The 115,343-nt window shown below is 40.5% G+C and carries 98 protein-coding genes and 2 pseudogenes (1 of these 100 running past the window's edge); 60 read left to right on the top strand and 40 right to left on the bottom strand.

Annotation, left to right across the window (positions count from 1 at the left end; genetic code table 11):
• Both pntA and pntB read left to right on the top strand, forming a co-directional pair.
• Nucleotides 1–1,304 carry the 3' portion of a Re/Si-specific NAD(P)(+) transhydrogenase subunit alpha gene (pntA, locus tag PR766_RS05420; protein ID WP_154636616.1) on the top strand. It extends 226 nt beyond the left edge of the window, so the window shows 1,304 of its 1,530 coding nt (coding positions 227–1,530); its start codon lies beyond the left edge, outside the window; it ends in the stop codon at nucleotides 1,302–1,304.
• 13 nt (nucleotides 1,305–1,317) lie between these two features.
• Entirely contained in the window at nucleotides 1,318–2,706 is a 1,389-nt protein-coding gene (gene pntB / locus PR766_RS05415; RefSeq protein ID WP_154636661.1) for a Re/Si-specific NAD(P)(+) transhydrogenase subunit beta, read from the top strand.
• Nucleotides 2,707–2,863: 157 nt separating this feature from the next.
• On the opposite strand, the gene uspE is transcribed toward pntB, so the two are convergent.
• Together uspE and PR766_RS05405 are read right to left on the bottom strand one after the other, a co-directional pair.
• Entirely contained in the window at nucleotides 2,864–3,808 is a 945-nt protein-coding gene (uspE, locus tag PR766_RS05410; RefSeq protein ID WP_006659881.1) for a universal stress protein UspE, read from the bottom strand.
• Between the two features lie 126 nt (nucleotides 3,809–3,934).
• Nucleotides 3,935–4,690: an FNR family transcription factor gene (locus tag PR766_RS05405; protein WP_006659880.1), complete on the bottom strand. Its 756-nt coding sequence runs from the start codon at nucleotides 4,688–4,690 to the stop codon at nucleotides 3,935–3,937.
• 342 nt (nucleotides 4,691–5,032) lie between these two features.
• Here PR766_RS05405 and PR766_RS05400 point away from each other — a divergent pair, with 342 nt between their 5' ends.
• The 5 genes from PR766_RS05400 to PR766_RS05380 all read left to right on the top strand — a co-directional run bounded on the left by PR766_RS05400 (nucleotide 5,033) and on the right by PR766_RS05380 (nucleotide 10,650).
• Nucleotides 5,033–6,043 carry an NAD(P)H-quinone oxidoreductase gene (locus PR766_RS05400; protein WP_187369843.1) on the top strand — a complete coding sequence of 337 codons (1,011 nt, stop codon included), beginning with the start codon at nucleotides 5,033–5,035 and terminating at the stop codon, nucleotides 6,041–6,043.
• A 404-nt stretch (nucleotides 6,044–6,447) separates the two neighbouring features.
• Nucleotides 6,448–8,388: a pyridoxal phosphate-dependent decarboxylase family protein gene (locus tag PR766_RS05395; RefSeq protein WP_154636615.1), complete on the top strand. Its 1,941-nt coding sequence runs from the start codon at nucleotides 6,448–6,450 to the stop codon at nucleotides 8,386–8,388.
• An 82-nt stretch (nucleotides 8,389–8,470) separates the two neighbouring features.
• On the top strand, nucleotides 8,471–9,619 hold the full coding sequence (tyrP, locus tag PR766_RS05390) for a tyrosine transporter TyrP (RefSeq protein WP_228075365.1): 1,149 nt from the start codon (nucleotides 8,471–8,473) through the stop codon (nucleotides 9,617–9,619).
• Between the two features lie 250 nt (nucleotides 9,620–9,869).
• A complete protein-coding gene (locus PR766_RS05385; protein WP_006659876.1) occupies nucleotides 9,870–10,409 on the top strand; it encodes a PadR family transcriptional regulator in 540 nt (179 codons plus the stop codon).
• Between the two features lie 22 nt (nucleotides 10,410–10,431).
• Nucleotides 10,432–10,650, top strand: coding sequence for a hypothetical protein (locus PR766_RS05380; RefSeq protein ID WP_006659875.1), 219 nt, complete (start codon nucleotides 10,432–10,434; stop codon nucleotides 10,648–10,650).
• Nucleotides 10,651–10,818: 168 nt separating this feature from the next.
• On the opposite strand, the gene PR766_RS05375 is transcribed toward PR766_RS05380, so the two are convergent.
• Complete coding sequence (locus tag PR766_RS05375; protein WP_154636614.1) at nucleotides 10,819–12,564, bottom strand: ABC-F family ATP-binding cassette domain-containing protein; 1,746 nt, start codon at nucleotides 12,562–12,564, stop codon at nucleotides 10,819–10,821.
• Nucleotides 12,565–12,990: 426 nt separating this feature from the next.
• Between PR766_RS05375 and PR766_RS05370 the strand changes: the two genes are divergently transcribed.
• The 6 genes from PR766_RS05370 (at nucleotide 12,991) to ahpF (ending at nucleotide 21,256) form a co-directional block, all read left to right on the top strand.
• Nucleotides 12,991–13,467 (top strand): GNAT family N-acetyltransferase, encoded by a 477-nt coding sequence (locus tag PR766_RS05370; protein WP_006661794.1) that lies wholly within the window; start codon nucleotides 12,991–12,993, stop codon nucleotides 13,465–13,467.
• Nucleotides 13,468–13,848: 381 nt separating this feature from the next.
• On the top strand, nucleotides 13,849–14,919 hold the full coding sequence (locus PR766_RS05365; protein ID WP_006659872.1) for an HlyD family secretion protein: 1,071 nt from the start codon (nucleotides 13,849–13,851) through the stop codon (nucleotides 14,917–14,919).
• Nucleotides 14,916–17,672: a ribosome-associated ATPase/putative transporter RbbA gene (rbbA, locus tag PR766_RS05360; protein WP_154636613.1), complete on the top strand. Its 2,757-nt coding sequence runs from the start codon at nucleotides 14,916–14,918 to the stop codon at nucleotides 17,670–17,672. Before PR766_RS05365 ends, rbbA begins: the two co-directional genes overlap by 4 nt.
• A gap of 5 nt (nucleotides 17,673–17,677) precedes the next feature.
• Nucleotides 17,678–18,802 (top strand): ABC transporter permease, encoded by a 1,125-nt coding sequence (locus tag PR766_RS05355; protein WP_230086869.1) that lies wholly within the window; start codon nucleotides 17,678–17,680, stop codon nucleotides 18,800–18,802.
• A 189-nt stretch (nucleotides 18,803–18,991) separates the two neighbouring features.
• Nucleotides 18,992–19,555, top strand: a complete 564-nt coding sequence (gene ahpC, locus PR766_RS05350; protein WP_006659869.1) for an alkyl hydroperoxide reductase subunit C — start codon at nucleotides 18,992–18,994, stop codon at nucleotides 19,553–19,555.
• Nucleotides 19,556–19,681: 126 nt separating this feature from the next.
• The gene (gene ahpF, locus PR766_RS05345) at nucleotides 19,682–21,256 is read left to right on the top strand and encodes an alkyl hydroperoxide reductase subunit F (RefSeq protein WP_006661792.1); all 1,575 of its coding nucleotides are present in this window, start codon (nucleotides 19,682–19,684) and stop codon (nucleotides 21,254–21,256) included.
• A 195-nt stretch (nucleotides 21,257–21,451) separates the two neighbouring features.
• Here the strand turns inward: ahpF and PR766_RS05340 are convergent, their stop codons facing one another.
• Both PR766_RS05340 and pdxR read right to left on the bottom strand, forming a co-directional pair.
• Nucleotides 21,452–22,033: a YebB family permuted papain-like enzyme gene (locus PR766_RS05340; RefSeq protein ID WP_006659866.1), complete on the bottom strand. Its 582-nt coding sequence runs from the start codon at nucleotides 22,031–22,033 to the stop codon at nucleotides 21,452–21,454.
• A gap of 97 nt (nucleotides 22,034–22,130) precedes the next feature.
• A complete protein-coding gene (gene pdxR / locus PR766_RS05335) occupies nucleotides 22,131–23,618 on the bottom strand; it encodes a MocR-like pyridoxine biosynthesis transcription factor PdxR (RefSeq protein WP_154636611.1) in 1,488 nt (495 codons plus the stop codon).
• Between the two features lie 102 nt (nucleotides 23,619–23,720).
• On the opposite strand from pdxR, the gene PR766_RS05330 reads away from it, so the two are divergent.
• A complete protein-coding gene (locus tag PR766_RS05330) occupies nucleotides 23,721–24,179 on the top strand; it encodes a GNAT family N-acetyltransferase (RefSeq protein WP_154636610.1) in 459 nt (152 codons plus the stop codon).
• A gap of 64 nt (nucleotides 24,180–24,243) precedes the next feature.
• Here the strand turns inward: PR766_RS05330 and PR766_RS05325 are convergent, their stop codons facing one another.
• On the bottom strand, nucleotides 24,244–24,783 hold the full coding sequence (locus tag PR766_RS05325) for an NADAR family protein (protein ID WP_006661779.1): 540 nt from the start codon (nucleotides 24,781–24,783) through the stop codon (nucleotides 24,244–24,246).
• A gap of 234 nt (nucleotides 24,784–25,017) precedes the next feature.
• Here PR766_RS05325 and PR766_RS05320 point away from each other — a divergent pair, with 234 nt between their 5' ends.
• Complete coding sequence (locus PR766_RS05320; RefSeq protein ID WP_006661778.1) at nucleotides 25,018–25,926, top strand: AEC family transporter; 909 nt, start codon at nucleotides 25,018–25,020, stop codon at nucleotides 25,924–25,926.
• A 77-nt stretch (nucleotides 25,927–26,003) separates the two neighbouring features.
• Here PR766_RS05320 and PR766_RS05315 read toward each other — a convergent pair whose 3' ends face one another.
• The gene (locus tag PR766_RS05315; RefSeq protein WP_006659860.1) at nucleotides 26,004–26,336 is read right to left on the bottom strand and encodes an MliC family protein; all 333 of its coding nucleotides are present in this window, start codon (nucleotides 26,334–26,336) and stop codon (nucleotides 26,004–26,006) included.
• Between the two features lie 498 nt (nucleotides 26,337–26,834).
• On the opposite strand from PR766_RS05315, the gene PR766_RS05310 reads away from it, so the two are divergent.
• The 4 genes from PR766_RS05310 to PR766_RS05295 all read left to right on the top strand — a co-directional run bounded on the left by PR766_RS05310 (nucleotide 26,835) and on the right by PR766_RS05295 (nucleotide 30,803).
• Nucleotides 26,835–28,262: an AMP nucleosidase gene (locus PR766_RS05310; protein ID WP_442959950.1), complete on the top strand. Its 1,428-nt coding sequence runs from the start codon at nucleotides 26,835–26,837 to the stop codon at nucleotides 28,260–28,262.
• An 8-nt stretch (nucleotides 28,263–28,270) separates the two neighbouring features.
• Nucleotides 28,271–28,807, top strand: coding sequence for a GNAT family N-acetyltransferase (locus PR766_RS05305; RefSeq protein WP_036963619.1), 537 nt, complete (start codon nucleotides 28,271–28,273; stop codon nucleotides 28,805–28,807).
• Nucleotides 28,808–28,908: 101 nt separating this feature from the next.
• Nucleotides 28,909–29,868 carry an acetyl-CoA carboxylase carboxyl transferase subunit alpha gene (accA, locus tag PR766_RS05300; protein WP_154636609.1) on the top strand — a complete coding sequence of 320 codons (960 nt, stop codon included), beginning with the start codon at nucleotides 28,909–28,911 and terminating at the stop codon, nucleotides 29,866–29,868.
• Between the two features lie 44 nt (nucleotides 29,869–29,912).
• Nucleotides 29,913–30,803 carry a LysR family transcriptional regulator gene (locus PR766_RS05295; RefSeq protein ID WP_036965713.1) on the top strand — a complete coding sequence of 297 codons (891 nt, stop codon included), beginning with the start codon at nucleotides 29,913–29,915 and terminating at the stop codon, nucleotides 30,801–30,803.
• A gap of 37 nt (nucleotides 30,804–30,840) precedes the next feature.
• Here PR766_RS05295 and PR766_RS05290 read toward each other — a convergent pair whose 3' ends face one another.
• The 3 genes from PR766_RS05290 to PR766_RS05280 form a co-directional block, all read right to left on the bottom strand.
• Nucleotides 30,841–31,308, bottom strand: a complete 468-nt coding sequence (locus tag PR766_RS05290; RefSeq protein ID WP_036963622.1) for a DUF1456 family protein — start codon at nucleotides 31,306–31,308, stop codon at nucleotides 30,841–30,843.
• Between the two features lie 148 nt (nucleotides 31,309–31,456).
• Complete coding sequence (locus tag PR766_RS05285; protein WP_006661772.1) at nucleotides 31,457–31,771, bottom strand: AzlD domain-containing protein; 315 nt, start codon at nucleotides 31,769–31,771, stop codon at nucleotides 31,457–31,459.
• Nucleotides 31,768–32,469, bottom strand: coding sequence for an AzlC family ABC transporter permease (locus PR766_RS05280; RefSeq protein WP_006659853.1), 702 nt, complete (start codon nucleotides 32,467–32,469; stop codon nucleotides 31,768–31,770). The genes PR766_RS05285 and PR766_RS05280 overlap by 4 nt, the downstream gene beginning before the upstream one ends.
• 462 nt (nucleotides 32,470–32,931) lie before the next feature.
• Here PR766_RS05280 and leuE point away from each other — a divergent pair, with 462 nt between their 5' ends.
• The gene (leuE, locus tag PR766_RS05275; RefSeq protein WP_006659852.1) at nucleotides 32,932–33,573 is read left to right on the top strand and encodes a leucine efflux protein LeuE; all 642 of its coding nucleotides are present in this window, start codon (nucleotides 32,932–32,934) and stop codon (nucleotides 33,571–33,573) included.
• 170 nt (nucleotides 33,574–33,743) lie between these two features.
• Here leuE and PR766_RS05270 read toward each other — a convergent pair whose 3' ends face one another.
• The 3 genes from PR766_RS05270 to PR766_RS05260 form a co-directional block, all read right to left on the bottom strand.
• Complete coding sequence (locus tag PR766_RS05270; protein WP_154636608.1) at nucleotides 33,744–36,830, bottom strand: efflux RND transporter permease subunit; 3,087 nt, start codon at nucleotides 36,828–36,830, stop codon at nucleotides 33,744–33,746.
• Nucleotides 36,827–37,918, bottom strand: a complete 1,092-nt coding sequence (locus PR766_RS05265; RefSeq protein WP_224063795.1) for an efflux RND transporter periplasmic adaptor subunit — start codon at nucleotides 37,916–37,918, stop codon at nucleotides 36,827–36,829. The genes PR766_RS05270 and PR766_RS05265 overlap by 4 nt, the downstream gene beginning before the upstream one ends.
• A gap of 111 nt (nucleotides 37,919–38,029) precedes the next feature.
• Nucleotides 38,030–38,941, bottom strand: a complete 912-nt coding sequence (locus tag PR766_RS05260; protein WP_036963629.1) for a DMT family transporter — start codon at nucleotides 38,939–38,941, stop codon at nucleotides 38,030–38,032.
• An 86-nt stretch (nucleotides 38,942–39,027) separates the two neighbouring features.
• On the opposite strand from PR766_RS05260, the gene PR766_RS05255 reads away from it, so the two are divergent.
• Nucleotides 39,028–40,365 (top strand): aminotransferase-like domain-containing protein, encoded by a 1,338-nt coding sequence (locus PR766_RS05255; protein ID WP_154629754.1) that lies wholly within the window; start codon nucleotides 39,028–39,030, stop codon nucleotides 40,363–40,365.
• Between the two features lie 25 nt (nucleotides 40,366–40,390).
• Complete coding sequence (locus PR766_RS05250; protein WP_006661765.1) at nucleotides 40,391–40,873, top strand: NUDIX hydrolase; 483 nt, start codon at nucleotides 40,391–40,393, stop codon at nucleotides 40,871–40,873.
• A 10-nt stretch (nucleotides 40,874–40,883) separates the two neighbouring features.
• On the opposite strand, the gene PR766_RS05245 is transcribed toward PR766_RS05250, so the two are convergent.
• Nucleotides 40,884–41,504: a LysE family translocator gene (locus PR766_RS05245; RefSeq protein WP_154636607.1), complete on the bottom strand. Its 621-nt coding sequence runs from the start codon at nucleotides 41,502–41,504 to the stop codon at nucleotides 40,884–40,886.
• 170 nt (nucleotides 41,505–41,674) lie between these two features.
• Here PR766_RS05245 and PR766_RS05240 point away from each other — a divergent pair, with 170 nt between their 5' ends.
• Together PR766_RS05240 and ddlA are read left to right on the top strand one after the other, a co-directional pair.
• Entirely contained in the window at nucleotides 41,675–42,550 is an 876-nt protein-coding gene (locus PR766_RS05240; protein ID WP_006659845.1) for a LysR family transcriptional regulator, read from the top strand.
• Nucleotides 42,551–42,684: 134 nt separating this feature from the next.
• Complete coding sequence (ddlA, locus tag PR766_RS05235; RefSeq protein ID WP_036963635.1) at nucleotides 42,685–43,788, top strand: D-alanine--D-alanine ligase; 1,104 nt, start codon at nucleotides 42,685–42,687, stop codon at nucleotides 43,786–43,788.
• Between the two features lie 71 nt (nucleotides 43,789–43,859).
• Here ddlA and PR766_RS05230 read toward each other — a convergent pair whose 3' ends face one another.
• The gene (locus PR766_RS05230; RefSeq protein ID WP_006661761.1) at nucleotides 43,860–44,648 is read right to left on the bottom strand and encodes a GNAT family N-acetyltransferase; all 789 of its coding nucleotides are present in this window, start codon (nucleotides 44,646–44,648) and stop codon (nucleotides 43,860–43,862) included.
• A 500-nt stretch (nucleotides 44,649–45,148) separates the two neighbouring features.
• Here PR766_RS05230 and PR766_RS05225 point away from each other — a divergent pair, with 500 nt between their 5' ends.
• On the top strand, nucleotides 45,149–46,078 hold the full coding sequence (locus tag PR766_RS05225) for an acyl-CoA thioester hydrolase/BAAT C-terminal domain-containing protein (RefSeq protein WP_036963637.1): 930 nt from the start codon (nucleotides 45,149–45,151) through the stop codon (nucleotides 46,076–46,078).
• A gap of 50 nt (nucleotides 46,079–46,128) precedes the next feature.
• Here the strand turns inward: PR766_RS05225 and PR766_RS05220 are convergent, their stop codons facing one another.
• A complete protein-coding gene (locus tag PR766_RS05220) occupies nucleotides 46,129–46,911 on the bottom strand; it encodes a GNAT family N-acetyltransferase (RefSeq protein ID WP_154636606.1) in 783 nt (260 codons plus the stop codon).
• Between the two features lie 118 nt (nucleotides 46,912–47,029).
• On the opposite strand from PR766_RS05220, the gene yqfB reads away from it, so the two are divergent.
• Nucleotides 47,030–47,359, top strand: coding sequence for a N(4)-acetylcytidine aminohydrolase (gene yqfB / locus PR766_RS05215; RefSeq protein WP_036963642.1), 330 nt, complete (start codon nucleotides 47,030–47,032; stop codon nucleotides 47,357–47,359).
• Here the strand turns inward: yqfB and PR766_RS05210 are convergent.
• Nucleotides 47,356–48,225 (bottom strand): LysR family transcriptional regulator, encoded by an 870-nt coding sequence (locus PR766_RS05210; protein WP_036965727.1) that lies wholly within the window; start codon nucleotides 48,223–48,225, stop codon nucleotides 47,356–47,358. The genes yqfB and PR766_RS05210 overlap by 4 nt on opposite strands.
• A gap of 129 nt (nucleotides 48,226–48,354) precedes the next feature.
• Between PR766_RS05210 and PR766_RS05205 the strand changes: the two genes are divergently transcribed.
• Nucleotides 48,355–49,263 carry a DMT family transporter gene (locus tag PR766_RS05205; RefSeq protein ID WP_036963647.1) on the top strand — a complete coding sequence of 303 codons (909 nt, stop codon included), beginning with the start codon at nucleotides 48,355–48,357 and terminating at the stop codon, nucleotides 49,261–49,263.
• Nucleotides 49,264–49,308: 45 nt separating this feature from the next.
• Here the strand turns inward: PR766_RS05205 and PR766_RS05200 are convergent, their stop codons facing one another.
• The 3 genes from PR766_RS05200 to PR766_RS05190 all read right to left on the bottom strand — a co-directional run bounded on the left by PR766_RS05200 (nucleotide 49,309) and on the right by PR766_RS05190 (nucleotide 52,488).
• Nucleotides 49,309–50,298 (bottom strand): D-cysteine desulfhydrase, encoded by a 990-nt coding sequence (locus tag PR766_RS05200; RefSeq protein WP_036963649.1) that lies wholly within the window; start codon nucleotides 50,296–50,298, stop codon nucleotides 49,309–49,311.
• Between the two features lie 15 nt (nucleotides 50,299–50,313).
• Nucleotides 50,314–51,741 (bottom strand): Na+/H+ antiporter NhaC family protein, encoded by a 1,428-nt coding sequence (locus PR766_RS05195; RefSeq protein WP_154601152.1) that lies wholly within the window; start codon nucleotides 51,739–51,741, stop codon nucleotides 50,314–50,316.
• A 201-nt stretch (nucleotides 51,742–51,942) separates the two neighbouring features.
• Entirely contained in the window at nucleotides 51,943–52,488 is a 546-nt protein-coding gene (locus PR766_RS05190; protein WP_179896302.1) for a GNAT family N-acetyltransferase, read from the bottom strand.
• 137 nt (nucleotides 52,489–52,625) lie between these two features.
• Between PR766_RS05190 and PR766_RS05185 the strand changes: the two genes are divergently transcribed.
• The 3 genes and pseudogenes from PR766_RS05185 (at nucleotide 52,626) to PR766_RS05175 (ending at nucleotide 56,585) form a co-directional block, all read left to right on the top strand.
• Entirely contained in the window at nucleotides 52,626–53,468 is an 843-nt protein-coding gene (locus tag PR766_RS05185) for an AraC family transcriptional regulator (protein ID WP_006661753.1), read from the top strand.
• A 154-nt stretch (nucleotides 53,469–53,622) separates the two neighbouring features.
• Entirely contained in the window at nucleotides 53,623–54,687 is a 1,065-nt protein-coding gene (ada, locus tag PR766_RS05180; protein WP_154636605.1) for a bifunctional DNA-binding transcriptional regulator/O6-methylguanine-DNA methyltransferase Ada, read from the top strand.
• Between the two features lie 482 nt (nucleotides 54,688–55,169).
• Nucleotides 55,170–56,585, top strand: a pseudogene (locus PR766_RS05175) (aminotransferase-like domain-containing protein).
• A gap of 47 nt (nucleotides 56,586–56,632) precedes the next feature.
• Here the strand turns inward: PR766_RS05175 and ydeE are convergent.
• Complete coding sequence (gene ydeE / locus PR766_RS05170) at nucleotides 56,633–57,820, bottom strand: efflux MFS transporter YdeE (protein ID WP_006661751.1); 1,188 nt, start codon at nucleotides 57,818–57,820, stop codon at nucleotides 56,633–56,635.
• 478 nt (nucleotides 57,821–58,298) lie between these two features.
• Complete coding sequence (locus tag PR766_RS05165; protein ID WP_036963659.1) at nucleotides 58,299–59,456, bottom strand: iron-containing alcohol dehydrogenase; 1,158 nt, start codon at nucleotides 59,454–59,456, stop codon at nucleotides 58,299–58,301.
• A gap of 236 nt (nucleotides 59,457–59,692) precedes the next feature.
• Here PR766_RS05165 and PR766_RS05160 point away from each other — a divergent pair, with 236 nt between their 5' ends.
• The 3 genes from PR766_RS05160 to PR766_RS05150 all read left to right on the top strand — a co-directional run bounded on the left by PR766_RS05160 (nucleotide 59,693) and on the right by PR766_RS05150 (nucleotide 62,633).
• Nucleotides 59,693–60,955 (top strand): M24 family metallopeptidase, encoded by a 1,263-nt coding sequence (locus PR766_RS05160; protein ID WP_154636604.1) that lies wholly within the window; start codon nucleotides 59,693–59,695, stop codon nucleotides 60,953–60,955.
• A 39-nt stretch (nucleotides 60,956–60,994) separates the two neighbouring features.
• Nucleotides 60,995–61,657 carry a CerR family C-terminal domain-containing protein gene (locus PR766_RS05155; protein ID WP_006659827.1) on the top strand — a complete coding sequence of 221 codons (663 nt, stop codon included), beginning with the start codon at nucleotides 60,995–60,997 and terminating at the stop codon, nucleotides 61,655–61,657.
• 91 nt (nucleotides 61,658–61,748) lie between these two features.
• The gene (locus tag PR766_RS05150; RefSeq protein WP_006661748.1) at nucleotides 61,749–62,633 is read left to right on the top strand and encodes a 4Fe-4S binding protein; all 885 of its coding nucleotides are present in this window, start codon (nucleotides 61,749–61,751) and stop codon (nucleotides 62,631–62,633) included.
• A gap of 62 nt (nucleotides 62,634–62,695) precedes the next feature.
• Here the strand turns inward: PR766_RS05150 and PR766_RS05145 are convergent, their stop codons facing one another.
• The 4 genes from PR766_RS05145 to PR766_RS05130 form a co-directional block, all read right to left on the bottom strand.
• Nucleotides 62,696–63,580 carry an alpha/beta fold hydrolase gene (locus tag PR766_RS05145; protein WP_036979383.1) on the bottom strand — a complete coding sequence of 295 codons (885 nt, stop codon included), beginning with the start codon at nucleotides 63,578–63,580 and terminating at the stop codon, nucleotides 62,696–62,698.
• Between the two features lie 374 nt (nucleotides 63,581–63,954).
• On the bottom strand, nucleotides 63,955–64,584 hold the full coding sequence (locus PR766_RS05140; RefSeq protein ID WP_006659823.1) for a helix-turn-helix transcriptional regulator: 630 nt from the start codon (nucleotides 64,582–64,584) through the stop codon (nucleotides 63,955–63,957).
• An 85-nt stretch (nucleotides 64,585–64,669) separates the two neighbouring features.
• The gene (locus PR766_RS05135) at nucleotides 64,670–65,638 is read right to left on the bottom strand and encodes a threo-3-hydroxy-L-aspartate ammonia-lyase (protein WP_154636603.1); all 969 of its coding nucleotides are present in this window, start codon (nucleotides 65,636–65,638) and stop codon (nucleotides 64,670–64,672) included.
• A 62-nt stretch (nucleotides 65,639–65,700) separates the two neighbouring features.
• The gene (locus PR766_RS05130; protein ID WP_006659821.1) at nucleotides 65,701–66,093 is read right to left on the bottom strand and encodes a RidA family protein; all 393 of its coding nucleotides are present in this window, start codon (nucleotides 66,091–66,093) and stop codon (nucleotides 65,701–65,703) included.
• Between the two features lie 386 nt (nucleotides 66,094–66,479).
• Here PR766_RS05130 and PR766_RS05125 point away from each other — a divergent pair, with 386 nt between their 5' ends.
• The 5 genes from PR766_RS05125 (at nucleotide 66,480) to PR766_RS05105 (ending at nucleotide 77,194) form a co-directional block, all read left to right on the top strand.
• Nucleotides 66,480–70,217 (top strand): DUF4132 domain-containing protein, encoded by a 3,738-nt coding sequence (locus tag PR766_RS05125; protein WP_154636602.1) that lies wholly within the window; start codon nucleotides 66,480–66,482, stop codon nucleotides 70,215–70,217.
• Nucleotides 70,218–70,255: 38 nt separating this feature from the next.
• The gene (locus PR766_RS05120) at nucleotides 70,256–71,365 is read left to right on the top strand and encodes an ATP-binding protein (RefSeq protein ID WP_006659819.1); all 1,110 of its coding nucleotides are present in this window, start codon (nucleotides 70,256–70,258) and stop codon (nucleotides 71,363–71,365) included.
• A gap of 63 nt (nucleotides 71,366–71,428) precedes the next feature.
• Nucleotides 71,429–73,987 carry a DUF5682 family protein gene (locus tag PR766_RS05115; RefSeq protein ID WP_230086858.1) on the top strand — a complete coding sequence of 853 codons (2,559 nt, stop codon included), beginning with the start codon at nucleotides 71,429–71,431 and terminating at the stop codon, nucleotides 73,985–73,987.
• Nucleotides 73,980–75,143: a VWA domain-containing protein gene (locus tag PR766_RS05110; RefSeq protein WP_006659817.1), complete on the top strand. Its 1,164-nt coding sequence runs from the start codon at nucleotides 73,980–73,982 to the stop codon at nucleotides 75,141–75,143. The genes PR766_RS05115 and PR766_RS05110 overlap by 8 nt, the downstream gene beginning before the upstream one ends.
• On the top strand, nucleotides 75,140–77,194 hold the full coding sequence (locus PR766_RS05105; protein WP_036965745.1) for an SWIM zinc finger family protein: 2,055 nt from the start codon (nucleotides 75,140–75,142) through the stop codon (nucleotides 77,192–77,194). The genes PR766_RS05110 and PR766_RS05105 overlap by 4 nt, the downstream gene beginning before the upstream one ends.
• Nucleotides 77,195–77,233: 39 nt before the next feature.
• On the opposite strand, the gene PR766_RS05100 is transcribed toward PR766_RS05105, so the two are convergent.
• Entirely contained in the window at nucleotides 77,234–77,719 is a 486-nt protein-coding gene (locus PR766_RS05100) for a MarR family winged helix-turn-helix transcriptional regulator (RefSeq protein WP_006659815.1), read from the bottom strand.
• 84 nt (nucleotides 77,720–77,803) lie between these two features.
• On the opposite strand from PR766_RS05100, the gene PR766_RS05095 reads away from it, so the two are divergent.
• The 5 genes from PR766_RS05095 to PR766_RS05075 all read left to right on the top strand — a co-directional run bounded on the left by PR766_RS05095 (nucleotide 77,804) and on the right by PR766_RS05075 (nucleotide 81,888).
• Nucleotides 77,804–78,682: an EamA family transporter gene (locus PR766_RS05095; RefSeq protein WP_006661741.1), complete on the top strand. Its 879-nt coding sequence runs from the start codon at nucleotides 77,804–77,806 to the stop codon at nucleotides 78,680–78,682.
• 45 nt (nucleotides 78,683–78,727) lie between these two features.
• Nucleotides 78,728–79,369, top strand: coding sequence for a DNA oxidative demethylase AlkB (alkB, locus tag PR766_RS05090; protein ID WP_036963683.1), 642 nt, complete (start codon nucleotides 78,728–78,730; stop codon nucleotides 79,367–79,369).
• Between the two features lie 102 nt (nucleotides 79,370–79,471).
• A complete protein-coding gene (locus PR766_RS05085; RefSeq protein WP_006661739.1) occupies nucleotides 79,472–80,497 on the top strand; it encodes a threonine aldolase family protein in 1,026 nt (341 codons plus the stop codon).
• A 166-nt stretch (nucleotides 80,498–80,663) separates the two neighbouring features.
• On the top strand, nucleotides 80,664–81,122 hold the full coding sequence (locus PR766_RS05080) for a YaiI/YqxD family protein (protein ID WP_006661738.1): 459 nt from the start codon (nucleotides 80,664–80,666) through the stop codon (nucleotides 81,120–81,122).
• A 121-nt stretch (nucleotides 81,123–81,243) separates the two neighbouring features.
• The gene (locus PR766_RS05075) at nucleotides 81,244–81,888 is read left to right on the top strand and encodes a homoserine/threonine efflux transporter (protein WP_154632532.1); all 645 of its coding nucleotides are present in this window, start codon (nucleotides 81,244–81,246) and stop codon (nucleotides 81,886–81,888) included.
• A gap of 285 nt (nucleotides 81,889–82,173) precedes the next feature.
• On the opposite strand, the gene PR766_RS05070 is transcribed toward PR766_RS05075, so the two are convergent.
• Together PR766_RS05070 and mnmH are read right to left on the bottom strand one after the other, a co-directional pair.
• Entirely contained in the window at nucleotides 82,174–83,388 is a 1,215-nt protein-coding gene (locus PR766_RS05070) for an ADP-ribosyltransferase domain-containing protein (RefSeq protein WP_154636601.1), read from the bottom strand.
• Nucleotides 83,389–83,516: 128 nt separating this feature from the next.
• Nucleotides 83,517–84,638, bottom strand: coding sequence for a tRNA 2-selenouridine(34) synthase MnmH (gene mnmH / locus PR766_RS05065; RefSeq protein WP_036963691.1), 1,122 nt, complete (start codon nucleotides 84,636–84,638; stop codon nucleotides 83,517–83,519).
• Nucleotides 84,639–84,782: 144 nt separating this feature from the next.
• On the opposite strand from mnmH, the gene PR766_RS05060 reads away from it, so the two are divergent.
• Nucleotides 84,783–85,046, top strand: a complete 264-nt coding sequence (locus PR766_RS05060) for a DUF3811 domain-containing protein (RefSeq protein ID WP_006659807.1) — start codon at nucleotides 84,783–84,785, stop codon at nucleotides 85,044–85,046.
• A 161-nt stretch (nucleotides 85,047–85,207) separates the two neighbouring features.
• Nucleotides 85,208–87,103: a bifunctional glutathionylspermidine amidase/synthase gene (gss, locus tag PR766_RS05055; RefSeq protein WP_154636600.1), complete on the top strand. Its 1,896-nt coding sequence runs from the start codon at nucleotides 85,208–85,210 to the stop codon at nucleotides 87,101–87,103.
• A gap of 55 nt (nucleotides 87,104–87,158) precedes the next feature.
• On the opposite strand, the gene PR766_RS05050 is transcribed toward gss, so the two are convergent.
• The 3 genes from PR766_RS05050 to PR766_RS05040 all read right to left on the bottom strand — a co-directional run bounded on the left by PR766_RS05050 (nucleotide 87,159) and on the right by PR766_RS05040 (nucleotide 90,590).
• Nucleotides 87,159–88,253, bottom strand: a complete 1,095-nt coding sequence (locus tag PR766_RS05050) for a porin (RefSeq protein ID WP_036963696.1) — start codon at nucleotides 88,251–88,253, stop codon at nucleotides 87,159–87,161.
• A gap of 175 nt (nucleotides 88,254–88,428) precedes the next feature.
• The gene (locus PR766_RS05045) at nucleotides 88,429–89,109 is read right to left on the bottom strand and encodes a GNAT family N-acetyltransferase (RefSeq protein WP_154636599.1); all 681 of its coding nucleotides are present in this window, start codon (nucleotides 89,107–89,109) and stop codon (nucleotides 88,429–88,431) included.
• A gap of 299 nt (nucleotides 89,110–89,408) precedes the next feature.
• Nucleotides 89,409–90,590, bottom strand: coding sequence for an MFS transporter (locus tag PR766_RS05040; protein ID WP_195848336.1), 1,182 nt, complete (start codon nucleotides 90,588–90,590; stop codon nucleotides 89,409–89,411).
• Between the two features lie 281 nt (nucleotides 90,591–90,871).
• Between PR766_RS05040 and PR766_RS05035 the strand changes: the two genes are divergently transcribed.
• Nucleotides 90,872–91,297 (top strand): bleomycin resistance protein, encoded by a 426-nt coding sequence (locus PR766_RS05035; protein WP_006661731.1) that lies wholly within the window; start codon nucleotides 90,872–90,874, stop codon nucleotides 91,295–91,297.
• 27 nt (nucleotides 91,298–91,324) lie between these two features.
• On the opposite strand, the gene PR766_RS05030 is transcribed toward PR766_RS05035, so the two are convergent.
• A complete protein-coding gene (locus PR766_RS05030; RefSeq protein WP_006659797.1) occupies nucleotides 91,325–91,603 on the bottom strand; it encodes a VF530 family DNA-binding protein in 279 nt (92 codons plus the stop codon).
• 495 nt (nucleotides 91,604–92,098) lie between these two features.
• Here PR766_RS05030 and PR766_RS05025 point away from each other — a divergent pair, with 495 nt between their 5' ends.
• Together PR766_RS05025 and PR766_RS05020 are read left to right on the top strand one after the other, a co-directional pair.
• Nucleotides 92,099–93,220, top strand: a complete 1,122-nt coding sequence (locus tag PR766_RS05025) for a ribosomal protein uL16 3-hydroxylase (protein ID WP_036963709.1) — start codon at nucleotides 92,099–92,101, stop codon at nucleotides 93,218–93,220.
• Between the two features lie 303 nt (nucleotides 93,221–93,523).
• A complete protein-coding gene (locus PR766_RS05020; RefSeq protein WP_224120047.1) occupies nucleotides 93,524–95,149 on the top strand; it encodes a mucoidy inhibitor MuiA family protein in 1,626 nt (541 codons plus the stop codon).
• A 112-nt stretch (nucleotides 95,150–95,261) separates the two neighbouring features.
• Here PR766_RS05020 and PR766_RS05015 read toward each other — a convergent pair whose 3' ends face one another.
• Entirely contained in the window at nucleotides 95,262–96,233 is a 972-nt protein-coding gene (locus tag PR766_RS05015) for an SGNH/GDSL hydrolase family protein (RefSeq protein WP_230086857.1), read from the bottom strand.
• A 168-nt stretch (nucleotides 96,234–96,401) separates the two neighbouring features.
• Here PR766_RS05015 and ydfG point away from each other — a divergent pair, with 168 nt between their 5' ends.
• Together ydfG and PR766_RS05005 are read left to right on the top strand one after the other, a co-directional pair.
• A complete protein-coding gene (gene ydfG, locus PR766_RS05010; protein ID WP_154636595.1) occupies nucleotides 96,402–97,148 on the top strand; it encodes a bifunctional NADP-dependent 3-hydroxy acid dehydrogenase/3-hydroxypropionate dehydrogenase YdfG in 747 nt (248 codons plus the stop codon).
• A 90-nt stretch (nucleotides 97,149–97,238) separates the two neighbouring features.
• Nucleotides 97,239–97,610 carry a DUF1283 family protein gene (locus PR766_RS05005; protein WP_006659792.1) on the top strand — a complete coding sequence of 124 codons (372 nt, stop codon included), beginning with the start codon at nucleotides 97,239–97,241 and terminating at the stop codon, nucleotides 97,608–97,610.
• A 68-nt stretch (nucleotides 97,611–97,678) separates the two neighbouring features.
• Here PR766_RS05005 and bioD read toward each other — a convergent pair whose 3' ends face one another.
• From bioD to PR766_RS04990, 3 genes are all read right to left on the bottom strand, one after another.
• A complete protein-coding gene (gene bioD / locus PR766_RS05000) occupies nucleotides 97,679–98,356 on the bottom strand; it encodes a dethiobiotin synthase (RefSeq protein ID WP_036963717.1) in 678 nt (225 codons plus the stop codon).
• Nucleotides 98,357–98,497: 141 nt separating this feature from the next.
• Nucleotides 98,498–99,709 carry an ROK family protein gene (locus tag PR766_RS04995; protein ID WP_154636594.1) on the bottom strand — a complete coding sequence of 404 codons (1,212 nt, stop codon included), beginning with the start codon at nucleotides 99,707–99,709 and terminating at the stop codon, nucleotides 98,498–98,500.
• 110 nt (nucleotides 99,710–99,819) lie between these two features.
• Nucleotides 99,820–100,725, bottom strand: a complete 906-nt coding sequence (locus PR766_RS04990; protein WP_006661711.1) for a LysR family transcriptional regulator — start codon at nucleotides 100,723–100,725, stop codon at nucleotides 99,820–99,822.
• 112 nt (nucleotides 100,726–100,837) lie between these two features.
• Between PR766_RS04990 and PR766_RS04985 the strand changes: the two genes are divergently transcribed.
• The 3 genes and pseudogenes from PR766_RS04985 to tus all read left to right on the top strand — a co-directional run bounded on the left by PR766_RS04985 (nucleotide 100,838) and on the right by tus (nucleotide 103,849).
• Nucleotides 100,838–102,100 (top strand): MFS transporter, encoded by a 1,263-nt coding sequence (locus PR766_RS04985; RefSeq protein ID WP_036963722.1) that lies wholly within the window; start codon nucleotides 100,838–100,840, stop codon nucleotides 102,098–102,100.
• A 115-nt stretch (nucleotides 102,101–102,215) separates the two neighbouring features.
• A pseudogene (locus PR766_RS04980) lies at nucleotides 102,216–102,786 on the top strand (lytic polysaccharide monooxygenase).
• A gap of 157 nt (nucleotides 102,787–102,943) precedes the next feature.
• Nucleotides 102,944–103,849, top strand: a complete 906-nt coding sequence (tus, locus tag PR766_RS04970; protein ID WP_006659785.1) for a DNA replication terminus site-binding protein — start codon at nucleotides 102,944–102,946, stop codon at nucleotides 103,847–103,849.
• Nucleotides 103,850–103,910: 61 nt separating this feature from the next.
• Here tus and fumC read toward each other — a convergent pair whose 3' ends face one another.
• The gene (gene fumC, locus PR766_RS04965) at nucleotides 103,911–105,308 is read right to left on the bottom strand and encodes a class II fumarate hydratase (protein WP_006661708.1); all 1,398 of its coding nucleotides are present in this window, start codon (nucleotides 105,306–105,308) and stop codon (nucleotides 103,911–103,913) included.
• A 178-nt stretch (nucleotides 105,309–105,486) separates the two neighbouring features.
• On the opposite strand from fumC, the gene manA reads away from it, so the two are divergent.
• The 3 genes from manA to add all read left to right on the top strand — a co-directional run bounded on the left by manA (nucleotide 105,487) and on the right by add (nucleotide 109,548).
• Nucleotides 105,487–106,662: a mannose-6-phosphate isomerase gene (manA, locus tag PR766_RS04960; RefSeq protein WP_036983055.1), complete on the top strand. Its 1,176-nt coding sequence runs from the start codon at nucleotides 105,487–105,489 to the stop codon at nucleotides 106,660–106,662.
• 109 nt (nucleotides 106,663–106,771) lie between these two features.
• Complete coding sequence (locus PR766_RS04955; protein ID WP_039862043.1) at nucleotides 106,772–108,412, top strand: YdgA family protein; 1,641 nt, start codon at nucleotides 106,772–106,774, stop codon at nucleotides 108,410–108,412.
• A gap of 134 nt (nucleotides 108,413–108,546) precedes the next feature.
• The gene (add, locus tag PR766_RS04950) at nucleotides 108,547–109,548 is read left to right on the top strand and encodes an adenosine deaminase (RefSeq protein ID WP_036963730.1); all 1,002 of its coding nucleotides are present in this window, start codon (nucleotides 108,547–108,549) and stop codon (nucleotides 109,546–109,548) included.
• A gap of 178 nt (nucleotides 109,549–109,726) precedes the next feature.
• Here the strand turns inward: add and PR766_RS04945 are convergent, their stop codons facing one another.
• Together PR766_RS04945 and PR766_RS04940 are read right to left on the bottom strand one after the other, a co-directional pair.
• Nucleotides 109,727–110,704 (bottom strand): bile acid:sodium symporter family protein, encoded by a 978-nt coding sequence (locus PR766_RS04945; RefSeq protein WP_006659780.1) that lies wholly within the window; start codon nucleotides 110,702–110,704, stop codon nucleotides 109,727–109,729.
• Between the two features lie 59 nt (nucleotides 110,705–110,763).
• A complete protein-coding gene (locus PR766_RS04940) occupies nucleotides 110,764–111,807 on the bottom strand; it encodes an oxidoreductase (RefSeq protein ID WP_154636593.1) in 1,044 nt (347 codons plus the stop codon).
• 128 nt (nucleotides 111,808–111,935) lie between these two features.
• On the opposite strand from PR766_RS04940, the gene PR766_RS04935 reads away from it, so the two are divergent.
• The 4 genes from PR766_RS04935 to rsxC form a co-directional block, all read left to right on the top strand.
• Nucleotides 111,936–112,376, top strand: a complete 441-nt coding sequence (locus PR766_RS04935; RefSeq protein WP_006659778.1) for a DUF2569 domain-containing protein — start codon at nucleotides 111,936–111,938, stop codon at nucleotides 112,374–112,376.
• A gap of 87 nt (nucleotides 112,377–112,463) precedes the next feature.
• On the top strand, nucleotides 112,464–113,045 hold the full coding sequence (gene rsxA, locus PR766_RS04930; RefSeq protein WP_006659777.1) for an electron transport complex subunit RsxA: 582 nt from the start codon (nucleotides 112,464–112,466) through the stop codon (nucleotides 113,043–113,045).
• A complete protein-coding gene (gene rsxB, locus PR766_RS04925) occupies nucleotides 113,045–113,647 on the top strand; it encodes an electron transport complex subunit RsxB (protein WP_006659776.1) in 603 nt (200 codons plus the stop codon). Before rsxA ends, rsxB begins: the two co-directional genes overlap by 1 nt.
• The coding region (gene rsxC / locus PR766_RS04920; protein ID WP_272518471.1) for an electron transport complex subunit RsxC at nucleotides 113,640–115,343 on the top strand (1,704 nt) is incomplete at its 3' end. The genes rsxB and rsxC, both read left to right, overlap by 8 nt.

Here is a 115,343-nt window from a genome sequence, read left to right as displayed (position 1 = left end):
TATCAGATGAAATTCCTTTGTTAAAAGAAGGGGCGACCTTAGTCAGCTTTATTTGGCCGGCACAGAATCCTGATTTAGTGGAGGCGTTGAAATCTCGTCATATCAACGTAATGGCTATGGATGCGGTACCTCGAATTTCTCGAGCGCAATCGTTAGATGCCTTAAGTTCAATGGCCAATATTGCGGGTTATCGTGCGATTGTCGAAGCTGCCCATGAATTTGGTCGCTTTTTTACGGGGCAAATTACCGCGGCAGGTAAGGTGCCACCAGCGAAAGTGATGATCATTGGTGCTGGCGTTGCAGGCTTGGCGGCCATTGGTGCCGCAGGAAGTTTAGGCGCAATTGTTCGTGCATTTGATACCCGCCCTGAAGTTAAAGAGCAGGTCCAAAGTATGGGCGCCGAATTCCTTGAATTGGATTTTAAAGAGGATGCAGGCAGCGGTGATGGCTACGCGAAAGTGATGTCTGAGGCATTTATTAAGGCGGAAATGGCATTATTTGCTGCGCAAGCAAAAGAGGTCGACATCATTGTAACGACCGCGTTAATACCAGGACGACCTGCGCCGAAGTTGATCACCAAAGAAATGGTTGAATCAATGAAACCCGGTAGCGTGATTGTTGACCTTGCAGCTCAAACTGGGGGTAACTGCGAACTCACTCAGGCTGATAAGTTAGTGGTTACAGATAATGGCGTTAAAATTATCGGTTACACAGACTTACCAAGCCGTTTACCAACCCAATCTTCTCAGTTATATGGCACTAACCTCGTTAACTTGATGAAACTGTTGTGTAAAGAGAAAGATGGCGAAATCACTATCGATTTCGACGACTTAGTGATTCGAGGTGTTACAGTGATTAAACAAGGGGAAATCACTTGGCCTGCACCGCCAATTCAAGTTTCAGCACAACCACAAGCTAAGCCGAAAGCGGTTGAGAAAGTGAAAGCGCCAGAGAAAAAAATGTCACCTATGACCAAAATGGTTCTTATGGCATTGGCTATCATTCTGTTTGGCTGGTTTGCAAATTCGGCGCCTGCTGAGTTTCTATCGCACTTCACTGTCTTTGCATTAGCCTGTGTGGTCGGATATTACGTGGTGTGGAATGTGACTCATGCATTGCATACACCTTTAATGTCAGTAACAAATGCTATCTCGGGCATTATTGTTGTTGGTGCACTATTGCAGATTGGCAGTGGTGGCTGGGTAAGTTTCTTATCCTTTATTGCGATCTTGATCGCAAGCATCAATATTTTCGGTGGGTTTACAGTAACTCAACGTATGTTAAAAATGTTTCGTAAGGGATAAGGGGTAACTTATGTTGTCAAGTGGAGTTGTGACAGCAGCCTACATCGTTGCTGCTATCCTATTTATTTTTAGCCTTGCGGGGCTATCTCGTCATGAAAGTTCCCAACGTGGGAATACTTACGGCATTATTGGTATGGCGATCGCATTGATTGCGACTATTATGGGACCAAATAGTGCGAATGTGGGTTGGATGATTGTTGCGATGGTGATTGGTGCGGTCATCGGTATTCGTTTAGCCAAGAAAGTTGAAATGACAGAGATGCCAGAGCTGGTTGCTATTTTGCACAGTTTCGTGGGTTTGGCTGCGGTCCTTGTTGGTTTCAACAGCTTTATTGCGAGTGAAGGTCATGCCAGCAATGTGATGGAAAACATCCATTTAACTGAGGTCTTCTTGGGTATTTTCATTGGTGCCGTAACGTTTACTGGCTCAATTGTTGCTTATGGTAAATTGTCGGGAAAAATGTCATCTAAACCAATGATGCTACCGAATCGCCATAAGTTAAACCTTGCAGCTTTAGTTGTTTCCTTTGTTTTACTGGTCATCTTCGTTAAAACGGACAGTGTGGGCTTGCAAGTGTTCATGATGCTAATCATGACAGTCATAGCATTAGCTTTTGGTTGGCATTTAGTGGCATCGATTGGTGGTGCAGACATGCCCGTTGTTGTTTCGATGTTGAACTCTTATTCTGGATGGGCAGCCGCTGCGGCAGGTTTCATGCTCAGTAACGACTTACTGATTGTAACAGGGGCGTTAGTGGGTTCTTCGGGTGCGATCCTTTCTTATATTATGTGTAAAGCGATGAACCGTTCGTTTTTCAGCGTAATAGCGGGTGGGTTTGGTACTGATGGCTCATCAACAGGTTCGGAAGAAGAGATGGGCGAATATCGTGAAACGACAGCGGAAGAAGTTGCTGAAATGTTGAAAAATTCAACCTCAGTGATCATCACTCCAGGCTATGGTCTCGCGGTAGCACAAGCTCAGTACCCAGTGCATGATATTACGGCAAAACTACGTGAGCGCGGTATCAATGTTCGCTTTGGTATTCATCCAGTTGCGGGGCGCTTACCTGGACACATGAACGTCTTATTGGCTGAAGCAAAAGTCCCGTATGACATCGTATTAGAAATGGATGAGATCAACGATGATTTCGCCGAAACGGATACGGTACTGGTTATTGGTGCGAATGATACCGTGAACCCTGCGGCACAAGAAGATCCACATAACCCAATTGCGGGAATGCCGGTATTAGAAGTGTGGAAAGCCAATAATGTTATTGTTTTTAAACGTTCAATGAATACAGGGTATGCTGGGGTACAAAACCCATTATTCTTCAAAGAGAATACCCAAATGTTATTTGGTGATGCAAAAGCTAGCGTAGATGCAATTTTAAAAGCGCTATAATTTATCATTATCTATAAAGTAAACGTAAACGCCCTGAATTCAGGGCGTTTTTATATCAGAAAATTATGTTTTTATTATTCATCGAATTTCGATTCATTGAAGTGGAATAAAAAAGCGCACAACTCTATTCATGCGCTTTTAATATTATGAACTGGGTTTAATCATCAGTGGCATTAATAGGACAAACAAAGCCATCCGGTTTGATTGCAAGCAAATCGCATTTTAGTTTATCAATAACATGCTCAGCGGTGTTCCCTAAAAATGCAGCGGAAAGCCCCGTACGACCCAATATACCGAGCACGACAACACCCGCATGCAGCTCTTCACACATATCAGGAATAATTTTTTCAGGTAACCCTTCACGAACGTGAGTGTATTTCTCATCAATACCAAATTTCTGACGTAAGCTCTTCATGGCTATCAGATGCTGACCACGCAGTGCATTGTTATACAGACTAGGGTCAAAATCGGGAAGTTCAATCGCAATGTTCATCGGTGCGATAGGATAGGCGCTGACTAAATGAATTTCTTGTTCTTTAATGACTCTCTGGGCTAAATCTTGGGTTTTTTCGACGAGCTTGATATTCAAGTCATCGTGGTAGGATTCTTCATTGGAGAGATTGACGGCAACGACAACAGAGCCGTGGTCTGGCCATACTTTGTCTTTCACCATCCAAACAGGACATGGACATTTTCTTAATAAATGCCAATCGAGTGGGGTAAAAATGATAGATTCTAAATTGTCAGTTTGGTGCGCCATTTTCAGTAAAAGGTCATGCTGACCATTAACCACTTCCTGGATAATGGCTTCATACGGTTTATTGTGCCAAATGACTTTGATTTCTATCTCAATTCCTGCTTCTAAATAGAAATGAGCTTGCTGCTTGATCCAAGCGGCTTTCTGGCTGATCACACCTTTGCGCATTGCATTGCGCTCTTCTGGCGAAAGTAGGGTGGTCATATCATAAGATAAGTCGTAGATAGGCAAAAATGCTTTTATCCGCCCGCCATTACGCTGCACGATATAAACTGCTCGCCTTAATGCCGGTTGATCATCCTGATTTGGGTCGATTGCTACTAGAAGATTTTTATAGTTAGCCATGCTGACATCCTCTCAATAAACGGATAGTTCCATCTATCTAAACTATGTTATTGGGGATAAATACGCAAGAAATGTGATTGAAAAGTAACAACGGATCACAAAGTTTGTGACCCGTTTATAGGAAAATTAGCAAGAAACAGGTGAAACTTTACCAGCGATATCAGTCAGTTTAGCCATATCGTCGATAGTGATATATTTGCCTTTAACACTCAGCATACCGCTTTTTTGGAAACGACCTAACAGACGGCTAATGGTCTCAACGGTTAAACCAAGGTAATTACCAATATCGCCGCGTGTCATGGTTAATCTAAACTCTCTTGGAGAAAAACCACGTTCAGCAAAACGATGAGATAGGTTCAGAATAAATGCAGCTAAACGCTCTTCCGCATTCTTCTTCGATAATAAGAGGATCATTTCTTGGTCCCCTTTAATTTCACCGCTCATCAAGCGCATAATTTGCTGACGCAAGTTAGGCATTTTGCCAGATAAATCGTCCAGCGTTTCAAATGGAATTTCACAAACCATTGAAGTTTCTAACGCTTGTGCGAAACTAGGATGTTGTGTATGAATAATGGCATCAAATCCAACAAGGTCACCTGCTAAATGGAAACCTGTAATTTGTTCATCACCTTCTTCTGTAATCGTGTAGCTTTTAATCGTGCCAGAGCGGATTGCGTATAAAGAACGTAATTCATCACCCGCTTTAAATAAAGCCTGGCCTTTTTGAATCGGTTTTTTACGTTCGATAATATTATCGAGTTGATCCAGTTCGTGTTCATTCAATGTAAAAGGGATGCAAAGTTGACTAATACTGCAATCCTGGCAATGAATAGCACAACCACCAGACTGGATGCGACGAACAACTCTTTTTTCTGGGATCATATTAAATGCTCAATCAGGTTAAAATTATTGATATGAGTCAATTTTAGCATAAGATAAGACAACAGGTAAGATCTATATAAGACAGAATCAGGTTCTTAATTAAAAAAGCAAAGAATGCTAAATTTACCAATCTAATAGATTTAGCAGATCATGCTAAACTACGGCATATTAATAATTTCATGAGTTGACATATATTAAATACATAAATTTAATATATAAAAAGAGGAATAAAAAACTCAATAAAAACAGGTTTTATTTTAGGTGATTTATTAGCATTAAATTAACACAAGAATAAACATAAAAATATCATTTTTTCCTATCAGTTTATAAAAAGAGGTCATAATGAGTAACAATTTTATGTCATTGCCGCCACTAATGACAGCTGTAGACATTATAGAGCCTAGCGTTTCAGATGAACTGCAATTAATAGAAATTCCACTCCCAAAATTACTCGCTGGTCACTTAATTGTTAAAGTTGAAGCTGCCGGTGTTAACCGTCCTGATATTTTTCAGCGCAAAGGATCATACCCACCACCTCCAGACGCTTCACCGATCATGGGACTTGAAGTCTCTGGTACTGTTGTGGCTAAAGCGGATGATGTCACTCAGTGGAACATTGGTGATCGTATTTGTGCTCTTGTTGCGGGTGGGGGATATGCAGAATATTGCCTAGTACACCAAGATATCGCGTTACCACTTGGAAATTTATCCTTTGAAGAAGGCGCGGCAATTCCTGAAAACTTTTTTACAGTTTGGGCGAATATGTTCCAAATTGGGCAGTTAAAACAAGGGGAAACCGTGCTTATACATGGAGGAACTTCGGGCATTGGTAGCGTAGCAATAATGTTAGCTAAAGCGTTTGGGGCTACGGTGATAACGACCGTTGGCTCAGAAGAAAAAGCCGCGGTTGCGAAATCGCTTGGTGCAGACTGTGTGATTAACTATCGCACGAATGACTTTGTCACAGCCACTCAAGATTTTACGAGCCATAAAGGTGTGAATATGGTTGTCGATATTATTGGCGGTGATTATGTCAGTAAAAACTATGTTGTTGCGGCAAAATTTGGGCGAATTATTCAAATTGGTATGATGAAAGGTAACCCAACTCAGCTCAACATGATGCCATTAATGGTGAAGCGTTTAATTCACACGGGATCGACAATGCGTTCTCGAAGTAATGAAGAAAAAGCACAAATCGCGAGAGAGTTATATCAGCATGTTTGGGATATAGTCCAAAGCGGTAAAATAAAACCAATCATTAACAAAATATATACATTAAACCAAGTGGAGAGTGCGCATCAACACATGGAGTCAGGTGATTTGATTGGTAAAATTATATTAATAAACAGATAGATGAATGTTGATTTTTTCTCTGTTTTTTATATGATTAGTTAACGATAACTTAGGGTATTATTTTTTATTTATAACAAATAATTTACATTATCAAGTCTTTTAAGCGTAAATATCTCTTTACAGCCAATTAATTTTTGAATTTTTGTGGCTGTCCACAAATCCGAACAAAATTGAGATGAGTTTGTTAATGTTTTAATGAAGATGGATTATATCTATAGACAAGTTGGCTCATTAACGGCTTGTCTACCACTGAATATAGGTTAAGTGATATAAGTCTAGTCATATCATTAACAAGTTGTCATTCGACACAGACATTCCCCCGTTATTGCACTTTCCAATGATAATAAGTTGAGTAACTTAATGCAGCTGGTGCCAGCCAGCTGTAGTTTGAAGGTGTAGTGATAATGAATAATTTTAAAAATAAAAATATGAACGTTGATGCATTGTTCCTAGGACCAAAATCTGAAAATGCCGTATTTTTCAGAGAAATGATGGAATATGCCGTCACTGAGCATATGCACTGGCGTTCGGGATATCATCCTGAAGATCCAGATTTAGTGACTACCGTCGATAGATATGCACCGGAGTATCGGGATACGTTATATCGTACAGAAGGCATTCTTAACCAGCTTTCCTCTAAGTTGAAAACAACCTCAGTGCCGTGGTTTTCACCGCGTTATATGGGGCATATGAATGCAGATACGTTGATGATTTCCAACCTCGCCTATGTCATGGCGATGATGTATAACCCCAATAATTGCGCCCAAGAATCCTCTCCAACTACCACCGTATTAGAAATTGAAGCAGGGTTAGATTTATGTGGGATGTTTGGGTATGACTTACAGACATCATGGGGACACATTACTTCAGGGGGCACCGTTGCTAACTATGAAGGGTTATGGGTCGCAAGGAATATCAAAACATTACCTTTAGCGATAGCCACTCATCCTCAAGCCCAAAATCTGTTATCAGATACATCAGAAAAAGCCTTGCTGAATATGCGTACGAGTGAGGTACTTGATCTGATTGATGAACTAAAAAAGCAAGGGATATTCGAAGAGATCCGTGATTTAACTTGTCGAGGAACTGGGGTAGAGCAAGGAAAACTGGGTAAATTATTAGTGCCACAATCCAAACATTACTCTTGGATGAAAGCGATGGATATCCTAGGGTTAGGGCAACAGAATATCGTCCAACTCCCAGTGAATAAAAGCTATCGTACGGACGTACCGAAAATGCGTGACATCGTGTTCTCGTTGATTGAAAAAGGGGAACCTATTCTTGCGGTTGTGGCTGTTGTTGGCACCACTGAAACAGGGGCAATCGATAATGTTGCCGAAGTTATCAAATTACGCGAAGAGTGTGAACACCGTTTCGGTGTTTCATTCTATGTCCATATTGATGCCGCATATGCGGGCTATGCCTGTGCAATGTTCCGTGATGAAAACAACCAATTCCTTGAATATGATGAGCTTATTGAACGTTATCATCATGAGGGCGTTTTCCCTTCGGATGTAGTGTGGCCAAAACCTGACGTTTATCAAAGCTTCCGAGCCTTAAATCAAGCGGACTCTATTACAGTGGATCCGCATAAAGTTGGTTTTATTCCTTATGCAGCAGGTGCTATCTGTATGAAGGATAAGCGTATTGTCGATTTGATCTCCTATCATGCTGCGTACGTATTTGAAGAAGTCAAAGAGAGCAGTCGCAAAACTGACAAACAACAAAATGTGTTGTTGGGCTCATCAATTATGGAAGGCTCTAAAGCGGGTGCCACGGCAGCGGCGGTATGGGCTGCGCATCGGTTAGTGCCACTAAACTTATTGGGGTATGGCAAGGTGATTGCCGCGGGTGTCACTACAGCGAATTGGATGATTGAAAAAATCAATGCGAGCGAACCATTCATCATTGATGATCGCGAATTCACGCTTGCTGCTATGCCCACTCCTGATTTTCACATGATCAACTTTATGTTTAGGGAGAAGGGGAATACCTCTTTGGAAAAACAGAATCATTTAAATAAACGCCTATATGAGCTGTGTTCTTATGCCGCTGGGCGTACATACGCAAATGATTTCTTAACCTCATCAACGTCATTAACTTACGAGGAATACGGTGATAATCCTCAAAGTCTGTGTCTAGATGCAAACTTTAATGAAGATGAATGGCATAAAGTCCACTCTATTTATGTATTAAGGGCTGCAATCATGACGCATTGCCTGCGTGATAAACAACATTTCGAAAGCTACTGGAATGAATTAAGAAACATCTTTGAAGACAAATTACAACAACTCATTGATGAAGAAAATAAACGTCATCATTCCATCCAAAAAGTTAGTGTTTAATTAATTTTGTTAGGATCTCAATATGAAAAATCGTACACTTGGTAGTGTTTTTATTGTTGCAGGTACTACGATCGGTGCTGGAATGTTGGCGATGCCAATTGCAGCAGGCAGTAATGGATTTTCAGTCAGTTTAGTCATGTTATTTGGATTATGGGCATTGATGTGTTACACCGCACTTTTGCTGGTTGAAGTGTATCAGCATGAGTCTCACGAGACTGGAATAGGTAGCGTTGCACAACGTTATTTAGGTTCGAGTGGGAAGTTTATTACTGGTTTTAGCATGATGTTTTTAATGTATGCTTTAACTGCCGCGTATGTAACAGGTGCGGGTCAGATCATCACATCAAATCTAAAAGGCAGCTTTGCTATCGAAATGGCTGACTGGATGGGGATAGTTGTATTTACGATTATTGGTGGTGGAGTGGTCTGTTTTGGGACATCATCCGTGGACTTTATTAACCGAATTTTATTTACGGCTAAAATTGTCTTTTTAGTGATCATTTTGGCAATGATGTTCCCTCATGTTGAACAATTGAATTTACTCTCAGCTCCGACAGACAAAATCCTTATCCTTGCCGCTATCCCTGTGTTCTTTACCTCATTTGGTTTCCACGGGAGTGTGCCGAGTGTGGTGAAATATATGGGTGGGGACGTTAAAAAGCTAAGAGTTATCTTTATATTAGGTAGTGCAATTCCGTTAGTTGCTTATATTTTATGGCAGATAGCCACTTTGGGTAGCATTGGAACGAATACGTTTGTAGGCATTTTAGCAGAGAACTCTGGGCTGAATGGATTACTGGAAGCGATTAAATCTGTTGCTCAGTCAGGTAAAACTGAATTGGTCGCGCAGATGTTTATGAGCCTTGCATTAGCCACATCATTCCTTGGGGTTGCATTAGGATTATTCGACTTTTTGGCAGATTTATTTAAGCGTCAGGATAATGCAGCAGGGCGTATACAAACGGGTCTGCTAACATTTTTACCACCATTAGTTTTCGCGCTGTTCTATCCAAAAGGTTTTGTGATGGCATTAGGTTATGCTGCGATCGCATTATCTATTTTAGCGTTATTGCTCCCGAGTGCGATGGCATTAAAATCCCGCCATATTAACCCTCGTAAATATCAAGTACTCGGTGGTAAACCTGCTTTATTCATTGTGTTCCTCTGTGGCATCGTTGTTATTGGAATTCAATTAGGCATTGTTTTTAAATTATTGCCGGATATCGGCTAACACTAACGAGTTATTTTTATAGTACAAAAAGCCCGTTCTCTCTCAGAACTGGCTTTTTTCATTTACAGAGATCACTAAAAACACGTTTTGCACCTTTCACTCCAATTTTTCCCGCTATGATAATGATAATAATTATCATTAGCACATTGTGATAAAAACAGATATATCTAATTCTGGCATTATTCCGAAAACAGATTACAATATTAGATATATCGGTTTTTAATTTTTTGCACATTCACTGAGATATCAAATGGACAATCAACAACCTCTCGAAACATGTTTATGCGAGGGAAAAAGTGTTCGACGTATGTTTAACCCTAAACAGTTGCGCATTTATATTTTGCATTTACTCGTAGATGGCGCGAATTATGGTTATGAACTGATAAAAAAAATCAGTGAGGAAACTGCAGGCTTTTACTGCCCAAGTCCTGGGGTTATTTATCCTACATTGACATTACTGGAAGATCTTGGATTTATTTCAACCAGTAAAGAAACAGGAAAAGGGCGTAAGTGTTTTACGATTACTCCAGAGGGGCGCTGTTTTTTACTTTTAAAGGCTGACATCCTCGCGGAAGTCAAAATAAAACTAAATTATGCACAAGAACTGAAGGCTGGTAATCAGTTTGCCAATGAAATTGAGTTAGCGGTAGATAAATTTAAGTCCTTACTCAGACATAAAATTGTTTTGCAACAATTGTCTAAGAAGGAATCAGCTCAGGTAGTCGAGATTATTAACCAAGCAGTGAATCGAATTGAACAGGTGAATGCTGCGCTATTAATCACAGAATAAATTTAAGTAGAAGGAAAATAACATGGCAAAAACCCGTCATATTATCCAAGTAAAAGAGCAAATTCAGATGAAAGAAACCATGCAGCCGGAACAAGCGACACAAGTGGAAGAAAACAAGCAGGTTGAACCGAAAGAAAAACAGCCTGATTCAGTACCAAAGAATAAAGCTAAATTTAAAGAAGTCGTTTGCCCAAGCGTCCCAATGTCTTACTTTAAGCGGGCAAAAAAACAGAAATACTAAGTTAATATTGTGGCAAAACAGTTATTCATAAACTGAGAGTGAATAGAGTGAAATTCACAAAGTTTCACTAATGGAAATTTGCGTTACTTTATTAATAATTATTTTGTCACTGGATGTATCGAATGAAAGGCCCTAGAACACGGTATGTGCGCTAGAGCCTTTATTATTTTAGATATTCAATAATGCTTGGATTCGTGCGATTTCTTCAATCCATTGTCGCTGAAGTTGCGGCTTCTGATGTGAAACTTTGCGTTGCTTATCAGCGTCTAGCTTTTCTTCCAGTGCCAATAACTGTTCAAGCAAGGCATCTTCATGAGAATGGACCACTTCAGTCTGTGTATTTTCTGAAGTTAAATTGGCTTGACTCGTCTTGAATACACCGTCTGAAGCGGCAGATTGCGCTTCTATCTGTTGGTATAGTGAATCAAGATTTAAATACTCCTCTAAGCGATTATTGTGAATATACCAATAACGCTGACAACTATTCTCAATTAGCCACTTATCATGGCTAACAACTAATAGCGCTCCTTCGAATTGAGCAATTTGCTCACTCAAGGCTTCCTTACCTTCAAGATCGAGGTGGTTAGTCGGTTCATCCAGCAAAATTAACGCATATTGCGCTAAACTGAGCCCAATAAATAATAAGCGAGCCCGTTCACCCCCGCTTAAGGTTGCCACTTTCTGTTGATGGCGTGGATAAGCAAAGCCTGCACTGATCAGTGCCATTTTTCGTTGCTCATCGGTAAGGGGAGCATAGTGGCGTAATGCATCGAGTAAACTGTCATTATCATTCAGCTGTTCTAATTGCTGGTCGTAATAACCAACAGAAATCGTGGGATGAAACTTCAGTTGCATTTCTTGACGTAAATCAGCGAGATACTGTTGCCAAATTAAGCGCAATAAGGTGGATTTTCCACAACCATTTGCACCCATAATCGCAATGCGATCACCACTTTTTACTTGGGTAAATGGCACTGAAAATAGACATTGCCCATCAGGTGTCAATATTTGGGTGTTATCAAACTCAAGGACGCGATTGGCAGGAATCGATTTGCCATTGAGTCGTAATTGCCATTGATAACCGTCAGTAAGGTCAGTTTGTTCCTCTTTTAAACGGTCTATCTGTTTTTCCATCTGTTTTGCTTTTCGAGAAAGTCCTTCATTATCATAAACTTTACCCCAAATAGCTAAACGTTTGGCACTAGAGGCAATACGATCAATTTCCTTTTGCTCTGCTTGGTAGCGATGCTCATCAGTACGATCCGTCTCCGCTAGCGCTTGGCGCGCTAAACTGCATGGAAGTCGGTAAAAATGTAAGGTTTTATCCCGTAATATCCACGTACTGTTAGTAACTTTATCCAGTAAAGATTGATCGTGAGAAACCAACACAAAACTGCCTTTCCAATTTTGTAGAAAATTTCCTAACCAAATAAGAGTAGGTAAATCGAGGTGGTTGCTCGGTTCATCTAACAATAATAAGTCAGGCTGGCAGATTAATGCACGTCCCAGTAGTAAACGGGTATGTTGACCACCGCTAATAGCATTGGCAGATTGCTCCCATTGATGAGGTGCAAACCCTAATTCCGTCAACAACATTTCTGCTCGCCAACGCTCAGAGGCTTGCTCTTGCCGAGGCAGTTTTTGCAGCAATGCATCGATTAATGTTAAGGGTGCCACTTCCGCAGGAAGATGTTGCTCGATATAAGCAGTAATACAATGATTAGCATAAGTAATTTGCCCACTATTTGGAGATAACTGGGAAGTTAATAACTTTAATAGGGTACTTTTGCCGCTACCATTGTGACCAATCAGTCCTATACGATCACCTTGCAATAAAGTGAAACTGATATCTGACAGTAATGATGTGGTTGATGTATCGTAGTTTAATGATTTTACGGATAATAATGTGCTCATAGCTTACTCAAATTTTAGGCGTAAAAACGCCGGGTAATGTCATTACGACAACCCAGTAAGCTGAGAAAAGACTCTTTAGCTGCTTTGCTCAGGCAGGGTTATCGCAGTATAAAACTGTGAAAGCCTGAGCTCTGACGATTACCAAAGAAGTGTGAATATTCAATAAGATCACACAACAGCATAAGATTAACCTCCTTTTTATTTTCAGTATTGCGGTTGAACAATGGAGGAATGATAGCAAAGAGGGCGATTTTAGAGCAATAGCAACCATTCATTTTGTTTATCTGTTGTTATGAGATATTGCTGTGAACCATTGCTATAAATCATTCTTATAATCACAGTATTTTGATGAATAAAACTGCTGATCGTTAGGGTTTGGTACCATCGATGGTTAAAATCGAATCTCAAACAAAAAGAGAGATAGCAATGGATATACAAATTAAAACGGCTACCCGTGAAGATGCACCACTGATTTTAGAGATGATCATTGAATTAGCCGTCTATGAAAAAGCACGCCATGAAGTAAAAGCGAGTGTGGCTGATATTGAAAATTCCCTTTTCGCCCCAGACTCTAAAACCGAAGCGTTACTGTGTTATGTTGATGGCAAACCCGCGGGTTATGCGGTGTTTTTTACTAGTTATTCAACATGGCTAGGCCATAATGGTATTTATTTAGAAGATTTGTATGTTTCCCCTGAATTCAGAGGGGCTGGTGCGGGGAAAAAATTACTTAAGCATATTGCGCAGTTAGCATACAAACGTCAATGCCAGCGTTTAGAGTGGAGCGTGTTGGATTGGAACCAACCTGCGATTGATTTTTACCAAAGTATTGGGGCACAACCTCAAGACGAATGGGTACGTTACCGTATGGATGCTGAAACAATTGCGAAGTTTGCCAATTAATTTTTCAATAAAACAATATTAACTGCTAAATAATATTTTCATCACCAAATCAAAGCCAGTAAATAACGTTACTGGCTTTGTTGTTACTTTTTTATATTCCTATCTACACTTGATATTGCCTCTTTCTTCGAGGGAATAACTTTTTTGTGATATATAGCGATTTAACCTAAGCTAAATTCTGATAAACTTATAATAAATAACAAGATAGACTTAATAATTGGTTGTAATATAGCTTCTGTCTGTTATGAAAATAATAAAACAAAAAATGTAGATGATATTTATTTCAAGAAAAAACAGTTTTGTAATGTGACTAATTAATTTAATTAACGCCAAAAAATGACTGTATTCACTAATTTATTTCATGAATAGAGAAGGGATGGTATGAAAATAAATAAGCGCAAGGTATCGTTTTACATTATTTTAATTCTGGCGATTGCTGCGGCTGGGTATTATTACTGGAACCAAAATTCGAGTAGTCTTCCTGACGGTTTTGCACAGAGCAATGGCAGAATTGAAGCGACTGAAATAGATATTGCGACTAAAACAGCAGGGCGAATCGATACCATCTTGGTCAAAGAAGGGGATTTTGTACAGCAGGGTCAAGAACTAGCTCGTATGGATACTCGTGCTTTGCAGGAACAACTTCATGAAGTACAAGCTCAATTACGCCAAGCGATTAGTGCTGTTGCGACCGCTGAGTCTGGGTTAGTACAACGAAAAAGTGAAAAGCTAGCGGCACAGGCTGTCGTTCGCCAGCGTGAAGCGGAATTAGATGCAGCACAAAAACGCTTAAATCGTTCCCGCGTGTTGGTCAAAACTAAAGCTGTTTCTCAACAACAAGTGGATGATGACACTGCCCAAATGCAAGGGGCAAAGGCGGCTCTTGAAGCGTCTAAAGCGCAAGTGGCAGCATCCACTGCGGCAATTGATTCCGCACAAGCCGGTATTGTTCAAGCTAAAAATCGTGTAGAAGCTGCCACTGCCACAGAAAGGCGTATTACCGCTGATTTAGAAGACAGTATTTTAAAAGCGCCGCGCAGTGGTCGTGTTCAATATCGTGTTGCGGAGCCTGGTGAAGTACTGGGTGCTGGTGGTCGAGTGTTGAATATGGTGGATTTAAGCGATGTTTATATGACCTTTTTCTTGCCAACGGAGCAAGCAGGCAAAGTTGCTTTAGGGAGTGAAGTCCATATTATTCTCGATGCCGCGCCGAACATTGTGATCCCCGCCAAAACGACATTTGTTGCCAGCGTTGCGCAATTTACACCAAAAACAGTCGAAACCCAAAATGAGCGCTTGAAACTCATGTTCCGCGTTCGTGCACGTATTTCCCCTGAATTATTAGAAAAGCATCTTGAATATGTGAAAACAGGTTTACCCGGTAAAGCCTATGTTCGTCTAGATGAACAAACGCCGTGGCCAACTGATCTTGAGGTGAGATTACCACAATGACCGATAAATTGATGGATGATGTGATTGTTGATTTACAGCATGTCAGCCAACATTACGGTGATAACTGTGCGTTGGACGACATAACCCTCTCTATTCCTGCTCGAAAAATGGTTGGGCTCATTGGTCCTGATGGCGTGGGCAAATCAAGCCTAATGTCATTGATTGCGGGTGCTCGGGTGATCCAGCAAGGGCAAGTCAATGTTTTAAATGGGGATATGCATGATAGCGACCATCGTCGCAATGTTTGTCCTAAAATTGCCTATATGCCTCAAGGATTAGGGAAAAACCTTTATCACACGCTTTCAGTTTATGAAAACGTCGATTTTTTCGGTCGGCTATTTGGGCAATCTAATGAAGAGCGGGCATATCGTATTCAAGACCTTCTCGAAAGCACAGGGCTTGCGCCTTTTAAAGACCGACCCGCAGGAAAATTGTCGGGTGGTATGAAGCAAAAGTTGGGGTTATGTTGCGCGCTTATTCATGACCCTGACTTACTGATCCTTGATGAACCAACAACAGGGGTTGACCCTTTATCTCGAGCACAATTTTGGGATCTTATTGACCGTATTCGTGAACGACAAACCAATATGAGCGTGTTGGTCGCGACCGCCTATATGGAAGAGGCTGAGCGTTTTGACTGGTTAGTTGCGATGGACGATGGCAAGGTAATGGCAACAGGTCATGCTGCTGAATTAAAAGCACAAACTGGCTGTAACGACCTTGAAGAGGCATTCATCGCCTTATTACCTGAGGAAAAACGCGCAGGTCACCAAAAAGTGGTCATTCCGCCTCGTGATACGCGAGATGACAACGTTATCGCTATTGAAGCGCAAAATTTAACGATGCGTTTTGGTGATTTTGTCGCGGTAGATCATGTGAATTTCAAAATACCTAAAGGGGAAATTTTCGGTTTTTTAGGCTCCAATGGGTGTGGTAAATCCACCACCATGAAAATGCTGACCGGTTTATTGCAAGCAAGTGAAGGGCAAGCGTGGCTATTTGGGCAAGAGATTGACCCCAAAGACATTGAAACCCGTAAGCGTGTAGGATACATGTCCCAAGCGTTTTCTCTCTATAGTGAATTGAGCGTCCAGCAAAACCTTGAGTTACACGCCAAACTGTTCCACATTCCCGAAGACAAAATAAATCAGCGTATTGATGAAATGTGCCAGCGTTTTGATTTGGATGATGTTCGCGAAACTTTACCGGATGACCTGCCTTTAGGGATACGCCAACGCCTTTCGTTAGCGGTGGCGGTGATCCACCAGCCTGAAATGTTAATTCTCGATGAACCGACTTCAGGGGTTGACCCAGTTGCTCGGGATATGTTCTGGAATTTGATGGTTGATCTATCAAGACATGACGGTGTCACTATTTTTATCTCCACCCACTTTATGAATGAAGCAGAACGCTGTGACCGCATTTCCTTGATGCATGCGGGTAAAGTTCTTGATTGCGATACTCCAGAAAATCTGATTAAAAAGCGTGGGTTAGAAACCTTAGAAGCGACATTTATCGCGTATCTACAGGATGCGGTTGGGGATCAAAATGCGGGTCAAGAGAGCGCTCCCGAATTTCATGTGGATGCGAAGTTAAAACAGCAAGCGGCAGAAGCGCTCAAAAAGCGCTTTAGTTTTCGGCGTTTGTTTAGCTATAGCATACGTGAGGGCATGGAGCTGCGACGTGACCCTGTTCGCTCCACACTGGCCTTGCTAGGTACGGTTATTCTGATGTTCATTATGGGCTATGGGATCAGTATGGATGTGGAAAATCTACGTTTTGCTGTATTAGACCGAGACCAAACAGGATTAAGCCAAGGTTATACGCTGAATTTAGCCGGATCGCGCTATTTTATTGAGCAGCCGCCTCTGCAGGATTATGAGCAACTCGAGGCAGGTATGCGCAGTGGAAAAATCACCGTTGCAATTGAAATTCCGCCTAACTTTGCTCGTGATGTTGCCAAAGGAAACAATGTTAAATTGGGCGTATGGATCGATGGGGCAATGCCAAACCGAGCTGAAACCGTACGCGGTTACGTACAAGCGATGCATTTGGCGTGGTTAAGTACGATGGCGGCACGACAGCCAGCAGGAGTAGCGGGTATTCCTGCGGTGGATATTGAAACTCGCTACCGATATAACCCTGATGTTCGCAGTTTACCTGCAATTGTTCCTGCGGTGATCCCGCTTTTATTGATGATGATCCCCGCGATGTTGAGTGCCTTGAGTGTGGTGCGAGAAAAAGAGCTAGGTTCGATTATTAACCTTTATGTCACCCCGATCACCAAATTAGAATTTCTGCTTGGTAAACAACTTCCCTATATTGTCTTGGGGATGTTTAACTTCGTATTACTTTGCATTTTATCTGTCTATGTCTTTGGTGTGGAATTTAAAGGCAGCTTTTTATCGTTGAGCTTAGCGGCCTTTTTGTACATCACAATTGCAACTGGAATGGGGCTGCTGATTTCTTGTTTTATGAAAAGCCAAATTGCGGCTATTTTTGGTACTTCAATCATCACCTTGATCCCCGCGACTCAATTCTCCGGCATGATTGACCCCGTCTCTTCTTTGGAGGGAATGGGGCGTTGGGTTGGGCAGATTTATCCTACCTCGCATTTTTTAACCATTACGCGCGGTACTTTCTCGAAAGGTCTCAATCTATTTGATTTGCAAGCCTCATTTATCCCGTTGGTTATCACAATCCCGATTGTGATTGGCTTAAGTGTTTATTTCCTGAAAAAACAGGAGGCATAGGGATGATCCGTAAAATACAGAATATATTTAACCTGGGCGTTAAAGAGTTACGAAGTTTAGGGCGTGACAAAGCGATGTTGGCGCTGATTGTATTTGCCTTTACGGTTTCGATTTATTCATCAGCGACCGTGACACCGGGCTCATTGCATAACGCTCCGATTGCGATTGCAGATCAGGACAAATCCCAGCTTTCGAACCGAATCATCAATAGTTTCTATGAGCCGTATTTCTTGCCGCCGGCGGATATTGTACCAAGCCAAATTGATGGATTACTCGACAGAGGGGCATATACTTTCGCTATTGATATTCCACCCAATTTTCAAAGAGATGTATTAGCAGGACGTCATCCTCAATTGCAAGTAAATATCGATGCAACACGCATGAGTCAGGCTTTTTTGGGGAACAGTTACATACAAAATATCACCTTGGGAGAGGTAAATGAATTTTTGGCAAAATACCGTAGCCAAGGGAGTTTACCCGTCGATCTTGAAGTTCGTATGCGCTTCAACCCAAACTTAACACAATCTTGGTTTGGCTCTGTGATGGCAATCATTAACAACATCACTATGTTATCGATTGTCTTAACGGGAGCAGCGTTGATCCGTGAACGTGAGCATGGCACTGTCGAGCATTTAATGGTGATGCCACTCACTCCCTTTGAAATCATGATGTCGAAAATTTGGTCGATGGGATTAGTGGTATTAATTGCTTCTGCTATCTCTTTATTGTTAGTGGTTAAAACCTTATTGCAGGTGCCTATTGAGGGCTCAATATTGCTGTTTATGTGTGGGGTAGCGCTGAGCTTATTTGCCACAACATCGATAGGCATTTTTATGGGGACCATCGCGCGTTCAATGCCGCAGTTTGGGCTGCTAATGATTCTGGTATTATTGCCATTAAACATGCTTTCAGGGGGAATGACCGCCCGCGAAAGTATGCCGCAACTGGTGCAGGATATTATGTTAACCATGCCAACCACGCACTTTGTTAGCTTAGCGCAAGCCATTTTGTATCGCGGCGCAGGCTTTCAAATTGTATGGCCTCAATTTGCCATTCTGGTCGTGATCGGTAGCGTATTTTTTAGCTTTGCCTTAATGCGTTTCCATAAAACTATTGCCACGATGGCATAGTATTTATCGCACTGTATCGGCTATTTTCCATAAAACGCTTGCGGATTTTATCAGTAAGCGTTTTAATGCTTCGCCTATCAATTTTTAACTAATGATTAGATTTTGCCTATCAAATCGATAGCAACGACTGATTGGATTAAGTCTCTGAGAAACAGTAACTTAATAGTCAACCAAACAGGAGGACATCAAATGTCATTAATTAATACTCAAATCAAACCTTTTTCTAATCAAGCATTTAAAGACGGTAAATTTATCGAAGTCACAGAGAAAGATGTTGCAGGTAAATGGAGCGTTTTCTTCTTTTATCCAGCAGATTTCACCTTTGTTTGCCCAACTGAATTAGGTGACATTGCTGACCATTACGCTGAATTCCAAAAAATGGGTGTGGATATCTACTCTGTATCGACTGATACCCATTTCACGCACAAAGCATGGCATGAAAGCTCTGAAACTATCGGTAAAATCAAATACGCGATGATCGGCGACCCAACAGGTGCTCTGACTCGTAACTTCGAAAATATGCGTGAAAACGAAGGATTAGCTGACCGTGGTACATTCGTTGTTGACCCACAAGGTATCATCCAAGCTATCGAAATCACTGCTGAAGGTATTGGTCGTGATGCTGCTGACTTACTGCGTAAAGTTAAAGCTGCTCAATATGTTGCAAGCCACCCAGGTGAAGTTTGCCCAGCTAAATGGAAAGAAGGTGAAGCAACACTGTCTCCATCTTTAGATTTAGTCGGCAAAATCTAATCGATTATCCTCGATAAGACTATTGCAAAATAAGCTACGTTGCAGGCGCTAAACACAATTAAGTAAAAGCCTGCAACGGGCTATACGACGGGTATATGTACCCGATTTCATGACCAAGGGGATTACATGCTCGATAATAATTTACAGGCTCAATTAAAAGCCTATCTAGAAAGATTAACTAAACCTGTAGAACTGGTTTCGAATTTAGATGACAGCGCAAAATCAATTGAAATAAAACAATTACTTGAACAAATTGCGTCGCTGTCAGACAAGGTGACTGTACGTGAAGAGCACGACTCCACCCAAAGAACACCTTCATTTTTAATTACCAACCCAGGGACTAATATTGGCGTGCGTTTTGCAGGCTCACCATTGGGTCATGAATTTACGTCTTTAGTGCTGGCGCTACTGCAAGTGGGTGGTCATCCATCCAAAGAAGCCCAAGAATTATTGGACCAAGTGAAAGGGCTTGAAGGCGATTTCAACTTTGAGACTTATTATTCATTATCTTGCCATAATTGCCCTGATGTCGTGCAGGCGTTGAACTTGATGGCAGTTTTGAATCCGAACGTTCGCCATACGGCGATTGATGGTGCGCTGTTCCAAAATGAAATCGACGAACGCAACATCATGGGTGTTCCCGCTGTTTTCTTAAACGGCAAAGAATTTGGTCAAGGTCGCATGACATTAAGCGAAATCGTGAGCAAGGTTGATACCAATGCCGATGCGCGTGCGGCAAAAGCGATTAGCGAACGTGAACCCTTTGAAGTTTTAATCATCGGTAGTGGTCCGGCGGGTGCATCAGCCGCAGTTTATACTGCACGTAAAGGCATCCGTACTGGCGTCATCGGTGAGCGTTTCGGTGGACAGGTGATGGATACCGTTGATATCGAAAACTATATTTCGGTATTGAAAACAGAAGGCGCAATTTTAGCGGGTGCCCTGAAAAATCATGTAGATAGCTATAATGTCGATGTAATTGATGGCCAATCAGTCACTAAGCTTATCCCTGCTGAGCAAATTGGCGGTTATCACCAAATCGAAACAGCATCAGGCGGCGTGATGAAAGCACGCAGTATTATCATCGCAACCGGTGCTCGCTGGAGAAATATGGGCGTACCGGGTGAGCAAGAGTACCGTACAAAAGGGATTACATTCTGCCCACACTGTGATGGTCCACTGTTTAAAGGTAAGCGTGTAGCCGTCATTGGCGGGGGTAACTCCGGTATTGAAGCCGCTATCGACTTAGCGGGTATCGTCGAACATGTCACTGTATTGGAGTTCGCATCAGAATTAAAAGCTGACTCAGTATTACAAGAAAAAGCGCGTAGCTTGAGTAATATCGACATCATTTTGAATGCACAAACCCTTGAAGTTAAAGGGGATGGCAGCAAAATGACTAGCTTAGAGTACAAAGACCGTACCGATGAAAGTGTGCATTCTTTGGAAGTGGCAGGTGCATTTGTTCAGATTGGTTTATTACCAAATACCAATTGGTTAGGGGATACCGTTGCACGTAACCGTATGGGTGAAATTGAAGTTGATGCCCGTAATGAAACCAGTGTGAAAGGCGTTTTCGCCGCAGGTGACTGTACAACAGTGCCTTACAAACAAATTATCATTTCAGCCGGAGAAGGTGCAAAGGCCGCACTTAGCGCCTTTGATTACCTCATACGCACAAGTACCAGAACCGCTGAATAGCTTATAGTTTAGCGGGTTGTAGCCAAAAGGCACTCGGGGGCGAGTGCCTTTTTTTGTGCGTGAAAGATAATCAAGATAAGCGAAAAGTAATAACATCAATATTCTTTCTTCCGTTAAATGTCGTGATGGAATAAGACATTAATATTGATGATAGTCAATGGGATTATCATGTTTGATGGTCTCTGGGATAGCTATTTAATGAATATCTTCGTGACTGCGGTACACCAAAGAAAGCTCAGGATGATGCCATAAGCTGGCAGGGGTGACGGTAGTGCGTTCCCATGGAATGGTGCCAATAAACCACAGCTTCCAGAAATTTAATTTGGCATTCGGATTTTTTGTTAATAATGCTCTGAAAGTTTCGATTTCACCAATACGAATAGATAGGGCTGATTGGTAAATATCGAATACAAATTTTGAGCAAAATTGGCGTGATGAATCGTATTTAAACCCAGTATGATAAAACTTATTTAAGCGGGGGAAAACTTGTGTTACTAACGCCTGTTTTTGTGTCTCGGTTAAATGTGTGGATAAACGTCGCACACTGTAACGATGCTCAGATGAACGGGCAATAAAACGCGATAATGTGGTGGTGGTCGATAATGGAATACGGCTTTCTGCCACTAAATAGTCATTGCCATCATGACCGATGATCATGCCCACATGATTACTCCAACATTGTGATGCGGAGGCAATTTGGCGGAAAACTTCAGTACCAATGCTAGTGAAAATAATGTCACCGACTTCAAGCTCATAAGGGTAATTTATTTTTGTCATGGAATACCTCAAGCGGATGATAAAACTGACCTTGGCGTCATCTTATAAACCGTTAGGTATTCGCGACAATCGGAATAGCGGCAAATATCACTTCTGTTTAACTTGGGTATATTTTCATCAATTCTAAACTTAATAATTGAATATTTTGTATGATTTCTTGTTCGGTATGGGCGGCATAGCCGAATAGAATGGCATTATTATTTTTGCTATTAATGCAATATCGAGACAGCGGCTGCGCACCAAGCCCGAGCGCTCGACACTGCTCTAGGATAATCTCTAAGTTATAGCCTTTTTTTACCCAACAGACTGTATGGATCCCTGAATCATTCATGTGAGCATCAAAAATGTGCGGGAGATATTGATTGATGGATTGGTAAAAAACAGTTTGGCGTTCATAGCAAACTTTGCGGATCTTCCGGATATGTCTCGCGTAATGACCTTCTTGAATAAACTGTGTTAAAGCGGCTTGTTCTAAATAGCTACAATGACTATCACTGTAATATTTCATCATCGTAAAAGCTTCACTCAGACTTTCTGGCACAATTAAAAATCCAAGGCGAAAACCGGGGTACATCATTTTAGAAAATGTACCAGCATAAATAACACGTTGATGATTATCCAGCCCTTGTAAGGCTTGAATCGGTTTGGATAAAAAACGGAACTCACTGTTGTAATCATCCTCAAATATCCAAGCATTATTTTGTTGCGCCCAATCTAATAATGCGAGGCGGCGGGGTAAGCTTAAAGTTGTTCCAAGCGGAAACTGATGAGATGGCGTAGTATAAATCAGTTTGGCATCACTATGATGCGCGGCGGCGTATTCAATATTCATTCCCTCATGGTCAGAGGGGATCGGTGAAATATTGGCACCTGCGGCGGTTAAAATCGCACGAGCACTATCATAGCCGGGGTCATCGAGCCAAACAGTATCATTTTGTTTTAATAAGACTTTAGCCACCAAATTTATCGCCTGCTGTGTTCCATTCACAATAATAATTTGGTTGTCAGAGCAATGAACGCCTCGGGTTGAACGCACATAGTCAGCCAATAATTTTTTGAGCGGCGTATAGCCGTCAGGGTGATTATAGTGGGTAATTTCTCGTTTGGATTTTCGCCAAACTCGCCCTAATAATCGCCCCCAAAGATCATGGGGAAATTGGTCAACACAACCGACGCCAATATTAAATATTGAGCGCTTATTGGTATTTGGGCGTGATTGTTCCCAAAGTGGTTGAAGGTTATTCAACATGGGGTTCAGATAAAGTGCAGGATTTTCTTGTTGAGAACAAGCTTGATGAGAGGCTGTGGTACGAACTAACTCATCAGGAATTTGAGCAGAAACATAAGTTCCAGAGCCTTGTTTTGAGTATAAATAACCTTCATCAATTAGGCGTTCAAATCCCGCAATGACTGAGTTACGCGAAATTGACATCATCTCAGCCAGCGCCCGAGTCGAAGGTAATTTCAGGCCAGCGGCAATTCGGCCATCTAGAATTGCACTACGGATTGTGTGATAAACCCCTTCATTGATTCGACCTTGTTCGAGCAATAAAAGTGGAAACTGAGCCTGCTGCTTTCTTCTCATAAGTGGATCCTAAATAAATCACAAAAGTGTACCTTATGCAGTACCAGATAGCTCAGTACTATAACCCCATCGAGTAATATGTCTACTAATGGAAGGGTTATTATGAATAATGCAGAATTACCAGTTTCTATCGAATTTGTTTCCCCTAATCACTACCCAGAATGGTTAGTTTATTGGCTAGAATATCAAAAGTTTTATCAAGTAGATTTAAGTGAAGAAATTACATTAAAAGCGTGGGAACGCTTCTTTGATGAAAAAGAACCCATGTATTGTGCGGTAGCAGTCGAAGGTGACAAGGTTGTTGGTTTTGTTAATTATCTTTTCCATCGTTCGACATGGGCGAAAAATGACTTTTGCTATTTAGAGGATTTGTATGTAACGCCTGAAGTTCGTGGTCGCCATGTGGGTAAACAACTCATTGAGTTTGTTCAACAGCAAGCGCAAAAAAAACAGTGTGGAAGATTGTACTGGCATACACAAGAGACTAATTTACGGGGGCAGAAGTTATACAATTGGGTGGCAGAAAAACCGGGTGTTATCGAATATAGAATGCCACTATAACGACGATATCATTAAATCGAGTGCCCGCTGTTGCTTTAACAGCGGGATATGATTGCTAAAAATCTTAATTTGCTAATTGTGCTCGTACTTCCATTAATGCAAAACCTAATAGATTTAAACCTTTCCATGTGAGTGGATTTTCAATATTTTCTGCATCTTCTGCTAAACCAATTCCCCATATTTTGTCGACAGGGCTCGCTTCAACAAGCACCCGCTCATTAGTCGCGAGTAGGAATTGTTTTAACGCCTCATTTTGGGAGAATTTTGCCAAATTAGCTTTTACAACAATATTAAAGCGGTTTGCATCCCAAATATCTTGTTTGAACCCGCGAACTTCTCGACCAAATGCTTTTGCTGCACCAGGATTAGGTGCATGAATAATTTTTTGTAGCGTTTCATTATCATCAAATAAGCGGGCTTTTTCAGCCATCATAAAATGTTCGGCGCTAGCAAAGCGATTGTTATCAACGATAAAAGGGGCGGGATACCATTGGCTAAAACAGCTTTTTGTTACTTGATGTTGTTTAGACTGATGCCCCCAAAAAAAGACATATTTAAATTTTTTACCTGTTCGGTAGAGCTTACAAAGGTTTTTTATATCCATAAGACTAACTTGAAAAATAATCATTAGATACGGTTAGATTAACGATAAACCAATGGCTTGGCTATCGGAATTACCCGCACTCTTGTTGCAAAGAAAAAATAATTTTTGAATAAAGCTCACATTCTTGAAATGTATTAATTGGTATCGCTTTTTTTAACTAACACACCTTTTATTTTAACGATATCATAACAAATATAAATTTATAATTATTTGAAAAAACAGAATTAATTAATTATGGAAAAGATTTTACTGGTGTTATGGCCATTATTTGCTCTTATTACAATGGGTTTTATATTGCGTAGAACTGCACTGTTTTCTGCTGATTTTTGGCCGAGTGCGGAAAAGCTTAATTACTTCATTTTATTTCCAGCTTTACTAATAAGCAGTTTAGCAAATGCGCCGTTAGATAATCCAAAATTGCCTTATCTTGCATGTGCAATTTTGTTTATTCTTGCGATAAGCTCATTGTTCGTGGTGCTGAGTAAATATTTATTCAAAATCTCGATTCCAAGATTTGGGGCCCACATTCAAGGAATTATTCGTTTTAATACCTATTTAGGTCTTGCAATTATTGCTGATCTATTTGGATCGGAAGGGATTGCTATTTCTGCGGTAATTATGGCGATTTTAGTGCCCAGCTGCAATGTGATTGCTGTGTTATCATTGAGTGCAGGTAAGAAAGTCACATTAAAGCAACTTGTGATGCCTATTGCTAAAAACCCTCTGATAATATCTTGTGTTATCGGAATTTTATTAAATTTATTACCTATTGGTTTACCATTTGGTTCTGACCAATTTTTAAAATTACTGGCAGCAGCGAGTTTACCATTAGGGTTAATTTGCATTGGTGGAGCACTACAAACAGCAACATTGAGAAAAGAGTTTAAACCAATCATGGTTTCAACATTATTACGTTTGCTCGCGATGCCTATTTTAGCGGTATTAACTGCCCATTTATTTTCATTACCAGCATTAGAAAGGGTTCTTTTGGTGATCTTTTTCGCTATTCCTACTGCCCCGACGTCCTATATTTTAACCAAACAACTCAATGGTGATAGCCAATTGATGGCTGGAATTATTACTTTTCAAACTATTCTTGCGGTTATTACATTACCGCTAGTTTTAACATTAATTACTCAATAATATTATTTTCATATAGAAAGCAACATCATAATTATTATGATGTTGCTTTCTATGGCGAAGTGAAGTTAGAAATGCAGTTACTTAACAAGTTTACAATCACGACCCTTGTCGTCAGAAATACGGTTATTAACAGCATCATCTTCAGAAATAGTCGCTAAGTTTAATCCTGCTTTGCTGCTCCATAGTTGGAAATTTTCACCAACATAGCGAGCGCCACTCGCGGCTTCTTTGTTTTTCAGTAAAATCAATTCATCGTTGTAAAGCATCACTGCTGTATCTTGATTAGGGAAAGAAACTTTAATTTTTTGTCCATCGCAGTTATAGGTTTGTGTTTTAGCGGCGAATGCAGATGACGATACAGCCAAAACGGATAATGCAGCGATAGAAGAAACTAAAAGAGTTTTTTTCATTGGTTTTCCTTAATACCTTTTAAGTATTTATACCAGCGTTCATAAACATTAAAACGATAAGCTACAGAGATATAGTATTACTTTTAAATATACATAGTATAAACATTTAGTCACTATTTTATGAAATTTAATAATATTCTTAATTTCAACTTAATCTCCTTTGTAAATAACGATATAAATATTTTTAGATGTATTTTTGTTTTTTAAAATAGAAGCTAATAAGTTATCCAAGGCTTTTAATAATCTATAGGTGTAATCTTAAATTTAATTTGAATATATATTTTTATCTTGAATTCATGATAGGAACAGATATAGGTAAAAATCGCCAAATAAAAGATAAAATAAACGAAAAGTTTAACCTATTAAATTTTCAAGGATTAAATGCAATTTCTTGTGAGTGTTCGATGAATAACATACACTGAAGGCGTAAAGTTTACGTCATTTGATAAGGAGTTAAGCGTGTCTTTGGAACAATGCCGAAAATATGAAAATCTTTCTATAGAAGAGACAATCGAAACACTCTCATTACTCTATTCAAATGCCATTGATGCTCTAAGAAATGCAATTGCAACCTACGTTGAAAAGGGCACTATACCGGATGTCAACGCACGAAATAGTGGGTTATTTGCTTACCCTGAACTGTGTGTAACATGGGGTGGTAAGGTTGACCATTGTGAAAAAACGCGAGCTTATGCTCGTTTTGTGAAACAAGGTGACTACAGTATTACCGTGACGCAACCGGAACTGTTTCGTGCCTACCTTGTGGAACAATTGACCATATTCCAACAAGACTATGACGTATCTTTTGCAGTTCGTCCGTCTAAAACAGAGATTCCATATCCATTCGTTATTGACGGTTCTGATCTTATTCTCGATAGAAGTATGAGTAGTAGTTTGGCAGCTCATTTCCCCATCACAGATCTTTCCCATATAAGTGATGATATCACCGATGGTTTATATCATGTGACAGACGATATGCCATTATCCCATTTTGATGCATTGAGAGTTGATTTCTCGTTAGCACGCTTGAAACATTATACGGGCACACCCCCAGAGCATGTTCAGCCCTATATTTTGTTTACGAACTATAATCGCTATGTCGATGAATTTGTTAATTGGGCTTGTGAACAAATTCGTGACCCAGAAAGTCGCTATATTGCATTATCTTGCGTAGGGCATAATTACTTAACTGCTGAAAATGCAGATCCTCAATTTGCCACATCTGATTTAACATGGAAAAAATTCCAAATGCCTGCATATCATCTGATTGCTCGTGATGGTGTGGGAATAACGCTAGTTAACATCGGAGTGGGGCCTTCAAATGCAAAAAATATTTGTGACCATTTGGCGGTATTACGCCCACACACCTGGTTAATGATTGGTCACTGTGGCGGCTTGCGTGAAAGTCAAAAAATTGGTGATTATGTGTTAGCCCACGCTTATTTGCGTGATGACCATATTTTAGATGATGTATTACCGCCAGATATTCCTATTCCAAGTATTGCTGAAGTGCAACGCGCGTTGTATGACGCGACGAAACAAGTGAGTAATATGCCAGGTGAGCTGGTTAAACAGCGCTTACGTACCGGAACAGTGGTCACGACGGATGACCGAAACTGGGAATTGCGTTTTTTTGCAACGGCTCGTCGTTTTAGTCTAAGTCGTGCTGTTGCTGTTGACATGGAAAGTGCCACAATTGCAGCTCAAGGTTACCGTTTCCGTGTGCCTTATGGCACTTTACTTTGTGTTTCAGATAAGCCTATTCATGGTGAAATTAAATTACCGGGGCAAGCGAACAGTTTCTATGAAGGTGCAATATCAGAGCATCTGCAAATTGGGATCCGCGCTATCGACTTATTGAGGCAAGAAGGCGATAAGCTGCACTCCCGAAAATTAAGAACATTTGACGAGCCACCATTTAGATAATATCGAGGATGGAATACGTGATCCCTGAACTTGAAACAGATAGATTAATTTTAGCGAAACATGAAGTTAGTGATTTTTCTGCGCTTTCTCAATTATGGGGACAGCGGTCAATGGTTCAACACATTGGCGGCGTTCCTTCAACTGAACGTGAATCATGGATGCGCATGTTAGCGTACGGTGGGTTATGGCCATTACTTGGATTTGGGTATTGGGCGGTTAGAGAAAAGGGGACAGGGAACTACGTTGGAGACCTTGGGTTTGCCGATTTTCATCGTATTGTTGAGCCACATGTTAAAGGAATTCCTGAAGCTGGGTGGGTGATTGCCCCCGAATATCAAGGTAGAGGTTATGCGACAGAGGCGATGAAGGCCGCATTATCATGGTTGATAGCCCAACAAAAACATCAAGAAAGTATTTGTTTCATCGGACCTCAAAATATTCCATCATTGCGTGTTGCAGAAAAATTGGGGTACACGCAAGACAAAGAAGTGTTTATGAACGGTAGCATCTCAGTATTGTTGCGTAAAAATCTGATTCAATCTTAATTATCCCATTTTCGATAACAGTTAATCCTATTCTTATCCATAGAATAGGATTCATTCCCTTAGTAGACTCTTAAAATTGTTTGGTTAATTTTAAGGTCACTATGTCTAACCATTTTCTTGCATTTGAAAAACCGATTATTGAACTTCAGGAAAAGATTGAAGCTCTGAATGCTTTCAAGCAAAAAGGTCATCCCTCTGAAATAAAGCTTGATGAGGAAATTCAATTATTAGAAAAAAAATGTCATGCACTGACCGAAAATATTTTCGCTTCACTCGGTGCATGGGAAGTCGTGCAACTCGCTCGCCATCCACTACGACCATACACGCTTGATTATATTTCCCTTATATTTACTGAATTTCAAGAATTAGCGGGAGATCGCACATTTGCTGACGACAAAGCACTTGTTGGTGGATTGGCGCGATTAGACGGGCGAGCAGTCATGGTCATCGGGCAGCAAAAAGGGCGAGATACGAAAGAAAAAGTGAAACGTAATTTTGGCATGCCATCCCCTGAAGGATACCGCAAAGCGTTAAGACTAATGAAAATGGCGGAAGGGTTTAAATTGCCCGTTATTACTTTTATTGATTCTGCGGGCGCTTATCCTGGCGTTGGGGCTGAGGAACGGGGTCAAGCAGAAGCTATTGCACGTAATATACAAGAAATGTCCTGTCTCAAAACGCCAATTATTTGTGTGATTACGGGAGAAGGGTGTTCTGGCGGTGCATTAGGAATTGGCGTGGGCGACCGAATTAACATGTTAGAATACAGCACATATGCTGCAATATCCCCAGAAGGCTGTGCGTCTATTTTATGGAAAGATTCCCAGAAGGCACAAATTGCAGCTGAGGTGATGGGTATGACCGCACCGAGGTTAAAAGAGTTAGGAATTATTGACGTTATTATTCCTGAACCTTTAGGTGGTGCTCATCGAAATTATTCATTAGCCGCACAAAATCTGAAGCAGCAACTTATTGAGGATTTAAACCAACTTAGTCTATTAGATGAAGCAGCACTGCTTGAGCAGCGTTACCAAAAAATAATGGAATTTGGTTATTGCTAGTGTTATTAGTGAAGTATTGATTAATGCTGGAATTAGGCTGAAGAATGTCTGTTGATCTTAATTTACTTAAAGTATTTATTGCGGTTGCAACGCAAGGAAGTTTCGCTAATGCAGCAAGGCAACTTTCGATGCCAACATCAAATGTAAGCCGACAAATTAAGTTACTTGAAGGTCAACTTCATTGTCGATTAATTGAACGAACTACACGACAAATGCGCTTAACAGAGCAGGGCACGTTATTACTGAATAAAAGTCAAAAACTGTACTGTGAATTAGATGAGACACTACAGCAAATTAGTGCTCCAGATACATTGAGTGGGACTTTACGGTTAACAATTCCAAGTGAATCTGGCAGTTTATTATTTGCAGATAGTCTGGCTCAATTTGCACTCGCTCACCCCGACCTGACCATTCACTGTGATACGCAGTTAGCGCCGTTAGATGTTATTGGTGATGATGTGGACTTATTACTGACTTTTCATCGAGGTGAATTGATAGACAGTAGCTATCACTCGCAGTTGATTAAATCATGGGAAAGTATTGTCGTCGCCGCGCCTAAGCTTATTGAACAATATGGACAACCCACAACGCTAGATGCATTAAGCCAAATGCCCTGCATCACGAGTTTAAGTGCATTGCAGGGGCAACCATGGGTTTTTATTACGCCTAATGGGCAGTTAAAAAAAATTCATATAAACAGCCAATACCGTGTGAATAGTGGCATCCTTGCCAGCGCTGCGGCAATAAATGGATTGGGGGTGGCAATTCTTTCAAAAGAGGCGTGTCAGTCAGCTGTTCAGGCAGGAAAACTAGTGGAAATTGATATCAATGGGATGCATCCTGCACCGATTGAGCTGCGTGCAATTTATGCGTCAAAGCGTTCACTTTCTCCGAAGATTGATATCTTTTTGACATATTTATTGCAAAATATTTAGGCTGATATCGCTATCAGCCTTTTCTTTGCGAGGTGAGTTATTTATTTTTGCGTAAGCGCAGGGTTAACCCTTTTAAGAGATAACGTAATAGCTGGTCACCACATTCACGATAATTTTTATGTTCAGGATTGCGGAAAATGGCACTCAATTCTGGCTTGGAAACGCGGAAATCAACGGATTGATAAATATCCAGTAGGTCAACGTCTTTTAGTTCAAAAGCAACTCGTAATTTTTTGAAAATAATATTGTTGTTGATTCTAGCTTCAACGTCAGGGGCGGGGCGATTTTCATCTTTACCACGGCGATGGTAAATCAATCCATTCAGAAAGTGACCAAGTACAACGTCATTACATTCAACATAATCAGGGTCGGTATCTTTTTTTAGCCACAGATTCATTTCTTCTTTAGTGACTGTTAGGTCTGCAAGTTTTACGATTGTAACCATCTGAGCGTCGCTCAAATCCAACATATAACGAACACTTCGTAAAACGTAGTTATTTAGCATGGGGTCATTTATCCAACGGATCGATTAAAAAATAAGCTTTGATTAGCTATGAGGTTTTATTATAAAGCAAAGGAGGCTTCCAATGCTTTATAAATTCTTGGCGGGTAGCGATACATTATCGATGACTCAATCTTTCACTGCTATCAAGTTAACCCATAAAGTAAATTAACCCATAGAAAAACACTAATGTTAATCCGACTGTGATGAGCATATTTTTAAGGAAGGATGCCGCCACAACGCAGAATAGTGCTCCCCAGAGATAAGGATTATCAGGAAAACTCCGAAGTTCATGGTTTTCGAGCAAAATGACAGGAGCACAAATTGCAGTTAATAAACAAGGCGCAGAATAGCTGAGTGCTTGTCGTACAATGAGCGGTAACCGTATTGGTAATTGTGGAATAAGAAAAACATAGCGTAGAGAAAAAACGACAGCAGTTAAACTAAGAATTAAAAACCAGATCATTTTTCTTCCCCTAATACGCGAGAAACACCCACTGAGACAAACATTCCACCAACACCCGCAATAACAATTGCACTACTGATTGAATACATTGACAGGGTAATTGCAACAATTAATGAAAAGAGAACTCCACAAGCTGTACTTATTTTCCTCGTGAGTGGAACTACGATGGCTAATAGTGTCGCAACCACCGAAAAATCTAAGTGTAATTTACTTAAATCACCGATTAAATTTGCCATCACAATGCCGCATAAGCTGGTGATGAACCACACGAGATAAAAACTAAAGCCTGCTCCAAATAGATAAGCAAAGCTCAAGGCTTGGCGTTTTGCTGCACTAATCGCAAATAGCTCATCTGTTAATAAAAAGCCAATACTTAAACGCTGTGGCGTTGTGAAGTCTTTAACGTAAGGGCGCATCGTTAGCCCATATAAAAGATGTTGGGATGTGATAAAAAAAACAGAAATCACAATAGTAATATACCCAGCACCGGAATTAAGTAGCCCTAAGGTAACTAATTGAGCCGCACCGGCAAAAACCATTGCGGACATGGCGATGCTTTGCCAGAAAGAAAGACCCGTTTCGATGGCCATAGATCCAGCAAGGATCCCCCAAGGAATAACTGCAAGATTTAACGGTAATGTATGAACTGCTCCATCCATCATTGCACGTTGCCATGGCTTTGATTGTTGAGACGACATTGATGTGCATCCTGTATGTTGAAAATTGAATTCATTAAATAAAAATCTAAAAAAAACAGCATTGATTTATCTACAGGTATTTAGGGTAAAGAATCATTATTTGATACGTTGCAGATATCCATTGTTATATCCTGAAATATTCAACAAATCACTACCTCTATTAATGTCATTTAATTGGTTTTAAATGCTGACTTTTTATTGGTTATTGAATTTTTTTACTGCTTAAGAAATATTTTCAGCATCCTGCTGATTAAATGTTTTTGTTCAATATTTAACTCTGAATTATATCTTTAAGGCTTATGCAATAAACTGCATTTTAGTGGTAATTCTGAAGTTATATATTGTATTATCATTCTTGACTGGTGATATCTTTCATTAAAATTTAAAGGTGTGTATCATAGTATCCATTCAGTATAAATGTGAATTAATTGTTATAACTTTTATTGAGTTAGCGGGTTTCCTATGCTTGAAAATCTGGGTATCACAAACTTATGGACTTACCTTATCGGTGTTATTTTTATTACACTGGTACCAGGACCTAATTCTTTATTTGTTTTAACGAGTAGCGCAAAATATGGTGTAAAGAATGGCTATAAAGCAGCTCTGGGGGTTTTTACTGGCGATGCTTTGCTCATTTTTTTGTCATTTCTAGGTGTTGCGTCTTTAGTCAAAACATCGCCAATCTTTTTTAGTGTGATCAAGTATGCAGGGGCTACCTACTTATTTTACTTAGGTATCAAAACATTATATTCAGTGTTACATAAAAAAGAATCTTCCACAGATGCTAATGAAATTATCTTGGAAACAAAAGGAACATATAAAAAAGCAGTCTTTTTAAGCTTATTGAATCCTAAAATGATCATTTTCTATGTTTCATTTTTTATTCAGTTTATTGATCCTAGCTATCCAAATGCAGGCGTTCCATTTTTCGTATTAGGTGTAATATTAGAAGCCTGTAGTATGTTTTATTTATCTATGCTGATATTTGGTGCCGTTGCTGTAACGAATATGGTGAAACATAATAAGAAACTGTCCAAATTCTCTAATAGTTGTATTGGCGCTGTTTTCTTAATGTTTGGCGCTAAATTAGCGCTAACTGCCTAATAAAATACAAATAATTATTAAAAATAGCTGACAAGTGGGTCAGCTATTTTTTTGTGTTTACTTGGGTACCTTTAACATGTAATTCTTCGCATAGAAATAAACTTGAGCGAGTAATCAAAAATAATTATTGCTCAATTAAAGTATTCACCAAGTATAGAGTGCATTTCATCCTACCAATGCTTTATGTTTCGATCCGCTTGTGTGACAGAGGTGCATTTTGCCAGTAATGGCAGTATCTTTTTCTTCAAGTCATCCATTAGGCTATAAATTACAGGTACAAACAACAAACTGAGCACTGTAGAACTCATTAATCCACCGATGACCGCAATTGCCATCGGGGCTCTAAATCCGGCATCCGCACCTGTTGTAAGCACTAAAGGAACCATTCCCGCAATCATAGCAAATGTGGTCATAATAATAGGACGGATTCGTTCTTGCCCAGCTTCGATAATGGCTTCTTGTCTATTTAATCCTGAACGCTCTTTTTCAAGAATAAATTCAACTAAAAGAATCGAGTTTTTAGTGACGATCCCCATCAACATTAAAATACCAATGATAACCGGGAGATCTATCATGGCGCCATACAACACTAAAGCAATAATGGCACCGCCAATGGAGAATGGAAGAGCAACTAAAATTGTTATAGGTTGCATGAAATCCTTAAACAAAATAATGAGTATGGCAAACACTAATAACACACTAAAAAACATAGTTGTACTGAACCGCTCAAACATATCCAGCATAAATTCCATATCCCCATACTCTAATGGTTCAATGCTTTTTGGCAGTGACTGATATTCAGGAAGAGTAGTTACACTTTCTAATGCTTCACCAAGTGATAATCCGTCTAAATTTCCTTCAATAGACATTTTTCTCGCACGATTAATACGATCAATTTGTGATGGACCATCGCTAAAATCAATATGGGTAACCGATTTAATTGGGACCGTTTTTTCACCATCGCTTCGGACATAGAGATTATTTAAGACATCCGCATCATTTTTTTGGTTGTCAGGCAAAATAACTTGTAACGTGAGTTGTCTTTCTGGCAAATTAAATTTTGCACTACGAGAGTTATTTTCACCCATAGTCGCAATTCTTAATGTGCTAGCTATTTCTTCCACATTAACTGCAGTTCGACCTAAATCTTGTAAATTAGGGGTGACAATAAGCTCTTTTCGTAAAAGAGGTTTAATAACACGGACATTATTAATACCTTTAATGTTAGCGATGCTATCCCGCAGTTTATGCATCTGAGTTTCTAGCTCTTTTGGATTAGCGCCAGTAAAGGTTAATGAAAATTCTTTGCTACCATCACTGTTACTGAAGGTATAACGGGCATCGGGCGTTTGTTGTAAGAAATGCGCAATTGAATTCTCAAATTGTTTTTGTGACATTTCGCGTTCATTTGGGGAGGTTAATGTCAGAATTATCTGACCCTTATGTTGAGCTATTCCATCGGCATCATCGCTTATACCTGCAATGGTATAAATTGATTCAACTTCAGTACGTTCTTTCAATTTTTCCGCCATATTCCGAACCGCTTTTTGTGTTTCTTCAACGGGTGTTCCGGGCGGGAGCTCAACGTCAATCTGGCTAACACTAATATCACCGTTAGGCATAAAGCCAATGGGTAAATAAGCAATACTGGAAATGGAGCCGATTAGAAAGATGAAAGCAAGCGAAAGCGCAATTTTCCTATGCTTTAATGTCATCATTAACAAGCGAGTATATCGATTTATCCAGTTAGGAATAATGTGTTTACTCTGCTGTTTTTTAGTCGGTAACAGTAAATAGGCTGCCATTAATGGCGTGACTAAGCGAGCAACTAATAAGGAAGACAAAACAGCCGCAGAGACAGTAATGCCAAATGGTACGAAGTATTTACCAACGAAGCCGCCAATAAAGCTAACCGGCAAAAAGACTGCAATGATAGTTAACGTTATAGCAACAATGGCAAAACCGATAGCATCTGATGCTTTCAATGCAGCTAAATAAGGGCGTTCACCTCGTTCGATATATTTTTGAATATTTTCAATTTCAACAATAGCATCGTCCACTAAAATACCGATGACTAATGTCAAAGCAAGTAGGGTAATGCTATTAAGTGAATAGCCAAATATAGCTAAAACAAAAAAAGTAGGAAGAATGGATAATGGTAACGCTATTGCAGCGATTAACGTTGCACGCCAACTTTTTAGAAAGAAAAGCACAATAATAATGGTTAAGAAGGCACCTTCTAATAATGTTTGGATAGTTAAATAGTAACTTGATTCAGTATACTTTACAGTTGATGAGACTAGTTGGATGGTAATATCTGGGTGTTTCAGTTTTAATTTATCAAGTTCATATGCAACATTATTTGCCACAGCAGTATCACTAGAACCTTTCGCACGAAATACAGCAAAGCCTACTACATTGTCACCATTTAATTGGGAAATGGTTTTGGTTGTTTTTTGACCTTGGTAAATTGACGCGATATCCCCTAATTTAATCCATTGCTGGTTGCCAATAGGTAACTGGATATTCTTAATTTCATCTATATCCTTTTTTTCGCCTAAAATCCTAATTGTATGTTGCAAGTCATTGTATTTAGATGAGCCGCCAGAAGAATTTTGATGAATGCTTCTTAGTAACTCATTTATATCTGCTATTGAGAGTTGCAATGCCGCTAATTTATTGGCGTCAGGTTCAATACGTACAACACTGTCAGCGCCGCCAAGTCGACTCACTTTTTGTACACCCGGAGCCATAATTAACTGTTTACTGACGGTGTCATCAATAAACCATGATAAGTCGGCGATAGATTGACGATTAGAGGAAACCGCATAACGAAGTATTGCACCACCTTCAACATCAATGCGATTAATTAATGGTTCATCAATGGATTGGGGTAAGTCACTGCGGATCTGTGCAATTTGTTCACGAATATCATTTGTTGCGATATAGGCATCGATCGTTAAATCAAACTCAACCGTTGTGGTAGAAATTCCTTCTGTAATTGTTGATGTAAGATGTCGAATTCCAGGAATGCCCGATATTGCCCGCTCAACGGGTTTTGTAATCGCATTTTCCATTTCGGTTGGAGAGGAACCATCTTGAGTAATTGTCACCGTTACAATCGGAAAATTAATAACAGGATTGGCGGTCACAGGTAATTGATTGAATGAAAATATTCCCGCAACCGTCAGCGCTAAAAAAATAACAAGAGTAGGAATTGGTCGGGTAATTGCCCATGAAGATAACTGCAGTTTCATTGTCTATCCTTTACTGGACTCACCGTATCATTTTCCGTTAAAAATGCTTGGGCATTTGTTACGACAAATATATCGCTAGAAATAGGCGATAAGATTTCTATACGACCATTGTGAATTTTTCCAGTGGTGACTTTTTGTTGTTTCACTTTATTGTTAACAACAATAAATATAATCCTTTCGCCATTATCTAATGTGCGAATGGCGCTGTATGGAAGTGTAGTTTGCAGTTTTTCTGCATTGGAAATAATGGCGGTACCGGATTCACCCGCTTGAAGATTGTCTCTATTTTCATCAAGTGAAATGCGAATTCGTCCTTGTTGTGAAATAGGATCTATTTTCGGGGATAAGTAACGTAATTTACCTGTAATTATTTGATTATTTAATGTTTTTAATTGAATGCGCTCAAGGCTTGATAAGCGCTTTAATTCAGAAATATGCGCTAAAGCATCAAATTCAATTTCACCATTTTCAATGATTTTAAATAGCAATTGGTTATCCGATAACATTCCTCGAATAGCATGCCGCTCACTGATTACTCCTGAAATAGGCGCCACAATACGTGATTTTTCTTGCTGACTTTTTTCTTTTACAAGCTGTGCTTGTAACTGGCGTAGCTCTGCTTTGTTAGCGTCTAGGAGTGCAAGTGCAGCTAATGACTCTGATTTCGCTTTCTCGAAATCATTGGTAGAAATAGCACCTGTTTTAGCAAGTGGTGTAAGGCGAGAGAGCTCTTTTTGAGCTTGTTCTGCCACCACTTTTTGCTGCTTAATATATGCAGTTGCTTTTTCAGTCTCGGCTTGAAGTTGGCTAACCGATGCATTTTGAATCGGAGATTCTAATATCGCGAGCAACTGATTTTTCTCGACCCATTGACCTTCCTCAACCAAAACATCAATCACCATTTGTTGTTGCAATGGTGAACCAATAGCGATCTCATTTCTTGCAACGAACGTCCCCGGTAGCGAAAAAGTTTCCGCATAGGTGGTCTGCTCGGGGGAAGTCACATTTAATCGTACTGTTTCAGACAATGAAGCGGGAGAAATAAATAATGAGTAAAGCAGTATCAAGGTAATACTTAGACGTATCATAGGTCCACACATGTCAATAGTGATATTGGTGTAAATTAATGAAATTGTCTGAGCATTACCATAAACCAACATTAAACCTTAATTTTCCGTTAAGGTTAGTAATTTCAATACTTAACGCGCAAAGTATTTTGAACCAGCCACACAAAGAATAACGCCAAGTGTCGAAGTTATCATGACACTATTAACGGATTCATTGAGTAGCCAAGCAGAAAGAACTAAGCCGATAAAAGGTTGTAATAACTGCAATTGACTTACGCCAGAAATCCCACCATCCGCTAGACCTCGGTACCAAAAAAAGAAACCAATTAACATACTAAATAGAGATACGTAAGCGAGCCCCATCCATGCCTCAAATGAGACAGTGGAAAATGTAGTTGGTAGTCGCCAAAAGCTGAATATCAGCATGATTGGTAATGCGAGAACCAAAGCCCAACAAATAACTTGCCAGCTACCTAATGATTTTGAGAGTACGGTGCCTTCTGCATAACCCAGCCCACAGACAATGACCGCAATGACCATATACAAATCGCCTTGCCATGCGTGTGTTGCACCTTGAAGAATTGCGAAGCCGATTACAAATAAACTTCCCATGATTGAAAACAACCAGAATAATTTGCGAGGGCGCTCGCCTGCGCGTAATACACCAAATAAAGCAGTAGACAGCGGAAGTAAGCCCAAATATACAATGGAGTGAGAGGAGCTAATGTACTGTAATGCAAGTGCGGTTAAAAATGGAAAACCGAGTACCACACCTAAGGAAACAATGAAAAGTGGAGCAATTTTTTGTTTTGTTGGTATTTTTTGGCGTAGAACTATCAGAATAATGAGAGCCAAGATCCCAGCAATGGTAGCGCGTAAGATGGTTAAATAATCAGGTGTAAAGCCACTGATAGCCAGCTTGGTTGCAGGTAACGATCCGCTAAAAATAACGATACCTATAAAGCCATTAATCCAACCTCGTGTGGTCTGAGAGGTAGAAGGTATGGTCGTGTGATTTGAGGTTAACGATTTATTTTGATTCATAATTGACCGTTGTTATTTGTCATGGAGTTTTGCAAAACTAATCGACATAATCATGACAATCAAAAAATTGTCATAGGTACAATTTCATGACACAAAATCGTTATAAGCAGTATGTTGATTCAATCTCAGCACAGATCATGAATGGGGAATTAAAAGTAGGAACCCGTTTACCGACTCACCGGCAGTTTGCAGAAAAATCCGGTATTTCTTTAGTGACCGCTTCACGGGTCTATCGCGAACTCATTGAAAAGGGATTGATTATAGGAGAAACAGGAAGAGGAACATTTGTTAGAGATATCAATCTATTACCTAAGCTGAGTATTGAACAAGATGTTGCTAAAAATACATTGGATCTCAACTTCAGTTACCCAATAGCTAAAGAACAGACCAAGCTCTTGCGTGAATCTCTGAGGGAGATTGCAGTTGGTGGTGATTTGGAAGGTATTCTTTATTATCAGCAACATACAGGAAGAGAACATGAAAGAAAAACCGTTGCTAACTATTTGAAACAGCGCGGACTGACTCATGCTTCAGTAGATACAGTCGCTTTAGTGAGTGGTGGGCAACATGGTCTAGCAACCATTATTTTGGGTATGTTTAGCCCTGGAGACATTATTGCGGTAGATGCACTCACTTACCCTGGATTTAAAGCTCTCGCGAAAATGTATCACTTAGAGTTGATATCAGTGCCTACGACCGAAAATGGTCCTAACTTACAGGCATTAGAAAAACTGTGTCAGCAAAGAAAATTTCGGGCGTACTATGCCATGCCGACACTGCACAATCCGTTGGGTTGGGTAATGAATTTATCTGATCGCAAAAAGTTAGTTGCTTTAGCAAAGCAGTACCAATTCTTCTTAATTGAAGACGGTTCTTATGCGTTTTTACAGCGACCTGCGGTTGTTCCGTTAGCAACGCTTGCACCAGAAATTACGTTTTATACGACGGGTTTTTCGAAAAATATTGCCACCGGATTACGGGTAGGAGCCGTGTTGGCACCACAGCAATATATTGAGAATATAGAGCGTATTATTCGTATTACAACGTGGAATACACCAGCAATAACGACTGCCATCTTATGTGATTGGATTGAGAAAGGTGAAGTCGACAGTATTGAAAGAGATAAACGGCGAGATGCAAAAATTCGGCAAAAAATAGTCCAGCAGATTTTTGTCGATATACCTTATATTGCGCATCCTGCCAGTTATTTTGTCTGGTTACCGTTACCTGAAGGTGTACGTGCAGATATCGTGGTTAGTGAGTTAAAAAAACAGCATATTGCTATTAGCAGTGCGGAATCTTATAGCACGTCTAATAAGACGCCGCAGGCGTTAAGAGTTGCAATTAGTACCTTATCCCATGAAGAATTGACGGTGGCACTACAGGCAATTAGGCATGTTATTTTGTACTTGATTGATTTATAGGTCCAATTACTTTAAGGAAAAAAGAGTGGAGCAAGTTAAACATTTCACAGCAACGGCGATGATCTGCAATCGACAAGGTGAGTTTCTTTTACATGAACACCCTAAATTGGGAATTTGGTTACCACCAGGAGGTCATGTCGACCCGAATGAAGAGCCGCAAGAGGCGGTTGTACGCGAAGTGTTGGAAGAAACAAGGTTACATTGCAAAGTGATTGATTGCCGCTACCCACTGCAAGCACAAGTTAATCATTCAGGTCAGACTGACTCCTTGCCCATCCCATTAGCTATTTTAAAAGAACGTATTGCCGATAAGCATCAAGGAGAACATTGGCATATCGATATGGTTTATTTATGTGAGTTACTAGAAAGTGATGCTCAATGTCATACGGATTTTCACTGGGTGTCTCTCCATCAAATGCGTCACTTAAATCTACCTAACGATGTGTATGAGCTTGCGATCATGGTTAATGAGTTTTATCAAGAAAAGTCGTCTCCTAGGTTTAGATGATTCAAACTGACTATGAAATATTAAAAAACAGTAATGAAACACCTAAGACAATTAATAAAGCTCCGATCACTTTATCCATAACGAATTGATATTGTAGAATTTTGTTTCTAATTAATGGAGATGAAAAAAATAAAGCTATTAAGCTAAACCATAGCCAGTGCACAAAGGAAATAAATACGCCATAGCTGAAATTAAGCCATTGGGAATTACCTGTTTGGATCACTTGCGTATAGATAGAAATAACGAAAAACATAGTTTTCGGATTGAGTGCATTGGTTAGAAAACCCGTCTTGAAGGCTGTTAATGAGGTCTGGGCTGAGACAGGGCTAAGGTTATGGCTCGTGTTGATCGCTATTTTGTTTGTCAGGGACTTGAAGCCGATATAGACCAAGTAACCGACACCGAGAAGTTTGACGGCCATAAATAATGTGGGAGAGCTCATAATGATTAGCGTTACACCAAAAATAGTGTACAACACATGGACTTGAACACCCGCAGCAATACCAAGGGCACATAATAAACCCGTTTTAGTGCCATAAGAGTAGCTATTTCTCGTGACCATAGCAAAGTCGGGACCTGGGCTAATAACAGCCAAAATAGTTATTGTTGCAACGGCGATGAGTTCATTCATAGTGGGGTCCTAATTGTAATGAAAGCTGACGTAAATATTGATAAATAACAAATGAATTAAATAAACTTGATTATTGATTATCAATAGATTGTAGATATTAAAAAAGCGATTTATTCTCACAAAAATCTGTTTGTTTTCATTACTTATTTGGATGCTAAGTGACCAACATTATGAAATTACCACCATTAACCGCATTACGCTTTTTTGATATGGCTGCACGTTATGAAAGCTTTGTTAAAGCTGCTCAGGAGCTACATATCACGCACAGTGCGATTAGCCGTCAGATAAGATTGCTCGAGGAATACCTTGGCGTAGCGTTGTTTGAGCGCCGTAATCGAGCTGTTTTTTTGACGGCTGAAGGTAAATTATTATTTCAAACAACCGCAAACATGTTTCAGCAGCTGGCTGAGACAGTAGAGAAAATAATTCATCATCCTCAAAGCCAAATGGTGAGCTTATCGTGTGAACCCACTATCGCAATGAAATGGCTGATACCGCGGTTAACTCGGTTTTATCAACAGCATCCTGAAATTACAGTGCACTTAGTTGCAGCTGGTGGACCGATTGATTTTGCCAAAACGGGGACTGACCTTGCACTTCGTCGCAATGATTTCATATGGAGTGATAATATTTATGCGACAAAAATATGTGCTGAATGGATGGGGGTTGTAAAAAAATTGGGTGACCAGCCATATACGGATATGCCATTACTTGTACCGTCATCACGTCCCAATGTTTGGCAAACATGGCAATCTCGCAGTGGGATCAATTTACAAAAGAATAAACGAATCAGTTTTGAACATTTTTATCTTTGCTTACAGGCAGCTTTAGCTGGGCAAGGGGCGGCTATCGCATCATTTCTAATGGTTGCAGATGAAATTGAAACAAAACAATTAATTGCTCCTGAAGGCTTCATTGAAGATGGATCAGCGTATTATTTACTTTCAGCAAAAGAGACAAACGCGAATACCCCTGTCGCAATTTTTAAATCATGGTTAGAAGAGAACGTTAGACAAAGCTTGTTAATGACTCAGCAATCGGTATAAAAATTGTATAATTTTAAGGGGTTGGTCATTAAATCATCGAACCTACTGATGCAGTGAAGATTTTATGCCCTAACTATTTCTCTGCGTGCTATATTTCCCAGAATCGTTTTGGTGTCTTTATGTTGGAGTGAATAATGAGCAAAATTCGGGTTGGTGTCATTTTTGGTGGAAAATCTACCGAGCATGAAGTTTCGTTGCAATCAGCTAAAAATATTATTAATGGATTAGACCGTAGTAAATTTGATGTATGCCTGATTGGTATTAATAAAGAAGGGCAATGGCATGAGTATGATGAAGCAAACTTCCTGCTACATGGTGATGATCCTGCTCATATTGCGTTAAATACACCAAAACGCAGTATTGCAATTGTTCCTGGTAAACAGAGTGAACAATTCATTTCTTTAGAAGATGCAAAACCGCTCCCGCAAATTGATGTTATTTTTCCAATCGTCCACGGTAACTTAGGTGAAGATGGTTCTTTGCAAGGGTTGTTGCGTATGGCGAATCTACCTTTTGTAGGTCCGGGTGTTTTAGGTTCTTCCGCATGTATGGATAAGGATGTCACTAAGCGCCTACTAAGAGATGCCGGGTTACATATTGCACCATTTATCACGATATTAAAAAGTGGGCGTGATGAAATCAGCTACTTAGCGACGGTTGAAAAACTGGGCTTACCATTATTTATTAAACCTGCTAACCAAGGGTCATCAGTTGGGATCAGTAAAGTTAATAATGAAAGCGAGTTTAACGCGGCATTAGATTTTGCATTTTTATTTGATGTAAAAGTGCTGATTGAAAGCGCAGTGAAAGGTCGTGAAATTGAGTGTGCAGTGCTTGGAAATGAGCATCCACTTGCAAGCCCATGTGGCGAAATTGTGTTGCATGATAGCTTCTATGCTTACCATACTAAATATATTGATGAAAATGGAGCATCCGTTGTTGCCCCAGCAGATCTAGAGCATGATATTAGTGATAAAATTCGGGCGATTGCGCTAGAAGCATATCAAGCATTGAATTGCAGTGGTATGTCCCGTGTTGATGTGTTTTTAACAGAAAACAACGATGTTGTGATTAATGAAATCAATACATTACCAGGATTTACTAATATCAGCATGTATCCAAAGTTATGGCAGCAAGGTGGCATGACTTATCAAGAATTGATCAGCCGGTTAATTGAGCTGGGAATTGAAAAATTCGAGCAAACAGCGGCTTTAAAAACGGCCTGCGATGAAATTTAGTTTCTAATTTTTTCTACTAGTATTGCCGATAGCCAGTCGCTATCGGCATTACTGATCATCACATCAAGCCATTAATGCATTGTGTTTTTGTTACACCAAACATAATTGATATAACGAAACAGTGGCTCAAATCCAAATTTTCTATATAAGTCAAAACCTGCTTCAGAAGCATCTAAGAAACAATGTTCCACACGTTGTTGACGGCAAAATGCTAGCGCATAGTCAATGAGTTGGGATGCGTAGCCCTTACCCTGAAATTTAGGTTCGGTGCCAATGTCATCAAAACGTGCTAACTCACCTTCAATAGTCACAGTCATTGATGTCGCGGGTTCACCATTGACTAAGAGAACAAAATGGAATTGAGGAGCACCTTGTTGAAGAGCATCTTCATGGTAGCGGACATATTCTTGGATCACTAAATCGTGTTCTTCTGAAAGGTAAAAAGCAGAAACTAATGGTTTTGCCCAAAGGGACAAATCATGGTTGGCTAATACTATATCTACTTGATTATCTGGTAAATTAACTTCTTTTTGCTGTGATAAAGTTAATGCCATTGCTGTGGTGACGCTGTCACGCTTATAGTTAAGTGCTTCAATATCATCAATCACTTTTGGTAGCATTTCTTCTGGAATAACCAAGGTATGATTTTTTTTCTGCGACACAAACAGGTTATAAGCTTGCATAAATGCGTGATGGGTCGAATCTGGCTGCAAATAGATAAAATTAAATGCGGGGGAATTTAACGGAGTTAAATAACAAATTGTATGTTGTGCAATCTGGATACTGTGCTCACAAATCGAAGTCCAAAACGTCTTTTCGATCGATTGGTAATGTCGTAAATAGTAGAGCGGTATATTCATTAGTCAGTTACCTGATACAAAATGTGTTAGTCAAAAATGGGGTAAATAATCAATCTGATCCCATGTAAAATTCTGTTAACTTATTGGTAGTAAAGCTGTTGATACTTATCTACTGATAATAACTAAACCTCTAAAATCGGCAACTGTTGCCGCAGTTGTCATTCTATCTTTAGTCTTAGCTCTCATTATTATGCAACGCTTACAGTGCTTTTTAGCAATATCTATAAAGTAAATCTGAGGATAAATTAAGGCGTTTCGTGCGATATGCAGATAATTTGTTATTTAATGCTATCCTACGACAAGCACTTAATTTATAAAAAACTATATAACTCAATGATATTATCTATAAATGCGTTGTTATGATAGCGAAAATAAAGAGATCGTACCTGCATAAACATGCTTAATCTTGTGAGAAAAATAGCATAAATAACGAAATAGAAGACAGCATGCATCAACATATTGTTTTAGAAGACAAAAAATAGAGGAGTCGGATTGCGGATATGAAAAGAATCATATTAGGCATTGTACTTTTAGCGAGCTATTCGATGTTTGCCAAATCAGCGAATGACAATTTCGAGATGCAAACACTGAAAATTGATAAAAAAGAGATCCACTATTATTTGCTAAAGAGTCAGTCAAATTCATCGAAAGAACTCTTAGTATTAATTCAAGGTTCTGACTGCAAAAGTGTCGTAAATAACCAAAATATGATTAAGAATTTTAGGGCGGTATTACCTAATAGTGACGTTCTATTGGTGGAAAAAACAGGGTTAAACGCCCAAATAGGACAAAATGGTGAAGAAGTTTCAGAAGATGAGTGCCCTGTAGAATACATGAGGAATGATTCTTATTTTGAGCGTGTGGATAATTATATTGCTGTGTTAAATCAACTAAAACCTCAGTATCAATATATTGTTTTACTTGGAGGAAGCGAAGGGGCAATTATTACCAATATTATCGCGTCTAAGGTCAATTTTATTGATGCTGCGATTTCGTTAAATGGTGGCGGACAGTTTTTTATTAATGATGTGTTTTATAGCATTAAAAAGAGTGTTCCCCCCGAAGAAGTAGACGGTGCAATTGAAGGATTTAACCAGTTTGCAAATGCTGTATTGCATGAACACTTAGAGGACAATCAATTTCCGAGTGGGCATGGGCAAAATTGGTGGTATGAAGCATTAACTATTGATAATAAAAAACTATTGCAAGGTGTACATAAACCGCACTTAGTGATTCAAACTCTTGCAGATACGAATGTCGATGTTGAAGGGGCAAAAAAAATGATGGATGAGGTAAAAAATCCTAATATTACCTATAAAACCTATTCAACATTGGACCATTATTTTCAAAATAGTCAGGGTAATAATCAATCATCTAGTGTTATCAAGGATATTCAAGATTGGTATGCAGGGATAAACAAACAAAAATAAACCCGCCTTTACGCCCAACTCCGATAGAGCAGAGTTGGACGTAATTGATTTTATTCTGAAATATAGCTGTGATATTTAAATATCGATTTAAATCCAAGTTTTTGATATACCGATAAACCATCGCTAGACGCTTCCAAATAGCACTGCTTGATTCTATGTTGACTACAAATCTGTAAAGCATATTTAATCAATGTCGTGGCAAATCCTTGCCTCTGGAATTCAATGTCTGTACCAATATCATCTAAGCGCGCAATGTCATTGTGTAGCGTGAGTGTTAGTGATGATACTGGGGTCTGCTGATTAAATGAGACAAAATGCATGATATTGATTTGCTTGTCCAACGCACGCTGATGATAGCGAATATATTCATCAATAATGGATTCATCATTATCGCAATCTAGTTCATTGACTACAGGAAACGCAGTAATAAGCGGTTTTGACCAGTCTGAGAGATTATGATTACTAAGCTTTATATCATAGCCATCTGGTAACTGGTTTCCCGTTTTGAATTCATTCCCCGTAAGTTCAAATACCATCGCTGTTGATTCACCATCATCAATAAGATCATGTTGTTGTATACAATGTGAGAACTTGGGTAATTCATCGGTGTGAACAACTAAAATATAGGGTTTTGAATGTTGTTGAAACAATGTATTTGCCGCTTCAAAGCCAGCAATAGTTGCTCCTGAATGCAAGTAAATATAATTAAAAGCGGGAGTTTTTAGCTCAGTAAAATAGGCAAACGTATTTGGCTCTACATGATGCGTCTTTAGGCTGATAGCAGACCAAAAAATATCTTCTAATAAGTAAAAACACGCTTCGTTGTGAGTCATTTCATGGTGTCCTAATAAATTAACTGAACGTTTCTAGTCTATTGAGAAAATTGAGATTGCTGACACTATGGTACATGGGATAGCATTTGTTTAATTAATAAAAGATTAAGGAATATCTGTGAATAATATCCCCGAAACCATCACGTTCTTTGAGCGTTTATTACCACTGGTTGTTTCCGGTGAAAAAGTGATCACCATTCGTGATGAAAGTGAGAGTCATTATGTACCAGGCTCAGTTGTCAAAGTCCACGCTTTAGAAACTGGCGAGTACTATACCGATATTGAGATACTTTCTGTTGAGTCACTGAACTACGATGATATTTCAGAGTATCACGCGACTCAAGAAGGGATGACATTAGAAACATTGAAAGCTTTAATTCGTGAAATTTACCCAACAGAAAATTGCCTATATGTTATTCATTACCGATTAACAACAGCAAACGCTTAATCACGATGACAGCTTTTTACTAGCTTAATAAAGGCTTTTGTGGCTGGAGAAGCATCACTGAGGTTATTAACTGCAAAGGCAATATCCCGAGTCACGCGGGGAATTAATGGTTTTACGACGATGTTGTTAATATTTTCGGGGATTGCGAGTTGAGCCACAATTGACACAGCTTCACCTCGAGCTACTAATGAAAAAGTGCTTAGAAGTTGGCGGGTTCTAAATTGAATCTTAGGAGTCAGCTTTTGTGCAGAGAATAAGCTCAGTACAACCTTTCCTGAGCCAGCTTGAGTTAGGTTAAAAGGATAATTGCATAACTGTTTTAAAGTAAGCCCCTCATGAATCGCTAATGGGTGGTTTAATGGCAATATGGCTACGTATTGATCTTGTTTCACAAGAAAAGTATCGAAACGTTCGTCTGGCAAGACGACAACGCCAACATCTACGCGTTTTTCTTGCAACCATTGAGTCACACTTTCGTCATCACCTTCATCAACAATGATTTGAATATCAGGGTATTGTTGACGAAATGCGGTCAATAATGGCGGCAGAATGTTAGTTGAAGAGCCTGGTCCAAAAGAACCAATCCGTAGTACACCTTTTTTCAATCCATTAGAGGCTTGGGCCTCTTGCCTCATGGTTTCCTGAAGACTCAATATGTGTTGTGCTCGGTTTAATAGGGTACAACCAATTTCTGTCAGCGTGATTTGGTTTTGTTCCCGCGTAAATAGCATGACATTTAAATCTTTTTCGAGTGATTTAATCGCATGGGAAACCGCAGATTGGGAAATCTTCAATGACATTGCCGCTAAGGTAAAGCTTTTAAGCTCAGCAACAAGGGTAAATATTTCCAATTGACTTAATGTCATGAGTAAAAGCTCATTTGCATATGATGATAGATAACCAATAACTTATCCATCTGATGTGGGCGAGTCAATAAATTGCATAATTTCTGATTGGAAGAGGTGAGTATTTTGAATAGGGTAATCCGCGATGGAATGAAAAATAATAAATACCTTAGACCGGTAAACATGATTGTGTTGCAAATGATCTGTGTCTCTATCTTATGGGGAGGAACATTTATTGCAGGAAGGGTGCTACAGTCTGATATATCTCCATTGCTTTCAGCTACAGTGCGATTTCTTTTTGCTAGCGTTTCATTAGTTATTTTGCTGAGTGTGACTCGTTTGGGTTGGAAGAAAATAAATATCCGTCAGTTTGCCCAAGTCTTGTTATTAGGGTGTAGTGGCATCTTTATTTATCAGGTACTTTTTTTCTATGGGTTACAGTTGATTCCGGCATCAAGAGCGGCCTTATTAGTCGCAATTAACCCCGCAATGATTGCACTAATATCATATTTATTATGGCGTGAAAAAATCACCTTAATGAAAGGCGTTGGTATTAGTTGCTGTGTATTAGGTGCAACGATATTACTCTCTGCAAAAACATCAGGGGTAAATGGATTTTTAACAAATCAAGGTGATATCGCTATATTAGGTTGTGTGGTGAGTTGGGGAATTTATACGGTTGCTGGTAGAAATATTATTCGAGAAATTGGTGCGATGCATACTGTTGCTTATGCTGTGTTATTAGGAACTTTACTGTTGATTATCGTGACGGGAATGGCAGGGCAATTAACAATAGAAGGGGTAGCTCATTTAACTAATACTGATATTGTTAGCTTGTTTTATTTAGGTGTTTTAGGTTCAGCACTGGCTTATATTTGGTATTACCAAGGTATTGATCAGTTAGGTGCAGCGAGTGCGGGGTCATTCATTGCACTGAATCCGTTGACAGCGGTAATAATAGGAGCGCTGTTTTTAAATGAAGAGATTACATTCTCTGCATTATTGGGGGGGATAGTGATTATCTTCGGGTTATGGGTAACGAATAAATCGCGAGTCTAAAATAGACGCTCTATGGAAATAACTGACCCCATAGAGCGATATTTATTATTTAATGGTTTTGTTGATTTCTGAATAAGCGAAAAGTGCTTGTGCTCCACCTGTATGAACGAATAATACAGGGGTTTTATCGGATGAATTATCTAAGTAATCAATCAAGCCAGCCATGGCTTTTCCTGTATAAACAGGATCAAGCAAGATCCCTTCTTTTTGTGCTAACAGCGCTATTGCATTCAAACCACTACGATTCGGCATGCCATACATGGGGGCGAAGAAATCATCCCAAAGAGTGATTTCGGGTGTTTTTTCGAGTTTCAGTAATTGCGCTAATTCGTTTTGCAATTTTTCAACTTTGGGTGCCTGATCTTGCTGTTTACGAGAAACTGTGACACCAATGAGTTGCGATGCTGGAAGCAATTCTTGCAGACCCATCGCTAAACCGGCGTGAGTTCCTGCGCTACCTGAAGCAACAATGATTTTATCAAACTCAATATTGGTTGGTTTTTGTTGGGCAATTTCAATGGCGCACTGGACATAACCCAATGCGCCAATTCCATTTGAACCACCGACTGGGACAATATAAGCGTCTTTAAGATCTAACGATTGAATCAATTCTGCCATTTGCGCTTGTGGGTCGGTTAATTCTTCACACATTACACATTGAGTGCCAAATAAGTCAGTGAGTAGTTTATTTCCATTATGCAGGAAATTGCTATCTTCACTTTGAATAGGGTTCTCTAATAAAGCGACACATTTTAAGCCAAACATAGCGGCAACAGCAGCCGTTTGGCGAACATGGTTAGATTGAATAGCACCCGCAGTGACAATAATTTTTGCATTTTGGGCTAAAGCATCAGCCATTAAAAACTCGAGCTTACGGAGTTTATTTCCGCCCATCGCCAACGGCGTCATATCATCACGTTTAATATAGATTTCTCGTCCATATAAACGTGACAAATTATCGAGTCGATTCAGTGGGGTCGATGCTTTAAGCAAGTCAACTTTCGCGAATTGAGTTAATGTTTGTTGAAGAGACATCTAAATTCCCCTGTATTAATTGGTAAACCCTAAATAGAGATAAATAGCCAGTACAAAGCTTGCGGTCACTAATGCATAAGGCATTTGAGTACGAATATGTTCTATATGGTCACAATCTGTGGCCATAGAAGCAACAATGGCATCTGCGGAAATAGGTGAGGTCATGTCGCCAAAGATTGATCCTGAAATTGCTGCCCCAATCATATATTCAATTGGCATACCAACGGATAAGCCTAATTGAACACCAATTGGGATCATAATGGCAAAGGTTCCCCATGAGGTTCCCGTCGCTAGAGACATGATGGCACTTATAATAAAAATAAAGCCAATAGAGAAACCCGGCGCCATAATACCTTGAGTGACCTCAGCAATATAAGCTCCAGTATTAAGTTCAGAGGATACATTACCCATTAAGAAAGCTAAAATCATGATAGAGCTGATTTTTAGCATACTGGCGTAGCCAATGAATAATTCCTTAAAGAAGTTATCGATATTTAATAGCCGTCTTCCGATAAACCAGCAAAAAGAAACAGCCGTACCAAACATAACTCCCCAATAAACGGAAGTAGACCCACTTCCTTTGCTGAAATCACCGTCGCCCGTAATATATAAGGCAACAGGAACCATTAATACAGTTGAAAGAATAGGAATAAAAAAATTCAGTGCCGAATATGCATTCGGGTGGTCGATAATTTCTTCTTCTTCATTTTTTAATGAGGATTTTGTTAATTTACCTGCGTTGAAATCTTGCTGATATTTTATTTCAGCCTTTTTCATTGGTCCCCAAGAAAAATTGGTGAATACATAAAATAAGATAGTCGCAAGCGATAGCCATGCCATTAAGTTGTAGCCAATAGATTTAATGAGAATATCGAAAGGTTCACCTGAAATAAGACCTTGGGAGATTTGTACACCTATTAGCCCCATAATAACCGCACCCCAACCATTAATAACAGCAGATGAGCAGACCGACACACAGGCAGTTTGAATAAGATAGGACATTTTTTCTGGCGCGACGCCATATTGTCTCGCTAAATTCTTAGTAGAGGCACCAGCTACTAGCTGGTTAATGGAGCTCTCAATAAAAATCAGGGATGTAATTACTATGGCGAGCAATTGTGTTGCTGTTCTATTTTTGATTAACTTTGTCTTATTAGTGAGTAACTGGACGAGGGCTCTAACCCCTCCGGTGACGACGACTAAACGCATGATCCCGCCAATCATGACCATAAAGACAATGGTACGTGTATTACCCGCCGAAGAAAATGTATCAATGATGCCGTCCACTGTTCCTCGAATACCGAGTAATAGGTTATGGTCATTAATAACAGTAAAACCAACTAAAATCCCTAGCATTAATGAAAGCATCACTTGGCGAGTGAGTATTGCCAAGAGAATTGTGACAATCGGTGTGATAATTGTCCAAATACCATAGTCGTGCATGTGTTTACCTTGGATATTTTTATAATATGAAAAGTTATTTGTAAATATCAGGAAATCATAGCATTGATGGGAGAGGGCTGTCGGTTATTTTCTTTGAATTGCAGTAGATTGTTACAAATTCCATATGAGTGGTCAGATAAACTGCAATGAGTCGTTATGAGGGAATTACGCTATCTGGTTAGGATAGCGTAATTCGGCAAGTCAAATACACGCTTGCCATTGCTCATAGGTAATACGGCTAATTTCTTCGATTTTTGTTTCACCGATTAATTCAATAAATTGCGGTGCTAATGTCGCGTAATATTGAAATCCACACTTTTCTTGCACAATTTTAGACTGTTGATTACCTTGAAAATATCCACACCATAAATTATCCATTTTAAGGTTTTTAAATCCGTGACGCATAATTTCACATAGAGCTTCTGGAATAAATCCTTTACCCCAAAATGGAACGCCGATCCAATAGCTTACTTCTGCATCATTATCGCCAATAGGAAAATTACTGTCTTTGCCAATGGATAAACCAATTAACCCAATTGCTTTGTTGTCTTCTTTCAATGCAACGGCAAATACACCATCACGCATAAAAATGGATTGAATAATTTCAGCACTTTCTTCAATGCTGTGATGAGGCGGCCAACCGGCAATAGGACCGATACGTTCATCTTTAGCGTAATGATACAGATTAGTGGCATCGCTCATCAGCCAAGGACGTAAAATCAGTCGTTCAGTATATAACACCATCATATTTCTCTTCGTTGTTGGGGGTAATTAACAAGACTTATTTTAGGTATTTATTTGTGGTATATAAGGGAAAAATCTCGTTAGTTTAGGTACTTTTGAAAACTAATGATAAGGAGCGAAATCCAGTAAGGTGAGTTTATATGCAAGATTTAAAACATCATCAATTAATATGGAGCGGCGTCGTATGTCTTGGGTCATCGACATTCGAGGAGCTACAAAATAGCGTAATATCGCCAGATTATGTGACGTTATGCATTGGTCGGCAGGGAATGGCTGTTTTTAATATTAATTTTAAACAGTATGCTTTACGTAAAGATGATTTATTTGTTCTATATGAAGATACATTCGTGATGCTACAAAAGCGCTCTAGGAACTTTATTGTTGATTACATTCATATTGACAAGGCTTTTGCCACAGATATTGCGTTTGTTTTACCAAGCTCGCTATTTGCTTTTTTTAATTTTCAGCCTCGATTATCGATGACATCGGCGCAAGCACGTTTATTTTCACATTGGTACGCACTATTTCGCTATTACCTGCAGGAACGTACAGAACATGGAAAGCTGCAATTGCGCCAGCATCTGCAAAACTTCTTTTTGGAAATCGCTAATCAAGTTGATCATTCTGGGGCTATTTTTAAAGAGGAACGTAGTCGTAAAGCTAAATTATGTTGGCAATTTTGGTCGCTAATCACACAGCATTGTAAGCAGCAACGGGATGTTAAATTTTACGCAAAACAACTGGCCATTACGCCATTTTATTTATCGCAAATCGTGAAGGATTTTTTTAATGATCCGCCCAAAGCTTTAATAGACAGGCAAGTGGTGTTAGAAATTAAAGCACAGCTCGAGAGAGGTATATTATCTATTCAAGGTATTGCGGATGAATTAAATTTTGAAGATACGTCATACTTATGCCGTTATTTTAAACGGCATACCGGAATGACATTAAGTGAATTTAGAAAAAGAAAACGAGGCACTTAGCTTGGTTCAATTTTGCTGATCGTTCGTCGAAAAAATACTGAAGAACAAACACAAGGCGCAGTCTGTACGGCGAATTAAAAAGCAAGGTTTGGAGTGTTAGGCATATAATAACCGAAGATACTGAGCATGGTGAAATCAGTAAAGGGTTAATATTATGACAACGAAGAATCAATGGATCACCGATGAGCAGCGCTGGAATGCGCTGAAAAACCGTGATAAATCGGCCGATGGCTATTTTGTATATGGTGTAAAAACGTCAAAAATTTATAACCACCCATCTGCGGCTGGTCGTTTACCGAATCGAGACAATGTGCTGTTTTTTGATAATGAGCAGCAAGCGATAGAGCAAGGGTTCCGTTCAGGAAAACGTCATCGTAATGAAATGTCACAGCAAGCTCAGTTTTATCAAGAAAAAATTGAGCTTGCTTGTCGGTATATAGAGCAAACGAATCAACAATTCACTTTAGCGGAGTTAGCCGAATATGTCGGTATTAGTCCATTTCATTTTCATCGGTTATTTAAATCTCAGGTGGGATTGACGCCTAAAGCTTATCGCGATGCCTATCGCCATCAGCAAGTGCAAGCTCAATTAGCTGAGAATGAACGGATTACGGATGCCATATATGATGCGGGTTTTCATTCAAATAGTCGTTTTTATGAAACGGCGACTGCGCGTTTAGGAATGACACCCACGGCATGGAAGTCCGGTGGAGATGGGCATCAAATTTATTTTGCCTTAGCGGTGTGCTCATTGGGAAATGTGCTTGTTGCACAGAGCTCAATCGGTATCTGTGCCATTTTATTGGGTGATGATCCAGAGTTGTTACTCAATGATTTACAAGATAAATTTCCTCATGCGCAATTGATTGGTGGAGATAAAGATTTCGATCAAGTTGTCGCAAATGTGATTGGATTTATAGAAGTCCCTGAAATAGGTCTTCATCTTCCGCTAGATATCCGAGGTACCGCTTTCCAACAGCGAGTATGGCAAGTTTTGAGAACCATTCCTGTTGGTAAAACAGTCAGTTATCGAGAAATCGCAGAAAAAATAGGTTCGCCTAAATCGGTTCGTGCTGTGGCGAATGCTTGCGGCGCTAATATGCTCGCAATCGCGATCCCTTGCCATCGTGTGGTAAGAAATGATGGCGCTTTATCTGGCTATCGGTGGGGAATTGATCGCAAACGCGCTTTATTATTAAAAGAATCCATCAGAAAATAAACATATTCATGATGAAAAAGATAATGCTGCGCCAATACAACAATTGTGCAGCAAATTTTAATATGAAAATTACATATTTATTTTTATTGGTTAATAGGATTATAAAGATAGCAGGTATTATTTGTTATGGTATGTGAAGCCTATTTTATATCCTTTAAAGATTAATTAAAATTAATTTTATTTCTTTGAATAACAAATTAGATTTTCTGGTTTTTGTATTTTTCATGTTTTTTCCTTAAAAATAAGTTCCTTATGCTTTTTAAAATAAACATAATTACTTGAACTAATATAAATTTAGGGTATGGCTTACCCTTTATGTTTTTTTCATATTCCATAAATAAAATCCTATCGTTGTATTTTGTTTATTTAGCATCGCATTAGAAATTAACTTAAAAAAGTGACAGATCTGATTTTTTGCAAAATACAGATCATCCAAGCGAAATTTGTATTACATTACAGTTACGGGATACGATGTTAAGGATATGAGAGCGATGCTTTATAAACAGATAGCCCAGATGCTTCAGAGCAAAATCCATCGAGGGGAGTTTCTTGGCGGAGAAAAAATGCCGTCTGTACGTGATATTAGCCGTTGTCATGATGTAAGCATTACCACTGTTCAGCTTGCTTATCGTGAACTGGAGCGATGTCAGCTCATTTATGCGGTACCGAAATCAGGTTATTTTGTGATCCCTGAAAAGGTAACAGCCCAGCTGCCTAAGGTGGCAAACTATATTCAAAAACCGGTTCATATTGATAAGTGGAATCCGACGATGGATTTCTTACGTGTAGAAGAGCGTGTCGGGGTGACATCACTTTCGTGTGCGGTACCGAATATTATGGGCAAAACCTTAGAGCCGTTATGGCAAGAAATGAATATGGTTGCGCGTCGTAAAAACCCCTTAACGCTGGAATATGATAGCTTACAAGGGCTTGCCGCACTAAGGGAGCAAATTTATCATGTGTCAGATTATCGCCAGTCATTTACCCCTGATGATATTGTGACAACGACTAGCGCACACCAGTCACTTTCAATTGCAATACAAGCGTGTACACAAGGAAATGATGTGGTCGCGGTGGAGTCTCCTACATTTCCGGGGTTATTGCAGACGTTGTATGGATTAGGTCGTAAAATTATTGAAATTCCTGTTGATCCTCAAACGGGAATTAATCTTGATAGGTTAGAAGAGGCATTTCAGTGTTGGTAAGTGAAAGCCGTGGTTGTAACACCGACATGTAATAATCCTATGGGCAGTATTATGCCGGAAAAAAATAAGCAAAAGCTGCTGGAAATAACCAATAAGTACCAAGGGACCGTGATCGAAAATGATTGCCTTGCGCCGCTTGCGTATACCTACCCACGCCCTTCAACAATTCAATCTCTGGATACTGATGGGCATGTGATTTTGTGTAGCTCATTTTCTAAAACGGTGGCACCGGGAACACGTACTGGTTGGATTATTCCCGGTAAATATAAAGAAAAAGTAATGCACTTAAAATACCTGTCCCATTGTTCGGGTGAGGTATTTATGCAGCAAGTAATGAGTAATTTTTTAAAAGAAGGGCATTATTTTTTGCATTTACGCCGAATGCGTCAGCAATACCGTGAATTACAGTGTCAATATCGTGAGTTAGTCGAAACGCATTTTCCAGCAAATACGCGGATCTCACGACCTCAAGGAGGATTTTCACTCTGGGTCGAGCATCCTGCTGTGGACAGTACAAAGCTGATGGATATTTTACATCGCAATAAAGTGACTGTATTGACAGGAGCACACTTTGCTGCTGGAGATTGTTACTCAAATCACTTACGTATTAATTATGCATCTGAGTTGATCCCAAGAAGGCGCAATGCTATCAAAATTTTGGGAGAAACTTTAAAAATGACCATGTTGAAATAGCAAAAAGAAACCCGCTAAATGGCTTATCATTTGCGGGTTTTATACAATCAAACAACGAGGCTTTGTTTGTTTTTTATCCGCATGCCATTAAGCATACTCAGCCACGCCAATACGGTGACAATCATTAAGATAATAAAGATGGAATAAGGCGCGAGTTCAGTGAGAACGAACCCTGTCATCATCGGATTAAACGCCCCGCCAAGTAGCCCTAGCGCTTGAGCTGAAAAATAGCTGGATTTCATACCTTCAGGCGCAATGCTATCAATTAACATGTATTCTCCTGGGGCATAAATTAATTCACCCAGCGTGAAAATAAATGACCCTAATGCCCATAAATAGAGGTTATCACCTGAGCCCATAAAGACAGCTAATCCCCCCAAAAAGAATAGGCTACCTAAGGTCATTAAACGCCTCAAATTGTCGGGTGTAATGCGTTTTCCAACCGCATATTGCAATGTCACCACGACGACGGCATTGACGGGTAAGATGACACCAATAACGGCTTGCGCGAAATCACTGTTAGCAACGGTGATGACGTATTGGGAAATCCACGTAGTAAATGAACCGAATACCAAGGAACCAAGAAAGGTTGAGAGAATGAACCAAGCTAATGCACGGTCGTGAAGCATCGCCTTAGGGTTCCACACTCGCGGCTGACCATCAACATGGCTAGCAGGTTTGGTGCTTTGAACAAAACGTTGAATAAAGAATATCGGTGCAGCTGCTGAAACGGCGGCTAACCAAAAAGGTAAATTAATGCTGTACATTAATAGCCATGTCCCGATAGGGGGGCCTACCGTCCAGCCGATATTAATAAAGGTATAGTTGAGCGAAAAAACTTTAGTTTTTAAGGATAAAGCGAGTGTATCGGCGAAATAGCCTTTTAAAACTGTCGAAAAGACGGAATAAGAGCAGTTAATGAGTGAGAAAAAGATAATAACTAGCAGGGCATTATTCATTAATGGAATGGCGATGAAGCCACAAATAAAGGCGAATACGGCAATGAGCATGCAGCGTTTTTTATCGACTCTGTCCGCCAGCATGCCAAATCCCATACTAAATAAGACTCCCACCGTTAACGCGATGGTCATGGCAATACCAACAATATCGATGGCCATGTGATACTGACGTGTTAAATAAATCGCCATAAATGGCAAGGTCGCGCCACGGCCAATGGTTAATAGCAATGAAGATGCGAGCAGTGCAGTATTAGAGATATTGGATTTAGAAAACATGGCTCACGACCTAGGAAGACAATAATTGTTATAAAAATGTTTTATGTAATTTAGTGCTATAAAATACCTAAAATTTCAGCCCCAAGAAATGGCTTATTAGGGGCGAAAATCAAAACAATATTTTGATCATGCTATTGTGCCATTGCCAATCAATTATCTGGCTAGAGAAGGGCGAAACATCGATAGCAGAGTTATCTGCTATCGGCTTAACTGCATAAAAAATAAATTAATTATTTAGTATTGTTCATTTTGACAGGCATATAAACAAGGCAGGGATTTCCCTTTTCAATATCAAAGGAGAGCGGGGAATCGTATTGTTGAGTACAAGCTTGATAGAGAGTATCTGATATACCAACATTGTGTTTTTAGTCAGTGTTGTGTATGCCAAGATTTGATGAAAAAAGAGTCACCTTATTTAGGATGGGTCAGAATTATAAAAAAGAGCGCAATAGATGCGCTCTTTTGTTCAACCAACGATTTATAATGATGCGATGTAAATTCGGCGGCTGACTTCTGGGGTAATGTCGCGATGTTCGCCTAGGGTCACCATGCTATGTGCCACCAAGCTGTTCACTAATGGCTCAACAACATCTTGATTGAGTTGGTAATCTTTAAAGCGAGTTTTAACTTGCATTGATTCGAAAAAGTCTCTTGTTAATTCAATGGCTTTGAGCGCTTTTTCTTTTTCGCTACCTTCACGGATATCCCAAACGCGTTCTGCGTATTGTGCCATTTTCGCTTGTTTCTGTGGCAGTTTTTCTTCCATTAACGAAGGCAGAACAATGGCTAATGTTTGGGCATGATCTAAACCGTAGAGAACCGTAATTTCATGTCCTAACATATGGGTAGCCCAGTCTTGCGGGACACCTGCACCAATTAAACCATTTAAGGCGAGCGTGGCTGTCCACATGAGATTGGCGCGGACATCATAATTGGTTGGGTTAGCTAGCGCTTTCGGTCCAATATCGATTAAGGTTCTGAGCAAACCTTCGGCAAAGGCATCTTGAACATTCGCATTCACAGGATAGGTGAGGTATTGCTCGATAACATGGACAAAGGCATCCACCACACCATTACTGATTTGGCGAGGTGGCAATGTATAGGTTTTTACAGGATCTAAAATAGAAAATTGAGGGAAAACTTTGTCACTCATGAAGGCGAGTTTCGCGTGGAGTTCTTCGCGAGTGATCACAGAGCCTTTATTCATTTCAGAGCCAGTTGCCGGAAGTGTCAAAACAGTACCAAATGGTAATGCGTGCTGAATAGTCGCCCCTCCACTGGTCACCACTTCCCATTTATCACCCGCATAATTGACGGCAGCAGCGATAAATTTAGTACCATCAATGACAGAGCCACCACCGACAGCCAGCAAAAAATCGTAGCCTTCATTTTCAATGAGGGCGACAGCTTTGATTAACGTTTCATAGCGTGGATTGGCTTCAATACCGCCAAAATAACCAATTTGACGATTTTTTAAGGCACTAGTGACTTCATCAAGGGTACCGTTTTTGCGGGCGCTTTCGCCACCATATAGCACAAGAACTTTTGCAGTTTCAGGGACCAGCCTGTCCAGTTCACCAATTTTGCCTTCACCAAAAACAATACGTGTTGGATTGTAAAACTCAAAATTATTCATATACAAACCTTAGTTGGGAATTGAAGGAGATGTCATTTGGCATCGGTGAGAGTTGAAAATATTTTATTAGTATACACGTGGGATTATTCAAATTCTGATCAAAAAGTTTGGTAATGGATGATTTTATGTATCCGATAGACCGCATTAAATGCTTAATGAACAGATTGACTTTGGCTATACCTCGATCAATATTTAATTCATTCAAATGAAATAATATTGATGAGAAGGAAATACTAATGAATACAAGAATACCCGCTGCATTGACTCTTAAAGAGCGAGATAGACGGTGGGAACTGGCTCGCCAGATAATGAGAGAGAATAACCTTGAAGTTTTAATGGTATACGGTGATCGCGAGTCCGCGGCACCAGCGCCATTTTGTATCGACCATTACTTTACCAATGATAGATTAGGTTCAGTGGTGCTGTTTCACCAAGATAAGCCTCCTGTTGTTGTGACATTCGCGCCAATGATGGTAGCGGATCATATGCAAGCTTCTTTGCGCCACGATATGCAATGGATTGCAGCAGAGCAGATTATGGTCGGAAAGACGGGGAGAAACATTGGTAATATTCTGCTTCAGCTAGGTGTTGCATCCTATACGCGTATCGGGGTCATTGGTCTTGAACCTTATCCCCCATTTTATTTTGATGGAGCGATGCCGTTTAATACGTTGTCTGGTATTAAGGAGCAGTTACCTAATGTGAGTTTTATTCCTGTTTATAAAGCGTTTTTCCAGCTTGCATCCATCAAAAGTGATGAAGAAATTGCCCATATTAAACATGCCGCGATGATAGGAGAGGCCATGAGTGAAGCGATGCGTAAAACGGCGGTTCCGGGCAATACAGAGGCAGATATTGCAGCCGCCGTCACGTCAACATGTTTATCTCGGGGAGGCTTTACGGCAGAAATTTTGATGGGTTCAGGACCGGAATATATTGGGTGGGGACAGCCAGCATGGCAATACCGCTCACAAAAACCGCGAGAGATTCAATATGGGGATATTGTATTAACTGAAATTTTTGCTCTATATGGGATGTATGAAACTCAACATCAAGCCGCGGTTGCCGTCGGTAAAGTGCATCCCAACATTGAGCGAGCAGCCCAAGTTTCTCGAGAGTGTTATGAAATCGGTGTTGAAAACCTAAAAGAGGGGGTTACCTTCGGAGAGTTGGTCGACAAAATGGAACAGCCTTTATTAAAGGCAAAAGGTTGGCATGTTCATCCGCTTATTCATAGCATTAATCCTTATGGGCCTATTGGTTTTGGTACTGCACCAGGAATTGAAGTATTACCGCTAGCTCAAAAATATGGGCATATTAGTCGATTACCTAATCCTGGGCGTGATTTAGTATTAAAAGCAGGCATGACATTCGCGTTTGAGCCTAATTGCGCCTTTGATTATCATTTATGTAATCTTGGCGGTACGGTTATTGTGGGAAAAGAGAAAGGAATAGAATTAAATAATAATTCGACTCATTTAATGCGTGCTGACGTATAATGTTGTTACATTCGATGTAATTAGGATCCTCAGCTGCATATGACAGAAATGAATAAAAACACGCTTTCTTCTGAACTGACGAAAGAAAAATTAGTGAACGAAGGCATCAAGCAATTTGCACTTTACGGAATTAATGGTGTTCGGACTCGTCAATTGGCTGAAAGCGCAGGGGTTAATCAATCCGCTATCCCTTATCATATGGGAGGGAAGCTGGGTGTCTATGCAGCTGTTATTCGTAAGATTGCAACAGATCTGGCTCAAATGAGTAATGTAAGTACATTTGATGTGCAATTTGAGGAATTAAAGGGGCAAGCAGATTATGAGGCGGTACAGGTTGAATCGTTACTCCGTTTATTAATGAAAGGGCTGGGTTTAGCGTTATTATCCCCAGAACATGAATATTATTCTATATTAATTCTTCGTGAGCAGTTGGAACCCACTGAAAACGCGGATATTATCTTTAAGGAATTTATTGAGCCTTTCCATTCTCGCTTAACGTTGTTGATTCAATTTATCACCCAAGAAGAGCAACATTCGGCAATTATTTCAGCTCATGCTCTAATTGGTCAAATTTTAGGGTTTGTGATTGCGAAAAAATCATTATTAAAACGTTTAAATCAAGATCGTATTGATGCACATTTATTGGATGAAATCTTAGAACAAGTCAGCTTATTTGCGTGCAATGCGATCATACCGCGTTAATTTTTAACTTACATCATGTTAATTTTAAGCCGTTGCATTAAGATGATTAAGGTAACATTACGTTTAATCATCAAAGGTAAACAGTCATATTATGCGGCGGTTCATTCATTTAGATCTTCCTCCAGAACCTGTTATTAATGATAAGTGTGTTCATAAACGCCTGAAAAATAGTGTGTGTAATAATTGTGCTAACAGTTGTCCTGTTGGCGCGATTTCTTTCGGTTTTATGGATGCCAAAATTGATAATGAGCTATGTTATCAATGTGGTAACTGCCTGTTTACGTGTCCAGTCGATGCAATTGAAAATATTGAACCTCACGAACGAACCTACCAAAATGGCGTTCTTGTTATCAGTCATGATGAGCCACTCGCCAGTCCAGAAGAATTGATTGTTTGGCATCGTCAATATGCAATTAGAGGCATGCAGATCCCCAGACCATTAGTCGATAAATGGCTGCCTGCGTTAGCGGCATTAAATTTAAAACTGGAAACGTTGCAAGAGCCTATTTGGCGCTTGATGATCACGGAACCTGCCGAAGTGGACAGCGGGCGTCGTAGAATGCTTTTTCGTCAAAAACTAGATAATCAGCCCTTAGACAGCGGTAAGGTAAAGACAGGTTTAAATGCCAGAAAACAGTTTTATCCTGAAGATAGCTGGTTTCATGTTGAATTAGATACGGCAAGTTGTATTTTGTGTGGTGCCTGTGCCAAAGTGTGTGATGAACAAGCCATTGAAATTGAAAATCATCAATTTAGCATAGACGATAAGCGCTGTACGGGGTGTATGAGCTGCCAAGTTGTTTGTTTTCCACAATCTATCCATGTTCATGCACATGTTGCGAAAAATAGTGAACCTACCCAGTTCCATTATTATGACGGGACATGCCAAAAGTGCCAGTTGCCATTTTCCACATGGACCTCACAAGAAACCCTATGCCCAATATGCGCGCAGCATAAAAAGCAAGGTTGGTTATAATTAGCGCCTTTTATTCATAAAAAAGCGCCACGATCTGGGCGCTTAATGTCATCCTATTTTTATTAATTGTCTTGCATATTCTCAATGATCATTTCGGCAATTTGAGGATTTAATGCGGATGGGGTATCGTGCCCCATGCCTTCAATCACTTCTAATTTTGCCGTTTCAATATTGTCGAAAATATCTTGCCCAGAAGTGACCGGAAATAGTGGGTCAGCAGAGCCGTGGATCACTAATGTTGGCGCGGTAATTGTGCTTAAATGTGGTCTTAAATCTCCAGTTACTGCAACGGCAGCGAGCTGTCGCTTAGTGCCTTCAGGGGAATAGTTACGCTGGAAGGCTTGTACAATATAATTACGGCAATTTTCTTCATCAAATGGAACACAAGTCGAGGCGATCCGGCGATTAAATGCAATTTGCCCCGCAATATAGCCTTCAAAGTCCTGCTTAGGATCAACACCCGGTGACATCAACATTTGCATGACGTCCGGTTCGCCTTGCGGTAACTGAGGGTTACCCGTTGATGACATAATTGGGCAGAGCGAAAGAATACGCTCTGGTACTTTTGATGCAACCACTTGCGCTATCATGCCGCCCATTGAGCGACCGACAACATGGGCTTTTTCAATCGATAATTGATCTAACAATCCAATGATATCATCTGCCATCTCAAATAAGGTGTAGGGAACATCAACCTGTTCACCACGTTGTAAGCGTTCGGATAACTCTTTTATATTCAGTGGTGGATAATTATCTAAATGTGGTGATAAGCCGGCATCGCGGTTATCGGGGCGAATAATATAAAAACCAGCGTCGGCAATTTGTTGGCAAAATTCCGAGGTCCAACTAATATTATGCCCACCTAAACCAGCGATAAGGATGACGGCTGGATTAGCAGGTTGACCAAACGTGTCGTAATACAATGATAATGGTGTTGTCTCTGTCATTTTATTTCCCTATTTTTGGTGATAGTTATTTATGCAATAACTCAGCGAGAAAGGCGAGTGCTAAAAAAAACAATCACTATTAATTTAAGCTCCATTTACTTTTGTTTATCAATGATAAACAAAAGTAGTTCAAGCAACCAAGTAAACCTTTTTCAGCAAAATTGAAGGGGAAAGGTATTTACCCGCTGGGGGCTTTGTTAGTGGGTACAGCCATACAACAAAAGCAGTTGTACCCGATATTGCGCGAACTTTCATACCAATAATCATCTGTTTGTGCTTTTTATCCCACCCAACGTTATTGACCGACCGTTAAAAGTGAACTATTTCCTCGTATCTATTGATGAATTTTGGCAAGGAAAAGCTATCTGGGAGTCTTAACTGTCTTTCTTGGCGTACAAATAAACAGACGCACGGGAAACACCAAGATGTTGTGCGATAGTATCCATGGATTTTTTAATATCAAGAAGACCTTCTTTGCGTAATAGCTCAATAAGAGCAACACGATCATCCGCTTTGAGCGTACGCGGAGTTGCCGCAATAGAAGCGGCATACTGGTCGATACGAGCACGAATGGCCTCACTACCATTTGGCTCTAAATGTTCTTTTACTGGGCTACATCCGACTTCGGTAAACTGTGAAAGCATGCTTTGCATATTTCGAAATTGCGTCATATCTAAATTGAGGCACAGTGCCGCAACGTATTGACCTGTTTCATCTTTGATACCAATGGAGGTGCTTTTAGCAGGGCGTCCATCCGGAAATTGGTTCGCATAATTAGTGATGATATTGGGAAAGTCAGCAGATTCAATACGTGCAAGCCCCAACTCGGTGGTTGCTTCTCCTTCTTTACGTCCAGAAAGGTTGTTATGAATGGAGATAATCGAATGCTCAGGGTTTTTGAGATCATGCACGACGACCTCACAAAAAGGGGCAAAGGTCTCACTCAATCCTTGTGCAATGGCCTCAATTTGAGCCAATAAACTGTTTTCTTTTGGTTTTGCCACGACTATACCCCTTCGTCTATTTTGGATATCTCTTTAAATTCTAAACTATTTTTTTCAATTCTAATAGAGAAGGGGCATAAATTACTTAAGCTAACATTAATTCTGCGAAGCGCTTAATGTCCACATTTCCACCACTGATAATAATCCCAACGCGTTGACCTCGCAGCTGTTCTTTTATGTTTAAAGTGGCAGCGAAAGAGAGACAACCGGTTGGCTCCACAATGATTTTCATACGTTCAGCATAGAATTTCATGCGGTCGACTAACTGTGCATCGGTAACGGTTAAAATATCATCAACGTTTTGCTTGATCAGTTCGAATGTATAATGACCGATATGCTGGGTTTGTGCACCATCAGCGATCGTTTTTGGGGTTGCAATATGGACGATTTTTCCGCTACGGAAAGATTGTTGGGCATCATTTCCAGCCTCCGGTTCAACACCATACACTTTACAATTTGGTGATAAAGCTCGGGCGGCAAGGGCACAACCAGAGAGCAGTCCACCGCCGCCTAAGCAGACAAATAGGGCATCGAGTTCACCCACTTCCTCAAAGAGTTCTTTGGCTGCTGTACTTTGTCCCGCAATAATATCAACATGATCATAAGGGGGGATGATAGTTAACCCGTTTTGTTCAGCCAGTTCACGACAAAGTTGTTCTCTATCTTGAGTATAACGATCGAATCTGATGACTTTTGCACCGTATCCTTGCGTGGCAGCGACTTTAACTTCAGGGGAATCAATAGGCATTAAAATCGTTGCTGGAATATTTAATATTTGGGCCGCCAGCGCGATACCTTGTGCATGGTTTCCAGATGAAAAGGCAATAACGCCTGCTTTTTTTTGTTCTGGGGATAGCTGTGACAGTGCATTAAGCGCTCCTCGAAACTTAAAGGCACCCATGCGTTGGAAATTTTCACATTTAAAAAAGAATTCTGCACCAAACTCATTATTGACGGTAGTGGATGTCATTACTGGCGTTTTGTGGGCAAAACCTGCAATACGTTGTGCAGCGGCTTCGACATCTTGGTAGGTCGGTAACGTTAATTCAGACATGATATACCCCATTGTTTAATAGCTTATTCTTGATAATTTTTTAGAACATGGCGTTGAATACTTCAATTTGCTGCGATTGCCGTGGCTTCAATTTCGATTCCTGCACCAAAATGAAGTTCGGAAACACCTGCAACTGCACGAGCAGGCCGACATTCTCCAATCCAATTAGCATAAATTTGATTAAAAATCTGCCAATTGTCCATATCAGCAATGTAAACACGCACTTGCACCAGTTGTTGTCGAGCAACGCCACTCGCAGATAAACAGGCATCTAAATTAGCTAAAACTTGCTCAGCTTGTTGAGAAAATGGAGTATCTGCGTACACATTTCCTTGGTTATCTGTCGGTAATTGCCCTGACACGAAGACAAAACCATTCGCCGTGACGGTGTGTGAATAGTGCCCTCTAGGCGGGATTAATTGAGGGGCATTAGTGTAAATGATGTTCTGGCTCATGGCTGTTCCTTATGTGGAATATGTTTATACAATTAGTCTAATATTAGACTATAAGTTTAGTCAACAGGCTTTTGCTGTTTAAATAAACTAACAATTTGTGCAAATTTGCCGATGGATATCAGTGCAATTAATTCAAAAATTGAAAAAAATTGTTATGACGGGTAATCATCGTGTTAATCCCTATATTGCTAATTAATCTTCCGTCATATTAGGAATCCAGGAAGGTTTCTGGGTAAATAAAGGGGGAATATTTAAATTATTGATATTTAATTCCAGGTGCATAATTAAGCAATAAAATTAAATAATCAGGAATAAGAATAATCAAATTGAGACGAATAACTAAAAATGATAAGAAGTTGTTATATAACTACATTTAGGAAATTGACATGGCTAAAATCACCTTTGACCTTCTTCCAATATATGGCGAAAAAGGATCAACTGCGGGGTTACAATATTTACAAGAATCCTTGCTTCCTTTGGCTGCATTTGAAGAAAGCTTACCAAAAGCGTTATTTGATTATGTTATTGACGGAAAATCCCCTGAAATCTTGATTAAATTAGGTCAGTTGGATAAAGAAAAAGCCACAATTTTATTAGATAAGCCAGGGACAGTAGATTGGTGGTGGGGCAGCCATAGTTTTGATGCGAATCCTTATACCAAGCTGATCCGCCAAGGCAAAAATGCGCGACATAAATTGTATGCTAAAGTCGGTGATGAGATTACGCCTGTCCAGATTGCTCGTTTTGCCAAAGTTGTGGCAGCCGCTTGCCAAGAGGTCAATATTAAGGTGTTAACACCGGAGCTACCGTCTTGGATGCTATATTTACTATGTGATGCGTTTGGAACCACGTTTGAGAATAACGCCCGCAATGCAAAATATGAGCATCGCAAACATTGGAGCTATGAGCTGTTAAGCCAGTTAGTTGAAAGTGAAGCGGAACAAGCTGGTCATACGCTGTTATACGGTATTTTTGATAGACAAAACCTGTCTGATTACCACTATGAAAACTTAGCGTTACTATTCGCGATACCTGGTTTTAAAGACTATTTGATTGCTGAACAAGATTTTATTCGCCAAACGTTGTTAAGTAATCTTTCCGCGTGTGGCCAGGTACAGCTGATCGACACACTGAAAAAAGATGAAGCACTATACTGTGTTTTTGCTGATATTTTAGTGCTGCTGGCAACCAGCTCACTGAAAACGGTACGCTCTGCGGCAGAGCCAGTGATGTCTATCCTGCCGGATGATGCGGTAAAAACCCATTTAACCAAAGTGCTGTTAGAAGGAACGCCAAAACAACGCACTCAAGCTGCGGATCTGTTTGCCCGTATCGGTAAAGATAGAGACATACTTGAAGCGGCATTGAAAGTCGAAACCAATAAAACCGTGCTAAAAAGTATTGAAAGTGCGCTTTCTCGTTTTGATGTTATGGATTGTGCGAGCGAAGTGGAAGACGTGGATATTCCGGAAGTGATATTTATAGAAGATACTCCGTTACCAGAGGGTACGGCTGAGATTCTGGTGTCTAACTTCCGCGAAATGCTGCAAAAAGCCAAAGAAAATGCGGAACGCGAGCTGGAAGAGAATAAGCAGGAAAAACATAAATATACGTGGTCACAACGCCATTACAATGAGTTTAAAAAGCACAGCGAAGATGAGTGCGCAGGTTTATTAGCTAAACTCAATACAGGCGTAGGGGTCATTACTGACCATGAATATAATATTCTTAAACATAAAGAGCGTATTAACAATCTACCGGAATTTACGCTGTTCCATGCGCTACGTTTGTTAAGCCATAACCGCTCAGATGTTGACCACTTTTCTCACTATCAACTCACCCGTGAAGTGCCTGTACGGATCCTTTCACAACTCGATTTGCGTCAGTTAGAACGTGCGCTGGAACAATGCCATTTTAAACATGGTAGCCGCTTAATCGCCGATCTCTGCCTGCGTTCGTATAACCATGGGTTATCGTTATTTAGAGAACCTGCGCAGGTTTGGCCTTTCTTTATGCAGTATCCAGACTTCTTAAGTGAAGCATTGGGGCTGATCCCGCAACATGAAGGGCACCGCTATTACCAAGAATATGATGCATCCAATGCAGTTGCTATTTTGGCGTTATATCCGACGATTCCAGCGCGATTTATTCCGCGTATCATGGAGTTAGCATTAGGTGAAAATAAAACCCACCGTTTAAGTGCGCAAAAATTATTGGAAACGTTACCAAATATTCATGTGAATGCGGCGGAAGGGCTAGAGTCGGGCAAGCAAGAGATCCGCGTTACCGCGATAGAATGGTTAGCTCGCTTGAAGCACCCAGATTCACTCAAACCGTTGTATGGCTTACTGAAAAAAGAGAAACGCGAAGTTGTGCGAGCGGCGTTATTGACGGCACTAGAACAGCTTGGCGAAGATATTTCCGGCTATTTAGCGCCAAAAGTGCTTTTAGCCGAAGCACAAAAAGGCTTAAAAGCTAAAGCACCAGCCAGCATGGCATGGTTTGATTTAGACTCCATCCCGGCGATAACATGGCGAGATAACAAGGCGGTTGATCCTGATATTATTCGCTGGTGGATCATTTTGGCGGTGAAGCTAAAAATGCCTGCGGGTAACGGCTTATTACAGCGTTATATCAGTTTATTATCGTTAGAAAGTCAGCGTAAATTAGGCAGCTTTATTTTAAATAGCTTTATTAGCCAAGACGTGGCTGGTCCGTCATTGGAAGCTGCGATGGCAGAAGCAGAAAAAGATGCTCCACAGCGTTTGAAAAATTACCAAGATTGGGTAAAACGCTGGCCTGAATATTATGCGAAATATGAGAACTTTACCCTTGAGCAGACCATCAATGAAATCAAAAACGAAGTTTTAGGTCGTTATTTAGGTTCAGCAATCAGTGAAAAAGGGATGCTGGCTTTAATTTGTGGTATCGAAGGGCATGTTGCCGTCACTATGTTACGTCAGTATATGCGTGATCATTACCAACGTCGTGCCCAAATTGAAGCCATGATTGATGCGATTGCAGTCAGCAATGATCCTTTGATTATCCAACTCTTATTGTCACTCTCTCGCCGGTATCGCACTGCTTCAGTACAGGAAAAATCCCGTGGACTGGTGGCTGATATTGCTCAGCGTAACGGGTGGAGCGCGGATGAATTAGCGGATCGTACCATTCCAACAGCAGGTATGGATGAAACGGGCACCATCGTGCTGGAATACGGCGACCGCACGTTTACAGCAAAACTCGATGCCCAACAAAAACTGGTGTTGTTTAACCCTGAAGGTAAAGAGATAAAAGCATTACCCGCTGCTCGTAAGACGGATAACGAAGAGCTGATTAAAGAATCGAAAAAATTACTGACATCCAGCAAGAAAGAGCTCAAGCAAGTCATTGAATTACAAACTACGCGTCTGTATGAAGCCATGTGTGCTGAGCGCGTGTGGAGCACCGCTGATTGGCAAGAATATATCCAAAATCACCCTGTGATGCGAGGTTTGATTGAGCGACTCGTTTGGTTAGAAATAAAAGATGACCAAGTGATTAATCAGTTCCGCCCATCCGATGATGGTTGTTTATTGAACCTCGATGATGATGAAGTAGAACTTAGCGTAGGCTCCAGTATTCAACTCGCTCATGCTGCATTGTTATCGAATGATGACCGCAAAGCGTGGATCGCCCACTTCAAAGATTACAAAGTGAAGTTTTTATTCTCTCAAATGGATCACACGATCCCAGCGCTAGATTTAACCCTGACTGAAATTGAAGATAAGAAAGGTTGGGTTACGGATACTTTTACCTTACGTGGTGTACTGACCAAGATGGGCTATCAGCGAGGTCAAGCGGAAGATGGTGGAAGCTTCTGTCACTATTTTAAATATTTCTCCAGTTTAGATTGCTATGTGTATATGGAATTCAGCGGAAGCTACGTACCGGAAGAGAATATTCCTGCGGTGTTATATTCCTTGAGCTTCGATCGCGCACAAAAAAGTTCATGGGATAGAGGCTATGTTGAGCTAAAAAATGTCCCACCGATTTTATTAGCGGAAAGCTATGCTGACTACTTGAAAGTCGCAGATGCCTGTGCCGGTTTTGATCCTGAGTGGGAAAAGAAAACCCCTTGGTGATTACCCAAATAATAAAGACAACAATTTAGGAAACAGACATGGCAAAGGCGAAAAAAGTAACGGAAGGGGTTCTGCGTGAGAGCGCAGAAGTCCGTTTCGAGGATGAGTTAGAGCGATTAACTCAAGCAGATAAAGCGAACCCTAAACCACAGGGTTGGCTACGTTCACCGCGGGCAGTGCGCCAATTTATTTTGGGCGATGAGGCATTACAGATCACACCTAAATTTTTTGGCGATGATGCGCTAGTGGATCGCGCTATTGTAACACTGCTGGGAAAACAAGGATTAATGCTGGTGGGGGAGCCTGGTACTGCAAAATCCATGTTGTCTGAGTTATTAGCCGCGGCGATCAGTGGTGATTCGGGCTTAACTATTCAAGGGACGGCAGGCACAACGGAAGACCATATTAAGTATTCATGGAATTACGCTCTGTTGCTGGCGGAAGGTCCAACAGAAAAAGCGCTTGTCAGTTCACCGTTATATCAAGGCATGCAGCAAGGTAAAATTGTCCGTTTTGAAGAGATCACCCGCTGTCCTCCTGAAATTCAGGATGTATTGGTCAGTATGATGTCAGAAAAACAGATGATGATCCCTGAGATGAAAGATAATGCACGGATCAGCGCGAAATCAGGATTTAACTTAATTGGTACTGCCAACTTACGTGACCGTGGTGTCCATGAAATGTCATCGGCACTCAAACGCCGGTTTAATTTCGAAACCGTCAAACCTATCCAAGATCCGTCATTTGAAATTGAACTAATCAATAAGCAACTCACCGTAGAGTTAGGCGAATTGGATGGTAAAGTGACGGTGCCGACAGAGGTTATTGAGCTATTAGTGACGACGTTCCAAGAGCTGCGTTCGGGCACTACCAAAGATGGCGGGAGTATTAAGACTCCGGATGCGGTGATGTCTACGGCTGAAGCGGTCAATATTGCTTATGCGTGTGCGTTAGAAGCGCACTATTTAGGGAATGGGACGTTGAATGCAGGGGCGGTCGCGCGTCAGTTGATTGGCGTGGTACTCAAAGATAATGTCGATGATATTAAGCGGATGCGTTATTACATTGATAATGTCGCCCGTGAGCGTGCAAAACAGAGCGAAGCATGGAAAGCCTTTTTCGACGCCTCGCGTGAATTTTGGCAATAATCTGAGTCATCACCGTGTGGCTAGCGTCAGGCTGCCACACGACCTCAATAAGAGAAATCATCGGTGAGTTTATCAAATATCACACTGCCAGAACGGCTACAGCATGCGCTTGATCAATGGGAAATGTTAGAGGAACAGCACCTCTACTTTGCGCCCATTCGTCATCATAGCCCTGCCTGTGCATACAGCGTACTCGCTTTAATCGAGCAGGTTAAACCTGACTATGTGTTGATAGAAGGGCCCGACAGTTTTAATCCATTAATTGCGGGTCTACTGGATGGAGATACACGACCACCGGTGGCTATTATGGGGCAAACCGCAGTAAAAGGCGCACCCGAGCAATGCGATGAAAGTGACGCTGTCACGAAATCTGCGTATTTTCCATTCTGTGAATACTCACCAGAATGGCAAGCGTTACGTATTGGGCAGCAGCACCAAGCTCAATTACGTTTTATCGACTTGCCATGGACTGCGCAGGTGGAATGCGATCATGAAAGTGAAAACCCGCATCATAGCCTGCAACGGGAACGTTATCTTGCGCATAGCCTGTTTATTGCTCAGCGTGCTAAAAAATGCGGATGCCGTGATCACGATGAGCTTTGGGAGCATCTGTTTGAATTACGCCCGTTGGCGTCAGTAGCAAATTGGTCCGGTTTTTTTCGTGATAGCTTTGTTTGGTGTGCTTTGGCTCGTTTAGATTATGAACCTGAAGTGTTAGTGTCTGAAGGATCAACACAGCGTGAAGCCCATATGCAAGCACATATTCAGACGATCAAAGCAGCGGAGCCGAATGCTAAAATTGTCGTGGTGACTGGCGGATTTCATACTCTAGCGTTGATCGAGGGGCTTGGAAAAACGGCTGACCAGCAATTTGAGCTATCAACAGAACAACAAAAGCAATTTACTGCACAGCAAAAGCTGGCTGAGCGGGACAGTGCATGGCTTATCCGCTATAGCTTTGACCGACTTGATTCGTTGAATGGCTACGCGTCAGGCATGCCATCCCCTGCATTTTATCAAAAAGTGTGGGAAGGGTTGCTGACAGAACGTGCCGACCAATCAGAGCAAAAAATCGCGGCAACGGCGGCGTATCGCAATCAGTTGGGTATTCAATTTTTGGCTTACGTGGCAGAAGTCCTGCGCGAAAAACAATTTGATGCCGCCCCTGGATTTTTATCCGTCAAATTAGCGGCAGAGCAGAGTCTTCGATTAGCCGCTTTTCGAGGTCATACAGGGGCGGGACGCTATGATCTGTTAGATGGACTCCAAAGTGCCTTTATCAAAGGCAGTTTAGATGAAAGCCAAGATGAACTTTGGCAGCAAATCAAAACCTGCTTTTCCGGTTTCACATTAGGGCAAATACCCAAAGGAACACTCTCACCGCCGTTGGTTTCTGAGACATATTCACTGGCGAAAGCGTTTCGTTTCAAACTGGATGATACGTTAGCCAAAACCAGTCGTTTGGATGTTTATCGCAATAAGCAACATCGCTTGCGCAGCCGTTTTCTACATCTTCTGACATTTTTAGAGATCCATTTCGCTAAACCCATTTCAGGTCCCAATTTCCTGTCGGGTAACCAGATGGACTTATTATTTGAAGAGTGGCAATACGCGTGGACGCCTAATGTAGAAGGTGAGCTGATTGCGCTTTCAGAGAAAGGGACGCAATTGAAGTCCATTGCATTAAATAAAATTTTGGCGATGGAAAAACAGTTAGAAGAGCAAGGAGTTAGTCGCTCTAGCCAAAGTGCAGTGACATTGCTGATGCAGGCGGCATTGATTGGGCTTCATCAGCGCATTCCAACATTGTTCATGTTGCTCGATAGTTATATTCAGCAAGATAATAAATTTGAGTCGCTGGTCGCATGCGGTCATAAATTAGTGCACTTATGGCGCGGACGTGGTTTTTTCGATCTGGCAGAAGATTCAGGCATCAAAGAGCGTATTAATAGGGTAGTTCAGCAGATATTTTTCTGTTTGGATCAAGTTTCTCAAGGGGATGAACAGCAACAGGAACACTATTTTGATGCATTGCTTTCTTGTCGTGAATTGATCACGTTTATTCCCGAAATTAGCCCAGAAACCAATTATAGCGCTGAGTTTTATGCGCAATTAAACCGGCTTGATGGACGTTTGAATCATACGCCACTGATTAAAGGTGCCGTGGATGCCATTCGTTATCTGGGGGGAAAAATTGATGAATCGGTTCTTATTAATGAAATCCAACGTACTTTCAGTTTAGGTAGTGATCCTGAGCTGGCAATTGGCTATTTCATCGGGATTATGCGTACAGCACCGGAATTAGTGGTTCGTTTACCTCTGCTGATTGAGCAACTGAATGAACTGCTTAATGGGTGGGATGACGCACGATTCATTCAGGTATTACCCGATCTACGTTTTGCGTTTAGCCAATTAACCCCTAAGCAAAATGCGCAAATGGCGCGAGTTGTGGCACAAAAATTGTCATTAGAAACTCAAGATTTGACGCTTCATCAAACACAATTTAATCAGCAAGAGTTACTCCAAGCTATGGAATTAGAACAAAAAATTCAGCATCAACTTATACAGCAAGGGGTCATTGGATGGTTTGATGAATCCACGGAGGGGCAATCTCATGGATAAGCCACAAGCAAAAGAGACTGCATTAACAGAAGAAGAGTACCAACTGGCGAAGCGTTGGCGTTTGATATTAGGGCAATATGCGGATAATGCATTAGGGCAAGCTGCATTAAATGCGGATGAACTTAAAATTGAGCGCTCTTTGGACTTTTTATATCGCCGAGAATATCAGCGCCGTGGGTTGCGCCAAGAAGGTGGTCGCCATGGTTCACTCGATGCTTCGCAGCTAACTGCGGTTAATTGGTTGAACCAAGCGCGGAAATTGTTTCCCAATAGTACATTTGAAAGAATGCAATCCCAAGCGTTAGAACGCTATGAGATCAGCAGCTTATTAAAAAGCCCGCAGGCACTTAATGCGATGGAACCGACAAAAGCGTTGGCTAAATCATTGTTAAGTTTACGCGGTAAAATGAGTGAAGAGACGAGAGATGCTGTCAAAAATATTATTCGCAAAGTCGTGGATGATATTTTAAGCCAGATGCGTCATCAATTCCGCCAAGCCCTAACGGGACGCCGTAATCGTTTTAAACGTTCCTTGATCCCCAATAGCCGCAATTTTGATTGGCGAGCGACAATTGCGGCGAATTTAAAGAATTACGACCAACAAAATCAACGATTGGTGATAAAAACACCGTATTTTAACGCCCGCCAGCAACAACATTTACCGTGGGATGTGATTTTGTGTGTTGACCAAAGTGGTTCAATGGCAAGCTCAATTATGTATGCGGCGGTGTGTGCCAGTATTTTAGCGGCATTACCAACTGTTCGAGTTTCCTTGATTGTCTTTGACACTCAAGTGGTTGATTTGAGCCATTTGGCGCATGATCCAGTTGAGGTATTAATGACTGTGCAGTTAGGGGGAGGAACGGATATTGCCAAAGCGATGCACTATTGTGAAAGTTTGATCCGCAACCCAAAACGTACGGTTATTTCGTTGATCAGTGATTTCGAAGAAGGTGGTGCGCTGAACCATCTACTCAATTGCACGGAGCGTTTGCATAGCCAGCAGGTCAAATTGTTGGGATTGGCAGCGTTAGATGATGAGGCATTGCCAGTTTATGATACTGAAATTGCGCAGAAGCTGGCGGATAGGGGCATGAGTGTGGCGGCATTAACGCCGGAGCATTTCGCTCATTGGTTAGCTGAGGTGATGCAATGAGTTGGAAAACCGTTTATCTACACTATGATGATGACGCATTGGCGGTATTTGCGAATGTCGGATTATTGCGCCGTGCCCGCAAAGATCTGGAAAATGACAAAGTCTCACCCATTTGTTTAGCGGATGGAACTTTTACCAGTGATGGGCAGCAAGTCACATTAGATCCTCAAGGTGTGCAAAAAGCCCATTGCGATTGTTCAGCGGCGGGGTGCTGTAAGCATATCCTTGCAGCCGTGCTTTGGGTTCAATCATACGAGAGTGAGCAATCAATTGATTCTACAGAGAATAACATCAACTCTATTGACATCGAGCCTCTCTTACCAGAGCTATTAGCGTTAGATCCTATTGTATTGATAAAGCAAAACAGTAAGGCAGATTGTCGATTAGCAGTGAAGATCTTGCAGGATTGGCAAGATCACACGGTGATCGTCGACGACCAATCTAATCAGTTGAAAATAACATTACCTCAATATGAAGAGCCGATTATTTATATTCGTGGTAATGGCTTTCAGGGAATGCTTTCTTCATTACCTGAGAAACAACAAAAAGCACTGCATTTGGCTGCAATTGCCAAGGTATTTGTACAGCAGAATCAACGCTGGATTTGGCCAGATGATTTAATGCCGAGCCATGAAGCGACACTAACATTAAGTGATGATGAGCATACAGTGATCGCCACGATTCAACATTTCATTCAGGAGATGCTGCGCCAAGGTCTTTCCCATATTAGCCAGAGTAGTGCGGCACAATTACATTTACTCAATATGTCGGCACGTGCAGAAGGTTTACCTCGCTTAGCGAATTATTTAAAGCGTTTAAGCTATCAAGTGAGATTATTGGCACTGCGTCATTTCACGATGGATGAAGGGCAAGTATTGAGATTTATCGCGCAAATTCGCAGTTATCTCTATCAATTAACCCATGCAAATGATGAGCAAATGCCTAGGTTACGCGCCTTTGGCCGCCGCCAATATGATACTAAAACCGACATACTCACGTTAATACCTATCAATGCCGAATGGTGGCAGACCCAAAGCGGGGCAATTGGGGGAACGTTTAGTTTTTGGGATAGCCAAGAGAAAAAAGTCGTTCAATGTAGTCAGGCACGTGCAAATACCCTTGACTCAAGCTTTACCCGCCAGAGTGTTTGGCAGACTTTAGCCATTTGGAAACAAACGGCGGATAACCTAATGCGCAGTGGTTTTGCGTTGCATAATCCGCGTTTGTCCGATGAAGGCAAGCTTGCGGCTAATGGGGATAGCTATGCGGTGAATATAGAGCCGCGTATGACAGATGATGCTTATCAATCACTAAAAAATACGCTGGGCTTTGATGATTGGAAAGCGGCAGCAACCTTTTTGAGTGGACGGGAGGAGGATGCTCAATTTGAGCCTGTCGTGTTGCATATTGAAAGCTATGAACCCTTGCACTGGGATGAGATTGAACAATGTGTGATTTGGGAAGTGAAGGATACAAATCAAAATCGGGCATTTTTACGGTTAAACTGGCAAGGTATTGAAAATAATAAAATTGATGAATTACGTTTTATCACACAAAAAAATTGGGATATCCGTGCAGTTACCGTACAAGTCGATATTTATCAGCAGCAATTACACCTGATACCCAAGACACTTTGGTTAAAAAGAGAGTTAGGCATTGAGCTGTTTTACCTCGATTTTGAATCAGTCCCGCGCCAAAAACAGTCATCTAAATTTATGACTGCTATTCGCGAGTATATGGCGAAAAAACAGCAAGATAATGCGGTATTTGTGCCAAAACCTCTGTTGGCGCAGCAAATTACTCGCCCCATTTTTTCTATTCTTGAAGCACAAAGTTGTACTGGGCGTACACAATTATCTGTCAACCAACGTGAAGAGTTAAGCTTTGTGGCTAATACATTGCAGGATTTAGGTATGTTGTGGTTTGCAAAACAGCTGATGCACTACCTAAAGCAGGAGAATCAGACGGCGGAGAATCTCCTGCGACTGGTTTATCTTTGTGATCAATTTGAACGTTCACAAATGCTTATGCCGTTTGAATTTAATCATTAATGGGTAGGTGGGGAAAGGGAATTCCCCACCACCCATAGACTATGTTTCTAGGGCATTTAAAAAGGTGCGTAATAATTGATTCAATGCCTGCTGCTCGTCATGAGAAAGTGATGCAACCAAACGAGATTGGTTTTCGGTATGTGCAGTCACGACACGGTTTATCAACTCGAGTCCTTCCTCCGTTAAGCTTACTAAAAAGCCTCTCCCATCATCAGGATTAACATGACGAACAACATACCCCGCTTTTTCGAGCTGATCGATGCGATTAGTCATGGTGCCAGATGTGACCATTAATGTTGCCAGCATGTCACTGGGCGTTAAGGTGTAAGGGGCGCCTGCTCGACGCAGGGTAGCAAGTACGTCAAAACTTGATCGATTTAGACCAAATTGCGTAAACACCTTTTCCATTTCACGGGTGAGGTGGTGGGCGACGTTACCTAAGCGACCAATCAGCCCCATGGCGCTGATATCAAGGTCTGGGCGTTCTCGTTCCCATTGTTGAGTGATTTTATCTATTCTATCCATCGGTAAATCATACAATAAACTATCTTGACGTCAAACTAATTTGAATTTATCTTGACCTCAAGATAAATCAATTAGAGTGTAAACATGAATAGATATTGGATTCTATTTTTAACTGCGCTGGCGCCAATTGTATGGGGAAGTACCTACTTAGTGACCACTGAAATGCTGCCTGCGGGTATGCCTCTGACATTAGCCATGCTCCGTGCTTTACCCGCAGGATTGTTACTTTTACTATTTTTACGCAAATTGCCTCAGGGGATTTGGTGGGGACGAGTACTTATTCTTGGCATTTTAAATTTTTCGCTATTTTGGTGGCTGTTGTTTATCTCCGCATACCGTTTACCCGGTGGCGTAGCGGCAACGGTGGGTGCGATACAACCGTTGATTGTCTTGTTTCTGAGTCGATGGTTATTAAATAGTCCATTATCTCGCCTTTCTATTTTTGCGGCGTTGAGTGGTATTTTTGGTGTAGCAATTTTATTACTGACGCCAAGTGCCGCATTAGATGCTACGGGAATTATTGCAGGGCTTGGTGGTGCACTTTCGATGGCGGCGGGAACGGTATTAAGTCGTCACTGGCAGCCACCCGTTTCGGCATTAACTTTTACCTCGTGGCAATTAACTGCCGGAGGGGTAGTTTTACTGCCATTCGCATTGCTTCTTGAGCCTGCATTGCCATCGTTGAGTATTTTAAATATTGTCGGGTTGAGCTATTTAACGTTGATTGGTGGCGCACTGACGTATGCATTATGGTTCAGAGGACTCGCCATTTTAGGTCCGAGTTCTGTGGCATCATTGGGCTTTTTAAGCCCGATGAGCGCAGTGATTCTAGGGTGGTTATGGCTTGATCAACAGTTGAGTCCATTGCAGTTACTGGGAATGTTAGTGATTTTACTCAGTGTATGGGGGAGCCAAAGAGTGGAGCGAAAATTAGCCTTGAAAAGGCGACAGCAAGAGGTTTAAATAGAAAAGCGCCGAATAGGCGCTCATTTCCGATACGTGGTGATTATGCTATTTCCAGATGAAGACAATACGATCGACATTGCCTCAGATGCTTACCTTCTTAAAGGTTTTCTGCTTGGGCAAGGGGAACAAATACTCGCTGAATTATCGGCGGTGATATCCCAAGCACCTCTACGTCATATGGAAACACCCAGTGGCTATGCCATGTCAGTCGCGATGACCAATTGTGGAGATTGGGGCTGGGTGACTGATCATCATGGTTACCGTTATTCTTCGATTGACCCGAACACTCAACAAGCATGGCCGCTAATGCCTGCATTATTTAAACAATTATCGATAAATGCCGCTGAAAAAGCAGGTTTCGTTGGTTTTGCCCCCGATGCCTGCTTAATAAATCGTTATGGTGTAGGTGCGAAAATGTCGTTGCATCAAGATAAAGATGAAGCCGATTTTTCTCAACCCATTGTCTCTTTTTCATTAGGGTTACCGGCGATATTTGATTTTGGCGGCTCAACGAGAGAGCATCCTCGTAAATCCATTGAATTGGAACATGGCGATGTATTCGTTTGGGGGGGACGTTCACGACTGAATTACCATGGTGTACGCCACATTAAATCAGGGGTTCATCCGCAATTCGGCGCGTATCGATTTAACCTCACATTTCGTCGTTCACAATCAGCAAAGTAATGCGATATCGATCCCCGATAAAATATCATTGAATATTGAATAATATACGCATATAACTGTTGGCTTGTTTTTAACACAACACGAGTTAACGGTAGGTTGCCAATGTACAGTTTTATTAACGATTATAATGAAATAGCGCACCCAGCAGTGATGGAAGAACTCAATAGTTTAGCGGGTAAGCGTTTTGAAGGGTATGGTACCGACACGTTATGCGCCAGTGTGGCTGAGCAAGTAAAACAGCGTATTGGTCGTCCAGATGCAGATATTCATTTCTTTAATGGTGGAACGATCACCAATTTAACGGCTATCTCCCATGTATTAAGACCGCATCAGGCAGCTATTGCTGTGGATTCGGGGCATATTGCCGTACATGAAACGGGTGCGATTGAAGCAACAGGACATAAGGTATTCACGGTACCTTCAGCGTCCGGTAAGTTGACACCCGCATTGATTAAACAAGTATTAGCGCACCACACTGATGAGCATTGTGTACAGCCAAAATTGGTATATATCAGTAACTCGACAGAGATTGGAACGGTTTATCGCAAAGACGAACTGATTGCACTGCGCCAGATTTGTGATGAACAGGGTTTATGGCTCTTTATGGATGGCGCGCGTTTGGCATCAGGATTAATGTCTCATGCAAGTGATGTCACCATTGAGGATCTGGCTCAGTTGACCGATATTTTTTATATTGGCGGCACTAAAATTGGCGCATTAACTGGCGAAATTTTAGTGATTCTAAACCCAAGCTTAAAATCTGATTTTCGCTTTAGCATCAAGCAAAAAGGTGGGTTACAGGCTAAAGGTTGGTTACTTGCAGCGCAATTTAACGCCCTGTTTAAAGATGATCTTTATTTTAAATTGGGTAAACATTTAAATGAGATGGCAATGCACTTAGCGGCATTCTTTACTCAGCAAGGTTTTGAATTCTTAGCGCCAGTTGAATCGAACCAAGTGTTTGTCGTGTTACCGGACGATTTAGCGAAAAAACTGCTCACTCACTATGTATTAAGTAGTATGCCAGCACCGGAAGCGGGTAAAACGTGTGTGCGTTTATGTACTTCGTGGTCAACAAGCGAGCAAGATGTTGAGGCGTTTATTCGCGTATTCAAATCACTGCGTTAATTAAGTTAGTGTAAGCCCTGTGATTAGGGCTTACTTTCCAGCTAACAGGTGTCGTTCATGCTATCATCCTCAGCTTTAACGCTAAGCAGTGAGTTCCTTCTCAATTTTCATCACATGCTATAGATGTGTGGCACAAATTTTTAGATAAATAGGTTATAAGTTAATGATGGTAATTTGGGTTGATGCGGATGCTTGTCCGAAAGTAATTAAAGAAGTGTTATATCGAGCAGCAGATAGAGAGAAAGTGCAAATTACGTTTGTGGCGAATCAGCGCTTGTCCGTTCCGCCTTCACCATTTTTAAAAACGTTACAAGTACCTGCGGGCTTTGATGTTGCGGATAATGAAATTGTTTTACGAGCGCAAGCGGGGGATTTAATTATTACCGCGGATATCCCATTGGCAGCAGAAGTGATGGAAAAAGGGGCTGTTGCGTTAAATCCACGAGGTGAACGTTACAGTGAGGCAACCATTCGTGAGCGTTTAACCATCCGAGATTTTATGGATACGATGCGAGCAAGTGGTGTACAAACAGGGGGCCCCGCGAGTTTAAATCAGCGAGATCGTCAACAATTTGCTAATGAATTGGATAAGTGGTTACTGCAACGCAGAAAATCGTTGGCATAGTTGTTTTTGGGGAGCACATTTTTCGCTTAGGATGGATTTTCAATAACCTGACATAGATTGCACTACGGTGAGTTATCTGTGTCTATAATAAAAAAATCCTCCTCAAATGTGAGACACCATGATGGATCCACTGCACAGTATTGTGATTACGCTGTTTTTATTTGTTCTGACTTTTTTTAATCCCGGAGCTAACTTATTCACCGTCGTCCAAACGACGTTAAGTTCAGGTAAGAAAGCCGGATTAACATGCGGTTATGGTATTGTCTTAGGGGATGCGATTTATTCAGGATTAGGGTTATTTGGGCTGGTGGCTTTAATGACCCAATTTGAATCGTTATTTTCTCTGATTAAGATTTTAGGTGGTTTATACCTACTGTATTACGCGATCAGTGTTTTTCGAAATAAAACGCAACTGTCTCTTGCAACTGAAAATAAAACTGAAATTTTTCCGACAGGGGTTTATTTCCGTAGAGGATTAATTGCTGATCTATCTAACCCGCAAACCGTTTTATTTTTTATGAGTATTTTCTCTACGACGATTTCACCGTCAACACCGCTTTGGGCTAAACTTTTGATTTGGCTTGGAATTGTTTTAGCATCCCTTATTTGGCGTATTATATTATGCCAGACATTCTCATTATCCTCAGTTAGGCGTACTTATTCCCGTATTCATAAAGTTATTGGTAAAGGGGTTGGATTGATTTTAGGCGGATTAGCTTCTAAATTGATTTACCAAGGTATTACCGAGCTCACCTTTAAAAAATAGACTCATTGAAAGATCAAGCCTAGGAATAACAGCATGGTATTTGGTAGCCGTTCTAACATGGAACGCCGCACTATTATATTTTGCTTGTTTGGTGTTGGGGCAGGTGGATTCAAATGTCTCAATGCAGGGGAGCGCATCATAATGATCTGTTTTGGTATGTTAGTTCAGGGATATGTTGTGTATTAGGGGGATTATTTCTATTGGGAATCGGGTTTTGTTAATTGGCTATATCATCAATATTCCGTGACGGTGTCACGTTTTTCGATGATATAGCGGAAGTTTGGCTTAGTAAGGAAGTAATTTTGCCCCTTTCTGTAATGGGACTTCTTCCAATGTAATATGATAGGTATAATCATTATTCTGCGCTGAACTTCGGGTTAAATTGGTCACCGTAAAGTTTGCGAGTGGAGAATAAAGCCTCTCTCTCTCATTATCATTAAAGCGAAGTCCATCAGAAACATCAATCTCGCTTCCACTGTTACCCATGACAGTAAATATGACTTTTACCTCATTATCGCGAGGCTTAGCAAAGCGTTCAGCGATTTCGTATCTTGAAGAGGTGGAGAAAAACTGCCCTACTTGATAAACAGTTTTATGATCGTGATTTTTATCGGCATTAAAATGCTGTATTAATGTCTGGAGTCCTTGAATCGTCATTCCTTGCCCACGATACGTTTTCTCGGTTGTCATTGTTGGGGTATACCAGTTTTGTGTTGCAGTCTCGACCAGTGAATTCAGTTTTTCTGCATAATATTTCAACTTAAATATGTAATGTTTATTGCCTTTGGTAAAAATATCACTGCCATGAACTCGTTCATATTCGCGGATGATTTTTTTACCGTCTAGTCTTGCACTATGGATGGATGAACCAGAAACATTTCGAGCCTGCGCATTAATCGCCTTACAGCCAGCATTACTTTGGTAAATCAATGCAAAATCGTTTTTTTCTTCAGTAATTTTTTCGGTTTTGGCTTCTTGTAATTGAATCTTTTTCAATTGATCATTAATTTGTGTGAGTTCTTTTTTAATTGAAGGAAGACTCTTCTTCTCAGAGCATATTGTCTGTGTTAATTCATTATTTTTTGTTTCATATTTAGATATTTTCTGATCGAGATAGTTACTCAATTCAGAGGCTGTAATATGGCTCTTTTTGCTATTCACCATTTCAGCCGCAATCTTTAACTCTGATTTATAACGGTTACCAAAAAAGAGTTTTTTTAAAAAGCTGTTACTTGGCTGCTCGCGAATTTGCTTATTTTTGATACGAATCATGCTATCACTGCCATACTGATCGGATATTTTTGTCAATTTAGGAAATATTCTCTGTTGTATATGTTTAATCTTTTGTTGTTGTTCACAAAACAGACTTTCATGGCTTTCAATTGTATTATTAATTACTTTAAGCTGGTTGGTGAGCGTTTGTTTTTTCTCACTAAGTGCTTGCTTAGAAAGGGTCTGTATGTATTGAGTTGATTGAGTATTAGTATTAATAGTAGACATTGTTTTCTTCCAGAGTTAATTATATGTGTTGATATATTCACAGCTAACATACCAAACGGTTATTAAGTAACTTGCAAAAAGCAATGTTATGCATGGAAAATCACCAATATCTAAAAAAATGGCGAAGGTTATTTATATGATGGAAGGGGACATTCCTCGTTGGCGGTCAGTTTGACCCATTCAGAGACTTCGTCATATGTCCCTTTGAATACCACTCGATCCAATTTTTTACTCAATTGATAACGATACATCGGGTCATAATATTCATGGAGAAGCGGGGTTAGCCACGAAAAATGGACATCAGTTTTTTCGGTTTGGCGCTGAGCGATTAAAGCCTCATCGAGTAATTTTGTTAGCTCAATGGCTCGTTGGGAGCCTAAACGTTTACGTATCGCATACAATCCATGATGTAAATATTCACTGTAGGCAATCCAACCTTGTTCTTCACCGAATGCAGTCAAAAAATCATGGGTCATTCGGTCAAAGTATTCTTCTTTTAACCTTTCAATGCGCCGCTCAAAAGGATCTTCAACAACAGCGATGGTTGCGGTTTCCATTGCTCGACGTAGTGAATCAGGCAGGCTGTTAACACCAATCGCACGACCTTCATCTTCTACTATCCATCGGTTGTGCTTGGGGGCTTTTTTTAACATAGAAACCGCTAGATGGTTCTCGAACGTGGCTTGTGAAAACTGGGTTTCTAATGTACGGCCAAAAGAGGAGCCGCGATGATGAGCAATCCCTTCGAGATCAATTCCATTATCGAAGCTTTGGACCAATAATGTTTTTCCATTCCCCGTACAGCCACCAATTAATAGTATTGGGCGCAGTGCTAATTCATCAATGGCATCAAGGGTGGTTTGGCGCAAATTTTTATACCCTCCATTGATGAGTGGGTAGTCTATACCGGCGTCTTTTAGCCATTGTTGTGCTATATGCGAACGCATTCCACCACGAGCACAACAAAGATAGCCCTCAGGGTGTTGTTGGCACACTGCTTTCCAAGCATTAATTCGGTTTTCTCGCACTTCTCCAGATACTAATTGATGACCTAACTCGACGGCTTTTTTTGAACCTTTTTGTTTATAGCACGTACCTACAGCAGCACGTTCCTCGTCATTCATTAACGGTAAATTGAGTGCAGATGGCATGGCACCTTGTTTAAACTCAATAGGAGCACGAACATCAATAATTGGGGTGTCAGAAGCGAGGATCTGGCGAATTTCAAGAGTGGATAGCGCTAATTCCATAATAAATAAAATGATTCATATCAATTCAGATTTCAATGAAGGCTACTATACTCCTAAATAGGCAGGATGGCACCTTATCTGGGACGAAAAGAGAATGGAGTGCTATATTGAAAGTCGTCTTTCAACTTTCGAAGGGGTAATGACATGAAAATACTAACGCTGCAAGAAATGACTGAAACTCAAAAAATGCGGGTGAGACAACGGTTAGCTCAAGAGCGTAAAAGTGTAGGGCGTGATTTAACCAATTCAGAAGAGAACAAAGTCAGAAAACAGATCATTACTGAAATATCAGCTGAAGTTGAAAAAGAAGTGAAAGCAAAAAGAACCCAAAAGAAAAAAGAACGTGTAAGTGAAAGTTCTGCGACATACAACTGGTCATCGAATAACCATACTCGAGGTCATCGCTAGCAAAATTTTAGTATTCCATCCCATATTCACTCGATGAGCACTTACTGGTAAGTGCTTTTTTTATGCCATAAAAAAAGCCAAGTTTTTTAAATATTACAGGCGTATACTGATTATTAGCATTCTTATAATTGCAATTTAAATAATATCAGTGGGGCTGTAATATGACTCTGAGCAAGACAGAAGAACATGAACCGTTTGGTACTTTACTTGGCTATGCCCCTGGTGGTGTTGCGATTTATTCATCAGATTACAGCTCTATTCCTGATCTCGAAAAGCAAGAAGATATCTCTTTTCGCAGCTATATCAATAATGAGTACATGGGCTATAAATGGCAATGTGTTGAGTTTGCCCGCCGCTTTCTTTACCTCAACTATGGCGTCGTATTCACGGATGTCGGGATGGCGTATGAAATTTTCGCATTACGCTTTTTACGCCATGTGGTAGACGATGGTATTTTGCCATTACGCGCCTATAAAAATGGCAGTCGCATGAAGCCTTCCGCGGGGAGTTTGTTGATTTGGGATGAGGGCGGCGAATTTCAACATACTGGGCATGTCGCTGTTATTACAAAAGTTTTTGACAACAAAGTGAGAGTTGTGGAGCAAAATGTTTTGCACCATAAACTACCTGTGGGGCAACAATGGACTCGCGAACTTCCGTTAACGTTTGATGACGGAATCTATACGTTATCTGACACATTCACAGATACCACAATCCTCGGTTGGATGGTACAGACGGATAATGACCAGTATGCCTATGAAGAGCCTGAGATTGATCCCCAATTAATGAAGTTGCATGCTGCTAGAGTAGATAGCCAAATTAATTTCAATCAGAATTGGTTAGATGAATCTAACCCTATCGAATTAGCGTATGTTAAGGCGAATCACGGTCATAAGATTAGTGCCGATCCGCACGAGTATTTCACGATTTCAAGTACCGCTGAAAACCAATTGATGCAAGCGACAAACGAAGTTCACTTGATGTATTTACATGCAACTGAAAAAGTTTTGAAAGATGATAATCTTTTGAAATTATTTAATATTCCTGAAATCCTTTGGCCTCGTTTACGTTTGTCATGGCAAAATAGAAGGCATGACATGGTAACGGGGCGACTTGATTTTTGTATGGATCAGCGAGGACTGAAAGTGTATGAATACAATGCGGACTCAGCATCTTGTCATACAGAAACTGGATTAATCATTGATAAATGGTCAAAAATCAGTGGGATAAGCACAGGATGGAATCCCGGTGAGCGCTTGCAAGAATTGCTCACAGATACTTGGAAGCATACAACAGCAAAACCCTTTATTCATATCATGCAGGATAAAGACAATGAAGAGGACTATCACGCACTGTTTATGGCTCAATCGATCATTGCTGCAGGATTTGAATGCAAGATTATTCATGGTTTAGACGAATTAGTCTGGAATGAAACGGGTCAAGTTGTGGATGGTGATGGGCGAATACTTCAATGCGTATGGAAAACATGGGCATGGGAAACTGCGTTGGAACAATTACGCCAAGAAAGTGAGAACGATATTAAATTCTCGGGTTTGCCTATCCGAACAGGGCACCCTCACCATAATGATGTTCGATTGATTGATGTGTTGTTGCGCCCAGAAATTTGTGTTTTCGAACCGTTATGGACCGTGATCCCTGGTAATAAAGCTATTTTGCCTATTTTATGGTCTCTGTTTCCGCATCACCCATATTTATTAGATACCGACTTTGAAATTAACGATGAGTTACGTCAAACCGGTTATGCCGTGAAACCGATAGCGGGGCGTTGTGGTAACAATATTGGCTTGGTGGATCATCAAGATGAAGTTCTTGATGAAACGTGTGGTCAATTTGCCTATCAAGAGAACGTTTATCAACAACTGTGGTGTTTGCCTAAAGTTGCTGACCGTTATATTCAAGTGTGTACCTTCACAGTTGGCGGGCATTATGGTGGCGCATGTTTGCGTTCAGATCCTTCTTTGGTGATTAAGAAAGACAGCGATATTGAGCCTCTTTGGGTGCTTGAAGACGACGAGTATTTAAAGCAAGGTAACTAAAAAAATGGCGCTATCTTTGATATTGAAGATAGCGCCACTTTCGACAGACGACTAATTAGAATTGGTACACTAAACCAAGACCTAATACGTTATCAGTGTTGATATCGTGATCACGCGTAAAATCATTTTTATTGAGTAAGTTAATTTTGTAATCAATCACGGCAGACATGTTGTTATTGAAATCATAAGCGGCACCAACAGCCAAATATTTAACTAAATATTTGCTACCGTAATCACCCAAATCTTTCCCTTTAGATTGGTTATAGCCAATAGAAGGGGTTAGACCAAAATCTAAAGTATAAGTCGCTACAACTTCTAAGTTTTCTGATTTATTCGCAACAGCCTCTGCATCATCATGACCATAACGGGTTGTATTCAGCGCTTGACCATACATTGCGGCGAGGTAGAAATCTTCCCATTCAAATTTACCACCGACATTCCAAACTTCCGCTCGTTTACCGGTTGCGCCAACTGAGCCATCACGTTGTCCAGGAGTACGCGTTGAATTGGCATAGCCACCACCCAACGTGACGCCGTAACCTAATTCATAAGCGGTTGAAAAGCCGTAACCATCACCGTTGTTTTGTAATGCATCATCGCCTGAAGATTTGTTTTGATCGCCATTTTTTCCTTGGTATTGCAGGGCAAAACTTAATCCATCAACATAACCGAACATATTATTATTACGGTAAGTGAGTAGATTACGGTTACGACCTGTCATGAAGTTATCTTCTTGATCCATGGTGTCTGCACCCCATAAAGGCAGAACATCGGTCCAAGCATTAGTATCGTAAATCACACCATAGTTACGACCATAATCCAGTGAACCAAAATCAGCAAACTTTAACCCTGCATAGGCTAAGCGATTTTGGTTTTCATTGTCACTCTCAGATTTATTGGTTGGTGTTTCCCACTCATAGCGACCATAGCCAGTGAGTTGATCGTTGATTTGGGTGTCACCACGGAACCCTAAACGAACGCGTGAATCATCACCATCCTCACCACTTTTCGAGTCTGCAATATAGTGACGTACGTCAATTTGTCCGTAAACATCAAATTTATTGCCATCTTTGTTATACACTTCGGCGGCATTCGCTGAACCGGTGACGGCTAGAATTGTGATAAGTGTTGCTAATTTATTGTATTTCATATAAAAATCCTTTAAAAAGCGTATAAATTAGTTGATTTTATGCATAGATAAGAAATAAATCGCACATATTATCAATGTAAGTTACTAATTCAGGCAATCAAAAATTAAATGAGAATTATTCAATAAGTCGATTAAACTGAACTAAATGTGATTACTCGCAAATTATATCGCTAAGTCATTGTTTGAACGGTAATAACAGAATACTGGTTACTTGATGAATAATGACGTTTATACGCGTATTAACATCAGTTATTTCTATCGGGAACGCGTGTGGGGTTGACTCGATGGAAGACGGTGATTTGTTACTGAATGGAACACTCAGTAATGAAAGTGTATTTGGTTGTCCGTTCATCTTACCTAATGTTGGCACGGGTCTAGATTGTAAAGCCTGAACACCGACAACAACGCTCTCAAAATGATCCGATTCAAATGGTGAGCTTACATAATCCCGTAAAAGAGCTGTCGTATGGAAACCTAGATTTATTGCCAACTGCTGTGAACGAGAATGGCTACATACCATTTTAATAGTGAGTGTTGTTAATTGCTGCTTATGTGCTTCATCATATAGGTACTTGCCAAGTTTGAATGCTATACCACGATGCTGGACCATGGGATGGATAACAATCATCGCCAACTCTGCACAAGTGGCGTGGTTATTCTCCCGCCTTAAGGCTGAGTGTCCGATAATCTTATTATTTATTACTGCGACAGCACTGTACCAATCGTGTTGTGTATTACGCCAAGTGATCATTGCTAGAACATAAAGATCAGAATAAACATAGTGTTCAGCGTATACCTCACGAAAGAGAGCGCTGATTTCATTGGCATCGGTGACTTGAAAGCGTCTGATAATCATCTTCTACTCTTCTTCGTCACATATGTACGGCGATCGATAATGCGCTGTAATTTACCCGTTCGAGTGCTACAGATGAACTCATCGGGTTATCCAATGTAATGGTTCATATTTATGACTCTCTCTTTGGATGATATATAAACGGATGGAAAAAAAACAAAATTATTAAGATTGTTAGACAGTAACAGCAAAATAAGCGAGTTATGCAGGAGGATGCTACGGTTAAAAGGAAGATATTGTTGGTGAGCTGTCATTGTGATGGCAGTCATAAATAGAATATGACTGCCATTAATTAATGATGGTTAACTGAACGATTTTTCATTCAGGCTGTTTCGTAATAATCCCATCGCTATAATAATGCCAACTCCTATAGCTAATCCCATGATATTAACGAAGTCCCATCCCATAAAATAAAAAGCAAATCCTGCAATTAGACTACCAAAAGAGCCAAAACCAAAAATCAGGAAATCTGTTGCACCCTGAACTTTGGCTCTTTCATGCTCATGGTAAGTTTTTGGTAATAAATGCGTAGTGCTGATTAAAATAAAGTTCCAGGCTAATCCTACCAGCGTCATTGTGAATAAAAAATGTGCGTAACTAGAGCCAGTGAAACCAATAATATTGGCAATGACTAAACACATTGCTCCCAACCAAACGAAGGTTTTTACACCAAAACAACTAATAAGCTGCCCTGTAAAAAATGAAGGGGCAAACATACCTAATATATGACACTGAAATACAAAGGTGATAGCCGCGAAATCAAATCCTTGAGCTTTCATTGCCAATGGAAATGTTCCGACCATATATACGACTAAGGCATAACCCATGGCACTGACTACAGCAATTAACCGTAATAGTGGTTGAGAATATAGCTGCAGATATGAGCGATGTACCAAGGTATACTCTGTTTTTATTTGAACTTGGTGCGGTTTTAACGGTAAAAATAGTAACAGAATAAATGCAAGAATATAGATAATGGACAGGGCACCAAAAGTGCCCATAAATGGGTAATTGGCGATTATTGTTCGAGTTGAAACGGCAAGTGATGGAACAATTAATACAGCGATAATTCCACCACTCATGGTTAAGCCAATGGCTTTTGAACGTAATGAAATAGGCGTTTCTTCTAATGCGACAAATCGGTATTGCTGAGCTGTACCGATAGCAATACCGGTAAAAAATGTGCCAATAGAGAAAAGCAGTAAACTTTGCGTATAAACACCAATAATGGCAAATAATGCGCCAGCTAATCCCCCCATATTTCCAAGAATAAATCCTGACCGCCGACCAAATTGCATCATAAAGTGTGCCATGGGAACGGAGGTAAGAATTAGTCCAATATATTGTGCGAGAAGCGGGACTGTCGCGTAGGCAGGGTCGGCAGAAAGTTGTGAACCGACTAAAACGGCGACAGATAATACCAGTGCATTTCCTGTCGTAAATAGCGCCAAAGCGGCAGCAAGCCAAAAAACAGAACGAGGCATAATCATTCCTTACTGTTTATTAAAACAAGTCAAAGTAGAGGGTAAAAATGAATATGCCGGATGATACAACTTCAAGTTAACTTTAAGTCAAGGGGTGTTTTTAGTCAGCTTTGCGATATTGTGTTTTAAGCTTACGGATAAAATTTTCTGGAATTTAGGGCACTGTAAGTGATTCTCTGCTGTACACTGTTCAACGTGTATTAATCCTTGTTTGAGTTTTTGTAACTTCTCATTCGCAGGTTGATGAACTAGTAGAATGGATAGAATAGGGCATCAATATTATGATTAGCTGGAATAAACTTGTTCCTGAACTTATCGTTAGTCACTTAGATAAGAGCCTTAATTTTTGGGTAGAGATGCTCGGATTTTCTGTTTTATATGCAAGAAAAAAGGAGCGTTTTTGCTATTTAGAACGCGATGGTGTTCAGTTTATGTTAGAAGAGTTTCAAGAAGAACAATGGGTTACGGCACCATTAGAAACTCCATTTGGTCGAGGTATTAATTTTCAAATTGAAGTCGATGAAATTGAACCCATTTTGGCTTCATTAAAAGAAGCAAAGATATCACTATTTTCTGAGCCACAAGAAGTTTGGTACCAAGCGGATGATATTGAGCATGGGCAAATTCAATTTTTAGTACAAGATCCTGACGGTTATTTATTACGTTTAGTTAAAATTATAGGTGAGCGTGACGTTAGACATAATTAAGCTGTCAACACATTGGGATCTCTACGGCTATTTGCGGTGATTTTCCCATGGATCAGTGGAAGGCAATTGAGCTTCTTCAATAGAATCATCTTCTAGCATATCAAGATAGAGAGCTTCAACTTCAGTCCGTGCCCACGGCGTTCTACGAAGGAACTTTAAACTGGATTTAATACTCGGGTCTTTGTTGAAACAATTAATTTTGATAATACGGCCTAGTTGTGACCATCCATAGTGGTTTACCAATGCGGTTACTTGCATTTCAAGTGTAATTCCATGCAAGGGATCTTTAGAAAGGCGCTCATTCATTTTTATTACCTTAACGGATGCTTCATATTTTTAAAGTTTGCGAAGATTACAAGAAATAAAAGATAGAGGCAATCGATACAATATTGGTCATGAAATAAAAGTCAGCTTATACAAGGTTGACTATCAGGTGTTTGGACTTTTAGATCATGGAAGATAAAAGAAAGGGGTGCACCATAATATGTTCTCAGTCATCGATATTTAATCCCATTTATGTCATTTAACATAATATACATTATGCGAATCTATGTATGAAATAAAGAAATCCAGTGTTCTGGCTGGTTAATCGTGTTGGTTCTTTTTCAGCTATAAACTCAGCTCGACCTTATAAATCTTTTGTTTTGAAGTGATTCCTACAATCTACTGATGGCATCTGTTAGTTCCCATGCTTCAGATATTCCCTCAAAAGTTATTAACCGACGTTTGATGCCAAACAAAAATATGACAGTGTATTAATTCTATAATGACAGGCTTATTTACTCATATAGATGTGGTCACATGGTTAACAAACTAAATCTTAACTGGCCTGAATTTTTAGAAAAATACTGGCAGAAAAAACCCGTTGTATTGAAAAATGCATTTCCTGATTTTGTCGACCCGATCACTCCGGATGAACTCGCTGGTTTGGCGATGGAACCGGAAGTTGACAGCCGCCTAGTCAGCTTTATTGACAATAAATGGGAAGCGAGTCACGGTCCGTTTGAGGACTACAGCGAACTAGGCGAAAAAGGATGGTCACTGCTAGTGCAAGCTGTTAACCATTGGCATATGCCGGCCGCTGAACTGGTCAAACCGTTTCGGGTACTACCTGAGTGGCGTCTAGATGATTTGATGATTTCTTATTCGGTGCCTGGCGGTGGTGTTGGACCGCACATTGATAATTATGATGTATTCATCATCCAAGGAATGGGACGTCGCCGCTGGCGCGTGGGTGACGCCCTTCCCATGCGTCAGTTCTGCGCACATCCGGCATTATTGCATGTCGAGCCATTTGAACCGATTATTGACGTGGAAATGGCACCGGGAGATATTCTGTACATCCCGCCTGGATTTCCTCACGATGGTTTCACCTTTGAAGATACCATGAACTATTCTGTCGGCTTTCGCGGTCCGACCGGACGCGATCTGCTGAGCAGTTTTGCAGACTATGCGCTAGAACAGGATCTGGGTGGGATAAATTATGGCGACCCTGACCTGAAAGTGACCAAAAATGCGGGAACCATGGAGATTCATGAGGTGGAACGCCTACGAGCTATGATGATTGAAATGATCAGCAAGCCTGGTGATTTTGAACAATGGTTAGGTCGTTTTGCAACCACTCCACGCCATGAACTGGATATTGCGCCTGTTGAACCGGTGTATCAGCCGGAAGAAGTACTGAGCGCTCTAAATGCCGGTGAAAAACTGATACGACTGAGCGGGCTACGTGTTATGAGAATCGGAGATCATTTCTTCGTTAATTCAGAAGGTTGGAATACCACAGAAATAAAGGCTGCCGACGCATTGTGCCAGTTTACAGAAGCCGGAATAAATGAACTCGGTGAAGCACTGGAGAACCCAATTTTTGTTGCGGAGTTAACAGAATTTATCAATCAGGGATATTGGTATTTCGACGAATAAGTGGTATCAGACTGACAAGATAGAACACCTGTTTGCGGGTGTTCTATCTCAAGTCACTCGGTTACCAAAAGTTGCTGCTACATCTTTCGTATAATTGAACCGAATGACATTTTAATATGCTGATAACCCTACTATCTCCCCCCTTTTTTAAGTAACCCATTGAAGTTAAAAATCATTTCAAAAAGGTCCGTTACGAATAACGGTTAGGATAATCACTGTACTTTAGGCTTATTCTGTTATCTCCGCGAATCAAAATCCAATATGATTTATAAAATATATTTATTTAAGTCATGGGGTATTCGCATGTTTGTCATACATAAATTCACTAAAGGGATTTTATTCGTTTCGGCGTTAGCGTCATGGCAAGCATTTGCTGAATCTACGCCTGTCCTTCATCCCCTTAAATTAAATCAAGCTACTGTCTTTTTACGTGGTGCAGAGTTAACAAATAGTGCAACCGTAAATTTGCCACAAGGTGAAAGTCAGATCATTTTTACGCATGTTGCGGACCATATTGACCAAAAAAGTCTCTCAATTAGCTTAGACAATGATGATGTTTTAATTCGTTCTATTGATGTGCAAACCGTGGCGGTAGATCCAGTTTATTCGGGAGAAGCGGCAAACTTAAAAGCACAAATAGAGGCAATAACAACACAAATAGCGGAACTCAATATCAAGATAAAAGTAGGCGATGATCAACTTGCCTTACTAAAAGACCAACGTTTTTTTGGGGAAACGACGGCACTATCCCTCGAACAATCCGCCTCTAAGCTGGAATTTATCCGTAAACAGATGTCCACTATCTTGGGGGAAAACCTAGCATATCAACAACAGATTGAAGCATTGACAGAAAAACAAGGACTCTTACAAACTCAATTTGAGGAGAATATTCCCAGTAATATTGGCGAGCAAACTCAAATTGTGCTGAATATCGAAACGCCCAAGAACCTGACCAGCAACATGCAAGTGTCGTACGTGACTCCTGATGCTGGCTGGTCACCGAGTTACGATATTCGTGCAAAAAGTATTGATAAACCAATCAATATTACTTACAAAGCTGACGTTATCCAAAATACGGGACTGGATTGGGATAAGGTAAAACTCACCCTTTCCTCTGCCAACCCAACTCGCAATATCACCCCGCCATTTTTAACGCCGTGGCTATTGTCTATCTATGATGAATACAATCAAAGCTATGCGAATAACAAAATGTCAGCCTCCATGGATATGGCGATGCCCGCAGCCCCCGTTGCTGAAATTTCCGCAGTAAAAAAACGTAGCCCTGGTATGGCAAACTACGTCTCGACAAATACTAATGGCGTCAATCTTAGCTATGACATTGCATTGCCATTCAGCCTAGCCTCTGCGCCTAAAGCAAAATCCATTACGATCAAACAAGCGGATGTGGATGCAAAGTATCGTTATACGTCCACACCTAAAATTGCTGAAGAGGTCTATTTGCAGGGGCAGATTGATGATTGGGATAGGCTGAATTTACTTAATGGTCCCGCCAATATCTATTTTATGAATAGCTATGTGGGGAATTTTTATGTCAACTCCAATCAATTAACCGAGACATTGGATATTCCATTTGGCGTGGATGATAATATTCAAATTTCTCGAGTTAACAATGCCAGTGTACGTAACAAGCCCTCATTTATGGGGTCTAGCGTTGAACAAAAAGAAAGTTTCTTAATTAAAGTACGTAACACACGGAATAATGACATTAAATTGTCTGTTTATGACCAATTGCCTATCAGCCGCGATACGGATATTAAGGTACTTAATCCTGAATTCACAGGTGGAAAATTGGATGAGAAAGAAAACAAAATTGAGTGGGATTTAACGCTTAAACCTCAAGAAGCTGTTGAATTACCATTAAGTTACACACTGAAGTACCCTAAAAATAAGCAAATTAATGGGCTGTAGTTAACGGAATAAGCAAGGTGTATATAGCACTTTGCTTATTCAACTCAATATTATGCCACTTAACATAAGTGTAAAAATGGTGCTCCCTTCCTTGGTGTTCATTTTCTATCGCTTATGCAAACTTTGATTTGATAAATTTTTCCATTTCATAAGCAAGAATAAATTGTACTTCTTGTGAGGGATGTACTTTGTCATTAAAAATATATTTATGATTAATTACCATTTTTTTATTTTTAAATAGTTTGATATACCATTTCTTATAGAAGCTTTCTTTGGTGTTGTAATCAGAAATTTGATTAGCTTCATTTATGATGACTTTCATCTTTTCACCAATATCAAAGTAATGAATGTGAATATCGCTGTTTTTATTGCGAGAATTTAGTTTTTCAATCATCAATTTCGTTCTAGCATTATGAGTATCTGTTAGTACTGCTAATTCAGTTTGTCGTTGGTGAGAACGCCGTGCTGCTGCAGGGGTTGATGACATATCGGGAGTACCAACGACCACAATATTTTTAGCCCCTTTACTTATTAAAGTTTTAAGGTTTGTCAGTTGATCTGTCTCGACTTTTCCTGTGTCATATTTATGTAGCGTCATATAATCGTTAGCGCCAGCAAAGACAATGACTAAATCATCACTATTAATCTCAGTTTCAGAAATTTGTTTCTTTAGGCAAGACATGACTGATGATTTGAATCCATCTTTTAGCTTGTAACTTCCTATAACAGCTCCTCCCATTGCTTTATTTACACAGCGAGAAAATAGACCATTTGGACGGGCTAAACTATCAACCCAGGTAAACCCATTAGTAAAACGTCCTTTATAGTGTTGATTTGTAGAGGGAAATATTTTATGGGTCTTTTCATACATATTGCCAGTATCAGATAAGCTATCACCAAAAACGGTTAAACCATGAATCCCATCTAATTTTAGGTGGGTGTTATGGATATTATTGATATGATTATTAATCTGATCCTTATCAATATGATACTTATATAAACCATACTCAACACCAATATATGATTTAGGATTCACGCCATTTCTAGGGCTAATAAAATATTGTGAAGCATTAATTTCAGCCATAACCAACTCCTTGAAGTATAATAAATTTGCAGATAATCCTATATTCATAGAGCTACTACTTCTTTAAAAAAAAGATGGTATTCTAGTATGCGTAAGGTTCTGGGAAGAGCCTGAGCTATAAAGTTAGAATGACTCAAAATAAACAACGATAACGACCTGAGGTACCTAATGATTATTCTCGTAACTGGCGCAACATCAGGGTTTGGTGAAGCCATCGCCCGTAAATTTATTCAACATAATTTCACAGTGATTGGCACTGGACGTAGAACCGAGAGATTGAATGCTTTACATCAAGAATTGGGAGATAAGTTTTACCCATTAACATTAGATGTTCAAGATAGAAAAGCCATTCAATACGCCATTGCAAACCTCCCTACTCATCTCAAAAATATCGACCTTTTGGTTAACAATGCAGGGCTTGCATTGGGTCTGGAACCTGCATTTAATGCTAATCCTGATGACTGGGAAACCATGATCAATACGAACACCAAAGGTTTGGTCAATATGACTTATGAAGTTTTGCAAGGTATGGTAGAAAAAAACCACGGACATATTATTAATATTGGTTCGACCGCAGCATCTTGGCCCTATAAAGGCGGTAATGTATACGGTGCAACTAAAGCATTTGTGAAGCAATTCTCATTAGGATTACGTGCAGATTTAGTGGGTAAAAAAATTCGAGTGACAGATATTGAGCCTGGATTAGTGGGCGGGACTGAGTTCTCAAATGTTCGTTTTAAAGGTGATGACGAGAAAGTCACAAATACCTATAAAGGTGCCGATGCCCTTACCGCTGATGATATCGCCGAGACAGTTTATTGGGTTGCGACGCTGCCTGTTCATATGAATGTAAACACATTGGAATTAATGCCCGTGTGCCAAACATTTGCAGGTTTAACCGTACATAAACAATAATAAAATTTCGTACTATTCTATAAAGACGGCATTATTATTTTTTAGCTATACTCTGGTTATATATTGAGTATTGAAACAAAAGGAAATTACATGAGCACGTCACAAAAATTTATCAAAAATGGTCTGGCTGCAATTTGCTTCTGCCTTCCTTTGATGTGGGTTAATGCGGCGCAAGCAGCAAATACATCATGCGCTGCGGGTAGCACTTGTGTTTCTGTTGGTAATGGTAGTAATGACCCGTTGAATAAAGAACAGGCGCGCCAAGATAAAGAACAGTGGGATGAAACTAAAATGCTACGTTCTAAAGTGAACCGCCGTACTGAAAAAGAGTTTGATAAAATTGATGCTGCATTCGATGCAAAAGATAAATGCGAGAAAAGCTTGAATCTTAATGCCTATTGGGAACCCAATACTCAGCGTTGTCTAGATGTGAATTCAGGACGTCCGATTATCAATCCATAATAGAAAGTATATTCCAATCCGCATATTAAAGGGCGCTATCTGCGCCCTTTAATTAGGAAGAATAAAGTTTAAAGAACCGGTACGGAGACAAATTCTTGCAGTTTTTCCCCATCCAAATAGTGCCCTAATTCTTTTTCTTCAGGGCGCAACAAATAAGGGATCTCTCCCAATAATGGTGCATTAATGTGCTGTTGCATGCGCTGAATTATTTGGGCGTAATGCGCTAGACCTGGGTTAATTCTATTTGCGAGCCAGCCAACAAGAGGTAATCCATCAGCACGGATTGCTTCTGCCGTTAATAACGCATGATTGACGCACCCGTGTTGAATACCAACCACTAAAATCACACCGACGGATTGTTTTTTTAACCAATCGGCATAAAAAGTATTATCATCAAGAAGATAGCGCCAACCTCCGTTCCCCTCGATGACAACCATATCACTGTGCTCATGGAGGTGATCTAGCCCTTTATTGATTTTAGTAAAATCGATACTGTTCTCATGGCTATAATTATCACCCAGTCTGACAGGATTAACTTCATCATATGAGACAAGATCTTGTGATACACGATGAATAAGAAGTGCATCCTTATTGCGCTTTCCTTCCGGTGTATCGATACATTGATCTGCAATAGGTTTATATCCTACAGCTTTAATACCTTGATTATTCAGTGCTTGTAATATTGCTAGCGTTGATACCGTCTTCCCGACATCTGTATCTGTCCCGGTAATAAATAGATTGTTCATGGTTGTTCTATCCTGAAGTGACAGACTGTGATCAGCAAAATGCTATAAAAATGATATGAATTCAGTTTATGGGAATGGGGAAATGATAAGTTTGCGTTAGCTCAATTTTGTGTAAGATAATGAGAAGTTTATCAAATTGTATTAGCCTTGCAGTAATTGCAACAACAATGAGCCGTTATACAGCGCATTTTGGATTAGCGCAGTTTCACACTCTTTAATTGAACTGGCTGATTTTTCAAATATTAATTTTGAACTATAGCGTGGGTTACCGTATAACGTAACAAAGTGTTGTACCCGAGTGAACCAATAATGGTGTTCATCATTTAATGGCGAATTGATCAAAATTAATTCAGAACCGCATAAATTAATTATCATTGCTAATGGATAAGCAAGTCGTTGAGCCGCATTATCAAGTAATGACTTACATAATGGGTCATTCTCTACTGCGCCTTGGCTAATTGTGTTAATACTAATATTTTCTTTATGTAATACTGACTCAGGATAATCTGCAAGTAATTCCTTTGCTTGCTGGATGATTGCTGGAATTGAAATCAGCGTTTCTAAGCAGCCTTTACCACCACAATAACAGGATTGAGTTTGTGATAGGTCAATTTGAGTATGGGCAAATAAGTTGGGCTGCCGAGTCATGACATCTAATGAATAACCATGATTCATCACTGCGATATTAACGACATCTTGAATTTGTAGATAAATAATATTTTTGGATGTTCGAGTCTCAGAGTATTTTAAATGATCAGCTAAGGCCAAAGCATTAACTGGCGGATAAAGATAGACAGGTAATCCTGTTTTCTCTGTCAATATTTCGCCAATGGCTAATTCATGAACGTCGCTATGCGCGAGTTTATAGATAACTCCTGAATAAGAATCTAGAATACCATCCAGTAAAATACTGATCGCAGTAACTCTTTCTAAATAAGCTTGATTCTCTTCGAAAAAAAGGCTGATGAGTTCCGATAACCGATCACTAAATTGTTGGTTATCTTTTACATTAAAGGGGTAGCATTGCTCCGCCAATGTTTTAGCATTAATTTCTTTTAACGAAATAATCGCCTGCTGATCTTCGATTCGAATGGCTAAAAATTGCCAGCCTTCACTTTCTATCACTAATCCAACAGCGGGACGACCTCTTAAGCCTAAAACGGGAAACTCACGTTCTTGAATTAAATGTGCATCCATCAATTCACGCGTGATTTTGGTGATGCTTGCAGGTGCTAGTTGAGATTGTTTTGATAGCGCAATACGGGAAATAGGACCATGTTGTGCAATAATTCGGTACACAAGCCCAGTATTTAATTGCTTGATTTGGTCAGTATTCCCCGTTTGGTTTGTCATCTTAACACTCAGAAATCGTTATAAATTATAATTGATTATGCCCTATATAAATGAAAATTAGGCTTCATTTACATAAAAAACGTGATATGAATCGCGTTAATCATTCAAGGCTATACACCAACAATGTTATGCAATAATAACTCTGTGAGTTTTTTCGCTGCCGCAGGTGCTGTTCTGCGCGTATTGTAAACTAGCCAAACTTCAGAAGTGGCTTGAATATTAGCCAGCTTGAGGTATCTAACGCCGTCAATTTTCATGCGAGTAAAGGATTCCGTGATAATTGAAATTCCCATTCCCGCAGAGACTAAGCCTAAGATAGTCATCGCTTCCCCAGCTTCTTGAGAAATAGTGGGAACTATCCCTTCAGATGCTAATAATTGGTTTATCTCATCATACAGCGCTGTACCGACTTCTCGCTCGAAAAAAACTAATGGATAAGCAGCAAGTTGCTTAATATCCACACCATTTTCTTCATAAGCCAATAATGGGTGCCCTTCATAGACGGCAAGCATAAAGGGCTCTCTGAACAATAATTGATAGTCCAATTGTTCAGGTAATATTGTATTGCGCATGATGCCAATGTCTATGCGCCCAGTCACTAATGGGGGGATTTGTTGCTTCGTATTCATCTGATGCATATGAATAGAAACATCAGGATAAGCTTCTCGATATTGACGCAAGCTCATGGTGACTTTATGCATAAATGGCGTTGTTGAGGTAAACCCAATGGAAAGCTCACCTAGCTCCCCCTTTTCCATTCGAGCCGCCTTTGTGGCTGCGGCATCCACTTGCCCTAAAATTTGGTACGCCTCTTTTAGAAACATCGCCCCTGCGGGGGTTAATGCTACATTACGGTTATTGCGTTCTAATAGTTTCGCATTAACCATTTCTTCAAGAGCTTGAATTTGCTGACTTAATGGAGGCTGAGACATGTGCAAACGTTCAGCCGCACGCCCAAAATGCAGCTCTTCGGCAACGGCAATAAAATAACGTAAATGGCGTAATTCAATGTTCATCAGATTGATATTTTAAATGTATCATTATGTATTATTAATATATTAGACAAAAAAATAGAAAGTTTCTATTCTTTGATCGAAATCAAGTCCGTTTAGTCGTCAAGGAATTTACATGGAACAGCAGTCAAAAAGCCTCTCACCGAGTTCATCTTTACAAGGAAAACCAAACGCAGCCTTGACGAGTACCCCACCGAAAAAACACTATATTCAACGAGATGACGCCTTATATCTGCGCGTTACGCTGTCATTTTTTACTGTGGGTTTTGCGACCTTCGCCTTGCTCTATTTTGTCCAACCTATTTTGCCAATGTTGTCGGCTGATTTTAATGTTTCACCGGCTACCGCGAGTTTGTCGTTATCATTAAGTACTGGATTAATGGCATTAGGATTATTGGTCACTGGACCTATTTCCGATGCGATTGGTCGTAAAAATGTTATGGTGATTTCCCTGACTTGCGCAGCGCTTTTTACCTTGATGAGTTCAATCATGGAAAGTTGGCAAGGAATTCTAATTGCTCGCGCTTTAGTGGGACTTTCCCTTAGTGGCGTTGCTGCGGTGGCGATGACCTATTTAAGCGAAGAAATACATCCCAGCTATGTTGCACTTTCCATGGGGCTCTACATTAGTGGTAATTCTATTGGTGGAATGAGCGGACGCTTAATGACAGGCGTTATTGCTGACTATTATTCATGGCGAGTTGCTGTGGTTATTTTAGGCTCCTTGGCACTGTTAGCCGCTATTGGTTTTTGGCGATTATTGCCCCCTTCTCAGCATTTCCGAGCCAGCTCATTAAAACCTAAAAACCTTTGGGTTAACTTACACTTACATTTGCGTGATACCGGTTTACCGTGGTTATTCATTGAGGGGTTCATTTTAATGGGCGGTTTTGTAACGATGTATAACTACATTGGATACCGCTTACTTGAGTCGCCTTATAATTTTAGTCAATCTGTTGTGGGTTTCTTATCTATTATTTATTTAACAGGAACTTACAGCGCGACAAAGACAGGAAGCTTGACACAAAAATACGGCTTTGGACGAATTCTGATCGCCGCAATTGCGATGATGTTGATGGGCGTCATTCTGACCCTACATAGTAATATCTGGGTGATATTGCTGGGTATGACTGTACTGACAACGGGATTTTTTGCGGGACACTCTGTCGCCAGTAGTTGGGTTGGACGTCGAGCGAAACGAGCACGGGGTCAGGCATCCTCACTCTATTTATTTAGTTATTACGCAGGTTCCAGTATTGCTGGTACATTAGGTGGGTTATTCTGGGCTTCCTATGGGTGGAATGGCGTAGCGTTATTTATCGCAAGTTTGTTGCTACTCGGCGTCGGTATTGCTTATAAGTTAAAAACAAAATGTTAATCGCTTCTAGGTTACCTAATTAACTTAATAAATTAACTCCTGCTAAAGGTTAGAATTCACATCCTCATCATAATTAATAGAAAATCTATAAATTAATCAATGATGAGGATATTGAATGAAAAAACTATTATTACTTCCCTTACTACTCTGCTATAGCTATTTTGCATTACCTCATGGCTACATCGAGTATCCTGCCAGTCGAGCCTATCTCTGTAAACTGCAAAGCAACCAAAATTGTGGCGCTGTTCAATACGAACCACAATCAGTTGAAGGTTTAAAGGGATTTCCGCTAAAAGGTCCTGCAGACGGTAAAATTGCGAGCGCGAATATTGCCTCTTTCTCTCCGCTTGATGCACAACAACCGTTTCGTTGGACTCGGATGTTAATAGAAACCTCGACTTTCGATTTTTTCTGGCGCTTAACTGCCATTCATCGAACAACTAAGTGGGAATATTTTATTACACGTAAAGATTGGGATCCCAGCAAGTCTTTAACCCGCGCCCAATTTGAGTTAACGCCATTTTGTAAGTTCGAGAAAGTCGAAATGCCACCTAGTTTAGTGATGCATACTTGCCCATCTTCCAAAAGATTATCAAGGCTATCATGTTGTTTTAGGTATTTGGACCATCGATGATACCACTAATGCATTTTATCAAGTAATTGATTTGGAAATTGACTATAAATAATAATTGTCAGTAAACCAGACAATAGGGATAGTATGTAATACTCTATCGGCTATCCCTTAGGTTCACTAGTAAGCGTGTTGAAAAACTCAAATGTTAATGTTAATTTAGTTATTCGAGCCATTGGAATGTTGTAACTAAATATAAGGTTAAGGATGTTATGTCAAAACAGCAGTTAGTGAGTTCATTCAATCAACTTGAGTCAAATATCAACCTTCTTTGCCAATTACTTCAAACTCAGCAAAATGTTAAAGCCGCTGTATTTAGCTTACCGGAAACATTAAAAGGTGATGAGAATAATGAAGTTAGCTCGATCTTAGTGGATAAACACACTGGTTCAGATGCGCTAACACGAGCAATAGACCTTTTTACATTGCTATTTATACATAAAAAATCAGAGTTAGTGAGCAATAAAGCCGCTATTCGATTACCTGGTGCTATCTGTCTTGCGCCCTCTCTGGCAGACTATAAACGCTTCCAGCATTTACTCTTCGAGATCAATCAACTAAAAATAGAAATAAAGCAGATTGTAACCCACATTGATGAAGCCCATCGGTTTGAATTTATTCGAGAAAGCTTGCATGGTTTGTTAACACTAAATACCTATCGTACCCTCACTTCTGTTGTTGATCCTGATACCATTCGATTCGGTTGGGCAAATAAGAAAGTCATCAACAAAGTGACTCAAGAAGAGATGCTCAATCGCTTACAGGCGAGCCTAGAAAGTGGGAGAACGCCCTCTCATTTACAACGTGAGCACTGGATATTGCAATTAAAAAATGAAATCCAATTAATTCGTTCTCTTCCCCATGATTGTGTATTGAAAACTCAACGCCCCGTTAAAGTTCAACCTATCGCGCGAGTTTGGGACAAAGAAACACAAAAGCAAACACAATATCCTTGTGCAACACCGCTGTTGATTTTCGCCATTGATAAAGAATTAAGCGATATCAAGCTTGGTGAGTTAGCGGATTATCATCAAGATAACATCGCCCTGCGTAATCGCCCAAAAGCAAAACCCGTCGAATTATTGATCCCGCGTTTAAACCTATATATTGAACGATAAAAAATCCCCTGCACTATTTCTAATGCAGGGGCTTAACATTCATTATCCAAGAGATGGATAATTATGATTTCATGCTACCGACCATATCTTCAGGACGAACCCATTCATTAAATTGAGCTTCAGTTAAGTAGTTCAATTTCAGTGCAGATTCTTTCAGAGTCAGACCTTCTTTGTGCGCTTTCTTCGCAATTTCTGCTGCTTTATCATAGCCAATGTGGGTATTTAACGCTGTTACCAACATCAGAGATTCGTGCAGTAATTTTTCGATACGTTCACGGTTTGGTTCGATGCCTTCAGCGCAATGCTCGTTGAAGCTGCGCATACCATCTGCTAATAAACGGATAGATTGTAAGAAGTTGTCGATAACCATTGGACGGAATACGTTCAATTCAAAGTTACCTGATGCGCCACCAATATTCACAGCAACATCATTACCCATGACCTGGGCACACAGCATGGTTAATGCTTCACACTGTGTTGGGTTAACTTTACCTGGCATAATAGAGCTACCCGGTTCGTTTTCAGGAATCGAGATTTCGCCAATACCACAACGAGGACCTGATGCTAACCATCTAACATCGTTAGCGATCTTCATTAATGATGCCGCTAAACCTTTCAATGCACCGTGAGCATGCACTAAAGCATCACAAGTCGCTAATGCTTCAAATTTGTTTGGTGATGTGACAAAAGGCTGACCTGTTAATTCAGCAATTTTCTTCGCGACACGAACCGCATATTCAGGGTGAGTATTCAGACCTGTACCCACCGCAGTACCGCCTAATGCTAATTCACAAATATGTGGCACTGCGTTTTCAATATGTTTTTCGTTGTGGGCTAACATTGCCGCCCAACCTGAGATTTCCTGACCCAATGTTAATGGTGTCGCATCTTGTAGATGTGTACGACCAATTTTAACAATGTCTTTAAATTCTTTTGCTTTCGCATCGAGGGTTTTGTGCAGAACTTTTAATTCTGGCAGCAAATGTTCACGAATCGCAACAACGGCTGCAACGTGCATTGCTGTTGGGAAGACGTCGTTAGAGCTTTGGCTCTTGTTAACATCGTCATTTGGGTGGATTAGACGGTCGTTACCGCGCTGTCCACCGAGGATTTCGCTACCACGGTTAGCTAGCACCTCGTTCATGTTCATGTTACTTTGAGTACCAGAACCAGTTTGCCAGATAGCGAGAGGGAATTCTGTTGGATGCTTGCCAGCAAGAACTTCGTCTGCCGCAGCGATAATCGCATCACCGCGATCTTTTGGCAGTAAACCTAAATCCATATTCACGCTTGCAGCCGCTTTTTTAGTTACCGCTAATGCGTGGATCAGAGCAACAGGCATTTTCTCTACAGAGATACGGAAATGTTCTAAAGAACGCTGCGTTTGCGCGCCCCATAAGTGGTCAGCAGGTACTTCAATTGGTCCCATTGAGTCTTTTTCAATGCGAGTGGCTGCCATTACTAGCTCCTTAGGTACATATTCAGAATAATTAATTTTAGAATCATCTGCTTGCAGGTAAGCAAATAACCGAGCAGTATAATGCCACAAATTGAATTTCAATTATGAGACTTGGTCGAGCTTATTGTGCTGTAGTAAAAAGGAAATCAGTTGATTTTTGCAAAAAGAGAGTTTTGATATGCTAAAAATGATGAACCAAATCCAACACTATGATTGGGGAAGTAAAACCGCCCTCAGCGAACTGTATGGTTACCCTAACCCGGATAATTTACCAATGGCTGAGCTTTGGATGGGGGCTCACCCCAAAGCCAGTTCTGAGGTTATATCACCCTTAACACATCAGAAAATCTCGTTAGATGCTTTCATTAAGGAAAACCCAGAAAAAATATTGGGTAAACATATCGCCGAACGTTTTGGCCGACTTCCTTATTTATTCAAAGTGCTATGCGCAGCTCAGCCATTATCCGTTCAGGTTCACCCAAATAAACACGATGCGGAAATCGGTTTTAAAAAAGAAAATGCACAAGGGATCCCATTGAACTCCCCTATCCGTAATTATAAGGATAATAATCATAAACCAGAGCTGATTTATGCTTTAACCCCCTTTAAAGCAATGAATGCATTTCGTCCTATAGCAGAAATTGTCGAGTTATTTAGCTTTATTGCAGCAGCCCATCCTGAAATTCAATTTTTTGTTCAATCCCCAAGTGAAGATAAACTAAAAAAATTATTTGCACAGATTCTTAATTTGACTGGTGAGCAAAAAGAGCTTGCATTGGGTGTATTAAAAGCAGCATTGAATAGCAAACAAGGTGAGCCGTGGAATTCCATTAAACAAATGGTGAGCTTATATCCAGATGATAATGGTTTATTTACACCTTTAATGCTAAATATCGTTGAATTACAACCTGGTGAAGCCATGTTTTTAGCAGCAAGAACCCCTCACGCTTATTTAGAGGGTGTTGGGTTAGAAGTGATGGCTAATTCAGATAACGTCTTGCGTGCAGGCTTAACGAGCAAACATATTGATGTAAAAGAACTCGTTGATAATATTGATTTTAAGTCAATTAAAGCTGATGATTTGTTCAATATTCCCGAAAAATCTGGAAATGTCTGGAAATATAAGATCCCAGTGGAAGATTTTTCATTTAAAATATATTCTATTGACTGCTCTGGGTTATCCCTAACTAATCATACAGCTTCAATTTTGTTTTGTATTGAAGGTAAGTTAGTATTGCGATCAGGTAATCAAGAATTAAACATGAATTCTGGTGAATCTGTTTTCTTACCTGCTTATGAGGATAACATTTCTATTCAAGGAAATGGCCAAGTAGCCCGAGTATTTAATTTTTAGGTCATATTTTATATTTAGCCGTTGGTACACACAGCCAAACGGGTAATAAAAACTTATATTATTTATACATAAGTGCGTTTCATGCGCACTGAAAGGATGGATGTTGATAATGAAAAAGTCATTAGTTGCGGTAGGTGTTATCGTTGCTCTGGGCGCAGTATGGACTGGCGCATCATGGTATACAGGTTCAAAAGTTGAAGCTGAACTGAATAAAGTGATTACGAATTCAAACGCGTTTATCACGGCTAACGATCCAAGTGCTGATGTTGTCTTTAAATTAGAGAACTACAAACGTGGTGTGTTCTCTTCTCAAGCTGACATCATCATTACCTCAACCGCTTCTGCTGACGAAAACATCGTCTTTAAAGCGGATATCTCTCATGGTCCACTGCCATTATCCCAAGTAGCTAAGTTCAATCTGATGCCTAAATTAGGTGCAGTTAATGTTGAATTAGCAAATACGAAAGCGACTAAAGAGCTGTTTGAAGCAACCAAAGGCAAGCCATTCATGCATGGTTCTGCTGTTATTGGTTACAGCAAAAACGTGGATTCTAGCATCGAGCTGATCCCTCTTGAATACACCAAAGAAGATGGTAAATTCTCATTTAGCGGCGCTAAGTTTGATATTGCAACTGGTTCAGACTTAAGTACTGTTGATGCATCTTTAGTGACTGATAGCTTAGTGATCAGCAGCACTAAAGAAGAAGGTACTATCACAATGAAAGGCATGAAGCTGGTTTCTAATGTTAAGAAATCTCAACATGGCTTCTATACAGGTACCCAATCTTTCGTTATCGCAGATACTGATGTTAATATCCCTGAAACTAAGTTCTCATTCAAAGATTTGAACGTTTCAAGTGATACCTCTATCAATGGTGACGATGTTAAAGGTAACCTGTCTTACAAAATCAGTGATGTTAAAGCATTAGATCAAAACTTAGGTTCTGGTGAGCTGACAGTGGCTATCGAAAAATTAGATGCGAAAGCATTAGGTCAATTTGTTGAGCAATACAACAAAGCGTTGGCTGAAGGCTTAGCAACAGGCAACCCAACTGAAGCAAGCGAAAAAATCGCAATGCAGATGATGACCACAACTCTGCCTGAGCTGATGAAAAGCAAACCAGTATTTACTGTTAGCCCGTTCTATTGGAAAAACGAAGCAGGTCAAAGCTCTATCGACCTAAGCGTTACTTTCAACAAGTGGAACCAAGACGAAATTACTGCGTTAGCAATGCAAAACAAAGTGGATGAAGCGTTCAAACAACTGATCACTTCTTTCGATTTCAGCATGAAACTGAATAAGCCAATGGTCATCGAGTCAATGACTCAAGCCATGATCTTAGATGGCGGTGCAGCAGTTTCTGCGGAAGATAAGAAAGTTGTTAAAGAACAAGTAACTGAAGAGTTCGCTGGTGTTCAACAAATGCTAACTGCGGATATGTTCTCTAACCCGTTCGAAGAAATGTTCATGACTGATGAACAACGCGCAGAGAAAGCGAAAGAGAAAAAACATCCTTGGATGATCGACAGCGAAAACGATTTAACCATGACCGTTAAATTCTCTGGTAATGACCTAACCTTCAACGGTGACAAATATACCTTAGCTGAATTCCTGACTAAGATGAAAATGATGTCTGGTCCTGAAGATGAAATGGGCTACGAAGAAGAAGCTCAACCTGCTGATGGTGCTGAAGTTGCTGAGCCAGCAATCGAAGCTGAACAACCAGCAGAAGCGCCAGCTGCACAATAATTTATCCTTAAGATAAATTACTTAAACGCCAGTCTCCTCGACTGGCGTTTTTGTTTCTATTTAGCCTATTTATCATTGATTTTTATTCAATTACATACAAAATGGATGCAGAATATCTATAAGGATCATTTATCGTGATAAACAAACAGCTCCCTTTAACAGACTTACATCGCCACCTTGATGGTAATATTCGCCCAGAAACCATTCTTTCTTTGGCACAACAGCACCGTATCCAACTCCCCGCAGATGAAATTGAAGCCTTACGCCCTCACGTGCAAATTATGGGACAAGAAGCTGATTTAGTTGGTTTTCTAACTAAACTGGATTGGGGTGTTGCTGTATTAGCTGATTTAGATGCCTGTAAGCGTGTCGCATTTGAGAATGTGGAAGATGCCTTTAGAGCGGGCATTGACTACGCTGAATTACGTTTTTCCCCTTACTATATGGCAATGAAGCATCAACTTCCTGTTGAAGGCGTTGTTGGTGCAGTTATTGACGGTATTGCTGCGGGTTGCCGTCAATACGATATTCAAATCAATCTGATTGGTATTTTGAGCCGTACTTTTGGGCAGCAGGCCTGTGCTATTGAATTAGAGGGTCTTCTCGCACATAGAGATAAATTATGTGCCCTTGATTTAGCCGGTGATGAACTGGGATTCCCAGGTGCATTATTTGAAGAACATTTTACCAAAGCTCGTAATACTGGACTCAATATTACCGTGCATGCTGGTGAAGCGGCAGGTGCAGCCAGTATTTGGCATGCTATCAAGCATTTAGGCGCTCAACGTATTGGACATGGGGTTAAAGCAATTGAAGATCCTGAGCTCATTGAATTTTTAGCGAAAAATAACATTGGTATTGAAAGTTGTTTAACCTCGAATATTCAAACCAGTACCGTCCCTTCACTGGCTCAGCACCCGTTGAAAACCTTTTTATCCCACGGTGTTTTAGCATCCATTAATACCGACGACCCTGCTGTTGAAGGCATCGAGTTACCTTATGAATATAATGTTGCTGCACCGCAAGCGGGTCTAACACAGGCTGAAATTGAACAAGCTCAGCGCAATGGACTCACCATGGCATTCCTTTCTGATAGCGAGAAAGCGGCATTGGCGCGTAAAGCTGCAAACCGTTAATTCAACTGCTAACTGCGAATAAATCTTTTTATAGGGTAGGACTCATGTTCTGCCCTATTTAACCCATTAAAACGTTCAAATTTTCTCAGTCGTTAATCTATTTCATGATAACACCCATAGCATGTTGTAACTAAATTAGTTATTTTATATAGGCAGCTTTCGCTGCCTTAGTGGATATTTAGTGTTTTTCGAGCCGTTTAGCGTACTTCTGAGCTATCACTGCACACACCATTAATTGAATCTGATGAAAAATCATTAATGGCAGCAAAATTATCCCTACTGTTGCGGCTGGAAATAGCACATTTGCCATGGGTACACCATTTGCCAAGCTCTTCTTCGACCCACAAAAAAGAATCGTAATTTCGTCTTCTTTGCTAAACCCAAGAATACGCGCTGACATCACGTTAATCACCATCACCACGACTAATACAACACAAGAAACTAACGTAATGATAAACAGTGAATAAGCATCAATGGTTTGCCAAATCCCCTCAACCACCGCTTCGCTAAATGCCACATACACAACAAGTAGAATGGAAGACCGGTCAGTGGTATTGACCAACCTTTTATGGCGATTAATCCAGTTAGCGATGAGCGGTCGACATAAATGCCCGACAATAAATGGCACCATCAATTGCAGCATAATTGAGCCAATCGCATTGAGTGTATCCATTGCTTGGCTGCCATCAGTGTCCATCAACACTCCGACTAAAACAGGAGAGAGAAAAACCCCTAAAATACTGGAGGCTGAAGCACTGCAAATTGCTGCAGCGACATTCCCACCGGCAACCGAGGTGAATGCAATGGCAGATTGAACGGTGGCGGGCAATGCACATAAATACAAAAAGCCCATATACACCGTTGGCGACATCCAATGTGGCACCATAAAGCGCAATGCAATACCAATAATAGGAAATAGAATGAACGTGCTGGCAAATACTAATAAATGAAGTCGCCAGTGCCCCATCCCTGCAACGATAGACTCTCTGGATAACTTAGCACCATGCATAAAAAACAGTAGCGCTATCGCTGCGGTTGTTAAGTGCTGGAAAACAGTTTTAACCTGCCCCTCACATGGGAAGATACTGGCGATAATAACAACGCCAATCATGATCAACAGAAACGAGTCTATTTTAAGTTTTGCTAATAAATTCATTCGATTTTCCACAAATAAAAAGCCAGTTTTTACACTGGCTTTATCTTCAACGTTGAACCTTAGAAAATATTTTCGATAGTCCGTTTTTCTTTCGCTGATTGCATACCGGCTTCAATCAGTTTCATAATATCGATGGCTTCGCTTGGTGTAACTGGGTTTGGCTTACCGAAACGAATAGCGTCATAAATGGCTTCATAATATCCACCATAATTGCCTTTCTCATTTGCCCATGACTGACTCACCATATCATCACCTTGTGACAGCGTCACAACACCCAGATTAGGGTCTTCTCCCCAATGTTCACCTCGTGGAACAGCACCACTTTTTAGCGCATCTTCCTGCGTATCTAGCCCATATTTCACGTAACTCCCTTTCATACCATGAATGGTATAAATTGGCATCGGCGCTGCCGCGAGAGTTGTTGAATGTAATACGATTTTCTTATCTGCATAATCCAGCATTGCATGGAAATAATCTACTGCTTCCGCGCCTGGACGAATAGCCCCCAGATCAACGGTAATCGCTTGCGGTTTACCAAAATATTGCAGCACTTGGTCAATCATATGCGGTCCCAGATCGTACCAAATTCCCGCTCCCGGAATATTAGCCTCTCGCCAGCGTTGTCTCACCACTGGACGAAAACGGTCAAAATGAGATTCATAATATTTAATGTCACCTAAACAGCCATCTTGCAGGATTTTTTTCACGGTGCGATACCCTGAATCCCAACGACGATTATGGTAAATTGATAATAATTTTCCGGCTTTTTCAGCTCGTTGCTGTAAATCTTCGGCTTCTTTAACATCAAGAGTAAACGGCTTATCTACCACCACATGCTTACCCGCAGCTAACGCTTTGCAGGCTAATGGGTAGTGAGTGTCATTCGGCGTTGGGATCACAACAAGCTCAATTTCAGGATCAGAAAACAATGCTTCGGGCGAGCTAGCTACCGTAACATTAGGATAATCCGCATGAACTTTACTCGCATCACTACTGGAGATAGTCGTTAGCTCAAATCCTTCTAACATGGCTAAAAATGGAGCATGAAATGTTTTGCTGGCATAACCATATCCAACAATCCCGACTTTAATTGGTTTGGGCATATTGACCTCACATAAGTGGCATATTTTGCTATTTTAAAAAAGTACCATCAGAATGAATCAATTAGCAAATAAATCTATGATAGGATTATTAATTATCAGGATTATTTAGCAATAACGGATCCCTACTTATGACTTCTGTTTATAACACTGACCGTATTACCGGCTGGTTATTAGCCCCTGCTAGCTATTTACTGCTGACATTGTTTGCGGCTTGTAGCATGACTGTGATGTACTGCATTAAATTTTATGAGATTGTCACCACGGTGGATAATTGGAGTAGTTTCATTACCCCACAGTGGTATTTGTCTTTCGCAATTAGCCTAGCTATGTCACTTTTTAGTGTACATGTTACACAACTGATGTTTAAGCGCTCTCGTCATTTTCCCCGTCGTTTTACCCTATGGCTATTAGCATTAATGTTAATCGGATTAAAAACATTCGCATTTTCCCCTATTGATGACCAAACTGCCCTACAAATCCTCGCATGGCCACTATTAGGTGCTGGATTTTTTGTCCCTTATTTGAAAATGTCTAAACGAGTGAAAATGACTTTCACACAAGATCGATAAGCATCACAAAAATAGCTTTGATATCATAGCCTCCGTTAAACTGACTGTGGTCAGTTTTTGGGCTTTTTTCTCTCTTCAGGCTATGAAATGACCGACTATCTTCTACTTTTTATTGGGACAGTGTTAGTCAATAACTTTGTCCTCGTTAAATTCTTGGGATTATGCCCATTCATGGGCGTATCAAAAAAACTAGAAACCGCCATTGGTATGGGTTTTGCGACTACGTTCGTTATGACCCTCGCCTCAATAAGCTCGTGGTTAATCGATACGTTGATCTTAATCCCTCTAGACCTAGTCTATCTACGTACACTGAGCTTTATCCTTGTGATAGCCGTAGTAGTACAGTTTACTGAAATGGTTGTGAGAAAAACCAGCCCAACCTTATACCGCCTATTGGGGATCTTTTTACCGCTGATCACCACTAACTGTGCGGTGCTTGGGGTTGCTTTATTAAACATCAATCAATCCCACGGTTTCTTGCAATCTGCGGTATATGGCTTTAGTGCCGCCGTCGGATTCTCTTTTGTTATGGTTCTCTTTGCCGCCATCCGTGAGCGCTTAGCTGTAGCAAATGTCCCAGCACCTTTTAAAGGTTCGTCAATTGGTCTGATCACTGCGGGGTTGATGTCTCTCGCATTTATGGGCTTTAGTGGTTTGGTGAAATTCTAATGATGTCTTTGTGGATTGCGATTGGCATATTAGCCGTTTTCGGGCTGATCTTTGGTCTGATCTTAGGCTATGCCTCATTACGTTTTAAAGTTGAGGAAGATCCGATTGTTGAAAAACTGGATGCTATTTTACCGCAGAGCCAATGCGGGCAATGCAGTTATCCAGGTTGCCGTCCCTACGCTGAAGCAGTAGCCAACAACGGGGAAATGATAAACAAATGCGCCCCCGGCGGCGAGCAAGTCATGCTCAAAATTGCTGAGCTGATGAACGTTGACCCTCAACCCATTGATGGCGATGAAACTGCGCAAAACCCTGTTCGTAAAGTTGCCATCATCGATGAAGAAAATTGTATTGGGTGCACAAAGTGTATCCAAGCTTGTCCTGTCGATGCCATTGTGGGCGCTACTCGTGCCATGCATACAGTGATTGAAGATTTATGTACGGGTTGCGACCTGTGTGTTGCCCCATGTCCTACGGATTGTATTGAAATGGTGCCAGTTAAAACCACTACCGCCAACTGGAAATGGGATTTAAACACCATCCCAGTTAAAAATATTACCGATGAATCCTTATTGTCAGCCAAAGAGGGTTCCCATGCTTAATTTATTTAAGTGGTTGAAAAAAGATAATATTTGGGACTTTGATGGCGGTATTCATCCCCCTGAGATGAAACTACAATCCAGCAGAACGCCAATGCGTGTGGCTTCCGTTCCTGATGAGCTAATCATCCCTCTGCAACAACATTTAGGTCCGGAAGGTGAACTCATCGTCAACATTGGCGACACCGTTCTTAAAGGTCAACCATTAACGAAAGGTACAGGTCGTACCGTGCCTGTGCATGCTTCAACATCCGGTACTATCACCGCGATTGAACCTATGGTGACCGCTCATCCTTCAGGATTAAAAGAACTCTGCGTCAAAATTAAAGCAGATGGTCTGGATACTTGGGCTCCTTTACAACCCGTACCTGACTTCCAACAACTTTCGCGGGCTGATTTGCTCAACAAAATTGAGCAAGCAGGTATTGCAGGTTTAGGTGGCGCTGGCTTCCCAACAGCCTCTAAGCTAGCAGGCGGGAAAGATGCCATTAAAACGTTGATTATCAATGCCGCAGAATGTGAACCTTATATCACTGCTGATGACCGTTTAATGCAAGAACATGCTCAAGAAGTCATTGAAGGCTGCCGCGTTCTGCAACACCTGTTAAACCCCGACCAAGTATTAATCGGCATTGAAGATAATAAGCCCGAGGCAATCCGCGCCTTAAAACGCGCCCTTACCTCCATAGATAAACAGATTTTTATCCGAGTGATCCCCACCAAGTACCCATCAGGTGGTGCAAAACAGTTGACCAAAATTTTAACGGGAAAAGAAGTTCCTTCAGGTGCACGATCTTCCCAGATTGGCGTATTGATGCAAAACGTGGGTACTGCCGTCGCTATCAAGCGCGCAGTCATTGATGGTCAGCCGCTCATTGAACGTGTTGTCACGGTCACCGGAGAAGCGATTAAACAGCCAGGAAACTTCTGGACTCGCTTAGGTACGCCAGTTAAACATCTACTTCAGCAATCTGGCTTTGAGCCTGAAAATGAGCAAATGGTGATCATGGGGGGACCATTAATGGGCTTCACATTACCCGATCTCAATGTTCCTGTAGTCAAAATTTGCAACTGCTTACTGGTCCCTACCCAAGAAGAGATGGGCAAAAAACCTGTCGAAGAAGCTTGTATTCGTTGTGGTCTCTGTGTCGATGCTTGCCCTGCCAGTTTATTACCTCAGCAATTATATTGGTTTAGTAAAGGTAAAGAACACGAAAAAGCGCAGAAACATAATCTGTTTGACTGCATTGAATGTGGTGCTTGTGCTTATGTCTGCCCAAGCAATATTCCGCTGGTACAATATTATCGCCAAGAAAAAGCAGAAATTCGCGAAATAGACCAAGAAGAACGCCGTTCCATCGAAGCTAAACAGCGCTTTGAAGCTAAACAACAGCGTATGGAACGTGAAAAACTTGCCCGCGAAGAACGGCATAAGAAAGCGGCTGTTCAAGTGGATACCGCAGATAAAGACGCAGTTAATGCGGCACTTGCTCGTGTTAAAGCGAAGAAAGCGTCAACGGCTGAGCCAATAAAAATCATTTCAGGTGAATTGCCTGACAATAGTGCTGTTATTGCAGCAAGAGAAGCGCGTAAAGCTCAAGCGCGCGCCAAACAAGCGCAAAAAGTCGCAGAGCAAACCCAATCTGACAACCCCGTGATTGCAGATGGCACGGAGGGAGATGACCCACGCAAAGCCGCT

Origin of the sequence: Providencia sp. PROV208, from assembly GCF_028479465.1 — a bacterium.
Taxonomy (GTDB): Bacteria; Pseudomonadota; Gammaproteobacteria; order Enterobacterales; family Enterobacteriaceae; genus Providencia; species Providencia alcalifaciens.
Note: the sequence above shows the minus strand (reverse complement) of the source record. Positions and strands in the feature narration are given on the sequence as shown.

Coding starts and splice junctions, on each gene's coding strand:
- PR766_RS05210 (WP_036965727.1), bottom strand. CDS start 48,225: ATGACATTAAGTCAATTGGAAATATTTACCCTTGTTGCTGAGCTTAAA.
- accA (WP_154636609.1), top strand. CDS start 28,909: ATGTCTAACCATTTTCTTGCATTTGAAAAACCGATTATTGAACTTCAG.
- PR766_RS05045 (WP_154636599.1), bottom strand. CDS start 89,109: ATGATTATCAGACGCTTTCAAGTCACCGATGCCAATGAAATCAGCGCT.
- tyrP (WP_228075365.1), top strand. CDS start 8,471: ATGTTGGCGATGCCAATTGCAGCAGGCAGTAATGGATTTTCAGTCAGT.
- PR766_RS05150 (WP_006661748.1), top strand. CDS start 61,749: ATGCGGCGGTTCATTCATTTAGATCTTCCTCCAGAACCTGTTATTAAT.
- alkB (WP_036963683.1), top strand. CDS start 78,728: ATGCTATTTCCAGATGAAGACAATACGATCGACATTGCCTCAGATGCT.
- PR766_RS05325 (WP_006661779.1), bottom strand. CDS start 24,783: ATGGATATAAAAAACCTTTGTAAGCTCTACCGAACAGGTAAAAAATTT.
- rsxA (WP_006659777.1), top strand. CDS start 112,464: ATGACCGACTATCTTCTACTTTTTATTGGGACAGTGTTAGTCAATAAC.
- ydeE (WP_006661751.1), bottom strand. CDS start 57,820: ATGTTTTCTAAATCCAATATCTCTAATACTGCACTGCTCGCATCTTCA.
- ydfG (WP_154636595.1), top strand. CDS start 96,402: ATGATTATTCTCGTAACTGGCGCAACATCAGGGTTTGGTGAAGCCATC.
- PR766_RS05385 (WP_006659876.1), top strand. CDS start 9,870: ATGGACAATCAACAACCTCTCGAAACATGTTTATGCGAGGGAAAAAGT.
- PR766_RS05395 (WP_154636615.1), top strand. CDS start 6,448: ATGAATAATTTTAAAAATAAAAATATGAACGTTGATGCATTGTTCCTA.
- PR766_RS05270 (WP_154636608.1), bottom strand. CDS start 36,830: ATGAAACTGCAGTTATCTTCATGGGCAATTACCCGACCAATTCCTACT.
- PR766_RS05050 (WP_036963696.1), bottom strand. CDS start 88,253: ATGAAATACAATAAATTAGCAACACTTATCACAATTCTAGCCGTCACC.
- PR766_RS05035 (WP_006661731.1), top strand. CDS start 90,872: ATGATTAGCTGGAATAAACTTGTTCCTGAACTTATCGTTAGTCACTTA.
- PR766_RS05030 (WP_006659797.1), bottom strand. CDS start 91,603: ATGAATGAGCGCCTTTCTAAAGATCCCTTGCATGGAATTACACTTGAA.
- PR766_RS05240 (WP_006659845.1), top strand. CDS start 41,675: ATGAAATTACCACCATTAACCGCATTACGCTTTTTTGATATGGCTGCA.
- PR766_RS05110 (WP_006659817.1), top strand. CDS start 73,980: ATGGATAAGCCACAAGCAAAAGAGACTGCATTAACAGAAGAAGAGTAC.
- PR766_RS05225 (WP_036963637.1), top strand. CDS start 45,149: ATGAAAAGAATCATATTAGGCATTGTACTTTTAGCGAGCTATTCGATG.
- ahpF (WP_006661792.1), top strand. CDS start 19,682: ATGCTCGATAATAATTTACAGGCTCAATTAAAAGCCTATCTAGAAAGA.
- PR766_RS05265 (WP_224063795.1), bottom strand. CDS start 37,918: ATGATACGTCTAAGTATTACCTTGATACTGCTTTACTCATTATTTATT.
- PR766_RS05220 (WP_154636606.1), bottom strand. CDS start 46,911: ATGACTCACAACGAAGCGTGTTTTTACTTATTAGAAGATATTTTTTGG.
- PR766_RS05370 (WP_006661794.1), top strand. CDS start 12,991: ATGGATATACAAATTAAAACGGCTACCCGTGAAGATGCACCACTGATT.
- gss (WP_154636600.1), top strand. CDS start 85,208: ATGACTCTGAGCAAGACAGAAGAACATGAACCGTTTGGTACTTTACTT.
- PR766_RS05285 (WP_006661772.1), bottom strand. CDS start 31,771: ATGATCTGGTTTTTAATTCTTAGTTTAACTGCTGTCGTTTTTTCTCTA.
- PR766_RS05095 (WP_006661741.1), top strand. CDS start 77,804: ATGAATAGATATTGGATTCTATTTTTAACTGCGCTGGCGCCAATTGTA.
- PR766_RS05290 (WP_036963622.1), bottom strand. CDS start 31,308: ATGCTAAATAACTACGTTTTACGAAGTGTTCGTTATATGTTGGATTTG.
- pdxR (WP_154636611.1), bottom strand. CDS start 23,618: ATGAGAAGAAAGCAGCAGGCTCAGTTTCCACTTTTATTGCTCGAACAA.
- ahpC (WP_006659869.1), top strand. CDS start 18,992: ATGTCATTAATTAATACTCAAATCAAACCTTTTTCTAATCAAGCATTT.
- PR766_RS05320 (WP_006661778.1), top strand. CDS start 25,018: ATGGAAAAGATTTTACTGGTGTTATGGCCATTATTTGCTCTTATTACA.
- PR766_RS05160 (WP_154636604.1), top strand. CDS start 59,693: ATGAATACAAGAATACCCGCTGCATTGACTCTTAAAGAGCGAGATAGA.
- PR766_RS05025 (WP_036963709.1), top strand. CDS start 92,099: ATGGTTAACAAACTAAATCTTAACTGGCCTGAATTTTTAGAAAAATAC.
- PR766_RS05120 (WP_006659819.1), top strand. CDS start 70,256: ATGGCAAAGGCGAAAAAAGTAACGGAAGGGGTTCTGCGTGAGAGCGCA.
- PR766_RS04995 (WP_154636594.1), bottom strand. CDS start 99,709: ATGACAAACCAAACGGGGAATACTGACCAAATCAAGCAATTAAATACT.
- PR766_RS05365 (WP_006659872.1), top strand. CDS start 13,849: ATGAAAATAAATAAGCGCAAGGTATCGTTTTACATTATTTTAATTCTG.
- PR766_RS05205 (WP_036963647.1), top strand. CDS start 48,355: ATGAAAAATAATAAATACCTTAGACCGGTAAACATGATTGTGTTGCAA.
- PR766_RS05200 (WP_036963649.1), bottom strand. CDS start 50,298: ATGTCTCTTCAACAAACATTAACTCAATTCGCGAAAGTTGACTTGCTT.
- PR766_RS05315 (WP_006659860.1), bottom strand. CDS start 26,336: ATGAAAAAAACTCTTTTAGTTTCTTCTATCGCTGCATTATCCGTTTTG.
- PR766_RS05075 (WP_154632532.1), top strand. CDS start 81,244: ATGGATCCACTGCACAGTATTGTGATTACGCTGTTTTTATTTGTTCTG.
- PR766_RS05340 (WP_006659866.1), bottom strand. CDS start 22,033: ATGACAAAAATAAATTACCCTTATGAGCTTGAAGTCGGTGACATTATT.
- PR766_RS05405 (WP_006659880.1), bottom strand. CDS start 4,690: ATGATCCCAGAAAAAAGAGTTGTTCGTCGCATCCAGTCTGGTGGTTGT.
- PR766_RS05135 (WP_154636603.1), bottom strand. CDS start 65,638: ATGTCTGAATTAACGTTACCGACCTACCAAGATGTCGAAGCCGCTGCA.
- PR766_RS05295 (WP_036965713.1), top strand. CDS start 29,913: ATGTCTGTTGATCTTAATTTACTTAAAGTATTTATTGCGGTTGCAACG.
- PR766_RS05100 (WP_006659815.1), bottom strand. CDS start 77,719: ATGGATAGAATAGATAAAATCACTCAACAATGGGAACGAGAACGCCCA.
- PR766_RS05260 (WP_036963629.1), bottom strand. CDS start 38,941: ATGAATCAAAATAAATCGTTAACCTCAAATCACACGACCATACCTTCT.
- PR766_RS05125 (WP_154636602.1), top strand. CDS start 66,480: ATGGCTAAAATCACCTTTGACCTTCTTCCAATATATGGCGAAAAAGGA.
- PR766_RS05105 (WP_036965745.1), top strand. CDS start 75,140: ATGAGTTGGAAAACCGTTTATCTACACTATGATGATGACGCATTGGCG.
- PR766_RS05145 (WP_036979383.1), bottom strand. CDS start 63,580: ATGACAGAGACAACACCATTATCATTGTATTACGACACGTTTGGTCAA.
- manA (WP_036983055.1), top strand. CDS start 105,487: ATGCTAAAAATGATGAACCAAATCCAACACTATGATTGGGGAAGTAAA.
- PR766_RS05255 (WP_154629754.1), top strand. CDS start 39,028: ATGACACAAAATCGTTATAAGCAGTATGTTGATTCAATCTCAGCACAG.
- PR766_RS05060 (WP_006659807.1), top strand. CDS start 84,783: ATGAAAATACTAACGCTGCAAGAAATGACTGAAACTCAAAAAATGCGG.
- PR766_RS05165 (WP_036963659.1), bottom strand. CDS start 59,456: ATGAATAATTTTGAGTTTTACAATCCAACACGTATTGTTTTTGGTGAA.
- PR766_RS05380 (WP_006659875.1), top strand. CDS start 10,432: ATGGCAAAAACCCGTCATATTATCCAAGTAAAAGAGCAAATTCAGATG.
- PR766_RS05375 (WP_154636614.1), bottom strand. CDS start 12,564: ATGAGCACATTATTATCCGTAAAATCATTAAACTACGATACATCAACC.
- rsxB (WP_006659776.1), top strand. CDS start 113,045: ATGATGTCTTTGTGGATTGCGATTGGCATATTAGCCGTTTTCGGGCTG.
- PR766_RS05005 (WP_006659792.1), top strand. CDS start 97,239: ATGAGCACGTCACAAAAATTTATCAAAAATGGTCTGGCTGCAATTTGC.
- PR766_RS04940 (WP_154636593.1), bottom strand. CDS start 111,807: ATGCCCAAACCAATTAAAGTCGGGATTGTTGGATATGGTTATGCCAGC.
- PR766_RS05070 (WP_154636601.1), bottom strand. CDS start 83,388: ATGTCTACTATTAATACTAATACTCAATCAACTCAATACATACAGACC.
- fumC (WP_006661708.1), bottom strand. CDS start 105,308: ATGGCAGCCACTCGCATTGAAAAAGACTCAATGGGACCAATTGAAGTA.
- tus (WP_006659785.1), top strand. CDS start 102,944: ATGTCAAAACAGCAGTTAGTGAGTTCATTCAATCAACTTGAGTCAAAT.
- PR766_RS05305 (WP_036963619.1), top strand. CDS start 28,271: ATGGAATACGTGATCCCTGAACTTGAAACAGATAGATTAATTTTAGCG.
- PR766_RS05080 (WP_006661738.1), top strand. CDS start 80,664: ATGGTAATTTGGGTTGATGCGGATGCTTGTCCGAAAGTAATTAAAGAA.
- PR766_RS04945 (WP_006659780.1), bottom strand. CDS start 110,704: ATGAATTTATTAGCAAAACTTAAAATAGACTCGTTTCTGTTGATCATG.
- PR766_RS05230 (WP_006661761.1), bottom strand. CDS start 44,648: ATGAATATACCGCTCTACTATTTACGACATTACCAATCGATCGAAAAG.
- ada (WP_154636605.1), top strand. CDS start 53,623: ATGACAACGAAGAATCAATGGATCACCGATGAGCAGCGCTGGAATGCG.
- PR766_RS05280 (WP_006659853.1), bottom strand. CDS start 32,469: ATGTCGTCTCAACAATCAAAGCCATGGCAACGTGCAATGATGGATGGA.
- PR766_RS04955 (WP_039862043.1), top strand. CDS start 106,772: ATGAAAAAGTCATTAGTTGCGGTAGGTGTTATCGTTGCTCTGGGCGCA.
- PR766_RS05185 (WP_006661753.1), top strand. CDS start 52,626: ATGCAAGATTTAAAACATCATCAATTAATATGGAGCGGCGTCGTATGT.
- PR766_RS04990 (WP_006661711.1), bottom strand. CDS start 100,725: ATGAACATTGAATTACGCCATTTACGTTATTTTATTGCCGTTGCCGAA.
- mnmH (WP_036963691.1), bottom strand. CDS start 84,638: ATGGAATTAGCGCTATCCACTCTTGAAATTCGCCAGATCCTCGCTTCT.
- bioD (WP_036963717.1), bottom strand. CDS start 98,356: ATGAACAATCTATTTATTACCGGGACAGATACAGATGTCGGGAAGACG.
- PR766_RS05085 (WP_006661739.1), top strand. CDS start 79,472: ATGTACAGTTTTATTAACGATTATAATGAAATAGCGCACCCAGCAGTG.
- uspE (WP_006659881.1), bottom strand. CDS start 3,808: ATGGCTAACTATAAAAATCTTCTAGTAGCAATCGACCCAAATCAGGAT.
- PR766_RS05190 (WP_179896302.1), bottom strand. CDS start 52,488: ATGATGGTGTTATATACTGAACGACTGATTTTACGTCCTTGGCTGATG.
- PR766_RS05195 (WP_154601152.1), bottom strand. CDS start 51,741: ATGCACGACTATGGTATTTGGACAATTATCACACCGATTGTCACAATT.
- PR766_RS05015 (WP_230086857.1), bottom strand. CDS start 96,233: ATGGCTGAAATTAATGCTTCACAATATTTTATTAGCCCTAGAAATGGC.
- PR766_RS05400 (WP_187369843.1), top strand. CDS start 5,033: ATGAGTAACAATTTTATGTCATTGCCGCCACTAATGACAGCTGTAGAC.
- PR766_RS05155 (WP_006659827.1), top strand. CDS start 60,995: ATGACAGAAATGAATAAAAACACGCTTTCTTCTGAACTGACGAAAGAA.
- PR766_RS05330 (WP_154636610.1), top strand. CDS start 23,721: ATGAATAATGCAGAATTACCAGTTTCTATCGAATTTGTTTCCCCTAAT.
- PR766_RS05040 (WP_195848336.1), bottom strand. CDS start 90,590: ATGCCTCGTTCTGTTTTTTGGCTTGCTGCCGCTTTGGCGCTATTTACG.
- PR766_RS05130 (WP_006659821.1), bottom strand. CDS start 66,093: ATGAGCCAGAACATCATTTACACTAATGCCCCTCAATTAATCCCGCCT.
- ddlA (WP_036963635.1), top strand. CDS start 42,685: ATGAGCAAAATTCGGGTTGGTGTCATTTTTGGTGGAAAATCTACCGAG.
- PR766_RS05020 (WP_224120047.1), top strand. CDS start 93,524: ATGTTTGTCATACATAAATTCACTAAAGGGATTTTATTCGTTTCGGCG.
- rbbA (WP_154636613.1), top strand. CDS start 14,916: ATGACCGATAAATTGATGGATGATGTGATTGTTGATTTACAGCATGTC.
- PR766_RS05245 (WP_154636607.1), bottom strand. CDS start 41,504: ATGAATGAACTCATCGCCGTTGCAACAATAACTATTTTGGCTGTTATT.
- PR766_RS04985 (WP_036963722.1), top strand. CDS start 100,838: ATGGAACAGCAGTCAAAAAGCCTCTCACCGAGTTCATCTTTACAAGGA.
- leuE (WP_006659852.1), top strand. CDS start 32,932: ATGCTTGAAAATCTGGGTATCACAAACTTATGGACTTACCTTATCGGT.
- PR766_RS04935 (WP_006659778.1), top strand. CDS start 111,936: ATGACTTCTGTTTATAACACTGACCGTATTACCGGCTGGTTATTAGCC.